General features: G+C 66.9%; 89 protein-coding genes, 1 tRNA gene and 1 pseudogene (2 of these 91 only partly in view). 39 read left to right on the forward strand and 52 right to left on the reverse strand.

From position 1 onward, the window contains the following. The 5 genes from JQ639_RS15295 to JQ639_RS15315 form a co-directional block, all read right to left on the reverse strand. Window positions 1–2663, reverse strand: the 5' portion of a protein-coding gene (locus JQ639_RS15295; RefSeq protein WP_211966903.1) for an autotransporter domain-containing protein. Its footprint begins 2140 nt before the window's first position; only the first 2663 of its 4803 coding nucleotides appear in the window; the start codon lies at window positions 2661–2663; the stop codon falls past the left edge of the window. Window positions 2664–3344: 681 nt separating this feature from the next. Next, a complete protein-coding gene (locus JQ639_RS15300; protein ID WP_211966902.1) occupies window positions 3345–16304 on the reverse strand; it encodes a filamentous hemagglutinin family protein in 12960 nt (4319 codons plus the stop codon). Window positions 16305–16404: 100 nt separating this feature from the next. After that, window positions 16405–17391: a FecR family protein gene (locus tag JQ639_RS15305; protein WP_211966901.1), complete on the reverse strand. Its 987-nt coding sequence runs from the start codon at window positions 17389–17391 to the stop codon at window positions 16405–16407. Window positions 17392–17426: 35 nt separating this feature from the next. Then, complete coding sequence (locus tag JQ639_RS15310) at window positions 17427–17981, reverse strand: RNA polymerase sigma factor (protein ID WP_211966900.1); 555 nt, start codon at window positions 17979–17981, stop codon at window positions 17427–17429. Further along, window positions 17978–18634, reverse strand: coding sequence for an STN domain-containing protein (locus JQ639_RS15315; protein ID WP_349644721.1), 657 nt, complete (start codon window positions 18632–18634; stop codon window positions 17978–17980). The genes JQ639_RS15310 and JQ639_RS15315 overlap by 4 nt, the downstream gene beginning before the upstream one ends. 423 nt (window positions 18635–19057) lie before the next feature. Here JQ639_RS15315 and JQ639_RS15320 point away from each other — a divergent pair, with 423 nt between their 5' ends. Beyond that, window positions 19058–19390 carry a zinc ribbon domain-containing protein YjdM gene (locus JQ639_RS15320; RefSeq protein WP_349644720.1) on the forward strand — a complete coding sequence of 111 codons (333 nt, stop codon included), beginning with the start codon at window positions 19058–19060 and terminating at the stop codon, window positions 19388–19390. Window positions 19391–19413: 23 nt separating this feature from the next. On the opposite strand, the gene JQ639_RS15325 is transcribed toward JQ639_RS15320, so the two are convergent. Next, on the reverse strand, window positions 19414–20223 hold the full coding sequence (locus tag JQ639_RS15325) for a haloacid dehalogenase type II (protein ID WP_349644705.1): 810 nt from the start codon (window positions 20221–20223) through the stop codon (window positions 19414–19416). Between the two features lie 228 nt (window positions 20224–20451). Between JQ639_RS15325 and JQ639_RS15330 the strand changes: the two genes are divergently transcribed. Both JQ639_RS15330 and JQ639_RS15335 read left to right on the forward strand, forming a co-directional pair. Then, window positions 20452–20733: a hypothetical protein gene (locus JQ639_RS15330; protein ID WP_211966897.1), complete on the forward strand. Its 282-nt coding sequence runs from the start codon at window positions 20452–20454 to the stop codon at window positions 20731–20733. Window positions 20734–20745: 12 nt separating this feature from the next. Further along, window positions 20746–23790 (forward strand): caspase family protein, encoded by a 3045-nt coding sequence (locus tag JQ639_RS15335; protein WP_211966896.1) that lies wholly within the window; start codon window positions 20746–20748, stop codon window positions 23788–23790. A gap of 336 nt (window positions 23791–24126) precedes the next feature. On the opposite strand, the gene JQ639_RS15340 is transcribed toward JQ639_RS15335, so the two are convergent. Further along, entirely contained in the window at window positions 24127–25134 is a 1008-nt protein-coding gene (locus tag JQ639_RS15340; protein WP_211966895.1) for an AraC family transcriptional regulator, read from the reverse strand. Between the two features lie 110 nt (window positions 25135–25244). Here JQ639_RS15340 and JQ639_RS15345 point away from each other — a divergent pair, with 110 nt between their 5' ends. The 4 genes from JQ639_RS15345 (at window position 25245) to JQ639_RS15360 (ending at window position 31859) form a co-directional block, all read left to right on the forward strand. Next, window positions 25245–26885 carry an AMP-binding protein gene (locus JQ639_RS15345; RefSeq protein ID WP_211966894.1) on the forward strand — a complete coding sequence of 547 codons (1641 nt, stop codon included), beginning with the start codon at window positions 25245–25247 and terminating at the stop codon, window positions 26883–26885. Window positions 26886–26930: 45 nt separating this feature from the next. Next, window positions 26931–28106 carry an isovaleryl-CoA dehydrogenase gene (locus tag JQ639_RS15350; RefSeq protein ID WP_211966893.1) on the forward strand — a complete coding sequence of 392 codons (1176 nt, stop codon included), beginning with the start codon at window positions 26931–26933 and terminating at the stop codon, window positions 28104–28106. A gap of 56 nt (window positions 28107–28162) precedes the next feature. Then, entirely contained in the window at window positions 28163–29770 is a 1608-nt protein-coding gene (locus JQ639_RS15355) for a carboxyl transferase domain-containing protein (RefSeq protein WP_211966892.1), read from the forward strand. 88 nt (window positions 29771–29858) lie between these two features. Further along, window positions 29859–31859 (forward strand): acetyl/propionyl/methylcrotonyl-CoA carboxylase subunit alpha, encoded by a 2001-nt coding sequence (locus JQ639_RS15360; protein WP_249123188.1) that lies wholly within the window; start codon window positions 29859–29861, stop codon window positions 31857–31859. 16 nt (window positions 31860–31875) lie between these two features. Here JQ639_RS15360 and JQ639_RS15365 read toward each other — a convergent pair whose 3' ends face one another. Further along, a complete protein-coding gene (locus JQ639_RS15365; protein ID WP_211966891.1) occupies window positions 31876–35727 on the reverse strand; it encodes an autotransporter domain-containing protein in 3852 nt (1283 codons plus the stop codon). A 245-nt stretch (window positions 35728–35972) separates the two neighbouring features. On the opposite strand from JQ639_RS15365, the gene JQ639_RS15370 reads away from it, so the two are divergent. After that, a complete protein-coding gene (locus tag JQ639_RS15370) occupies window positions 35973–37115 on the forward strand; it encodes a helix-turn-helix domain-containing protein (RefSeq protein WP_249123185.1) in 1143 nt (380 codons plus the stop codon). Here JQ639_RS15370 and JQ639_RS15375 read toward each other — a convergent pair. Further along, window positions 37097–37453: a hypothetical protein gene (locus tag JQ639_RS15375; RefSeq protein WP_211966890.1), complete on the reverse strand. Its 357-nt coding sequence runs from the start codon at window positions 37451–37453 to the stop codon at window positions 37097–37099. The two genes, JQ639_RS15370 and JQ639_RS15375, sit on opposite strands and share 19 nt — an antisense overlap. Before the next feature lie 256 nt (window positions 37454–37709). On the opposite strand from JQ639_RS15375, the gene JQ639_RS15380 reads away from it, so the two are divergent. Then, the gene (locus JQ639_RS15380; RefSeq protein ID WP_249123184.1) at window positions 37710–38645 is read left to right on the forward strand and encodes an MBL fold metallo-hydrolase; all 936 of its coding nucleotides are present in this window, start codon (window positions 37710–37712) and stop codon (window positions 38643–38645) included. Window positions 38646–38691: 46 nt separating this feature from the next. Here JQ639_RS15380 and JQ639_RS15385 read toward each other — a convergent pair whose 3' ends face one another. From JQ639_RS15385 to JQ639_RS15410, 6 genes are all read right to left on the reverse strand, one after another. Next, a complete protein-coding gene (locus JQ639_RS15385) occupies window positions 38692–39543 on the reverse strand; it encodes an ABC transporter ATP-binding protein (protein WP_211966889.1) in 852 nt (283 codons plus the stop codon). Beyond that, window positions 39513–40292, reverse strand: a complete 780-nt coding sequence (locus JQ639_RS15390) for an ABC transporter permease (RefSeq protein WP_211966888.1) — start codon at window positions 40290–40292, stop codon at window positions 39513–39515. Before JQ639_RS15390 ends, JQ639_RS15385 begins: the two co-directional genes overlap by 31 nt. Next, entirely contained in the window at window positions 40289–41338 is a 1050-nt protein-coding gene (locus tag JQ639_RS15395) for a taurine ABC transporter substrate-binding protein (RefSeq protein ID WP_211966887.1), read from the reverse strand. Before JQ639_RS15395 ends, JQ639_RS15390 begins: the two co-directional genes overlap by 4 nt. 272 nt (window positions 41339–41610) lie before the next feature. Further along, entirely contained in the window at window positions 41611–42771 is a 1161-nt protein-coding gene (locus tag JQ639_RS15400; protein ID WP_211966886.1) for an ABC transporter permease, read from the reverse strand. Further along, entirely contained in the window at window positions 42771–43982 is a 1212-nt protein-coding gene (locus JQ639_RS15405) for an ABC transporter permease (protein WP_211966885.1), read from the reverse strand. The genes JQ639_RS15400 and JQ639_RS15405 overlap by 1 nt, the downstream gene beginning before the upstream one ends. 1 nt (window position 43983) lies before the next feature. Further along, complete coding sequence (locus JQ639_RS15410) at window positions 43984–44967, reverse strand: HlyD family secretion protein (RefSeq protein WP_211966884.1); 984 nt, start codon at window positions 44965–44967, stop codon at window positions 43984–43986. Between the two features lie 276 nt (window positions 44968–45243). On the opposite strand from JQ639_RS15410, the gene JQ639_RS15415 reads away from it, so the two are divergent. After that, window positions 45244–46134 (forward strand): LysR family transcriptional regulator, encoded by an 891-nt coding sequence (locus tag JQ639_RS15415; protein ID WP_211966883.1) that lies wholly within the window; start codon window positions 45244–45246, stop codon window positions 46132–46134. 62 nt (window positions 46135–46196) lie between these two features. On the opposite strand, the gene JQ639_RS15420 is transcribed toward JQ639_RS15415, so the two are convergent. From JQ639_RS15420 to JQ639_RS15430, 3 genes are all read right to left on the reverse strand, one after another. Next, window positions 46197–46946: an alpha/beta fold hydrolase gene (locus JQ639_RS15420; protein WP_211966882.1), complete on the reverse strand. Its 750-nt coding sequence runs from the start codon at window positions 46944–46946 to the stop codon at window positions 46197–46199. A 107-nt stretch (window positions 46947–47053) separates the two neighbouring features. Further along, a complete protein-coding gene (locus tag JQ639_RS15425) occupies window positions 47054–47575 on the reverse strand; it encodes a hypothetical protein (RefSeq protein WP_211966881.1) in 522 nt (173 codons plus the stop codon). A gap of 421 nt (window positions 47576–47996) precedes the next feature. Beyond that, window positions 47997–48755, reverse strand: coding sequence for a GntR family transcriptional regulator (locus tag JQ639_RS15430; RefSeq protein ID WP_211966880.1), 759 nt, complete (start codon window positions 48753–48755; stop codon window positions 47997–47999). 132 nt (window positions 48756–48887) lie between these two features. On the opposite strand from JQ639_RS15430, the gene JQ639_RS15435 reads away from it, so the two are divergent. The 4 genes from JQ639_RS15435 (at window position 48888) to JQ639_RS15450 (ending at window position 52913) form a co-directional block, all read left to right on the forward strand. Continuing rightward, on the forward strand, window positions 48888–50093 hold the full coding sequence (locus tag JQ639_RS15435; RefSeq protein ID WP_211966879.1) for a pyridoxal-phosphate-dependent aminotransferase family protein: 1206 nt from the start codon (window positions 48888–48890) through the stop codon (window positions 50091–50093). 117 nt (window positions 50094–50210) lie between these two features. Then, a complete protein-coding gene (locus tag JQ639_RS15440) occupies window positions 50211–51497 on the forward strand; it encodes an MFS transporter (protein ID WP_211966878.1) in 1287 nt (428 codons plus the stop codon). A gap of 453 nt (window positions 51498–51950) precedes the next feature. Beyond that, window positions 51951–52244, forward strand: coding sequence for a PepSY domain-containing protein (locus tag JQ639_RS15445; protein ID WP_211966877.1), 294 nt, complete (start codon window positions 51951–51953; stop codon window positions 52242–52244). Between the two features lie 51 nt (window positions 52245–52295). Further along, window positions 52296–52913, forward strand: coding sequence for a cytochrome b/b6 domain-containing protein (locus tag JQ639_RS15450; protein ID WP_349644703.1), 618 nt, complete (start codon window positions 52296–52298; stop codon window positions 52911–52913). Window positions 52914–53148: 235 nt separating this feature from the next. Here JQ639_RS15450 and JQ639_RS15455 read toward each other — a convergent pair whose 3' ends face one another. From JQ639_RS15455 to JQ639_RS15465, 3 genes are all read right to left on the reverse strand, one after another. Beyond that, a complete protein-coding gene (locus JQ639_RS15455; protein WP_211966876.1) occupies window positions 53149–55887 on the reverse strand; it encodes an autotransporter outer membrane beta-barrel domain-containing protein in 2739 nt (912 codons plus the stop codon). 320 nt (window positions 55888–56207) lie between these two features. Continuing rightward, window positions 56208–56282, reverse strand: a tRNA-Glu gene (locus JQ639_RS15460). A 169-nt stretch (window positions 56283–56451) separates the two neighbouring features. Then, window positions 56452–56787, reverse strand: a complete 336-nt coding sequence (locus JQ639_RS15465) for a hypothetical protein (RefSeq protein ID WP_211966875.1) — start codon at window positions 56785–56787, stop codon at window positions 56452–56454. Here JQ639_RS15465 and JQ639_RS15470 point away from each other — a divergent pair. Together JQ639_RS15470 and rpoH are read left to right on the forward strand one after the other, a co-directional pair. Then, window positions 56786–57856 carry an RluA family pseudouridine synthase gene (locus JQ639_RS15470; RefSeq protein ID WP_371745085.1) on the forward strand — a complete coding sequence of 357 codons (1071 nt, stop codon included), beginning with the start codon at window positions 56786–56788 and terminating at the stop codon, window positions 57854–57856. The genes JQ639_RS15465 and JQ639_RS15470 overlap by 2 nt on opposite strands. A gap of 219 nt (window positions 57857–58075) precedes the next feature. Next, on the forward strand, window positions 58076–58987 hold the full coding sequence (gene rpoH / locus JQ639_RS15475; RefSeq protein ID WP_211966873.1) for an RNA polymerase sigma factor RpoH: 912 nt from the start codon (window positions 58076–58078) through the stop codon (window positions 58985–58987). A gap of 115 nt (window positions 58988–59102) precedes the next feature. Here rpoH and JQ639_RS15480 read toward each other — a convergent pair whose 3' ends face one another. Genes JQ639_RS15480 through JQ639_RS15490 form a run of 3 tightly spaced genes read right to left on the reverse strand, consistent with a single transcriptional unit; the run spans window position 59103 to window position 62119 of the window. Beyond that, window positions 59103–60278, reverse strand: coding sequence for a hypothetical protein (locus JQ639_RS15480; RefSeq protein WP_211966872.1), 1176 nt, complete (start codon window positions 60276–60278; stop codon window positions 59103–59105). A 23-nt stretch (window positions 60279–60301) separates the two neighbouring features. Continuing rightward, window positions 60302–61294 carry a hypothetical protein gene (locus tag JQ639_RS15485; protein ID WP_211966871.1) on the reverse strand — a complete coding sequence of 331 codons (993 nt, stop codon included), beginning with the start codon at window positions 61292–61294 and terminating at the stop codon, window positions 60302–60304. A gap of 15 nt (window positions 61295–61309) precedes the next feature. Then, window positions 61310–62119 (reverse strand): OmpA family protein, encoded by an 810-nt coding sequence (locus JQ639_RS15490; RefSeq protein WP_211966870.1) that lies wholly within the window; start codon window positions 62117–62119, stop codon window positions 61310–61312. Window positions 62120–62622: 503 nt separating this feature from the next. Between JQ639_RS15490 and JQ639_RS15495 the strand changes: the two genes are divergently transcribed. Both JQ639_RS15495 and JQ639_RS15500 read left to right on the forward strand, forming a co-directional pair. Continuing rightward, window positions 62623–62961, forward strand: a complete 339-nt coding sequence (locus tag JQ639_RS15495; protein ID WP_211966869.1) for a hypothetical protein — start codon at window positions 62623–62625, stop codon at window positions 62959–62961. Between the two features lie 5 nt (window positions 62962–62966). Then, window positions 62967–63422: a hypothetical protein gene (locus JQ639_RS15500; protein WP_211966868.1), complete on the forward strand. Its 456-nt coding sequence runs from the start codon at window positions 62967–62969 to the stop codon at window positions 63420–63422. Between the two features lie 227 nt (window positions 63423–63649). Here the strand turns inward: JQ639_RS15500 and JQ639_RS15505 are convergent, their stop codons facing one another. From JQ639_RS15505 to JQ639_RS15515, 3 genes are all read right to left on the reverse strand, one after another. Next, window positions 63650–64240: a formyltransferase family protein gene (locus JQ639_RS15505; RefSeq protein WP_211966867.1), complete on the reverse strand. Its 591-nt coding sequence runs from the start codon at window positions 64238–64240 to the stop codon at window positions 63650–63652. Between the two features lie 93 nt (window positions 64241–64333). After that, on the reverse strand, window positions 64334–65929 hold the full coding sequence (locus tag JQ639_RS15510) for a hypothetical protein (RefSeq protein ID WP_211966866.1): 1596 nt from the start codon (window positions 65927–65929) through the stop codon (window positions 64334–64336). A gap of 33 nt (window positions 65930–65962) precedes the next feature. Further along, window positions 65963–67255 (reverse strand): adenylosuccinate synthase, encoded by a 1293-nt coding sequence (locus tag JQ639_RS15515; RefSeq protein ID WP_211966865.1) that lies wholly within the window; start codon window positions 67253–67255, stop codon window positions 65963–65965. A gap of 400 nt (window positions 67256–67655) precedes the next feature. Between JQ639_RS15515 and JQ639_RS15520 the strand changes: the two genes are divergently transcribed. The 3 genes from JQ639_RS15520 to JQ639_RS15530 all read left to right on the forward strand — a co-directional run bounded on the left by JQ639_RS15520 (window position 67656) and on the right by JQ639_RS15530 (window position 72299). Further along, a complete protein-coding gene (locus JQ639_RS15520) occupies window positions 67656–69698 on the forward strand; it encodes a pyrroloquinoline quinone-dependent dehydrogenase (protein ID WP_371745099.1) in 2043 nt (680 codons plus the stop codon). A 199-nt stretch (window positions 69699–69897) separates the two neighbouring features. After that, window positions 69898–70818 carry a DMT family transporter gene (locus JQ639_RS15525; RefSeq protein ID WP_211966864.1) on the forward strand — a complete coding sequence of 307 codons (921 nt, stop codon included), beginning with the start codon at window positions 69898–69900 and terminating at the stop codon, window positions 70816–70818. 341 nt (window positions 70819–71159) lie between these two features. Continuing rightward, window positions 71160–72299 carry an FUSC family protein gene (locus JQ639_RS15530; RefSeq protein ID WP_211966863.1) on the forward strand — a complete coding sequence of 380 codons (1140 nt, stop codon included), beginning with the start codon at window positions 71160–71162 and terminating at the stop codon, window positions 72297–72299. A gap of 322 nt (window positions 72300–72621) precedes the next feature. On the opposite strand, the gene serA is transcribed toward JQ639_RS15530, so the two are convergent. The 9 genes from serA to JQ639_RS15575 form a co-directional block, all read right to left on the reverse strand. Next, window positions 72622–74208: a phosphoglycerate dehydrogenase gene (serA, locus tag JQ639_RS15535; RefSeq protein WP_211966862.1), complete on the reverse strand. Its 1587-nt coding sequence runs from the start codon at window positions 74206–74208 to the stop codon at window positions 72622–72624. Window positions 74209–74327: 119 nt separating this feature from the next. After that, on the reverse strand, window positions 74328–75497 hold the full coding sequence (locus tag JQ639_RS15540) for a phosphoserine transaminase (protein WP_211966861.1): 1170 nt from the start codon (window positions 75495–75497) through the stop codon (window positions 74328–74330). A 137-nt stretch (window positions 75498–75634) separates the two neighbouring features. Continuing rightward, window positions 75635–76219, reverse strand: coding sequence for a glutathione S-transferase family protein (locus tag JQ639_RS15545; protein WP_211966860.1), 585 nt, complete (start codon window positions 76217–76219; stop codon window positions 75635–75637). Between the two features lie 113 nt (window positions 76220–76332). After that, a complete protein-coding gene (locus JQ639_RS15550) occupies window positions 76333–77169 on the reverse strand; it encodes an outer membrane protein (protein WP_249123182.1) in 837 nt (278 codons plus the stop codon). A gap of 244 nt (window positions 77170–77413) precedes the next feature. Beyond that, complete coding sequence (locus tag JQ639_RS15555; RefSeq protein ID WP_211966858.1) at window positions 77414–78277, reverse strand: outer membrane protein; 864 nt, start codon at window positions 78275–78277, stop codon at window positions 77414–77416. A gap of 416 nt (window positions 78278–78693) precedes the next feature. Then, window positions 78694–79941 carry an MFS transporter gene (locus JQ639_RS15560; RefSeq protein WP_211966857.1) on the reverse strand — a complete coding sequence of 416 codons (1248 nt, stop codon included), beginning with the start codon at window positions 79939–79941 and terminating at the stop codon, window positions 78694–78696. A 216-nt stretch (window positions 79942–80157) separates the two neighbouring features. Next, window positions 80158–81504 (reverse strand): phosphoglucosamine mutase, encoded by a 1347-nt coding sequence (glmM, locus tag JQ639_RS15565; protein WP_211966856.1) that lies wholly within the window; start codon window positions 81502–81504, stop codon window positions 80158–80160. A 212-nt stretch (window positions 81505–81716) separates the two neighbouring features. Then, window positions 81717–81914: a hypothetical protein gene (locus JQ639_RS15570; protein WP_211967273.1), complete on the reverse strand. Its 198-nt coding sequence runs from the start codon at window positions 81912–81914 to the stop codon at window positions 81717–81719. Window positions 81915–81973: 59 nt separating this feature from the next. After that, window positions 81974–82168, reverse strand: a complete 195-nt coding sequence (locus tag JQ639_RS15575) for a hypothetical protein (RefSeq protein ID WP_211966855.1) — start codon at window positions 82166–82168, stop codon at window positions 81974–81976. A 98-nt stretch (window positions 82169–82266) separates the two neighbouring features. Here JQ639_RS15575 and JQ639_RS15580 point away from each other — a divergent pair, with 98 nt between their 5' ends. Next, window positions 82267–83409: an alpha-hydroxy acid oxidase gene (locus tag JQ639_RS15580; protein ID WP_211966854.1), complete on the forward strand. Its 1143-nt coding sequence runs from the start codon at window positions 82267–82269 to the stop codon at window positions 83407–83409. Window positions 83410–83471: 62 nt separating this feature from the next. Next, on the forward strand, window positions 83472–84206 hold the full coding sequence (locus tag JQ639_RS15585; protein WP_211966853.1) for a hypothetical protein: 735 nt from the start codon (window positions 83472–83474) through the stop codon (window positions 84204–84206). Between the two features lie 42 nt (window positions 84207–84248). On the opposite strand, the gene JQ639_RS15590 is transcribed toward JQ639_RS15585, so the two are convergent. The 9 genes and pseudogenes from JQ639_RS15590 to JQ639_RS15630 form a co-directional block, all read right to left on the reverse strand. After that, complete coding sequence (locus JQ639_RS15590) at window positions 84249–84875, reverse strand: DUF5666 domain-containing protein (RefSeq protein WP_249123181.1); 627 nt, start codon at window positions 84873–84875, stop codon at window positions 84249–84251. A gap of 117 nt (window positions 84876–84992) precedes the next feature. Beyond that, on the reverse strand, window positions 84993–85826 hold the full coding sequence (locus JQ639_RS15595; RefSeq protein ID WP_211966852.1) for a shikimate dehydrogenase: 834 nt from the start codon (window positions 85824–85826) through the stop codon (window positions 84993–84995). 26 nt (window positions 85827–85852) lie between these two features. Beyond that, window positions 85853–86287 (reverse strand): GlcG/HbpS family heme-binding protein, encoded by a 435-nt coding sequence (locus tag JQ639_RS15600; RefSeq protein WP_211967238.1) that lies wholly within the window; start codon window positions 86285–86287, stop codon window positions 85853–85855. Between the two features lie 85 nt (window positions 86288–86372). Then, on the reverse strand, window positions 86373–88115 hold the full coding sequence (locus JQ639_RS15605; RefSeq protein WP_211966851.1) for a SulP family inorganic anion transporter: 1743 nt from the start codon (window positions 88113–88115) through the stop codon (window positions 86373–86375). Window positions 88116–88265: 150 nt separating this feature from the next. Next, window positions 88266–88517, reverse strand: a pseudogene (locus JQ639_RS15610) (helix-turn-helix domain-containing protein); the annotation flags it as partial. A gap of 156 nt (window positions 88518–88673) precedes the next feature. Further along, window positions 88674–90728, reverse strand: a complete 2055-nt coding sequence (locus JQ639_RS15615; protein WP_211966849.1) for an elongation factor G — start codon at window positions 90726–90728, stop codon at window positions 88674–88676. 260 nt (window positions 90729–90988) lie between these two features. Next, complete coding sequence (locus tag JQ639_RS15620; RefSeq protein ID WP_211966848.1) at window positions 90989–91468, reverse strand: DUF992 domain-containing protein; 480 nt, start codon at window positions 91466–91468, stop codon at window positions 90989–90991. 214 nt (window positions 91469–91682) lie between these two features. Continuing rightward, on the reverse strand, window positions 91683–92210 hold the full coding sequence (locus JQ639_RS15625; protein WP_211966847.1) for a DUF992 domain-containing protein: 528 nt from the start codon (window positions 92208–92210) through the stop codon (window positions 91683–91685). 138 nt (window positions 92211–92348) lie between these two features. After that, the gene (locus JQ639_RS15630; RefSeq protein ID WP_211966846.1) at window positions 92349–93551 is read right to left on the reverse strand and encodes a pyridoxal phosphate-dependent aminotransferase; all 1203 of its coding nucleotides are present in this window, start codon (window positions 93549–93551) and stop codon (window positions 92349–92351) included. A 195-nt stretch (window positions 93552–93746) separates the two neighbouring features. On the opposite strand from JQ639_RS15630, the gene JQ639_RS15635 reads away from it, so the two are divergent. The 7 genes from JQ639_RS15635 to JQ639_RS15665 all read left to right on the forward strand — a co-directional run bounded on the left by JQ639_RS15635 (window position 93747) and on the right by JQ639_RS15665 (window position 100343). After that, window positions 93747–95015: a glycosyltransferase family 87 protein gene (locus tag JQ639_RS15635; protein ID WP_211966845.1), complete on the forward strand. Its 1269-nt coding sequence runs from the start codon at window positions 93747–93749 to the stop codon at window positions 95013–95015. 184 nt (window positions 95016–95199) lie between these two features. Further along, the gene (locus tag JQ639_RS15640; protein WP_211966844.1) at window positions 95200–95856 is read left to right on the forward strand and encodes a glutathione S-transferase family protein; all 657 of its coding nucleotides are present in this window, start codon (window positions 95200–95202) and stop codon (window positions 95854–95856) included. Window positions 95857–96015: 159 nt separating this feature from the next. Continuing rightward, window positions 96016–96420, forward strand: coding sequence for a hypothetical protein (locus JQ639_RS35310; protein ID WP_249123179.1), 405 nt, complete (start codon window positions 96016–96018; stop codon window positions 96418–96420). A 90-nt stretch (window positions 96421–96510) separates the two neighbouring features. Beyond that, complete coding sequence (locus JQ639_RS15650; protein ID WP_211966843.1) at window positions 96511–97674, forward strand: PQQ-dependent sugar dehydrogenase; 1164 nt, start codon at window positions 96511–96513, stop codon at window positions 97672–97674. Between the two features lie 220 nt (window positions 97675–97894). Beyond that, on the forward strand, window positions 97895–98668 hold the full coding sequence (locus JQ639_RS15655; RefSeq protein WP_249123178.1) for a PAS-domain containing protein: 774 nt from the start codon (window positions 97895–97897) through the stop codon (window positions 98666–98668). Window positions 98669–99169: 501 nt separating this feature from the next. Beyond that, window positions 99170–100009 (forward strand): lyso-ornithine lipid O-acyltransferase, encoded by an 840-nt coding sequence (gene olsA / locus JQ639_RS15660; protein ID WP_211966841.1) that lies wholly within the window; start codon window positions 99170–99172, stop codon window positions 100007–100009. 118 nt (window positions 100010–100127) lie between these two features. Further along, window positions 100128–100343 carry a cysteine-rich CWC family protein gene (locus tag JQ639_RS15665; protein ID WP_211966840.1) on the forward strand — a complete coding sequence of 72 codons (216 nt, stop codon included), beginning with the start codon at window positions 100128–100130 and terminating at the stop codon, window positions 100341–100343. Window positions 100344–100382: 39 nt separating this feature from the next. Here JQ639_RS15665 and JQ639_RS15670 read toward each other — a convergent pair whose 3' ends face one another. Further along, complete coding sequence (locus JQ639_RS15670) at window positions 100383–101081, reverse strand: glutathione S-transferase family protein (protein ID WP_211966839.1); 699 nt, start codon at window positions 101079–101081, stop codon at window positions 100383–100385. 4 nt (window positions 101082–101085) lie between these two features. Continuing rightward, window positions 101086–101790 (reverse strand): glutathione binding-like protein, encoded by a 705-nt coding sequence (locus tag JQ639_RS15675; protein WP_211966838.1) that lies wholly within the window; start codon window positions 101788–101790, stop codon window positions 101086–101088. A 262-nt stretch (window positions 101791–102052) separates the two neighbouring features. Between JQ639_RS15675 and uvrB the strand changes: the two genes are divergently transcribed. The 5 genes from uvrB to JQ639_RS15700 all read left to right on the forward strand — a co-directional run bounded on the left by uvrB (window position 102053) and on the right by JQ639_RS15700 (window position 107255). Then, complete coding sequence (gene uvrB / locus JQ639_RS15680; protein WP_211967236.1) at window positions 102053–104938, forward strand: excinuclease ABC subunit UvrB; 2886 nt, start codon at window positions 102053–102055, stop codon at window positions 104936–104938. A 273-nt stretch (window positions 104939–105211) separates the two neighbouring features. Further along, the gene (locus JQ639_RS15685; RefSeq protein ID WP_211966837.1) at window positions 105212–105583 is read left to right on the forward strand and encodes a tRNA-binding protein; all 372 of its coding nucleotides are present in this window, start codon (window positions 105212–105214) and stop codon (window positions 105581–105583) included. A gap of 192 nt (window positions 105584–105775) precedes the next feature. Beyond that, entirely contained in the window at window positions 105776–106231 is a 456-nt protein-coding gene (locus tag JQ639_RS15690; RefSeq protein WP_211966836.1) for a nuclear transport factor 2 family protein, read from the forward strand. 83 nt (window positions 106232–106314) lie between these two features. Next, window positions 106315–106563 carry a hypothetical protein gene (locus tag JQ639_RS15695; RefSeq protein ID WP_211966835.1) on the forward strand — a complete coding sequence of 83 codons (249 nt, stop codon included), beginning with the start codon at window positions 106315–106317 and terminating at the stop codon, window positions 106561–106563. A gap of 260 nt (window positions 106564–106823) precedes the next feature. Next, window positions 106824–107255 carry a nuclear transport factor 2 family protein gene (locus JQ639_RS15700; RefSeq protein WP_211967235.1) on the forward strand — a complete coding sequence of 144 codons (432 nt, stop codon included), beginning with the start codon at window positions 106824–106826 and terminating at the stop codon, window positions 107253–107255. Between the two features lie 95 nt (window positions 107256–107350). On the opposite strand, the gene JQ639_RS15705 is transcribed toward JQ639_RS15700, so the two are convergent. Beyond that, entirely contained in the window at window positions 107351–108001 is a 651-nt protein-coding gene (locus JQ639_RS15705; protein ID WP_211966834.1) for a 3-oxoacid CoA-transferase subunit B, read from the reverse strand. Window positions 108002–108022: 21 nt separating this feature from the next. Next, window positions 108023–108730, reverse strand: a complete 708-nt coding sequence (locus JQ639_RS15710; RefSeq protein WP_211966833.1) for a CoA transferase subunit A — start codon at window positions 108728–108730, stop codon at window positions 108023–108025. A gap of 266 nt (window positions 108731–108996) precedes the next feature. On the opposite strand from JQ639_RS15710, the gene JQ639_RS15715 reads away from it, so the two are divergent. The 4 genes from JQ639_RS15715 (at window position 108997) to JQ639_RS15730 (ending at window position 112739) form a co-directional block, all read left to right on the forward strand. Then, window positions 108997–110973 (forward strand): AsmA family protein, encoded by a 1977-nt coding sequence (locus JQ639_RS15715; protein WP_211967234.1) that lies wholly within the window; start codon window positions 108997–108999, stop codon window positions 110971–110973. Between the two features lie 142 nt (window positions 110974–111115). Further along, complete coding sequence (locus tag JQ639_RS15720; protein WP_211966832.1) at window positions 111116–111685, forward strand: DUF2975 domain-containing protein; 570 nt, start codon at window positions 111116–111118, stop codon at window positions 111683–111685. 6 nt (window positions 111686–111691) lie between these two features. Next, the gene (locus tag JQ639_RS15725; protein ID WP_211966831.1) at window positions 111692–111952 is read left to right on the forward strand and encodes a helix-turn-helix domain-containing protein; all 261 of its coding nucleotides are present in this window, start codon (window positions 111692–111694) and stop codon (window positions 111950–111952) included. Window positions 111953–112088: 136 nt separating this feature from the next. Further along, a complete protein-coding gene (locus JQ639_RS15730) occupies window positions 112089–112739 on the forward strand; it encodes an outer membrane protein (protein WP_211966830.1) in 651 nt (216 codons plus the stop codon). A gap of 19 nt (window positions 112740–112758) precedes the next feature. Here the strand turns inward: JQ639_RS15730 and JQ639_RS15735 are convergent, their stop codons facing one another. The 3 genes in view from JQ639_RS15735 to JQ639_RS15745 are tightly spaced (at most 4 nt apart) and all read right to left on the reverse strand, a layout consistent with a single transcriptional unit that may run on beyond the window. Further along, a complete protein-coding gene (locus JQ639_RS15735) occupies window positions 112759–113574 on the reverse strand; it encodes an ABC transporter permease (RefSeq protein ID WP_211966829.1) in 816 nt (271 codons plus the stop codon). Next, entirely contained in the window at window positions 113574–114488 is a 915-nt protein-coding gene (locus tag JQ639_RS15740) for an ABC transporter permease subunit (RefSeq protein WP_211966828.1), read from the reverse strand. The genes JQ639_RS15735 and JQ639_RS15740 overlap by 1 nt, the downstream gene beginning before the upstream one ends. A gap of 4 nt (window positions 114489–114492) precedes the next feature. Beyond that, window positions 114493–115343, reverse strand: partial view of an ABC transporter ATP-binding protein gene (locus JQ639_RS15745; protein WP_211966827.1) — the 3' portion only. 274 nt of this gene lie beyond the right edge of the window; the window shows 851 of its 1125 coding nt (coding positions 275–1125); its start codon lies off the right edge, out of view; it ends in the stop codon at window positions 114493–114495.

Consider the following 115343-nt stretch of genomic DNA (forward strand, 5'->3'; position numbering starts at 1 on the left):
TGCACCAGCGTGGTGCCGGTGAAGCTGTTGCCGGGATTGGACAGCGAGACGAGGTTGTTGGCCGCGATGACGAGATTGCCGGCGCCCGTGAGCTTGGCAGCGAGATCGGCGTTGCTGCCCGTGGCGCCGACGTCTTCGGTGAGCGTGAGCTGCTTGCCGGCCTGCAGTGCGAGCTGCGTCAGGCCGTAGCCGACATAGAGGCCATCCTGGTTGGCGCCGGTGGTGAGGTTGTAATTGTAGCTCGCGACCGCAACCGTCTGGCCGTTCTGCTGCAGGTTGACGTTCTGAGCTGCGGAGATTGTGTTGCCGTTCTGGTCCTGCAGCGTCAGCCCGGCGCCCGAGCCGTTGACGGTCCCCGAGGCCGAAACGAGCTTCAGCCCGGCATTGGCATGGCTCTGCTGGAACAGCGACAGGCTGCCCGACGGGGTCGCAGCCGGCAGCACGTAAGTACCGGGAATGTTGACCCGGATCGTTCCGGTGCTGCTCACATCGAGCGATCCGGTGTTGATCAGGCTGTTGGCGCCGGTCCGGGCCGGTGCCGTTGCGTCGAAGATGACGGTGCCACCCATAACCGCCAAACCGCCGATGGTCTGGGTTCCGGTGCCGACAGTCGTGACGTTGCCGCCGTTCAGCGACAGCTTGGCGTTGGTCAAGGCCGCGGTGTTCACGCCCGACAGCGCAAACGTGTTGTTCATGAGTGCGACCGTGCCGGCGAAGCCCGTGCCGGCAGCCGCGTCGAACGCAAACGCGCCGCCTGTACCCGTGCCCAACAGCTGCCCGCCGCCCGTGAGAGCATTCCGGAACGTAAAGGCGCCGCTCGTGCTGGCCTGAAGGACGCCACCGGCCTGGATGTTTACGGCGCCCGATCCGAGGTTATAGGTACTGTCCGTAGCCGACGCCGCCACGACAATATGACCGGTCGAACCGACAGTCGTCCCGCCCGAGTATGTGTTGTTGCCCCAAAGGTTCTCTACCCCGTTCGAGACCACCAGACCGCCGGTGCCGATGATCGAACCGTAGAAGACATACGACGCACCCAACGCGTTGTTCACCGTCAGGGTCTTGCTGCCGAGGGCGACCGTGCCGGTGAAACCGCCGCCGAGAGCCTTGATCGTTGCCCCCGCGGTCGTCCCGGAAATATCGAATGTTCCGCTGCTGACGGTCACACTGGAGGAGCTGGCGATCGATCCGGCACCGGTCAGCGCCAGCGTGCCGCCGTTGATGGTGGTGGCGCCGGTATAGCTGGCGGCCGCTTTCAGGTTCAGCGTGCCCGCGCCGGTCTTAGTCAGACCCCCGTCGTTACTGCCGCCCGAGACCGCGTTGGCCACCGTCAGCGTCGTCCCCGAATCCGTCAGGACGGTGCCTCCGGAGATGCCCATCCTGAGCAGGTGATTCATCGTGAACGACGCGGTCGTCTCCAACGCGCCACCGCTCAGCGTGAGCCCTCCGCTGAATGACCCGAGGCTTGCATCCTGTGAAATCGCAAGCGTCCCCTGCTGGACGCTCCAGGCGGTCCCAACGGCAGTCTGCACACCGGTCAGCGTCCAGGTGCCCGCCCCCGTTTTCTCATAGATCCGGAAGCCCTGGTACTGTGCGCCGATCGTGGAAACATCGAAAGTCCCGTTGGCTGCGCCGCCGAGCAGGAACGTGCCATTGCCGGTCTGATCCACGACATTGCCGTTGATCGCGGAGCCGCCCCACAGCTCGAGCGAATTATAGCCACCGGTGAAGGTGATGGCATTGACCGGAGCGCCGCTGTTGCCGGAGCCATAGCTACCGGCGTTGATCCTGCCGTTGTTGGTGATGGACAGGTTGCTGCCGATGATGGCGGCGCCGCCCGCACCGGCGCTGTCCCTGAGACGCGTGGGGCCGGGAGAGCCGGCGAGACCGCCAGCCGCACCGCCGCTGCCGGCGCCGCCACGGGTGGGATCGCTGGCATTCGCCGTGCCGGCACCGCCCGAGCCGCCATTGATCGTCCCGTTGTTCACGATGGTGAGACCCGAACCAAAGATACCGGCCCCGCCGCCGCCGCCTGCGCTGGAGAGATAGTAGACGCTGCCATCGCCACCGTTGCCGCCGGCGATCAAGCCATAGTTGATGACGGTGCCGCCGCTGCCGATGAGGCCCGCGCCGCCGCCGCCGCCGCTGCCGCTGCCCGACGAAGCGGTGTTGCCCATATGGGTCACATCGATGTTGCCCGCGCCGCCGGCGCCACCGGCACCGCCGAAGATCGAACCGAAGTTGGTGAGGTTTCCTCCCGTGATCAGCCAGGCGTCGCCGCCGCCGCCACCGCCGCCGCCGGTGCCGGTGCTGCTCCCGGTGCCGCCGTTGCCGCCGTCTCCCCCCCTCGTTATTCCGGGGTTGGTGACGGTGCCGTTTGTTGAATTGGCAAGACCGCCGCCTCCGCCGCCCCCGAAGTCACCATCGGCGCCGGCGCCACCCTGGCCGTTTGCATTGCCCGCCTGACCCGGGTTACCCGCACTGGTCTGGTACACCGCGCCGCTGTCGCCGCCAGCACCGCCCGCGAATGCAGGACCGATGTCGAACGACAGTGCCAGCATGCCGACCAGCGCGGTCGATCCGAGCAGCGCGCGGCGCCGCCTGGCGATCTGCAAACGAGCGGCATCGGTGTGGCGTCGAGAGGTCCGGATCATCTTCTGCATGGCGAGCAAGCCGCTCCAACTTCACTAAAATTGACAGAACTTTGGCGAGACAACCTTTACCTGCCTTCAAGCTGATGTTGAGCGCCGATCCGCGCGCGCGATGTAAGCGCATGTAAGGACGCGGGCCCGCACGCGGAGCATCGGTAACGCTCTGGTCACCATGCGCGATCGCAGTGTCGTCTCTCTATTGGTGCGCACGCCGGGAATTGGGAGCGGTACGCGCGCAGGCTGCGGGCCTCAGCGCGGTCGCCGATCCCGGCGACATCCGGTCTTCGCAGCATCGCGAATGGCTGCACGCATGCCTTGCCCGCTCCACACGATCGCCGCTGGCAAGCACGATGCCCAGGTCTGATGTACGCGCCTGACAATCAGGTCGGTAGCCGCGTGCACGATTTGCTTGCGAGCGAGTTACGTATGCGCTGGCATCGCCTCGCCAGCGATAGCGCACCACACGTTTGTCGGTGCGGGAGCGTGGGATGTCGGAGAGCAAGCCTCCACGGGAAAAGCAACCGGCCAGCCATTTGGCACGAGTACGCGATCGCTGCCCATCTGATCGCTCCCCATGTGTTTGCTGCCGATGTATTTGCTCGCGATGTGCGAGGATGCCGCCCGGCCGCGGCATCGATCGTCGAACGACGACAGCGATTCTGTCGATCGATCACTGGCGAGACCGGGAAGGCATCAGCGCCCCGCGAGCTTGCGCTTTTCCTCCTCGGTCAATCCACGCGTATCCTGCTCGGTCAGCGGACCGTAGCCGACGACCCGGATCGAATCCTCGGGATTGTAGCTCTGCCGCCCGGAGCTCGGCGGGCGCGGCTTGTCGTCATGGCCGTTTTCTTCTCCCGAGCCGCCACCATAGCCGAGCACCTCGACCATGATGATCGATGCCACGCCGTCATTGCGTGATGGCGGCGCCACGGTCTGCTGAGTGGCCGCGGTGGTATTCGCAGCCGCCGTCAAAGCGGCCGTCGGCGGGCCCTGCACCGTCGGCACGCCGGTCGCGTTGCCCTTGACCTCGAGGTTGGCGGCGTTGACGACCTGCAGCGCCGCGAAGGTGACGTTACCCGACACCCGGACGCCGGCCTCACCAAGATCGATCCGGCCAAGCGGAGCAACGAGGTCGACGTTGCCCGGGGGCACTTCGGCAGAGGACTGCAGCGTCGCGATACCGGCGCCCGTACTCGGCACCTGCGGTGACAGGGCGATATTGCCATAGGCATCGACGAGGCGCCGCAGCGGTGTGTAGACCTGCGTCGTCTTCGAGCCTCGGCCCGCGTTGATATCGCCTTCCGCCGACCATGCGATGATATCGCCACCGCCTGTCGTCATGATGCGGGAGAGCCCGAGCAGCAGACTGCCCTTCGAGTAGGACTGGATATTGCCGGCACCCTGCGTGACCAGTCCCGCCGATGCCGGCGGCACCTGGCCCTCGACACCGACGATGAGCTTGCCGCCCGGTGCCAGCATCTGGATGTCGCCGCCGAAAAGTGTGCGGACGCCGGAGCCGCCGAACAGCGTGATATCGCCCTGCCTCTGGATCGGGGCGCCATCTCCATTCGTCTCCGGAAACAGCGTGGCGATCGCAAGCCGGCCGCGCAGGTAACTGCCGGAGCGCGCACTGGTATCATCCTTGTACTCGCGGCCACCCGCGGTGAGTTCGGCAAAATACACAGTCCGCAGGAACATATGCTGCTGTTCCGCCGGCAGGGCCAGGAACGCGGCGAGCGCATCCTGCTGGCTGCCGGCGTAGCCGTAGCGTGACCGCAGCCACATCTGCATCATCGCGTTGTAGGTGAAGCCGCTCCGTTCGTCCCGGCTCAGCCGCAGGAAGTGCGCGGTCGCATCGCCCTGGCTTCCCGTGTAGCCGTGGTCCTTCAGCCAGGCATAGAGCAGCGGACTAGAGGGATAGGTTGCCCGCAGATCAGCCGGCAGACTGCTGAAGAAATCCAGTGCGCTGTTGTCGTCGCCGGTATAGCCGGCCCTGGTCTTCAGCCACACCTTCAGGTCCGCCAGCGTTGCGATGGTATCCGCACTCTGTACTGCCTTGCCGGGCTGATCGGCGAGCGGCCGCGACGCATCGGCGCGGTTGGCCGGGTCGAGATAACGCGCCGCGAACGCGGCATAGTCGGGCGCGCCCGCACCACCGACGCCGGCCATCATCGTCACCGACGCGCCCGGACGCGCGTCGCCGGCAACGATCGCGCCGATGCTGGTGAGGCCGCCCCTGTCCGCCTGATAGACGTTGCGACCGGCCGAAACTTCCAGCACACCAGGACCTGCAATGTCGAAATTGGCATAGACGACATCGCGTCCCGCGGACACGATCGAGACATCGTTCGGATCATTGTGCACGATCAGGTTGCCGCGCGACTGCCAGCCCTGCAGCGCGCTTGTCAGCAGGACGCCGGGCGCAAGGCCGGCCCCGACGATGTCTCGCCCGGCGCGCGCACGGACGGGAGCCGACGCACTGTACCACGTCCGGAGCAGATCGCCGGAGGTCAGCGTCTCGCCGACGCGCAGGCCGACAAGATCGCCGTCACGCGCATAGAAGCGGACGGGATCGGCATCCGGAACGCGATTGAGCGCAAGCGCCGCAGTGTTCGGCCCGAAGACGAACAGCGACAACGGGACGGGATTGTTAAAGCTATCGACGACGCCGTTCTGCGAGGCATTCGTGACGATGACGCGCCCCAACGGATCCGTGGCGTCTCCCGCGAAGGCCGGATTGAAGGGCGTCGGCAAAGCCGTGCCCGAGCCGGACATGCTGAACGAATATTGACCCGCGTAGATCGATCCAGCCGCCAGCATTTCCAGCGTTCCGCGGGACGACGGAGCGAGGATGACGAATGGCGGTATGAAACTCGCGTCGCTTCGCAGGAAGGGCAATGCGCTGACGCCATAGTAGATGCTGCCGCCGAGCGCCGCCGCGCGCAGGATCGACGGATAGATGAACGATCCATCCGCCATGTTCTGATCGCTGTTGCGCGACGGATCTTCGGCCACCGATGTGCTGGGAGTGAGGTTGCCGCCGGCCGACAGCAGATTGATCGCGGTATGCGCGCTCCAGAGTGAGAACCAGCTCCGCCCGCCACCGGGATAGCCGATGCCCCCGGCAGAGAACGCCGAATGGCCTGGTGACATCGAACGGCCGGGATCACCGGCACCGCCGAGCACGAGATCGCCCAGCGTATCCAGATAGACGGCCGAATCGCCGGGCACCACGGTGAGGCCGGAGCGCGCATAAGACGACGTCGCCGTGAACGGATCGACGCCGCGCGGATCGAAAGCATCGTTCAATCCCGGTCCTGAGCGGTACGTCAGCGCGATTCCGCCAATCGACGCCGCCGCCACATGCAAGCTCCCGCGAAGGTCGATCAGCGCGCCGCCGAGGGCGTGTTTTTCCTTGTCGTTGGACAGCGCGAGATTGGGATTGAGCGCCCCGGCAACGCGCATGTCGATATCGCCGCCACCGGTGAGCACCAGTGTCCCGTCGGCTCCGACACGGCCGGTGCTGCCGACAGCGACGACCAGACCCTGGCTGCGGGCCTGACCGTCATTGGCGAACTGACTGCCTCGCAGCGTGATCGCACCGGCCTGGCCGCCGACGCGGATCGCGACATTGCCGCCGCCCAATGCGCCGATGCCGGTAAAGCCGAGCAGATCCGGCCTGTCGGACGTCTGGTATTGCGCGCTCGCAACATAACCGCCGAAATTGATCCACCACGCTGTCGGGATCGAGCTGTCGACAGCGGTGGTGCCTGTGCCCTGTCGCCACAGCCAGTTGCCGACAATCACGCTCGACGGCGTCTGCCGGTTGGCGGCGGCCTGACCGACGATGTCGCCAATCAGATTGCCACCGGCCGCGATCAGAATGTTGCCACCCTGGTCCGGATACCAGGCCCGATAGACAGAGAGCGCGTCGGCGTAGTCCGATGTCTTGGGACCGAGGATCGTGCCGTCGGCGAGCGATCCCCGCGCGCGCATGTACGCCGGATCGACCGCCGTCGCGGTGCCCGCCGTGTAGACGCCGTAGAGCGACTCCATCCGGATATCGCCGGCGGCGGCGAGAACGAGATCGCCGGTGCCGGTGCGAACGACACTGAAGGACGGCGCCAGCGGCACAGGCGTGCCTGCGTCCGCGCACTGGCCATCGAAGTCACAGTACCACATATCCTCTGGAAGGACCGGAGCCTTCTCGGGTTGACCGGCCCAGTTGTTGGGAAGCCAGACTTTCTTGTCCGGTCCGGGCGTCGCGGTGTAGTGCGTGTCCGCGAGCCTGATCGCGCCGGTCGCGCGGGGGTCCAGCGCCTGCCGGTCGGCCGCCTTGAGGTCGGCGCCGGCGATAAGGCTGACCGACCATGACGACGCACCGGCGCCGAGCATGGGTGCGACCGCCCAGTTCTGCCCGAGCTTGCCGCCCGTCGGGGCGCGCAGCTCGACCGGCAGGTCGCCCACGAGCTTGACGTCGGTCATCGACGGTATGCGCGCGCCGGCCGCGAGCGTCACTGCTCCCGTCAACGTCATGTCGACCGGCAGCGGCACTCCCTTCGGCCAGACTGTCACGACAAGACTCGCCGGTGTCCGTAGCACCGTGCCGGCGCCGAGCTTCATGCCCGCCGTCAGCATCACCGCCTGCGGCAGAACCGTCCCCGCGGCATATGCGACTGTGCCGTCGGCGTTGACGATGGTGGCGCCGACGACGGTCCCGGCGGACAGAACCAGCGTGCCCGTCAGCGTCGCCGTGGCAGGCAGGAGAGTTCCGGCCGGCACGGCTGCATTGAAAGTCGCAGGCAGATCGTAGTTCAGCGTCGCACCGGCCTTGAACACCGTTCCGCCATTCAGCGTCACGGAGAGGGGCAGAACCAGATCGCCGCCGAACGGCACCACGCCCGTACCCAGCACCCAACCGTTGTCGTCCGGTGTCGATGGCGGCGGCGCGAAACCATCGGTCATGCTGCCGTGAATATTGAGATCGCCAGCAGTGCGGATAGCCAGCGTGCCGGGCTCGCCGAAGCCGCGCAGCGCCGGATCGAGCCGGCTCGAGCCCGGCCCATACCGGTAGCTGGACAGATCGATATCGCCCGCGATGGTGAGATCACCCTTCGGATTGCCGGCGCTCACCTTGCCGATGATCTCGACACCGGGCCGCAGGTGATAGCTGCCAAGGCCGGCCAGGCGGTTGCCGAGCGCCGCATTGCCCAGCGCCGCGTCGACGAAGGCGCGGCTGTCGCCATCGATCTCGTCGAGATAGCCCTGCGTGATCTGCTGCGGCCGATATCCCGTGACGTCCGGCGTCGATGCCACCGGTGCGTCGTCGTAGCTACGAAAGCCGTTGACGACAATCGTCCTGGCTCCCTGGATGTGCGGCACGCCGATCACGCTGACCGCGATATCGCTGGCACCGTCGACGCCCCGTCCACCGGCCGCCACGCCCGCCCCTCCGAGACGCGGCGCATTGAGCGTCAACGTGCCGCGGGCGACGCCATCGTTGCCGGCCGTGACCGCAGTGCCGGTGCGCAGATCGATGCTCGCCGTGCCTCCGAGCACCAGGGTTCCCGCACGCGATGTCAATTCGACCACCGCGCGGTTGGGACTGTCGATGATCTTGCCATAGCTGTCGACGCGCAGGCCGGTGCCATGCGCATCGAGCGTGCCGTTGATCGTCAGGTTGCCCATGGCGGCCAGGCGGATCGTACCGACCTGAACTCCGCTCGCATCGATCTTGCCCGCGACCGTCAGGTCGCCGCCATCGAGCGCGATATCAACGTTGCGCGCCCTCACCTCGTCACCGATCGTCAGACTGCCCTGCCTGATCTGGAACTTGCGACCGCCGGTGACATCGCCGGCGTTGAGGCGGGTGTTGAGCCCGGCGAAATCGGCCAGCGTCTGGGCCCGCACGCTGATTTGGGCGGCATCGTAGGGCGCGAGGGTGCCACCGGCGTCGTACCAGCCTGTCGCACCGCCGCGGATCGTGCCGGCGAGATCGACATGGCCGGCCCCTTCACCCAATGCCGTCACCGTCATGGTGCCGCCACGATTGAAGCTGGCGGACAGGTCGATCATCGACCCGGCGGCCTGGGCGATATTCCCGGCGCTGCTCGCCATCACGAGGTCACCGCCCCAGCTGTACCTGGTGACATCGTAAATCTGCACCGCGCGCCCCGACAGATCGAGACGCGCCGCGTTGCCAAGCGCGATGCCGTCCGTTGCCGTGAGCACCAGCCGCCCCGACGGCAGCACGATCGCGGTATCCACGGAAAGCGACTGTGCCGTCAGTTCGAGTGTCGCGCCGAGCGCTGCGATCGCCGGCGCCCCGGCGCCGGCTGGTCCCGTCGCGGTGATCGTGCCGCCGGCCGTGATGCGGTTCGTCGATCCCGCAGCACCGGTGAGCAGCGGCGTCATGAGCTTGAGATTGCCGCCGGTGTATTCGAAGCCCGTGCCGGCGACGTAGCCGGTCTGATATTGGTGCACGGCGAGCGTACCCTTGCCGTTTGCCGTGATGCGCTCGCTGGCCGCGATGCCGACATCGGCAAATCCAAGCGCGAGACGATTGTCTTCGATGGTCGTGCTGGCCTGCGAGTTGGGCGCAGCGCCGAAGACCACGCTCCTGGCCGCGATGTCGAGGCGACCAGCGCCGAGCATATCGGCCATCGCCGCCCCCGGCGCGGCGTGCGCCCCTGTCCAGATGAATTCGTCGGCCCGGATGGTGGCGACGTCCCCTGCCACACCGTAGCCGTAGATGGCTGGTGTCCCCAGCACCAGCCGCCCGACCTTCGACGCATCCAGCGCGACCGTGCCGAAGACATTGACGGCGTCGCGCGCGTTGAGCACGAGCGCTTCGAGCGCCGGCGCTCCGATCGCAGTGTTTCCCGCGAACAGCCGTGTCAGCAGCGACTGGTTGAGCGAAAGGCCAGCCGGCAGCCGCCCGGACGCCGCAGCGGCAGCGAGATGAGCCTCTTCGCCGAGATTGATGGCCGACAGGGCGAGAACGAGATTGCGGGTGCCGTAGGACACGTTGCTGGCGATGGTGAAAGCGCCCGATGTCGCGACGGCGATGGTGCCCTCTGACACCAGCAGGGTCGGCCGGTCGCAGGCAGCCGTCACACAGCGGCCGATCGTGATGTCGACCGTGGAGCCGCCATTGCCTGCTGACGGCTGCAGCAGGTTGATCCAGCCGTTCGACAGAGCGAGAATGCCATCGCCGACGAACACGAAGCCGTCGCGGGAATCATAACTCGATGCGCCACGGCCAACCGTGCTGATCGACGCGCCCTCCTCGATGACGCCGCCTGTCATGATGACGTCGGCAGCCGAGATGCTGGCGCCGCTGCGCACAACGAGATTGCCGCCCCCCTGAATGGTGGCAAACCGACCGGAGGCGCCATAAATCGTCGTGAGGGTGCCATTCAGCACCAGACGCGGCGCGGCGAGCTTGCTGAGCTCGTCGCCATAGACCGACGCCTGATAAGGAATGCCGGGATCCGCGCTCTGTCCCGCGGCGAGGATTTCGCCAAGGCCACGGACGGTGACGGTGCCGCCAAAGCCATCGCGCCCTGCAGCCGGCGCCATCCGCAGCTCGCCATCGAAGCGCAATTGCCAGCGGTCATCGACGACCGCCGGCTTGGCGAGCAGGATATCCAGCGTCTTCGCGTCGACGGTCAGCATCGCGCGCGGCACACCGATGCGGGCCGCATCGGCTCGCGCGAAAGCGTCGTAGCCCATCTCGTTGTAGGAGGAATGCGTACGCACGACGCTGCCTGGCGTGATGGTCACCACGTTCGGCACCGAGGCGCTGATCGCGGTATGGGCGATGCCGAGCGTTCCCCCGGTGACCCAGGAGCCGTCGCCGAGCGGCCCCGTGCCGACGCCGCCGATCTGGCCGACTGCGCCGATCTCGATGCGGAATGCACCGGGCAACAGCGCATAACTCGACGGCATCAGCATATAGGTGCCGCCCGGCAGGCCCGGCACGCCGTCCGGAAGGGTGATCTGCTGGCCCATGACGGGCAGCCCGTAACCCGCTTCCTGCACCATCGGTGCGTAGCTGGAAGCACGGCCCGGCACGATCGCGTAGACCGCATTGCCTTTGCTGCTGTAGCTGTACGCCGGATTGGCGTTGACGAGCGGCGTGGTCAGGATATCGACCGAGCCGCCGCGGCCGGAAATGAAGCCTGCCCCCATCAGTTCGCCGCCGCCGGACAGGTCGAGAATCGCGCCTGCCTTTGCATTCAGATGCGTGGTCGATAACCTGATACCGCGCTTGAGATCACTGCCGGCCATGCCCCCGACGCCGTCGAGCACGATCGGGCTGCCGTTGTAGCGATAGACCAGGCCATCGGCGGTGCCGCCATAAGGCATCACAAGTCCCGCGCCGCTCACCGACGTGATGCTGCCCGCAAGGAGATTGACCGCATCGGCCTGCGCCTGACCGCCGCGACCGACTGTGCCGAGCTGCACGCTGCCGAACGGTGCCCGCACCACGCCGCCCTGGTTGACGGTCTCCGCGCCCATGTACAGCAGGCCGAACGCCGAATAGGGCATGTCGGGGACGCCATCGCCGTATCGTCGGATGGTCAGCACGCTGCCGTGGAGGAAGTTGTTGATGTCCGTATAGCCGGCAACGATCTGCGCCCCGACGCCTGTCGCCGGATAGATCTGCGCTGCTGTCAGCGTGATGTTGCCGCGCGTGGCGAGCTCCGTGGTCAACACGCTGGATGCGATGCCGAGACCCGGTGTGCCTCCGAGCAGACGGATGTCGCCACGGCTGAGAAGGTCGACCAGCGCAAAACCGCGTCGATCGACAATGTAGGACGCCGACGTTTTTGTTTCGATGGTCTTGCGTCCGCCGAAGCCGACGCGATCGCGCAGATCGATGAGATCCGCGCTGACGGAGAACGTGGCGCTGCTCGGCTGTTGCGATGGGTCACCGCCCCAGATCACGGCGGGAAAGAGAAGTCCGTCCCCACCCCGCCGGGTCGTTCCCGCCAGCCGGACGTAAGGCGCCGACAATAACACGCTGGCGTCAGACTGCGCCGTCTCGGCGAGCGCGAACGTTCCCGCATACAGACGCAGGCTCTGCCGCATCGCGAGCGTAACATTGCCGTCGAACGACAGCGGGCCATCGGCGAGCAGCGAGAGATTGTCGAAGCCGCCGGCCCGAACACGGTCGACGCCGAGCCGCGCGGTGCCGACGACGAGGCCGGCCCTCGCCTGATTGATCGTCGCGGCGCCGGCCAGCGCGCTGTCGCCCTGGACATCCGCCACGACGAATTCGCGATGCCGCAGGACATCGCCGAAGGTCGTCAGAGCCGGGTAAGCCGTCGTCTCCAGCGCCAGCGCCAGCGTGCCGCCCGCGGCATTGGCCCCGCCTGCGCTCGCGCGCAGCGTGCCATCGAGGTAGAGTCCATAGCTCGACTTGACGACGATCGTGCCGCCGTCGCTCGCGACCGGCACAGGTGTCGCACCCCCCTGCAGACCGAAACCGGGACGGTCGAAGCGCGCTCGCGTGCCGGAAGCATCGAGCACAGCGCCAGGGCGGATCACGACAAAGGCGCTGGGCGCATTGGCCTGGCCCGTCGTCTCCCAGTCCAGCGCTCCGCCGATCAGGATGGAGCCGCCATTGGCGACAACGCCGTAGTTCTCGCCACGCGCATTCGTCGCCGTCGCAGCCCGCGCCGCCACATCCAGCACCGCATGATCGCCGATCCAGATCAGCCCGGCCTTGTCTGCCGCGGCGCTGTTGGCCGTCAGGCTGATCGTGCCGCTTGCAGCCGTCAGAACGCCGTCCAATGTCAGGGAGCCGCCGCCAGCCTTCAGGCTGATCGACTGACCCGGGTCGACGCTGATGGCCGCGCCGGCCCGCAGATCGAGCGAACCGCCGACAAATGACGCCGCTCCGTCCGCACGCAGCGTCAGGCTGGCGCCGCCGCGCTGGCTGAGCCGGCTGCCCGCGCGGTCGTCGATCCACAGCGGCGGTGTCCAGATCGCCAGCCCGCGCGCCGGATCCGCACCGGTGAGAATGTCCCCCGCCGTTTCCAGGACACGATAGACCGGCATCGCGACATCGAGTCTGGTGCCAGCGGCGACGACCAGGCCGAGGCTGGCATTGATGTCGTAGCCGGAGAACCCGGATTGCAGCAGCGCGGGCGCGATCGTCGACGTCGGGCCAACCGCCACGGGCGTCGCGAATGTCGCCCCGGCCGCGATGCGCGTTCCGTCGGCAATCGTGAAATCGGTCGGTGCCGGCTTGCCGGCGGCGATCGTCACGGTCTTGTCCATGATTGGAATGCCGTTCGGAAACACGTCGCCGGGCACAACATAGGACGACGGAAACCGCCCTTGCTGGATGCTGCGGACGAGGGTGCCCGCCGGGATGACCGGGAGAACGCTGGTCTGGTCGATCCGGTAGTTCCCCGCATCGGTGTAAATGATCATCGCGAGGCCGTCCGCCGGAGGGCGCGGCGGAATCCAGTTCGCTCCCAGCCTCAGATCGGAGATCGCAAGATTGCTCGTGCCGATGGCCTCGCCGGGCAATGCGATCCGGGTGATATAGCTGTAGTCGATCGGCAGCACACTGCCCGCCTTGACCTGATAGTCCTGCAGCAGCACGAGGTCGGTCGGCGCCTGCTCCCCGGCGCCGAGAAGCCCGTCGCGCGCGAGCAGTCTGCCGCCGATGCCGATGCCCGCTCCGCTGTTGATGGTCAGCGTGCCGCCGCCGGCGACGCCGTAGCCACGGATGCTGCCCTCGACCTGAAACACGCCAAGCTTGTCCTCGGCGAACAGCGTGACGCTGCCGCCGCGACCACCCAGGATCTTGCCATTGGCCAGGATCGCCGCTCCCGACGAAACGTCGATGGTGCTGCCCGCCTGGAGCTTGACATCGTAGCTCGATTGCAAGCGGACCGCGCCTCCGTTGAGATACGCCAGCCCAGCCGTATCGGCTGGAGCCTGTGAGGCATTGACCCAGACGCCGCGCAAATCGAGCGTCGCCCCCTCACGCAACGTGACGGACGCCGAGCCATTCTTGAGGAGGAACTGCGACGAGCCGCGGTCTGACGCTCCCTTGAAGTAATTGTCCACGGTCAGCGAGCCACTGCGCGCCGTGATGCCGGCCTGCAGGTCGACGACGGGCGAGACGAAGCTGACCTTGGCGCCATCGGCCAGCGTCAGCGCCCGCTCGACCGTGACAGTGTTGCCGGTCGCGATATCGAGGCCGCCAAGGCGCTGCGCGTTGAGAGAGGCGGCATCGAACCACGCGGTGCCGACGCGGTTCGATGGCAGCGCGGTGTCAGCGGACAGGCCGGACGCGATCGGCGCGACCTCGCCGAACCTGACATCGGAATTGAACACGCCGCTGCCGAGCACGGCGCCGTAGCGCCCGAGCGCGAGGGTGCCGCCGAGCGCCACCGTGTTCTGCGTCAGCGTGTAGCCGTCCGTGACGCCCGCGGGACGCGCCGCGGTCTGCCGGCGGCCGGTGATGATGTCGGCGATGATATTGCCTTCGAAAACCGGCGTCGGCGTCGACAGGATCAGCTTGCCCGCATCGCGGCCGACCGTGTAGCCGTCCTCCCAGCGCACCGGTCCTCGCCCGAGCGGACTGGCATAGATCTCGGTCAACCGCGCGTCGATCTTGCCGCCCTGCTTGTGTTGCACCATGAAGCCGGTGACCACAGCCGTATAGGTCAGGTCCGCCGGAGCATTGTTGATGTTGTAGACGCGGCCATCGCTGCCGAGAACGAAGCTCTGCGCGATGAAGCCGCCCTGATAGGCGACCGAGCCGCCGGAGACATTGAAGACCGCATCCCTTTGCGCGACCACTTCGGGCGCCGACAGCGTGATGCTGCCGCCGACAGCACTCCACTCGCCGATGGTATGTCCCGTATTGGCAAGATAGCCGGACACTTCCAGCAGGCCACCCGCCGTGTAGTAGCGGCTGGACGCGTACCCTCCGGTACCGGCCGGCACCAGGACCAGGTCGCGCGCGTCGATCCACACGTCCTTGTTGAACAGCGCGCTGCTGTCGCGGTTCTGCGGCGAGTCGCGCAGCTCGCTGCCCTGCACGTTGACCTTGACGGCGTTGCTCGCCATCGCCACCGCAACATCGCGCACGCCCGAGACGTCGACGGTCGCACCGCTTTCCGCGAACACACGCCGGCCGGCGGACAGCGCGACCTGGCCGCCCTGGGCCATGGTCAGCGAGCCGGCCTTGAAGGTGACCAGTCCACCGCTGACGATCTCGATCCGCGACTGGTCCTTGCGGTCCGTGAGGGCACTCAGATTGTCGAACTGGTTCAGGGCGAGGATGTTGACGCCGGATGCAGCGATCAACCCGTCGCGCTGCGAATTGAACGCGGTAGCCGTCGACGCCAGTTCGGGCAGAACCGTCGTCAGGCTGTTGCCCGTGAGCGTAACGGTTCCGCTGGCATCGCCCGCCGAATTGAGGAGATGAATGGTGCCCCGCTGACCCACCGCAGTCGTGGACACCAGGATCCCATCCTGAAGCACGGTGCGGCCAGCCAGGGTGATGTCGCCCCGCTGGGCCCAGATCAGCCCGGTGTTGCCGACCGTGCCGCTGCTGCTGGCGCCGCGAATGATCGGCGCGACCTCGCTGCCATTGGTTGTCGAACCTTGATTTGCAATGGAGCTGTATCCCGCGCGCAGGATGAAGTCGTCCCCCGCTGCGAGCAGAGCCTGGCCTTTCGGCGTCGTGATCGAACCCGCGTTGGTCACGGCGGTGCCGAACAGCGCAACGAAACCGCCCCCCACCTTCTCGGTGGACGGCGCATTCGTCGTAATCAGCGCGCCGCCTTCGACAACAATCTTGCCACCCGCGCCGGTGAAGCTCGGCAGATAGGCCGCCCCGCTCTGTGTCGCGTAGATGCCCCTGGCCAGGAACTGCTGGTCGACAATGTTCGCTGATGACGCGATCAGCGAGCCGACATTGATCTGGCTGGCGCCGCCGAAGATGATGCCGTTCTGGTTGATCACCAGCACCTGTCCCGGCGCGTTGATCTGGCCGAGGATCTGGCTCGGGCCGGTATTCCCGACAACGCGGTTCAGCGCCGTCCAGTCCGCTCCCTGCTGGTTGAAGTTGACCGTGGTGCGGGCCCCGACGTTGAAGCTCTGCCAGTTCAGGATCGCCTGCCTCGCAGTCTGATCGATCGTGACCGTCGTGCCGCTGCCGCCCACGCTCTGCACCGGTGCATTGGCGCCGCTCCATGTTCCGCCCGGCGCGACCTGCAGACCGCCCGCGCCAAGTCCATTGGGGACGACCACCTGTGGCATCGTCGCCGAGCGTTGCGCGGCAGCTGCCGCAGCACGTGCCGCAGCCTGCGCTCCCTGCATCGCCTGGATCGCTTCGATGGAGCGGCGCATCGCGCCTTGCCCCTGCTGCGCCGCGGCTGCCGCCTGTTGCGCGGCCATGTTCGCCGCGTCCATCGTGTAGTTGGGCGGCGGCACGCCGGCGCCGCCGCCGAGCTGCGCCGCCGACAGCGGATCCGCCGCGGCCGCAAGCAAGGCCAGCCCGCTTGTGCCAGCCAACAGGGCCGTGCGCGACAGCGCGCGCACGCGAGGCAGCAGCGCAAGGGGCGCCATCAGGCGGGGATGCGAACGGCGACCGCTGGCGGCCTGGCGACGGGGCATGGCAGATCCTCTCGGCGAAATCGATGTGGTCCGCTGCGAAGACGGATGCCATCAGCCAAATCCACCGGCGCACGCCGCGATTTTTTCGCCGCAGCGCGCCTCAGCCCACCAGCACGACGCCACCCGGCAGCGACCGCACCCGAATACCCATCGCTTTGGCCATGAAGTCGACGACGTCTTCGATGCGGTCGAGGCGGAAATTGGCGACGACCTGGCGCTGGCCGAGCGCCGCATCGACCAGAATCATCCGACCCGAGCGGTAGCGGTTGACTTCATCGATCACCCGCGACAGCGGCGCGCGGCGGAACATCAGCAGGCCCCGGCTCCAGGCCGTGACCAGTTCCGGATCGACCGCCGTCACCGCGCCCGCGCCCCGGCTGTCGTAAGCGAGCTGCTCGCCCGCCCGCACCGGCACCGTGCGATCGTCGCAGGTGACAGCGACGGCTCCGGCCGTGCAACTGACACTGACCGCGGCTCCCTCCTTGCGCACGTTGAACGAGGCGTGGCGCGCGGCGACACGGCCGTTGCCGGCGACCACCACCAGCTCATGGCCAGCGTTGTCGCGGGTCGAGACCGCGGCCTCGCCGGAAATCAGTTCGATGTGGGCCTCGCCATTCCCGGCGCCGCGCAGATCGAGGCTGGTGCGGGTATTGAGCTCGACGGCGGCGACGTCGCCGATCGCGACCTGACGCCGCTCGCCGATGCCAGTGCGGTAGTCCGCGGTCAGTTCCGCGGCAGAGGGCCAAAGGGCGAAGGGCGGCCGCACCACCGCAATCGCCGCCGCCGACGCAGCCGCGGCCGCGCCGCCGGCGAGCACGCCACGCCGCGACAGCACCCCCTCCCGGTGGCGCCGCGGCATCGTGACCACGCGATCGCCTTCAGCCTTGCGCGCCGCATCGCCGAGTACCTCCCATAGCGCCGCCGCTTCGGCGAACGCATGGGCATGGGCCGGGCTGATGGCCCGCCATTGCGCCAGCGCCGCGGAATCGGCCGGCGTCGCCTCGCCACTGCTGAGGCGGCGCAACCAGTCGAGCGCCACGGTGCGCAGTGCCGCCCGCTCGGTGGGATCGATGTCTGGCGTCTGCACGGCCTGTCCGCTTTGCTCCGTCATTGGTGATCGTGTCATGGTGTAGACGGCTTCCGACCGTCGTTTCCACCATCCCCGCCCTCCTCCCACACATCGGCGAGATGCTCGAGCGCCAGCGCGAGTTCACGATCGACCACTCGCACGGTGACGCCGAACCGCGCGGCGATCACCTTATAAGGCAGCCCTTCGAGCCGCGCCGCCATGAAGATAGCTCGCCGCCGCGCCGGCAGCGCATTGATCGCCTGCGACAGCGCGTGCAGGGCAAGACGCCCCTCGGCGACGCGCGCCGGATCGAGATCGTCCTGGGCATGCTGGCGGATCGCCTCGACATCGGCTACGGCAAGACGCGAGCGCTCGGCGCGCTGGCGGTCGGTCGCGATATTGAGCACGACACGGTAGAGATAGGCTTTCGGATTTTGCACCGCCGCCGCCGACACCGCCCGCTCGGCGCGCTGCAGCCGCAGCCATGCCTCGTGCAGCACCTCGCTGGCGAAATCGAACGAGCCGAAGCGGCGTCCCAGCCGTTCCTTCAGGCCGGCGTAGTCGTCGACGAGAAGACGGCGCAGGGCCGTGAACAATGTTTCGGTCATCGCGCGGCTTCTCCGCCGCGATTGCGTGCGGGAACGCCAGCGCAGGATGTCGCCGCGTCGTCCTCGAACGCGGCGAGCAGCGTGACCGGCTGCGGCAGATCGCGCGGCGGCATGCCGACCGACAGGGTGCGCAGGCTCCCGACCAGCAGGCCGTCGCGCCGCTCGTCACCGGACGATGTCAGCAATTCGGCCCGCTCGGTCGCTCCGGATGACGTGATCCACAGCCGCACCAGCACACGATAGGGTCCCGGCGCGGCGTCCCGGACGCGGCACAGTGCGCCGCGCATCGCGCCCTGCAGCGCCGCTGAATATGTATTGAAGCGCTGCACGGTCGGCGAGACATCGTCAGGACCGCGCGCGGGCAGCGCGACCAGCGTGAAGCCGGCATCGCCGATCATGCGCGCGGCGAGCCCGCTGCCGGCGAGCAGGCGATTCAACGCGCTCGCCGCAGCAAAGGTGCCTTTGAGCCCCGGCGTGCGGCGACCGTCGGTGAGCGTGGGATCGAACAGCAGCTGGATGCCGGTGGCCGTGCCATAGGCGCCAAGCGCGGTCTCCAGCGGCTGGGCCGGAATGTCGAAGGTCACGAGCGGCTCGGCGGCGCGCGAGCGTTGCGGAACGACGCTGGTGGTCAGGAGGACGATCGCCCCCCACACGACCGACAAGCGCGCGAGCTCCGTTCGCCGCAGACTTGCTATGACAACCATCGTTCCAAACCCAAGGACGGCGCCTCGGGCATCCCCCGACTGGGCGGATTAGGTAACGTTGACGGATGACATTGGGGTGACACACGCCGCGACCGGCCTGCGACAGGTTGGACATGGCGGCCTGCCGCATTCCCGCTCGCGCGCCGGAAGCGTGCGCGGCACCGCCGGCCGCTTCTTCACGCTTGGCCTCATTCCGAAGGCGACCATGGTCAAGGAAGTCGTGTGGGTCTGGACACGCCATTCCGGCGGCGTCTGCTTTGAGCGCCCCGGCAGAGTTGCATCCGCACCGTCAAGCCCATATAGCCACGGCCTACCTGATCTGTCGTTGTCCGTCAGGTTCCCGAAGCTGTTTCGACATCCTGGGCACGGCAGATCTCCCGATGCCCTGGAGAAGTCGCGATGGCTGACGAGAACGACGACTACGTCTATGACGAGGTGACCGGCGAATGGCGCCCCGCGTCGGAGATGGCCAAGGCTGCCGAGACCGGCCGGCCCGTGGTTCGTGACGCGGCGGGAAATGTCCTCGCCGACGGCGACTCGGTGGCCTTGATCAAGGACCTCAAGGTCAAGGGAGCCAATCAGACCCTGAAGCAGGGCACGGTCATCAAGTCGATCCGCCTGACCGACAATGAGGAAGAGATCGATTGCCGTTACGACGGCATCAAGGGCCTCGTCTTGCGCACGGAGTTCGTGCGCAAGCGCTGAGCTGCATCTCAAGGGGCGACCGGTCAGCCCCGCAGCAACGCGTCGGCGAGATCTGTGAAGCTGTTGGCGTAGAGGTCGAACCAGGGTTCGGGTTCGACGTCTGGCCTCGCGGTCGGGCCGAATTCGAGCGGACGGGCGACGAACGCCGTGCGCATGCCGAACGCACGGGCCGCCTTCAGGTCGTACTTGTGGCAGGCAACCATCAGGATCTGGTGAGCCGGGAAGCCGAGATCATCGACAGCAAGCTGATAAACCGCCGGTGACGGCTTGTAGCTGCGCGCGAGTTCGGCGGTCAGCACCGCGTCGAACGGCAGGCGGGCGTGCTTGACCACCGCGATCACCGCGGCCATGCCGGCATTCGACAGGGTCGATGTCACGAAGCGTTCGCGCAGGCGAGACAGGCCCTCGACGCTGTCGGGCCACGCGTCCAGCTTGCTCCAGACGGCGTTCAGCTCGTCGCGCTCGGCGGTGGTGAAGGCCGGAGAGAGGCTGCGCCGCTCGAGCAGCGCGTCCAGCGCTTCGCGATAGATGCGGTCGACCCGGATCCACGCACGCTTTCCGGTGATGACGTCATCCAGCGCCACCCGGTAGAGATTGCGCCACTCGGTGGAGAGAGCTGCCCAGTCGAGGGTGAGGCCCTTGGCCCGGTTGATCGCCTCGCCCGCGCGCAGGATCGGCTGGTAGAAGTCCACGCACGTGCCCTGGACATCGAATGTGATGGCCCGGATATCGTTCAGCCACGTTGCTGCAGTCACCGATTTCATCCCCGCAATTGCCGCTGTGATGGCCAGCCCGCCTGTCTGGATGAGGCTTCGTCGTGTGAGGTCAGGCACCGCGCTGTGTCCCGCAATGGCCAGTGATCGTCAACCGCCGGGCTTTCGCGGATGATGGGCGGGGCATGAGCACGTTTCCTCGTCGGCGGTGTTGGCGATCCGCTGTTGTCCCGGAGATGACGGCGACGGCACGTCGGATGCAAGAGCGCTGTGATTATATAAATTATTGAAACAATCCCCTGGCCGATCGACAACGCCGTCGTGCGCGGCAGGCATGGTCAGCGAGGCATGGTCAGCCTGGCCTTCCAATGGCCCAAATTGTCGGGGATCGGTTTGGGGGCGATCGGCAGCCTGTTGCAACGTTCTTGTCGGGATTGCGGCGACCTGTGGTTTCCGGCCGACGCGTTGCGGAGTGATCAAATGTCGGGGCGGGCGTCGGAGCCCATCGCGGCCTCATCCATGGCGTGGTATGGCGTAACAAGACTTTTGCATTTCACAGGCGTCGAGGCCGGCAGCATTCAGCTTCCATTCAGCGTCACGAACGTCTGCTCAAATATCGGGATCGAGTGAGGACTTCTGTCGATGAAGAAGCTGTTTTGGGTTGCCGCGGCGCTTCTGGCGCTGATGGCCAATGCGCAGGCGGCGGAGCGCCGCATCGCTCTCGTCATCGGCAATGCCAACTATCAAACCGGCTCGTTGCCGACCCCGGCGAACGACGCGGGCCTGGTCGCACAGACCTTGCAGGCGGCCGGCTTCGACGTCACCGGCGCGCGTGACCTGGACCAGGAATCGCTGCGCCGGACATTCCGCGACTTCCTCGACAAGGCGTCGTCCGCAGGACCCGATACCGTCGCCTACGTTTATCTGTCCGGCTATGGCGTGCAGCTCGAGGGCGAGAATTACTTCGTACCGATCGATGCCCGCATCACCAGCGATGCTAGTGTCTCGGCCGAGGCGCTCAGGCTCTCCGACTATCTCAGGCCACTGACCGCCCTTCATTTGAAAGCAAGCGCGGTCGTGCTGGATCTGGCCCGTGCCAATCCGTTCGCCAAGACCGGCAATCCGCTGACGGGTGGTCTTGCCCTGGTCGATCCCGAGCAGGGGACCCTTGTCGCCTTCAATGCCGCTCCCGGCACCATCGCGCCCGACGAGGCCGGCCCGTATTCGGCTTATGCCCAGGCCCTCGCCGAGATCACGCGTGAAGGCGGCGTCGCGCTCGATGAGGTGTTCGTGCGGGTGCGGCTGCGCGTCAACCAGCTCACCAACGGCGCTCAGGTCCCATGGAACGTTTCGAAGCTGCAGGCGCCGTTGTATTTGTTCGAGCGTGCCGCGGATGCGCCGCCGCAGCAGGTGACGGCCGAACAGACCGCGGTGAACCGCCGCCGGCCGATCCGCGATTTCGATGCGCGCGAGGCCTACCTCGCGGCGCTCGACCGCGACACTCTCGCTGGCTACCAGGACTTCCTCGCCGTCTATCCGCGTGATCCGATGGCTGCGCGCGTGCGCGCCATCATCGCCGCCCGCCGGGAAGCCATTGTCTGGCGGGAGACGCGAAACGTCGACTCGCCGCCCGCCTACTGGTCGTATCTGCGGCGCTATCCGCGCGGCGCGCACTCCTACGACGCCCGCCGTCGCCTGGCTTTCCTGTCCGCTGCGTTCGAGCCGCCGCCGCGGTTCGACGAGATCAGCTACGAGGTGCCGCCGCCACCGCCGGAGGAGATCGTCTACGTCGAGCGTCCGGTGCTCGTGTTCGACGATCCGGATTTCGGTTTTGCGCCGCCGCCGCCGCCGCCGCCGATCTTCCTGCCGCCGCCGCCGGTGTATTTCGCCGATCTGCCGCCGCCACCGCCGCCGGTGATCGCGTTCGTGCTGCCGATGCCGGAGTACCGGCCGATGCCGGTGTGGGTCGCGCCGCCGCCGCAGATCGCGCCGCCGCCGACCAACATCATCTACAACAACATCCACAACACGGTGGTGATCAACAACACCACCAACATGGTGACCATCACCAACCCGCAGGGCCAGGCGCAGACCGTGACGCCGGCCGTGGCCGTCGCGCCGCCAACCGCCCCCGCCGCGCCCGGTGCGCCGCCGCCGGCCGTCGCTCTCTCGCCGGCGACCAAGGCCGGCCTCGCGGCAGCCGGTGTCGGCGCAGCAGCCGCCGCCGCCGTGGCGCTGGCGCCGTCGCTGCCGTCGTCGGTCGCCACCAAAGCGGCGACCACGCCTCCTCCCCAGCCGGCTCCGCCGGCGCCGCCGCTGGCGCCGGGCAAAGTCCTGCGCACGCAGGTGACGCCATCGACTACGACGCCGCCGGCCGCCGGCACGGCGCCGGCCCCCGCCGCGCCCGCGGCTGGGCCTGCGACCAACCAGCCGGGCACCCCGCCCGCAGCGGGTGGCGCCGCCACCGGTGGTCAGCCCGCTGTCGCCGCACCGAACCAGGCCGGACAGCCGAAGCAACCCGCCACGGGAGCGCCTGCTGCCGGCGGGACGCCGTCGGCCGGAACGCCCGGTACGCCTGCAACGACACCCGGCACATCTGCACCGACGCCCGGCACCAAGACCGGAACGCCGGCGAGCCCGGCCGGTCAACCGTTGCCGGGGACGGCGGGTGGACAGCCGCTGCCGAAGCAACCGTCGACGGGAGCGCCTCCGGCTGCCGGAACGCAGCCGGCCGGCACGGCCACGGCGCCGAACACCGCGACACCGCCAGCCTCCGGGGCCAAACCGGGGGCCCCGGCAGGGCAGGTCGGACAGCCCTTGCCGGGGGCCGCAGGCGGCCAGCCGCTGCCGCCGAAGCAGCCATCAACGGGGGCACCTGCCGCCGGCGGGACACCGCCGGCCGGATCGGCCGCGCCGCCCAGCACGTCGACGCCGCCGCCATCGGGAGCAAAGGCCGGTGCACCTCCGAGCTCCGGTGGTCAGACCGGGCAACCTTTGCCAGGCGCGGCGGGTGGTCAGGCGCTGCCGCCGAAGCAGCCGTCCGCGGGAGCGCCTCCTGCGGGTGCGGTGCCACCGGCCGGAACGGCCGTTGCTCCCGGCGGCTCCGCGCCTGCGCACGGCACGAAGGTCGAGCCTGCCCCCGTGCCGCCGCCTGCAGCCAAGCCCGTGCCCGCGCCATCGGCTCCGCAGGCGCCGCCACCGCCGGCGGCGAAGCCGGCTGCACCGCCTGCACTGCCGCCCGCGCCAAGAGCCGCGCCGCCCGCACCGCCGCCCGCGGCGCATACGCCTCCACCTGCGCCGCCGCCGGCGCCAAAGCCGGTGCCGCCGCCGCCACCCGCGGTGCACGCGCCGCCTCCGCCACCACCGCCCGCAGCGCGACCGGCTCCGCCGCCTCCGCCTCCGGTGGTGCGCGCGCCGCCACCTCCACCCGTGGTGCATGCGCCGCCACCGCCGCCGCCGCCCGCAGCGCGACCAGCTCCGCCGCCTCCGCCACCGGTGGTGCATGCGCCGCCGCCGCCACCACCACGACCGGCGCCGCCGCCACCGCCACCTGTGGTGCATGCACCGCCGCCACCACCACCACCGCCGGCGCCCAAACCGGCTCCGCCGCCGCCGCCTGCGGCTGCGAAGCCCGCCCCGCCGCATGGATGTGTGCTGCCGAACGGCCAGCCCTGTCCGCCCAAGTAAACTGGGCCTGATTCTCGACCGGGCGATGGGAGAACAACTCCCATCGCCCGGAACGGCGCCAAGGGACGGTCCGTCATGGATTCGTCCGTGGCGAGCGCCAGAGACAGCCGATTGAATTCAGCACGCGGCGAGACCGGGACAGGTGTTGCCGCACGACCGGCTCCGCGACGGAGCGAGCGCGCTGTCGAGCGAAGCGGGCACCGGCTCGTGACGACAACGCGTCGAACCAAGAACCAGAACGCGTTCACGCTTCCATCAAAAGCGAACGCCCGCGAGGCTCTCAGTTCGCGGTCACGATCGCGTCGAACCCAGCGGGATCCTCGATCTCCGGACGTGTCAGGCCGTGATGCGAGGCTTCGACCGATACCCGCTCGGCGACTGCCCGGTCCAGTCGCGGAACGCGCGCGTAAAGCTCTTTTCACTGCGGAAGCCGACGGCGCGCGCGATCTGCTTGATCGGCCTTTTGGTGCGGCTGAGAAGATCGATGGCTCGCTCGCGCCGTACCTCGTCCTTGAGGGCTTGCAGCGACGTGCCCTCGTCGCTGAGCATGCGATGGACGCTGCGCACCGACAGGTTCAGCGCGTCGGCGAGCGCGGTGGCGGACAGAGCGCCGCGGTGCAGATGCTCGCGGACGCGCTGGGTCAGCAGGCGGTCGCGACGATATTTCAACACCGTGAGCGGCAGCGCCCGGAACAGCATGGTGCGCAGCGCCCGCTCGTCCCGCCGCGGCGGCAGCGCGAGGTAGCGCGCATCGAAGCGATAGCCAGTCCAGCCGGCCTCGAACTGCACCGGGCCGGGTGCGAACAGCAGCGGATAGACATCCGCATGCGGCGGCGGCGCGAACGCAAGGCCGCTCTCGAGCAGCGGGATTCGCGAGTCGACCAGCCAGCAGGCATAGCCGAGCACGAAGCGCAGACTGGTGACGAGGCAGAACTCGCGCATGGCGCCGAGGTCACGGTGCTCGGTCAGCGCCAGTTCGGCGACATCGCCATCGATGCGCAGGGTGTGGGTAAGGTCCTCGGTGAGCAGGCGGTGATGGCGGCACCAGCGCTTGAGCGCGACGCCCAGCGTCGGCGAGGTCAGCGACGCCCGGCATAGCATGCCGTAGCTCCCCCAGGGCAGCCGCCGGCCGAACCAGCCCAGCGCCTCGTCGTCCAGCTCCTGCATCGCGATGCCGGAAATGGTCTCCATCTGGGCGGCGGTAATGCGGCCGTCCGGCTGGCGCAATAGCGCTGGCGTGATTTGTGCTCGCCGCAAGGCCGAGCGGGGATCCCGGCCGTATTTTTCGTAAGCCAGAATCATGGCGTTGACGAAAGCAACGGGAGTGGCGGCGACCTGCGACATGCTGTGAGTATGGCACGATTTGCAACCTATTTGGCAGCAAAAGCGCCCCGGACAGGCCTAGCGTGGAGCCCGTCGAGCGGCCGCAGAGCCGCAGCCGGAGGGAACGCGACATGGCCACCGACCCCAACCTGTCTCACGTCGAGGGCGACGCCACCGCGCCGCTCAGCGACCTGACCATTTTCGCGTTGCTGGCCGACACCGCCGCCCGCTTCCCCGACCGGCTTGCCGTCGTGTTCCGCGAGCAGGGCGTGCGCTGGACCTGGCGCCAGTTCCAGGCCGAAGTCGAGCGGTTCGCCGCCGGCCTGCAGGCGCTCGGCCTGGCGCGCGGCGACCGCGTCGGCATCTGGTCGCCCAACCGCAGCGAATGGCTGGTGACCCAGTTCGCCACCGCCCGCCTCGGCCTCATCCTGGTCAACATCAATCCTGCCTACCGCCTCTCCGAGCTGGAATACGCGCTGCGCCTCTCCGGCTGCCGCGCCATCATCTCGGCCGAGCAGCTCAAGACCTCGAAATACCTCGAGATGCTCGCGACCGTGCGGCCGCAATTGCCAGCGCTGCAGTGGATCATCCGGCTCGGCGACGGCGAGACGCCGGACATGCTGCGTTATGCCGACGTCATGGCGCGCGGCGAGGGTGTGCGGATCGTCGACCAGGCGCTCGGCTGCCACGACCCGATCAACATCCAGTTCACCAGCGGCACCACCGGCAATCCCAAGGGCGCGACACTCACGCACCACAACGTCGTCAACAACGCCCGCTTCATCGCCAGGGCGATGACCTTCAGCGAGATCGACCGGCTGTGCATTCCGGTGCCGCTGTATCACTGCTTCGGCATGGTGCTGTCCGTGCTCGCCTGCGTCAGCGCCGGCGCCACCATGGTGTTTCCCGGCGAGGCGTTCGATCCCGGCGCGGCGCTGGCGGCGGTCGCCGAGGAGCGCTGCACCGCGCTCCACGGCGTGCCGACGATGTTCATCGCCGAACTCGCCCACCCCGACTTCCGCAGCTTCGACCTGTCGTCGCTGCGCACCGGCATCATGGCGGGCTCGCCCTGCCCGATCGAGACCATGAAGCAGGTCGTCGCGCAGATGAACATGTCCGAGGTGACCATCGCCTATGGCATGACCGAGACGTCGCCGGTGTCGTTCCAGAGCTCGACCACCGATCCGATGGAGCGCCGCGTCACCACTGTCGGCCGCATCCAGCCCCGCCTGGAAGCCAAGGTCATCGATGCCGAGGGCAACGTCCTGCCCCGCGGCGCCACCGGCGAGCTGTGCGTGCGCGGCTACTCGGTGATGCAGGGCTACTGGGAGGATCCGGCGCGCACCGCCGAAGTGGTCAGGGACGGCTGGATGCACACCGGCGACCTCGCCACCATCGACGACGAGGGCTACTGCAACATCGTCGGCCGCGCCAAGGACATGCTGATCCGCGGCGGCGAGAACGTCTATCCCCGCGAGATCGAGGAATTCCTGTTCCGCTTTCCCAAGGTGCAGTCGGTGCAGGTATTCGGCGTACCCGACACCAAATACGGCGAAGAGATCTGCGCCTGGATCGTGCTCAAGCCCGGCGAGAGCAGCACGGCCGAGGAGATCCGCGACTTCTGCCGCGACCAGATCGCCCATTACAAGATTCCGCGCTATGTCCGCTTCGTCGACGAGATGCCGATGACGGTGACCGGCAAGTTCCAGAAATTCGTGATGCGCGATCACATGATCGACGAACTCAACCTCGGAGAGATCAGGACCGCCTGAGCCGTCTCCGCACGCCAATCCCTGCAATACCCGGAGGATGTTTCCATGCGCCACGACACCGCCCTGAGCTTTCCGCTCGGTGAGACCATCGAAATGCTGCGCGACACCGTCGGCAGCTTCGCCGCGGACGAGATCGCGCCGCGCGCCGCGGCGATCGACGCCGACAACCAGTTTCCCCATGACCTCTGGAAAAAGCTCGGCGATCTCGGCGTCCACGGCCTGACCGTCAGCGAGGAGTATGGCGGCAGCGGCCTCGGCTACCTTGCCCACATGGTGGCGATGGAGGAAATCTCGCGCGCCTCGGCCGCGGTCGGCCTGTCCTACGGCGCGCACTCGAATCTGTGCGTCAACCAGATCCACCGCAACGGCAACGCCGCCCAGAAGGCGAAGTACCTGCCCAAGCTGGTGTCCGGCGACCATGTCGGCGCGCTGGCCATGAGCGAGCCGAACGCCGGCTCCGACGTCGTCAGCATGAAGCTGCGCGCCGACCGCCGCGGCGACCGTTATGTGCTCAATGGCTCCAAGATGTGGATCACCAATGGCGGCGACGCCGACACGCTGGTGGTCTACGCCAAGACCGAGCCGGACGCCGGTGCCAAGGGCATGACCGCCTTCATCATCGAGAAGGGCTTCAAGGGCCTCACCTTCGGCACCAAGCTCGACAAGCTCGGCATGCGCGGCTCCAACACCTATCCGATCTTCTTCGAGAATTGCGAGGTGCCGGCCGAGAACGTGCTGGGCGCCGAAGGCGATGGCGTGCGCGTGCTGATGAGCGGCCTCGACTACGAGCGCGCGGTGCTGTCGGGCGGGCCGCTCGGCATCATGGCGGCGTGCATGGACGTGGTGCTGCCTTACGTGCACGACCGCAAGCAGTTCGGCCGCAGCATCGGCGAATTTCAGCTGATGCAGGGCAAGCTCGCCGACATGTACACCACGCTGCAGGCCTGCCGCGCCTATGTCTACGCCGTCGGCCAGGCCTGCGACCGGGCGGACCATGCGCGTTCGCTGCGCAAGGACGCCGCCGGCGCCATTCTCTATTCCGCGGAGCGCGCCACCTGGATGGCCGGCGAGACGATCCAGGTGCTCGGCGGCAACGGCTACATCAACGAGTATCCCGCCGGACGGCTGTGGCGCGACGCCAAGCTGTACGAAATCGGCGCCGGCACCAGCGAGATCCGCCGCATGCTGATCGGCCGCGAACTGTACGCCGAGACGATGTAACGGCGGCGAGACGCCATTCCATCGGCCGCCAGGCGGAGCCAAGGGGACCCAAGTCCATGCAAGCCCTGAAGACCCAGATCAACCCGCAGTCAGACGAGTTCCGCGGCAACGCTGCGGCGATGCGCACGCTGGTCGACGACCTCCGCGCCAAGGCCGCCGCAACCGCCCTTGGCGGCGACGAGGCGTCCCGCGCCAAGCACACCGCGCGCGGCAAGCTGCTGCCGCGCGACCGTGTCGCGCAACTGCTCGACCCCGGCACGCCATTCCTCGAGATCGGCCAGCTCGCGGCACACGGCATGTACGACGGCGACGCGCCGGCGGCCGGCCTGATCGCCGGCGTCGGCTCGATCCAGGGGCAGCATTGCGTGGTGGTCGCCAACGACGCCACGGTGAAGGGCGGCACCTACTACCCGATGACGGTGAAGAAGCATCTGCGCGCGCAGGAGATCGCCGAGCAGAACAACCTGCCTTGCGTCTATCTCGTCGATTCCGGCGGCGCGTTCCTGCCGCGCCAGGACGAGGTGTTTCCCGACCGCGAGCATTTCGGCCGCATCTTCTACAACCAGGCCAACATGTCGGCGAAGGGCATCCCGCAGGTCGCGGTGGTGATGGGTTCGTGCACCGCGGGCGGTGCCTATGTGCCGGCGATGAGCGACGAGACCGTCATCGTGCGCAATCAGGGCACCATCTTCCTCGGCGGCCCGCCGCTGGTGAAGGCGGCGACCGGTGAAGTCGTCACGGCCGAGGATCTCGGCGGCGGCGACGTCCATACCCGCATCTCCGGCGTCGCCGATCATCTCGCGGAGAACGATGCGCACGCCCTGACCATCGCCCGCCGCATCGTCGCCAATCTCAACCGTCCGAAGACCATGCCGGTGGCGATGGCGGCGAGCGAGGAACCGCTGTACGACCCCAGCGAGATCTACGGCATCATTCCGCAGGACACCCGCAAGCCCTACGACGTGCGCGAGATCATCGCCCGCGTCGTCGACGGCTCGCGGTTCGACGAGTTCAAGGCGCGCTACGGCTCGACCCTCGTCACCGGCTTCGCGCGGCTCTATGGCATGCCCGTCGGCATCATCGCCAACAACGGCATCCTGTTTTCGGAATCGGCGCAGAAGGGCGCGCACTTCATCGAGCTGTGCGCCCAGCGTGGCATCCCTCTGCTGTTCCTGCAGAACATCACCGGCTTCATGGTCGGCCGCAAATACGAGAACGGCGGCATCGCCAAGGACGGCGCCAAGATGGTGACCGCGGTCGCCACCGCCCAGGTCCCCAAGATCACCATGCTGATCGGCGGCAGCTTCGGCGCCGGCAACTATGGCATGTGCGGCCGCGCCTATTCGCCGCGCTTCCTGTGGATGTGGCCGAACGCGCGCATCAGCGTCATGGGTGGCGAGCAGGCCGCCGCCGTGCTCGCGACCGTCAAGCGTGACGGCCTGACGCGCAACGGCGGAACCTGGAGCGCCGAGGAGGAAGAGCGCTTCAAGGCACCGATCCGCGACCAGTACGAAGACCAGGGCCACCCCTACTACGCGACCGCGCGGTTGTGGGACGACGGCGTCGTCGATCCCGCCCAGGCTCGCCGTGTCCTCGGCCTGTCGTTCGCCGCGACGCTCAACGCGCCGATCCCGCCGACGAAGTTCGGCGTGTTCCGGATGTGAGCGCGGCCATGACGCCCCGCATCCTTGTTCGCTCCCATCTCATGCCGCGCGACATGCCCGTGACCGGGCCAGCCGTGGAGACATCCCCATGTTCAGCAAGATCCTGATCGCCAATCGCGGCGAGATCGCCTGCCGCGTCATCAAGACGGCGCGGCGGCTCGGCATCGCCACCGTCGCGGTGTATTCCGAGGCCGACGCCAATGCCCGCCATGTCCGCATGGCTGACGAAGCGGTGTTGATCGGGCCGCCGGCGGCGCGCGACTCCTACCTGCGCGGCGACGTCATCCTCGAGGCCGCCCGCCGCACCGGCGCGCAGGCGATCCATCCCGGCTACGGCTTCCTGTCGGAGAACGACGGCTTCGCCGAGGCCTGCGAGAAAGCCGGCATCGTCTTCATCGGCCCGCCGGCGTCCGCGATCCGCGCCATGGGCTCGAAGTCGGCTGCCAAGGCGCTGATGGAGAAGGCGAGCGTGCCACTGACGCCGGGCTATCACGGCGACAACCAGGATCCGGCGTTTCTTGCCGAACAGGCCGGGCACATCGGCTATCCGGTGCTGATCAAGGCGAGTGCCGGCGGCGGCGGCAAGGGCATGCGCCGTGTCGACGCGCCCGCCGACTTCGCTGCCGCGCTGACGTCGTGCCGGCGCGAGGCGGCCAACGCCTTCGGCAACGACCATGTGCTGGTCGAGAAGTATGTGCTCAAGCCCCGCCACATCGAGATCCAGGTGTTCGGCGACAGTTTCGGCGACTGCGTCTACCTGTTCGAGCGCGATTGCTCGGTGCAGCGCCGTCACCAGAAGCTGCTGGAGGAAGCCCCCGCGCCTGGCATGACCGCCGAGCGCCGCGCGGCGATGGGCCAGGCGGCGGTGAACGCGGCCAAGGCCGTCGGCTATGTCGGCGCCGGCACGGTGGAATTCATCGCCAACCAGGACGGCAGCTTCTACTTCATGGAGATGAACACCCGTCTGCAGGTCGAGCATCCGGTGACCGAGATGATCACGGGCCTCGACCTCGTCGAGTGGCAACTGCGGGTGGCGAGCGGCGAGCGGTTGCCGCTGCGCCAGGAGCAGCTCGCGATCGAGGGCCACGCCATCGAGGCGCGCATCTATGCCGAGGATCCCGACAAGGGCTTCCTGCCTTCGACCGGCCGCCTCGTCCACCTCGTGCCGCCGACCGACGAGGACCATGTCCGCGTCGACACCGGCGTCGAGCAGGGGGACGAGATCACTCCCTATTACGACCCGATGATCGCCAAGCTGATCGTGTGGGGCGTCGACCGCGCCCAGGCGCTGGCGCGCCTGCGCCAGGCGCTGGCGCATTACCGCGTCGTCGGCGTGTCGAACAATGTCGACTTCCTCGCCAGGCTCGTCGCCATCCCCTCGTTCGCCAACGCCCAGCTCGACACCGGGCTGATCGAGCGCGAGCAGGCACTGCTGTTCCCGCCGGCCGATCATGTGCCCGACGACGTCTGGCTGATCGCCGCGCTCGCCGAGCTGCTGCGCGAACGCCGCGTCGCCGCGGTGCGGGCGGCCGCGGCGCCTGATCCGCACTCGCCGTGGCGCCGCCTCGATGGCTGGCGTCTGAACGGCCGCGCCGAGCGCCAGCTCAGCCTGCGGCTGCGCGACGTCCAGCAGGATGTCGGCGCCGTGGTGTCGACCACCGGCTACCAGCTGACCCTCAACGGCCGCAGCGTCACCGCGCAGGGCACGTCCGGGGAGGGCGGCAAGCTGTTCGCCCAGTTCGGCGACCGCCGCATCCATGCGGTGGTCGTGGTCGCCGGCGAACGGCGGCAAGTGTTCTTCGAGGGACGCTCGTGGCCGCTTGCGCTGATCGACACGCTGCATGTCGGCGGCGGCGGCGAGGACGTCGAAGGCGGCCTGCGCGCGCCGATGCCTGGCAAGGTCGTCACCCTGGTCGCGGCCGTCGGCGCGACGGTGGACAAGGGCGCGCCGCTACTGGTGCTGGAGGCGATGAAGATGGAGCACACCATCACCGCGCCGCGCCGCGGCGTCGTCAAGGGCTTCCGCGTCGCCGCTGGCGATCAGGTGTCCGACGGTGCGGACCTCGTCGATTTCGAGGCGGCCGAGTAACCGTCAGGCGCGGCGCCTACCACGCGTAGCGCACGACGCCCTTGCCGGCGTAGCTGCGACTGACGTTCGAGAACTCGCCGTCGAAGGTCGCGCTCGCGGACCAGCCGTTGCGCCAGGCGATTTCGGCCGCCGCTGTGGTGAGCGCGGCGTCTCGGGCCTGCGCCGCACCGTTCACCACGAACGAGGCGCCCGGCAGCGCCTGGAAGGTCGCGGCAACCGCGCGGTCCGGATTGAAGTCGTGGGCCCAGGCGGCGCGGCCGCGCAGCGTCAGGATCGCATCACCCAGCGCGAACGACCTGTCAGTGCGGAGACCGAGCTCGCTGCGGGTGTCGGTGACGCTGCGCCCATTATAGTTCAGTGCGAACGCGGTGCTGCCCGCGATCACACGTTCAGCGGAGGCCGGCAGATCGATGGTGGTGAACTGGCCGGCGACATAGGGCGTGAGGCCGACGCCGCCAAGCCACGGCATCGCGACGCGGTAGCCGCCCTCGATCCGCCCCGCATAGGTGTCGGCGTTGAAGCGTCCCTGCAGCTGATCGGCGCCTGCAGCCGTGACCGTGCGATTGATGGTGACGTCCTGCCAGCCGTACGCCAATGCGCCGGACAGATAGGCCGCGCCCATCGTGTGACGCACGAATGCGCCGGCCTGAAACAGATCGGAACGGCCGGAGCCGCCATTGGCCACACTGAAGCTCGTGCCGCCACCGGCGAGCGCGAAACCCGCAACGGTATTGGGTGAGAAGCGATAGTCGGCGCCGACCGCGGTGCCGAACACCCGGCTGGTGGCGGTGTTCGATCCCACGGCGCCGTTGCCGTCGGTGGTCTGCGTGCCGCCATAGCCGGCGGCCCACACATTCCAGCGCGACACCAGCCCATCCTGCGGCGGCGCCTTGGTGATCATGCCCAGGGCTTCGCGCTCGGCTGCGCCGCGTCTCGCGCCGGCATACGCCATCGCGTCGTCGGCGAACGACAACGGAGCGCCGCCAGCCGTCCCGCGGCCATCGACAAAGGGATCACCCAGGAGACCGAGAAACTGGTTCATGGCGTTGAAAGTCGTCTGCTGCACGCCGGTAACCGTTTCGCCGGAGGCCTGCGTCAGGCCCATCGGCGTCAATGCGCCATACGCCGCGGCGATGCCCCCCGTGGCATTGAAAAATCCCGTCAGCGCATCGGCGACCTGTTGCTGGTTGCGGTTGAGGCCGGATGGCAGCGCAAACCTCAGCGACAGGTCGAGATAGACGTCGTTGGCATCGTAGCTGAGGCTCGGGCGGAAGTTGGCCGGCGTCCCCAATGTCGCCAGCGTTCCGAACGTGCCGCTGACACCCCCGGTGGCGGTCAGGATCGTGTAGCGCTTGGCGACATAGCTTCCGGTCGTAAAACTTGCGCCCAGCGTGGCGCCGTTGATCGTCGCGGTGCCCGTGACCGCCACCCGCGAAGCGGCCGCGGGCGTGAGCAGCGCCAGGTAGATCGCGCCGGACTGCAGCGCGAGATTGCCGCCAACGGCGAGCGTGGCAACCGAGGAACCGTTGCCCGGCGCGAGTATGCCGCCGCCGGCGATCGTGGTCGCGCCGACGGTGCCGCTGCCGCTGAGCACCGCCCCGCTCGCGACCGTCGTCAGGCTCGACGATGCGGTCGATCCGTCGACCTGCAGTATGCCCGCGCTGACCGTCGTCGCGCCGGAATAGGTGTTGACGCCGGTGAGATCGAGCACGCCGCTACCCGTCTTGGTCAGCCCCGTCGTCCCGGCGCCGTTCTGGATCAGGCCGGAGAACACCGTCGAGGTGTTGTCGCCTCCCGCGGTGAGGATCGCCGCGCTGCCGCTGTTGGTGACGGTGCCGGAGCCTGTCAACGAACCGACGGCATTGGAAAAACCGGAGAGATCGAGCACCGCGCCGCCGGCGACGGTCATCGCCGAGTTGGTGCCAAAGGCGCTGGTCGAGCCGGCTTGCAGCGTGCCCGCGATCACCGTGGTCGGCCCGCGATACGTATTGAGGCCGGAGAGAACCAGCGTGCCGGCATAGCCGCCCGCAGCATTGACGACGACATCGCCGGAGCCGGACAGCACGCCGGTCAGGCTTGTGGTGCTGCCGGTGAGCACGTTGTAGGTCGGATCGCCGGTCGCGACGATGCTGTTGCCGATCACAAAACTGCCGTTGAAGTTCACGGTGACGCCGGCGGCGCCGCCATTGAGCGCCAGCGTGCCGCTTCCGAGCGCCTGGCTGTTGCCGACGACCAGGGTACTGCCTTCGTTGATGGTCGTGCCGCCGCTGAAGGTGTTGGCGCCCGACAGCGTCAGGGTGCCGCTGCCGCTCTTGGTGAGCGCGCTCTGCCCGCCGGTGCCGCCGAGCCCATCCGCGGCGGCAGCGCCGCCCGAGCCATTTTGATCGGCGATGGCATCGGAGATCGTGTAGTTGCCGGCGCCGATCGTCAGCGCCGAGCCCTGCAGGAAAAAGCCCGCGCCGAAGGCGGAGCCCGTGTTGGCGCCTGAACCACCCGTCGCGGTGTTGCCCGTGACGCCGCCGCTGCCGTTGATGGTCAGCGTGCCGCCCTTGGCGACAAAGACGGCGCCCCCCATGGCGCCGCCGCCGCCTCCCGCGGCCGAGCCGCCATTGCCGGCACCAAATCCGGCCTGCCCTGCAATGGGACCGCTGCCACCGCCCGCGCCGAAGCCACCATTGCCTCCCACGCCCGTTGTGGACCCGAAACCGGCGGCGCCACCTCCTCCGCCGTATCCACCATTTCCGCCGGTGCCGCCAAATCCGTTGCCGCCGATGCCGCCGCCGCCGCCGCCGAAGCCGCCCTTGCCTCCCGTGACAAAGCCAACCGCACCGCTGCCGCCCCCGCCGAAGCCGCCCGCAGTACCGGCCGTGGTCCCGTTCGGTCCGCCGCCACCGCCGCCGAACCCGCCGTTCCCCCCTTGCGTCGGGTTGCCTGCCTGGCCACCAAATCCACCGCCGCCAGAGCCGCCGAAGCCGAAGGCATCCTGGCCGCTGCCACCGCCACCACCGCCTTGGGCGCCGCCCGTCGTGCCATAGCCGTTTCCACCGCGCTGAGCGGCGAGACCGCCGATGCCGAGGCCGCCGTTCTGCCCATTGGCGGTGAGGCTACCGCCGGCGCCGGTGTATCCGCCACCGCCACCGCCGGCCGGATATCCGATGCCGCCGGCGCCGAAAACGCCGCCACCACCCGCGGAGCCGTTGCCGGAGCCGCCGCCTCCGGCACCATACAAGCCACCGCCGCCACCGCCATTGAGACCACTGGAGTTTGTCGCCCCCCCGGCTCCGCCGAGGCCGCCACCACCCCCGCTCGTCCCCGTGGCACCGGCACCGCCGATGGCGCTGTTGCTGCTGAATGAGACGCCGGACAGGGTCACATTTCCTGATTGATTGACGAACAGCGCGCCACCGGCGCCCATCCCACCGCCGCCACCGCCGCCGCCGGCACCGCCTTGCGCAACGGCATTGGCAAGGGTCAGGTTGTTGAGGGCGACGTTCTGGGTCTGCGCAACGATCGAGCCGGCAACGGCCGCGCTGGCCTGGGTTGCACTGTCGACGCCGACGAGAAAGATACGCTGCGAGCCGCTGCCGCTGATCGTGTTGCCGTTGCCATTGATCGTCACCGAGTTGAGGATCGGCGACAACGCGCCGGACAGGGTGACGCTGGTCGCGATGTTGATGGTCACCGGCGAGGACTGCGCATTGGCATAGGCGAGCGCATAGCTCAGCGTCCCGGCGGCGCCGGTCGTCCCGTCCGACGTCGTGCCCGGATCGCTCGCGATGGTGACGGTGCAGGTATTGCCCGCACATTGCGCATGCGCGGCCGCACAGCCAAGGAAGCACGAGGCGATCAATGCGACGCCGGCCCGCATCAGACGATGACTGAACGTGCTCCCCGAGTGTCCAGGTAAAGGCGGCCAGGCAAGTGCTGACAGCAGTGGCAGAACCGGTCGGTTTGTCATGAGCGTCTCGAACGAAAATCGAACAAGGGATGGCGGCACGCAGGTCGCTCAAGGCCATAGCAGGCCAGCCGTCCACATAATGTGCCTGGTGTCTCAGCCGCCGATTTCCCATGCCCGGTGATGCAGCCACGGCACATCGGACGGGATGCCCCCGATTGGTCGCCGACTGGCGGGGCTTCCAGGCCCGACTGGCCCCACGTCCCCTCATTTCGCCCGACACTGCCGCTTGCACAGCGATGTCGGGATGGCTACATCCCACCTGTGGTGGTGTGGGGCGCTTTCCTGTGAACGACAGCAAAGTGGCTGATGATCCCGAGCGCGGGGCGCACGCGCTGGCGTTGCTGCGCGCCGCGACGGTCGACATCTGCGATGTCATTCCCCGCACCGCCGAGGCCGAATTCCATATTACGACCGTGACGCAGATGACCGGCAACGCCTTGCTGGTGGATTCATCCGTCACCGCGCTGGAATACGACCGAACGCCCGCGCACATCGCCCGCGGAGGCCTCGACCACTACCACATCACCCTGTGCCTGGCCGGAGAGATGTGGTTCAGCTCCGGGCGTCGCGAGCTGACGCTGCGGCCCGGCGACATCGGCCTCCTCGACATGGCATCGCCGAACCGGACGGTGCTGACGGCGGCGCATGGCGGCCGTACACGCCTGATGACACTCATCGTGCCGCGCGCCTTGCTGGCGCCGCGGCTCGCCCACCCGGATTCGGCCATGGCCACCCTGCCGGCCAACCATCCCCATGCGCGCCTTCTCGCCGACCAGTTCGACGCGCTGTGGCGCCTCGAAGAGCCGGAAGCCGGCGCTGAAGCGACGGTCGCCGCGATGGCCGACGTCATCGCCGTCGTCGCCGGATGCACGGCCGACACCGAGCGAGGCATCGACGGCGCCGAGCGCCACCTCTATCTCGCGACGATCAAGCGCCACATCGCCGGACACCTCGAGAGCGCAGCGCTCACCGTCCAGGATCTCTGCCAGCGCTTCCAGATTTCGCGCGCGAGCCTCTACCGCCTTTTTGAGGCCGATGGCGGCTTTGCGCACTACGTCCAGGAGCAGCGGCTCAACCGTGCGCTGACGCTGCTGATCGCGTCGCCATCCCACGGCAGGCGCCTGATCGATCTTGCTGTAGATCTGCAATTCGCAAGCGATTCCACGTTCGTGCGCGCGTTCCGCCAGAAGTTCGGCCTGACGCCCGGCGAGATCCGCAAGCGTGCCGAAGCCTGGCTGCTCGAAACGGGAACAGCGCCGACAACGGACAATCTGCTGCATCAGCTCGTGCAGCGCTGAAGCGACAGCCGCGCGACGAAGTCGCCTGCGATGCAATGCGTTTGCGGCACTTCCAGCCGTCGCCAGAACCGGCACACGGTAAACGATTCCGGCAAGGCGCACCGATGCCCGATCGTTCCCGCCGCCACGTCCTGCATACGGCCGCCGTCGCCGGCATCACTCCCGCCCTGACGCATCGGGCGGCATGGGCCGGCGATCTCGCCGACGGCAGCTTCCGGCGCGAAGTCGTCGCTCTGCTCGGCCGCCGTCATCCCGAGTGGACAATCATCCCCGCCGAAGATCCGGCCCATGATGTCGATCGCCAGCCGGTCGACGGTGCGGCTGACGGCCGGTCGCACCTGCCAGGTTCCGATCGATGACAGAGGATGACGCGACAAACCTTTTTGACGGCACCGCGAGCCGGACGAAGCAAGTCTTGCATTTTCATGCCGCGTCGTTGAGTCTGCCCGGCGATGATCATCGGGAAGCCCGGCGTCTTCCGGCGGATGGAATACCCGGTGACATGATCGACGGGAAAGCCGCGGGATTGCCGGCCCCGACGGCTGCGGCGGCGCCAACCGCGCCGGGGAATGGCTTAAGGGGAGGATTTTTGAGTTGACGTCTGCTGCCTCCCAGCCGGGAATGCGCGCGCCCATCAAGCGCGCGGACTTCGGCCCTGTCTCCGTGTTCTTCGGCGAGAAGAACGGCAAGTACCCCGATGGCAATCAGGTGATCGTTCGCGGCGCGGACGTGCGCGCGGCGTTCGATGCTCCGCTGGTGTCCAACTCGATCGGCCCCGAGTTCGACGCCACCGAGCTGGTGATCATGGGCCATATCCATGAAGACCACATGGCCGGCCTGCACCGCCTGCCCAGAGCCGCCGTGCATGTGCACGAGGACGATCTCGCCGCCGCGCGCAGCTGGGACGGCCTGGTGGCGGCATTCGGCGTCAGCGACGAGGCGCGCATCGCGCAGATGCTGACGCGCTTCCAGCACGAGCTGTTCTACGCGCCTCGGCCCGATGCACAGGGATATGCGGACGGCGCGTCATGGGATCTCGGCGGCGGCATACGGGTGCGCGCGTTCCACGCGCCGGGTCACACCGCCGGCCACTGCGTGCTGCTGGTCGAGCCGGAAGGCGTCGCGTTCATCGGCGACATCGACCTGACAGGCTTCGGGCCGTACTATGGCGACGCGAGTTCGAGCCTTCGCGATTTCCGCCGCAGCCTGAAGATGCTGCCGGAGATTCCGGCGACGGTGTGGGTCACTGCCCATCACCGCGGCGTCTATACCGATCGCGCGCGCTTCCTGGAGGATCTCGCCGCCTACACCGCCAAGCTCGACGAGCGCAACGAGCGCCTCATCGCCATGCTCGGCGAAGGCCCGAAGACGCTGGCGCAGTTGGTCAAGCAGCGGCTGCTCTATCCGCCGACCTATGACAGCCCGTGGGTCGACGACGCCGAGGCGTGGACGATTTCGGAGCATCTCACCGAGCTCATCGCCGCTGGGCGGGTCCGCGTCGACGAAGGCAGCGTCTACCGGCTGGCATGAACGCGGCGGCGGCATTCGCACGACGTCGCCGCGGCAGGTGCTTGCGCTAGACCCTGCCGTGGTCCGCGGGCGGAAGCGCCGCGGCCGTCGGCGCTTCCCTGCGCAGCATCGCAACGATCGAACGCTTGAGTTCGCCGAACTGCTGCGTTCCGATGATCTCCTCATAGGTACGTGGCCGCGGATAGGGGACGACCAGTTCGCTCACGATCCGGCCGGGCCGATGGCTCATGATGGCGATGCGGTCCGCCAGCAGCAGCGCTTCCTCGACATCGTGGGTCACGAACAGCACCGTGGCGCGGTTGCGGTCGCGCGCGGCCAACAGCAACTCCTGCATATCGAGGCGCGTCTGCGCATCGAGGGCACCGAACGGCTCATCCATCAGCAGCAGGAGGGGCTGCGAGATCCAGGCACGGGCAATGGCGACGCGCTGGCGCATCCCGCCCGACAGCTCGTAGACCGCATGGCGCTCGAAGCCGCGAAGCCCCATGACATCGATCAGCTCCTGCGCCCGCGCCCGGTAGTCGGCAGCCGGACGCCCCGCGAGGCGCGGCGCAAAGGTGATGTTGTCGAGCACCGACAGCCACGGGAACAGCGTCGCATCCTGAAACACCATCCCGCGATCGGGATCCGGCCGCCCCACCGGCTGACCACCGATCGTCACGCGGCCCTGCGTCGGCCGTTCGAATCCCGCGAGCAGGTCGAGAACCGTGGACTTGCCGCAGCCGCTCGGCCCGAGCAGGCAGACGAATTCGCCCTCATCGACCGTCAGCGACAGACCGGCGAGCGCCTGCGTCGTGCGGCCTGTCCGGCGATCATCGAAGCGCTTCTCGACATCAGCCAGCGCGATGAAGGGCGGGGACACCACGATCAGGCCCGCCCCGCCCAGGGCGCAGTCCATCGCTGCAGACCGACCAGCGCGAGATCGAGCGCATAGCCGGTGCCGCCGAGCAGAACGATGCCCAGCATGACGATGTCCGTACGCAGATAGGCGCCGGCATTGACCACCATCCAGCCGATCCCTGCATCGGACGCGATCATCTCGGCCGCGATCAGCGTCGTCCAGCCGATGCCGAACGACAGGCGCAGCGTCACAAACAGCTCCGGTACGATGTGCGGCAGGATCACATAGCGAAACAACGCCAGCCCATGGGCGCCGAGCGCCTGGCCGGCGCGGATCCGCTGCCGCTGGACATTGCCGACCGCGGCCGCCGCCCCGACGACGATGCTGAGCAGGGCCGAGATGAAGATCAACAGCACTTTCGACGTCTCACCGATCCCGAACCACAGGATGACCAGCGGAATGAGCGCGAGCTTGGGCAGCGGCCGCAAGAACTGGACGAAGGGATCGAGCACGGCACCGAAGGTGGGGACCATTCCCATGGCAATGCCGAGCGGCACGCCGACCGCGGTGGCGGCGGCAAAGGCGCCAAGCGCCCGCGCCAGGCTCAAGGCCAGATGCCCCCACAACGGGGTCTGGCGATAGCCGTTGCGCAGGAGGTCGAGCGCGGTCGCGAGAATTTCCGACGGCGGCGGCAGCAGCAACGTGTCGACCAGCCCGCTCCGCCCCGCGAACTCCCATAGCAGCGTCGCGCCGATCACGGCAGCGCCGCCGATCAGGACTCGCCGAACGGAATTGCGTTCACTCAAGCCGGAAACGCGCGGCGAAGCAGCGCGTAATTGACCGCCGGTACGAACGAGGCGGGGATGGTCTCGCGCTTGATCTCGCCGGTATCAGCCAGGAAGGACGCGGCATCGGCCAGCGCCTTGATCAAGGGCGCATTCCCGGCCGCCGCCGGGCCATCGCCCCAGTAGTTCGGGCCGAGCTGCTCCTTGAAGGACGGATAGCGCAGGCCCGCCAGGGTATCGCGCACAGCCTCGAACGGCGCGCCGAAGTCCTTCGCCAGGACTCGGGAGACACCATCGGGATCGGCCTTGTAGCGCTCGAACTGCGCCTGCACCGTCTGCAGCCACGTGACCACCGTATCGGGATGGCGCTCCGCAAACTCCGTTCGCACCACGGCGCTGTTCCAGACAAAGACGCCATGCGGCTGCAGTTGCTCGGACACCAGCAACTGCCGTCCGCCATCGGCAAGCAATTCGCCCCAGAATGGTCCGTTGATATAGGTCGCGTCGATATCGCCGCGCTTCCAGGCCGCGATCGTTTCCGGCTGGGCCAGCGGCAGCCGCCGGATCTTGCCGCCATCGAGCTTGTTGATGCGGATCAGTGCCTCGAGGGCGAACGCCATCGTCGACGACGGCGCCACCGCGATGCGCTTGCCTTCCAGCTCCTTCACGGACGTGATGCCGGGCTTGGCGATGAGGCGCTCGCTGGTGGCAACGATCTCCGGCGAGCCGAGAAGCTGAATTGGCAGGTTGCGCGACAGGCCGGCCACGATCGGCGTGTTGCCGAAGATAGCAAAGTCGATCTGCCTGGCCGCCAGCAGTGCAAGCGCCGGTCCGCCCGCCGGAAACGGCACCCACTCGACTCTGGTCCCGAGCGCCTTGTCGAAGCTGCCGTCGGTCTTGCCGATGACCCAGGCTCGGGCCGCCGTCAGATAACCGATGCGCACGACGTCCGGTCGCGCCGGCGCCTCGGCGCGGCTGCGGCCCGCAGCGAGCGCCGCAGCCCCTGCACCCACCCCCAGCGCCAGCAGATCCCGCCTGTTCGGCTTGCGATCGCGAAACGACGCCATGCTCCCTCGAATCTGGTCTTGCGACCTGCAGACTTCCGACAGTGAAGCCGCCAGATCGTCATCCAGCCCTCGTCAAGTCAATGCAGGCGGAAAAATAAGATGATGATTTCAATTGCAGGCGATCTCGCCGAACAAATGCCTCGCCTGCCGCACCAGAGAGGATCTTTGTTGTCCGCGTCTGGTGCGGCTCGACCCCATGCCGCGCGTCTCGGCCATCGGCACGGCCGCGTGGCGGTCGCACGCGATTTCGTCAAACGAAGAACGAGCGAGCGTTAGGCTGACGCCACGACGGGAAGGCGCGTGCGGGATTCGACCACAACCGCGATCGTGCCGTAGACGATCGCCAGCCCCCACAGCGTCAGCAGCTGCGGCCGTACGTCGTAGAGCGACGCCCCCAGCTGCGACAGCCTCACGAAGCCGTCGATGGCCGACGTGCTGGGAACGAAACGAGCGAGAAGGCGGATGGCGTCAGGCATCGCTTCGGTCGGCCATGAAAAGCCGGCAAGGAAGAAGAACGGCAGGCCGATGGAGGCCGATGCGAGTTGCACGCCAAGCGCAGTGCGAAACAGTGCCGACAGCAGCATGCCCAGCGAACTGACCGACAGCACGAACGGCAGGGCGAGCACGGCCAGGCTCACGAGCGATCCGAGCCGCGGCAGGCCATAGAGATAAGGCAGCACGACAAGATAGAGCGGCAGGATGACGGCCTGGAGGAGCAGGTAGGCGAGACTCTTGCCGACGAATGTCACGATCGGCCCGGGTGCGGCCGCCCCCGACGGCAGACGCGGCGAACGGTCGCCGCCGAGCGTGCCGAGCAGGCCGACGCCGATGAGCAGCGTCTGCTGGACGATGAGAACGAACGCCGCCGGCAACAGATATGTGGCGTAACCGCCCTGCGGATTGAACAGCGGCACCGCCGTCAGCCGCAGCGGCGCGGTGGCGGCGACAGCGATGGTCGGATCGATACCGAAGCCGACCAGTCGGCCGGCCTCGATCTCGGCCCCCATCGTCTGGGCCACCGCCGACACGCCCTGCGAGATGCGCTGGTAGATCAGAAAATAGCTCGCGTCGGCATAGACGGCGATCGGCGACGGACGGCCATACAGCAGGTCGCGCTCGAAGTATTTCGGGATCACCACCACGCCTGAGATCGTGCGTTTGTACACTTCGCGCTCCGCGCTCGGCAGATCCGGCAGCACGAGGGCGACGGCGACGTCGGACGTGGCGTCGATACGGCGGGCGAGATCCCTGCTGCCGATCGTGCCGTCCTGATCGACGATGGCGATGGGAATGTTGCGCAGGGCCTCGTTCACATAGGGCTGCGGATAGAACACCGTGTAGATCGCGACGCCGAGCACCAGCACGGAGAACACCGGCCGCAGCGTGAACACCCGCCTCAGCTCGTGCACAAGAACCGCGACGATGCCCGCCATTACACCGCCTCCTGCGGCACCGCCGATACCGCAGCGGCCGACGCCCGCGCCCGCAGGCTTTCGAGCCGTAGCGCCGTCAGGCCGGCAAAGCCGACGACGAAGGCGGCGAGGATGAGAACCGGCTTCCACGACAGATCGAGCGGCGTGCCGCGGATGGTCTGATCGATCCGCGCCGTGAGATACCACGTGCCTGGCAACAGCGCGCCCCATGCCGAGGCGAACGCATTCATGCCGAGCCGTGGAAAGCCGATGCCCATGTAGCCGAACGCCGGCGCGGTCAGCAGCGTACCGATGCTGATCGCGCTGCCCATCGGCTTCAGGAACAGCGCCAGCAGCGCACCGAGAAACTGGCAGGCGAGAATGAAAAGGATTCCCGCCAGCACCAGCAGCCAGCTCCGGCCCCGCAGCGGCAGGTCGAGAATGCCGAACAGCACGGCATCGCCGATGCCGAGGATCATGAGGAAGATGATGGTGTAGGGAACGATCTTGCCGGCCATCGCCGGCCACAGGCCGCCCCCGAGCCGCCGCAGGATGCGAAAGCGATGCGGCGTCTCGAAATCGAGGCCGACCGAATAGGCCGACGTCGTCACGATCACGATCTGCAGGATGCTGGGCAGCAAGGCCGCGAGCAGGAAGTGCGCATAGTTGAGCGTCGGATTGAACAGCGGATGCGCCTGCACCGGAATGGGCGTGAGATCGGCCTGCGCCGCATCGACCGGCGCACCCTGCGCCGTCCGCAGTGTCAGGCGAATGCCCGCCGCCGCGGTCAGGATGCCGCTGCTGACGCCGCGCAGCACCAGGTTGCCCGACGTCATGGTCTGGGTGTTGTAGAAGAACACGACCTCGGGCTGACGGCCGGCGATGACATCGCGCTCCAGGTTGCGCGGCAGCATCAACAGCCCGTGGATCTTGCCCGACAGGATCAGCTGACGCCCTTCCGCCAGTTCGCCGACCCGCTGCGCCACGGCCGCATCGGGCGTCGCATCCACGATCCGCACCAGCGAGCGTGACAGGTTGCTGCCGTCGAGATCGAGCACGCCGATCGGAAGGCGCGTGGCAAGCCCGGCGCTGAAGATCGCCGTCATCACCCCCATCATCGCCAGCGGCACCAGCGTGGTCAGCGCCAGCAGGAACGGCCGGCGCGCGAGCCACCCGATCTCTCGCCAGAACACCAGCCAGAAGCCTGGTCGCAATCCGTCCGGGAGCCGCATGTTAGCGCGCCCGCGTCCATGCGACGATGCCGCTCATCCCCGGGCGCAGGCCATCGACGGGGGCGGCCGGCACGGCGCGCACTTCGAAGGTGCGCAGATCGAAGTCGCCGGTCGCCCGCGTGGCGCGCCAGGTGGCGTACTGCCCCTGCACGTTGATGACCGTGACACGGACAGGAATCTGCTTCTGCGCCAGCGCCGGCACGGTGACCGTGAAGGTGTCGCCGATCTTGAGCCCGGCCAGCAGATCCTCGCGCAGGTTGAACGTGAACCAGAGATTGTTCATGTCGATGAGGGAGAACATCGGCGCGCCGGCGCTGAAGTTCTCGCCGAGCTCCGCAGCGCGCGTCGTCACCTGGCCGTCGATCGGCGAACGGATGACAAGCTCGGCGACATCGGCCTCGCGCTGATTGAGCGACGCCTCGGCCTGCTTGACCTGCGCCGCCGCCAGCGCGCGTTCCTCGGGGCTCGCGCCTCTGGTGGCGAGCTGGAGGGCGGCTTCCGCCGATTCCTTCTTGCGGATCGCGGCTTCGAGATTGCGCGTTGACTCATCGAAGCGCGATTGCGGCGTGCTGCCGGTCTTGACCAGCTGGGCCTGCCGGTCATAGGCCTCCTGATAGAGAACGATATCGGCCTGCGCCGCGGCGACCTCCGCCGTGCGGGCGGCGATCGTCTCGGGGCGCGTGCTGTTGACCCGGTCAAGATCGGCCTTGGCGACAGCCAGCGCAGCCTCGGCGGACACAAGCGCGGCCGCGAGCTGCGGGCTCTGCAGTTCGGCGAGCGTTGCGCCCTTCTTCGCCGTGTCGCCGACATTGGCGCTGAGCTTCGCGACCCGGCCGCTGACGCGTGGGCTGAGGTCGACACGGTCGGCGGACACCTCACCCTGTACCGTCAGCGGTGGCGGCCGCGTCGCGAACCAGAGCAGGACGGCCAGCGCCACGACAACACCGCCGCCAATCCCCCACCGGAGATAGTTCGAACCGCCCATAGCCGACCCCTGCTGCTCAATCCGCCATCGCGCCGACCGCCGAACCCAGCACCACCGCACAGCTCGCCATGGCCGGTTGGATACCGGGCATGTTATCGACAAACGCAGCAAGCTCAATATTGAAGTGGTCGGCGGTATCATTCCGGGCCTGGCGTGATGCATCCGCAGCCAATCGGCGCGGCGCGCGGCCTTTTGACTTTTCACTTCAAGTCAGAAAGGCTTGCGGTAGGATATGCCGTTATCAGCAGTCCGACCGGACGTCGTTTTGAGCCCTCCATGAATCTCAGACAGCTTGCGTATTTCCGCGCCGTGGTCGAGCACCGTTCGCTGGCCGCAGCCGCGGATGTGCTGCGGATCGCGCAGCCCAACCTCAGCACGGCGATCAAGCAGCTGGAGAGCGAATGGGGCGTATCGCTGTTCGAGCGTTCGGGCCGTGGCCTCGCGGTCACGGATACGGGCCGCGCGCTTTACGAGCGCGCCGCAGAGCTGCTCGGCGGCGCCTCCGCGCTCGACCAGGACATGCGTGCGATCGGGCGTGGATTCACCGCCCGGCTGCGGGTCGGATTCACGCAGGTCTCGCTTGAGATCATCACGGCGATGGTCGCGGGGCTGCGCGAGGAGGGCATCGCGGTGAGCTTCTCCCTCCAGCAGGGCGAACCGCAGCTCCTCGAAATGATGGTGGAGGAGCGACAGCTGGACTTCGCGCTCACCCACATGCCCGTCGCGAATTCCGGACTGGGCGTCGAAGCGCTGGCGTCGCTGAATATCGTCCTGTTGTGCCGCGAAGGCGACGATCGCTGGCAGACGAACGGCGACATCAAGCCCGACGCGCTCGGGGATGTCCCCCTGATCCTGCTGCGCCGGCGCGCGGGCGGCGGCATCTACGACCGCATCATGACGGCGTTTGCGACCGCCGGCGTCTCGTGTTCCGTCGTGGCGGACTCGACGGATATCTCCGCGATCTACACGCTCGTTGCACGCAACGTCGGCCTCGGACTGCTGCCGGTCCATGCGCACGATACGCCCCGCCCCGGGTTTGTCACCTACCCGGTGGCGCTGCTGCCGGCACCGGAACGGCTTGCCCTGATCTATCCGCGCGGCCGCCGCCAGCTCCCCGCCGTTCAACGGGCGATGGATCTGTGCCGGACGATGCTGCGCGGATCGTAACAGAAAGAAGGGATCTGCGCCGTGACGGACGCGGCGCAGATCCGGCAGATTGTCATCGGGGCCTACTTCGCATCTTTGGCCGCACGTTCGATCAGGTTCGCAACGGCCTGGGGCTGCGACAGATAGATGGCGTGACTGCCCTTGACCTCGACCGTGGTGCTGCCTGCGCGCTTGGCCATGAAGCGCTCGAGATCCGGATTGATCATGCGGTCTTCCGTCGCGACTGCATACCAGCTGGGCTTGTTGTGCCACGCGGCGTTGGTGATCGCGGTCCCGAAGCCGGTGACGCTGATCGGGACCTGGGAGATCGCCATGAAGTGCGCTTCCCTGGCCGGAACGTCGGCGGCGAAGTCCGCGTGGAACGACTTCGGATCGACGATGACATAGCCTTCACCGGCGGGCACAGCGCTGTTCGCGGCCGGCGGCTTCTGCTTCAGCAGGCCACCAAGGGTCTCGCCGCTGTCCGGCTGGAAGGCCGCGATATAGACGAGGCCACGTACCTGCGGCTCGTTGCCCGCCTGGGTGATCACGGCGCCGCCGTAGCTGTGACCAACGAGGATCAGCGGGGCGTTCACGCGCTCGATGATCCGCTTGGTGGCCGCGGCGTCGTCCGCGAGCGACGTTTCCGGCTCCTGCACGATTGAAACCGAATAGCCGTCGCGCTCGAGGATGTCGGTGACCGCGCGCCATCCCGAACCGTCGGCGAACGCGCCGTGAACCAGGACGATGTTCTTGATCGGCTCGGCCGATGCGACACCCGACATTCCGACGGCAAGAGCGGCAGCGGCGACTGAGGTGAGAAGACGTTTCATGGCAAGATCCTTTCTGTTGGACGGGACGAGTGGGTTGGCTGGGACAAAGCTCCGCCGGCCGCTCCGATCGGAGCGTTGAAACGGTCGGTGGAGCATGCGACGCGCCGCTAGGGAGGCAGGCTCTGGAGCGGCGTATTTTTCCCGTCGTGGGCGACGGGAAAGGCTTCGAACAGCGCAACGAGCGTGTTGTCTGTTCGATTGTGATCATCTTCGGACGCGCGACCGGAGAGCCGATCGCTGGTGGCGCGCCGTTCGAACAGCGCCATGGGTTTCAGCAGGAAGCCGGACAGCGGCCGGCGCGTGGACAGGCTGGCACTGGCGACGACCAGACAACGCACCTCCCACTCATCGTCGCCATCAGGCAGCAGCAGGGTGGCACGGCGTGTCCCCAGCAGCGTCGTGCAGCATGAGGAAGCGCTCCACACCGCCAGTCGCACCAGGCCATCGTCACCGACCGCGACCTCGCCAAGGTTGATGGAGGTGAGTTCGGCGAAGGCATGGGGCGGTGCGGAGATGATCCGGATGGCGCCGTCGTGGCCGGCCAGCGCGCAACCTGTCACCCGGCGCCGGATGTCCTCGATACGAGAGGCGGTGATGTGGGGGGCTGCATGTTTCATGGCGGAAAGCATGCATTATCACTCATATCGCGACAATAATTTCCTGCATTATAATTCTTATGAAAATCATAATAGTTGCACGCGAGGCTATTGGCCCGCCGGTCAGGGTCCGAACGGGCATTTTCCTCGATCCGCGCCGGCTCGGGCCGATCGCCCAAGCACCATCAGAACGCCTGCAGCAGCAGCGCCATCGACCCTGCAGCGTGAACCGCGGCCGGTTCGATGAAGGGAATGTGATGGCCTGATGACTGACCGCAGAAAAGCCCCGCCACCGACAGGCGACCAGGGCACCTGCGGACGACAACCGGCGCAGGAGGCTACGCTGTCCGCCCCGATCCGGAGCTCGGGCTCATCAGAGCGCCGCGCAGGGCACGGCGGTACATTTTGAATTCAAAAAATTGAAGATAAAAAAGGTAACGGATGCCAAAGCCGCTCAGGACGAGGCCTCTGCAGCCCCCAGGGCGACAGCCTCACCCTTAAGGTGGTCCAGCGCCGCCGCCTCCTTGTTCCTGAGGTGTCGGAACAGGATTTCGCTGAGCTCCGACCCATCCCGGCGCCCCAGCGCGTCGAGAATGGCCTCATGCTCACGCATCGCCTCGGCCCACCGATCGCGCTTGCTGGCGAGATTGGCCGAGTAACGCACCCGGCGGATCCGGCCGGCATAGGTGGCATAGGCCGCCGACAGCACCGAGTTTCGCGCCGCAGCAACAATAGCCTGATGAATCAACTGGTTGGCGTGGAAGTAGGCATGCATGTCGCGCTTGAGATAGGCGCCGTACATCTCATGATGCAGCCGCTCGATCTCGGCGAATTCGGCCTCGGTGATCCGCTCGCAGGCCAGCCGCCCCGCCAGGGCCTCCAGCCCGCCCATCACATCGAACAACTCGGTCACATCGGACACGCTGAACTCGCGCACCCGCGCGCCGCGGTTCGGCAGCAGGTCGACCAGCCCTTCCGACGCCAGAACCTTCAGCGCCTCGCGCAGCGGGGTGCGGGACACGCCGAACATCTCGCACAGCCGGCGCTCCGGGATTCTGGCGCCGCCCTCGAGATTGCCCTCGACGATGAAGTCGCGCAGCCGCGACAGAACCTCGCCATGCAGGGACACGGCAGCCGGCCGGGCCGGCTCGGGCGCAACCTCCCCGGCCTCCTGAACCGGCGTTAAGCCCCTGTCTTGATGGACATTTGTCATGCCGACGAAAATATCGCCGCAATTTGGCGCCGTCGACTCCCCAATAAGAATTCATTATTTTCTTGAAATCCAAATATTTTGAATTCAAAAATGCCCTCACACAGGAAACCCAGACCCCTAGGAAGGCCAACGATGTCGCAGCAGCAAGGACAGCACTTCTTGCAGATCCCTGGTCCCAGTCCCGTCCCGGAGCGCGTGCTTCGCGCCATGGACAGGCAGGTGATCGACCACCGCGGTCCTGAATTCCAGCAGCTTGGCCGGTCCGTACTGGAAGGCTGCAAGGCCGTCTTCAAGACGACCCGCCCGGTCGTGATCTATCCATCCTCGGGCACCGGCGCGTGGGAAGCCGCCATCGTCAACACCCTGTCGCCCGGCGACAACGTGCTGATGGTCGAAACCGGGCACTTCGCCACGCTCTGGCAGCAGATGGCGAAGCGCTGGGGCATCGAGGTCGACTTCATTCCCGGCGACTGGCGCCGCGGCGCCGATCCCGCCGCGATCGAGGCCAGGCTCTCCGACGATCGCAGCCACACGATCAAGGCCGTGATGGTCGTCCACAACGAGACCTCCACCGGCGTCACGAGCCGCATCGCCGAGATCCGCAAGGCGATCGACCAGGCTTCGCATCCCGCGCTGCTGCTGGTCGATACCATCTCCTCGCTCGGCTCGGCCGACTACCGGCACGACGAGTGGGGCGTGGACGTCACCGTCAGCTGTTCGCAGAAGGGATTGATGCTGCCGCCCGGACTTGGCTTCACCGCCATCTCCGACAAGGCCCTCGCAGCATCGAAGACCAACAAGATGCCGCGCTCCTACTGGGACTGGCAGGAGATGCTGAAGCCCAATGCCGGCGGCTTCTTCCCCTATACGCCCGCCACCAATCTGCTGTACGGCCTGCAGGAGGCGATCAGCATGCTGCTGGAAGAAGGCCTGGACGAGGTCTTTGCGCGCCACCACAAACTGGCGGCGGCGACCCGCGCCGCGGTGCGCGCCTGGGGCCTCGAGGTGCTCTGCCAGGAGCCTTCGGAATATTCGCCGGTGCTCACGGCGGTGCTGATGCCGCCGGGACATGACGCCGACCGCTTCCGCGACATCGTCCTCAAGACCTACAACATGTCGCTGGGCGCCGGCCTGACCAGGCTGTCGGGCAAGGTGTTTCGCATCGGCCATCTCGGCCAGTGCAACGCGCTGATGCTGCTGGGCGCGCTCACCGGCGTAGAGATGGGATTGTCGCTCGCCGGCGTCCCGCATCGCGCCGGCGGCGTCGCCGCGGCGATGGCTGATCTGGAAGGCAGCGGCGCCGGCAATTCCCCCGCGCTCAAGCTGGTGCAGGCGTGACACGCACGCCGCCGTGAAACCTGCCGGGCGCGCCCTGCCGCGCGCCCGGACACGGCCCAACCGCCACCCCCGTCAACGACCCGGAAACAGGGTTCGAACAATCTCCCGGAGGAACACATGAAACTGCCATTCAAGGCCACGCATGTGGTGCTGGCCCTTCTCTGCGTGATGTACTTCATCACCTATGTCGATCGCGTCAACATCGGCACGGCGGCGACCGAGATCCAGCGCGAGCTCGGCCTGAGCAACACCGAACTCGGCTTCGTGTTCTCCGCCTTCGCCTATCCCTATCTGATCTTCCAGGTGATCGGCGGCTGGATCGGCGATCGCTTCGGCCCACGCCGGACGCTGTTCTGGTGCGGCATGATCTGGGCGGTGGCGACCATTCTCACCGGCTTCGTCCACGGCCTCGTCACGCTGGTGATTGCGCGCATCCTGCTCGGCTTCGGCGAAGGCGCGACCTTCCCGACGGCGACGCGCGCGATGCAGAACTGGACCCCGGCCAGGAAGCGCGGCTTCGCACAGGGCCTGACCCACGCCTTCGCGCGCCTCGGAAACGCCGTCACCCCGCCCCTGATCGCCGCGCTGATGGTGCTGCTGACATGGCGCGGCGCGTTCATGGCGCTGGGTGTCGTCAGCATCGTCTGGGTGCTCGCCTGGGTGCTGTACTTCCGCAACGACCCGAAAGATCATCCCGCGATCACTGCAGGCGAGCTCGAGGTTTTGCCGGTGCGCGTGGCGACCGCGCGCGCGAAGACGCCGTGGATGGCGCTGGCGCGCCGCATGTGGCCGGTGACGCTGACCTATTTTTGCTACGGCTGGTGCCTCTGGCTCTACCTCAACTGGCTGCCGCTGTTCTTCAAGAACAACTACAGCATGGACATCACCAAATCGGCGATCTTCGCTTCCGGCGTGTTCTTCGCCGGCGTCGTCGGTGACACCCTGGGCGGCGTCATCTCGGACTGGATCTATCACCGCACCGGCAAGCTGCGGTTCGCCCGGCTCAGCGTCACGGTGTTCGGCTTCCTCGGCGCGTTCTTCTCGCTGCTGCCGATCCTCTATGTCCACGACGTCACCACCGTGGCGATCTGCCTGTCCGCCGGCTTCTTCTTCGCCGAGCTGGTGATCGGGCCGATGTGGTCGATCCCCATGGACATCGCGCCGAAATATTCGGGCACCGCGGCCGGCCTGATGAATTCCGGATCAGCCTTCGCGGCGATCGTCTCTCCGCTGGTCGCCGGCTATGTCATCGACACCACCGGCAACTGGTATCTGCCGTTCATCGGCTCGATGGCACTGATGCTGCTCGGCGCCGCCTCCGCCTTCCTCATGCGCCCCGAGCGGCCGTTCGAAGAACCGCGATGGCAACCGCCCGTCGCGGCCGGCGCCGTGGCCGCGAAATAGCACGACGGACGACCTGCCATCCGTCCACCACGATGGCACAGGCCATCTCGCGAACGTCAAAGGCCCGGCCGAAACGCCGGGCCTTTTTCTTTGCAGTCACGACACGATCGCGTCGATGCGACCGAGTGCGCCCCCGGCGCGCCATCGACAGACACGGCCCCCGCGACACGGTTCACTGGAGAGCCGGCGATGACGCACGGTCTGCCTGGATGTCTGTTCGGATACGCTCATCAAGCACATGCAGACGCTGTCTGCCGGCGCTGAGACGTAAGGCCGCAGATGCCGGCGCGACCGGGTGCACGCTTGGAATTCCAGCGGCTTGCCGCATCTGGAATCGCTCTAAGTCATGATCGCAATCCCGGCTGAGTTGACATCGCGAATGGCCCCGTCTTCTTCAGTGACCGCCCGCGGCGGCGCATGCCGCGATCGCGGATTTTTGGAGAGGAGACGGTGATGAATTCAGTGATCAAGACGGCTGCGATCGCGGCGTTGGCGGGGACCGTGTCCATCGCAGCGGCGATGACACCCGCATTCGCCGACGGCTTCAAGGACTGCACCAAGCTCGCGAAAACGTCATGGCAGCCGGCGTCGGCCGCCGAAGCCAAGGCGAAGGACGCGGGCTACGAGGTGCGCCGCTCCAAGGTCGAAGGCTCGTGCTATGAGGTCTACGGCGTCAAGGGCGGCAAGCTGTTCGAGCTGTTCTACAGCCCCGAAGACCTCAGCCTGAAGCACACCATCGCCAAGTAAGCGCCACGTCAGCCACAAGCAGGCGATCGACGAGGGATGCGGGAGGAATTCGTGTCGGAGCAACACGATGGCCCGCGCCCCGCGCATCAACCAGCGGTGACGGGCGCGACGCCGGCACCGCCGATGGTCGAGGTCTGGGACCTGCCGGTGCGGCTCTGTCATTGGGCGCTGGTGATGCTCATCGCCATCGCGTGGTGGACGCCGAATACGCAGGACACCCTGCATCGCGTCGCAGGCTATGGCGTTCTCATCGTCATCGCGTTCCGCACGCTGTGGGGCTTTCTCGGCAACCCCCACGCGCGCTTCGGCCAGCGCGCGCGCCTGCTGCGCGCCCTGCCGGGCTATCTGGTGGCGCTGGCGCGCGGCCGGCATCCACGCACGCCCGGCCTCAATCCCGCCGGCGCCGCCATGACGACGCTGCTGCTGGCGCTGCTCGTGGTGTCGGCGGCCAGTGGCTGGATGCAGGTCACGCTGCGCTTCTTCGGCGTCGCCTGGGTGCAGGACACCCACACCTATGTCTCTCACGCGATTCTGATACTTGTCGGCATCCACGCCCTCGGTGCCGTCGTTGCGAGCCTCGCACAGGGCGAGAATCTGGTCTGGGCCATGATTACCGGCCGCAAGCGTTCGGCAGCGGACAGGCCTGAGGCAGGGGGCGGTGCTGGATAAAGGTCCGGGGCGCTGATCGAGAACTGGTGCGCAGCGTAACGGAATCAGGCCTGAGCAAGGCCGCTGCCGTGCGCCCATTCAACGTCACACCGAAGACCTCGCCAGGCGGGCCGAGCGTTTACGCAGGACCGGCGTCGACGGGTTACGTGATCGGTCCTCATGGCCTCTTCATTGCCGAGCCGTACCCCCACCGAGCATTTCATGCTGACGGCTCGCTGATGCGATCGGGCACCGGCTACCATGCGTATCGCACCATACCCCTTCCGGCATAGGATCTGGTGACGTTGGAGAACTCGCCGTCGAAGGTGGCGACCGCCGACCAGCCGTTCATCCACTTCATCTCGGCTGACGCCGTGGTCAGCGCGGAGTCGCTCGCCAGCCGCGCGCCGTTGACGACGAAGCTCGCGCCGGGCAGCGCCTGGAAGGTGGCGGCGATGGCGCGGTCCGGATTGAAATCGTGCGCCCAGGCGAAGCGGCCGCGCAGCGTCAGCACGCCGCTCGACACGGCGAGCGATTTGTCGGTCCGGAATCCCAGTTCGCTTCGGCTGTCGGTCACGCTCTTTGCGGCATAGGCGAGCGCAAAGGCCGGCGTGCCTGGCATGGCCTGCTCGGCATAGGCCGGCAGCGCGAAGATCGTGGCCTGGCCAGCGGCGTAGGGCGTGATGCCGATGCCGCCGATCCACGGCGCGAGGAAGCGATAGCCGCCTTCGAGGCGGCCGCTCCACGCATTGGCATTGAAGGCGGCACGCAACCGATCGACGCCGGCGATGGTCACGGTGCGGTCGGTGCTGATGTCTTGCCAGCCATAGGCGAGCGCGCCCGAGAGGTAGAACGGCCCGTCGCTGTGCCTGACATAGCCACCGGCCTGGAACAGGTCGGAGCGGCCCGACCCAAAGCCGTTGACGGCAAAGCTGGTGCCCCCGCCGGCCAGCGCAAAACCGATGAGCGTGTTGGGCCCGAGCAAATAGTCGGCGCCGACGGCGGTGCCGTAGATGCGGCTGGTGCTGCCGTTGGTGCCAGCCACCGTGTTGCCGGCGGTGGATTGCGCGCCGCCAAAACCGGCGCCCCACACGCTCCAGCGCTGCAAGACTGAGGGCGGTGCCTTGGTCAGCATCGCAAACGCATCGTCGCGCATGGGCGCGGCATAAGCGCTCCCGGCAAAGCCGGGCGCGCCAGACGCTGTGCCGTCGCCGCCGTTGCGCGCGATGAAGGGATCGGTGAGCAGGCCCATGAACTGGCCCATGGCGTCGAAGGTCGCTTGCTGCGAAGCGGTTGCGGTCTCACCCGAGGCCTGGGCGAGCCCAAGCGCGGTCAGCGCGCTGTAGATGATCGGAATGCCGCCGTTGCTGTTGAAGTAGTTGGTGATGGCGGCGCCGACGCCTTGCTGGTTGCCGCCGAGCCCGCTGCCCGGCGGCGGAAAGAAGCTCAACACCAGATTGAGATAGGCATGGGTCGCGTCGTAGCTCAGTGTCGTGCGCAGGTTCGACGGCAGATTGGTCTCGGCCACCGCGCCGAATGTGCCGGAGACGCCGCCCTTCGCGGTCAGGATCGTGTATTGCCTTGTGATGTAGCTGCCGGGCGCGAAGACGGCGCTGACGGTCGCGCCGCCGAGCGCTGCCGTGCCGCCCACACTGACGAAGGACGCCGTCGCGGGACTGAGCTGGACGAAATAGAACGCGCCCGACTGAAACGCGAGATTGCCCGAGACCGCGAGCGAGGGGCCGGCGGTGCCGTTGCCGCCCAGCAGCGCGCCGCCGCTGTTGACCGTCGTGTTGCCGACGGTGCCGGTGCCCATCAGCAGGCCACCGCTGTTCACCGAGGTGAGCAAGGAGGACGCGATCGAACCGCCCACGCTCAGGATGCCGCCGTTCACCGTCGTCGCGCCGGTATAGGTGTTGACGCCGGACAGCGTCAGCGCGCCCGTCCCGATCTTCACCAGCGACCCGCCGGTGGAGCACGCGCTGCCGCTCGCGCCGCAGTCGCTGATCACGCCGCTCACCTCTTTGCTGAGATTGTTGCCGCCGACGGTGAGCTCCCGCGCGCCCAGATAAAAATTGCCAGCGCCCGCAATCGAACCGGCGCTCAGCTTGCCGTCCCCGGCAGGTCCCACCGATCTCGAAAAATCAACCGTGCCGCCGGCAGCATTGGTGATGGCCGCGTTGCCTGCCGTGCTGGTGGCGAAGAAGTACAGGAAGCCGCCGTTGTTGGTGATGGTAGCGTTGCTGGCCGTGCTGGTGCCGGAGAAAGTCAACCGGGCGTCGCCCCCATTGTTGGTGATGGCGGCGCTTCCGGCCGTGCTGGCGTTGGAGAAATCCATTGCGCCGTAGTTGGTGATGGTGGCGCTGCCGGCCGTGCTGCCGTTGCGGAACGAGACACCCCCCGGGATCCCCCCACCATCACCTCCCCCATCGCCATGATTGGTGATGTGGGCACTGCCGGCAGTACTGGTGTTGTAGAAATTCAAGTAACCGTCGGTGATAGCCGCGTTGCCCGCCGAGCTGGTGTTGTAGAAATTCACGTCACCGGTAGTGGAGGTGATGGCCGCGCTGCCGGCCGTGCTGCTGTTGCGGAAATTAACGCTGACCCCGTTGAGGATGGTGGCACTGCCGCCGTTGATGGCGATGCCTGCACCATTGAAATTCAACAACTGGCCGTTGGCGAACGTGTAATTTCCCGCCCCGGCGTTGAAGGTCCAGCCGCCGACGTTCGTTCGGTTGGCTTCATCGTTGGAGGGGATTGACAGGCTGGTGATGTTCGATGCGCCGAAGGTGGCGGTACCTGACGGCACTGCGCCGCCGCTCCAGTTGCGGAAGCTGTCGTAAACGCCGCTGACGGGAGCAGCGAGCCAGGTCGCATCCTGGGCCGCCGCCGGCAAGCTGGCCCAGACGGGCGCTGTCGCGGCCAACAGCGCCGCACGCAACGGCCTGCCGCAGACGCCGCGCAGCCCGACACAATGATAACGCGCACCGACCATCTTCCGCCCCCGACCTCGAACGCCCGCGCGCCTGTCCGGCATCGCAGTCCGCCTTCGGCCCGACTCCCCACATCAACCTCGGCCAATCCTGCCATAGCGGGGCGGCAAGGTCCCGCGATTGCGGCCAGGACATTCTGAAACTTTCTGATATTTGCCGCGCTTCGCGCGCTTGCGCCCGTTTCCAGAGTTTCTTCGGCGGTGCGCACGGTTTCCCGAAAGCTGAACCCGCGCAGCAATGAGAGCATCACGCCACGCGCGATGCGGCGCGTCTTCGGTTAGCGAAGCGCGGGTCCGCAGTCCTGTTCTCAATCGTAGAGAATTGGCGCTCCCTAGGGGAATCGAACCCCTGTTTCAGCCTTGAGAGGGCCGCGTCCTAACCGCTAGACGAAGGGAGCGTTGGCGGAGGGAATAACCTCGAACGGCGTTCGCCGCAAGCGTGCAAATGCAACAATCCCGGGAATGGTCAACGAAGGCCGGTCTCGGCCCGGCCGCCTGGCCCACCGGGTGGGAACCGGGCCGCCAGCCGCGAATCCCGCGATCCCGGGCCCGCCGCCCTGCTGCCCGTTACGGCTCGCTGGCGAATTTCAGCCGGCCGGCGGGCTTGAGCGTGCGGGCGTCGAAGGTGCGGATCTCGGTAATGCCGCCGACGTCCAGGGTGACCATCAGGCGGTCGGCGGCGACGCCGGTGGCCACGATCTTCGCCCCCTTGGGCAGGGTGGCGGTCAGGTCCGCGACCGGCAGGCTTCCCTCGCTGCGGAAAAGGCGGTAGCCGATGGCGATGAACACCGCGGCGATGCCGATGCCGGTGGTCAGGCCGGCGATGATCATCATGCGGCGGACCCGGGCAGCCAGCAGCGCGGTCTGTTCGGGATTGGGGTCGGGCGTCACGGCATCGGTCATGCGGCCCCTTCAAGCAGGTTTGGCGATGGGTGACAATGAACTTCCGGGCGACGAGCCCGGCGAAGAGGCGCTTTTCGCAGGCGGGGTGCGACATGTGGTCGTCACCGGCGACGAGCGCACAGCGCGGCTCGACCGCGTGCTGGCGCTGCACAGCACCGAGCTGTCGCGCTCGCGCCTCAAGGCGCTGATCCTCGCCGGCCAGGTCAGCCGCGACGGCAAGGCCCTCACCGATCCGTCCGCCCATGTCGCCGCCGGCGATGTCATCGCCATCGACGTGCCGCCGCCGGTGCCGGCGGAGCCCGAGGGCGAGGACATCCCCCTCGACATCATCTTCGAGGACGACGACATCATCGTGCTCGACAAGCCCAGGGGCCTCGTCGTGCACCCCGCCGCCGGCCACGAGAGCGGCACGCTGGTCAACGCGCTGATCGCCCATTGCGGCGCGAGTCTCTCGGGCATCGGCGGCGTGCGCCGGCCCGGCATCGTCCACCGCCTCGACAAGGACACCACCGGGCTGATGGTCGCCGCCAAGAACGACCGCGCCCATGCCTCGCTGACCGCGCAGTTCGCCGACCACGGCCGCACCGGCGCGCTGCGCCGCGGCTACATGGCGTTCGTGTGGGGCGTGCCGGACCGGCCGCGCGGCACGGTCGACGCGCCGATCGACCGTCATCCCCACGCCCGCGAGAAGATGGCGGTGCGCCAGGGCGGCCGCGAGGCCATCACCCACTGGGAGGTGCTGGAGACCTACACCGGCCGCGACGGCAAGGGCGTCGCCTCGCTGCTCGCCTGCCAGCTCGAGACCGGCCGCACCCACCAGATCCGCGTCCACCTCGCCCATATCGGCCATCCGCTGCTCGGCGACGAGGTCTATGGCTCAGGCTTCAAGACCAAGGCGCGTCAGCTAGGACCTCAATCCCAGGTGGTATTGGATACCCTCCGCCGCCAAGCGTTGCATGCATATCTCCTGACGCTGGAGCACCCTTCGAGCGGAGACATTTGTCACTGGGAAGCCGGCCTGCCGGAGGATTTGCTTCTCCTGCAAGAGGCGCTACGCGCGGCGTCATGACGCAGGCCATCTTGAAAAATATCATGATTACAATATCTTAATGCGTGTCACAGCAACGTGACAGGGCAGTATCCTTCCCCTAATCCACCCCTATCATGTATTGTGCACCTGCGTTGGATGACCCAACGCGGAACACTGCAGCCCAGTTGGCTTTGACACAGCAGCAGGCCTGCCTGACCCGCCGCTATCGGGGGTCTGAAAACACTGGAGGGCGCACAAATGGCCCGAGCAGCTACATTGCCGGTTCTCAGTGGAGAATCCGGACTTGCACATTACCTCGCCGAGATCCGCAAGTTCCCGATGCTGGAACCGCAGGAGGAATACATGCTCGCCCGCAGCTGGCGCGAGCACGGCGATCGCGACGCGGCACATAAACTCGTCACCAGCCACCTGCGGCTCGTGGCCAAGATCGCCATGGGCTATCGCGGCTACGGTCTGCCGATCGCCGAGGTTGTCTCCGAAGGCAACGTCGGCCTGATGCAGGCGGTGAAGCGCTTTGAGCCGGAAAAGGGTTTCCGTCTCGCCACTTACGCTATGTGGTGGATCAAGGCGTCAATTCAAGAATACATTCTGAGGTCGTGGTCGCTCGTGAAGATGGGCACCACCGCGAACCAGAAGAAGCTGTTCTTCAACCTGCGCAAGGCGAAGAGCAAGATCTCGGCACTGGAAGAGGGCGATATGCGCCCCGACCAGGTGCAGATGATCGCCAAGCGTCTCGGCGTGACCGAGCAGGACGTCGTCGACATGAACCGCCGCCTCGGCGGCGACGCGTCGCTCAACGCTCCGATCCGCGACGACGGCGAACCCGGCGAATGGCAGGACTGGCTGGTCGATACCTCGCCCAACCAGGAAGCCGTGATGGCGGAGAGCGAGGAGTACGATCATCGCCGCGACGCGCTCAGCGGCGCCATGGGCGTGCTCAACCCGCGCGAACGCCGCATCTTCGAGGCACGCCGCCTCGCCGATGAGCCGATGACGCTGGAAGACCTTGCCGCCGAGTTCGGCGTGTCGCGCGAGCGCGTGCGGCAGATCGAAGTCCGCGCCTTCGAGAAGGTGCAGGCGGCGGTCAAGAGCGCGATGGCGCGCATGGAAGCGAACCGCCAGCAACTGGCGCACGCCCACGCGCACTGAACGCCTCATTCAAGAAATGACGAAAAGCCGGCGGCGACGCCGGCTTTTTTGTCGAGTCAGTCCGAAAACGGATCTCGCGCGACAACCGCAGCCCGACACGCGCGCAGCGTCGTTACTACAGGCGCGGAAACTTCAGATTGTACTTAACTTCCTGATTGTTGCCATCCTTGAAGACTTCGCGCACGCTTGACGAAAGAATGCCCTCGAGGCTGCCTTCAGGCTTGCCCTTCAGCAGCAATCGATCACCTTTTCTAAAATAAGGCGACGACGAGTTCAGAGGCACGCTTTCGGAACTCGTGGCCGCCAGCGTGCATTGCTCCCCTTCGCAGTGCAGATCTCCTTCAAAGGGCACGTAGACGAGAGAGCGTCCGACGGCGAACGCGACCCAGGCATGCGACAGCGAACCGCCATGCGATTGAGAGTACACCAATTTTGCCGCTCCCTGAGCGCCACCGCCATCAAAGGACCCGTCCCAGCTTTTCGCCGGCGGAAACAACTCACCGCGCTGCTGAGGCAATGATGACGAAAAGGATTTGAGGTAAGCCCAATTGCTCAGGAAGAATGCCGCGAAGACCTTCTCCTTCACCTCCAGGGGAAGCCCCTTATCGCCGGCATCCAGCGCACCGAAAACGTAGACATCCGCGCCGGAAAAATTCGCGGGATACTTTGAGGAGAGAAATGAGACCTGCCGATCAACATCGCCGCTTCCGTCCAAATCGGCATCCGCCAAAACGCCGTCCGTACAGACGATGACGCGGTAGAGCGCCGTCCGCTCCGAAAAGCGGTTCTTGTCGAAGGCAATTGCACCCAAAATATTCCGGCGCTTGTTTGGAACAAATTTCGAGGATTCCGCGATGACCCGATCCAAGGCATTCCGCAGCCGCGCATCAAAAGTCTGCAAATTCTCCCGCTGCTGATCGACGGGATCCATTCTCAACATCTTATCCCATGTGCTGCGACCAGACCTTGCCTCATCGATTTCGCTCTTCGTCAGAGTCGGAAAGCAGGAGTCAAAAACCACACTGACTTCGAACGAGCTGGGATTCACCGCAAGGATCGTCAACGGCTCGCGCGGCCCAAGCTCCAACCGATTGAGCAGCGTGAGGCCCCATTCGGTCTTCCGGGCATTTATCGAGGCGATATCGATATAGACAACGGTCCGACGGTTTGTTGCGACCGGCGCGGCACGACAAATCTCCTCAATGTTGGGCGTCACCAGTATTTGCGCATGCGCGGACGGCACCCGCCCACACATCGATAAAACAAACAGAAACAGAAGCGCGGCTCGCATCGCAACTCCTCGCAATAAATTCGTCATCGAACTTCACAGGCCTGTAATCGCTTGATTGAAGCATCGATCTCTTCGGCCAGGGAGCGGTACTCTTGGGCCATGACGGCATTCTTTTTGCGCTCCCGTTCGTATTGAGCATGAATCCTTTTTTGCTCTGCCACGAACGGCTTCCTGATCCTGTCCACCTCGACCTCCGATCGACGCAGATCGCGAAACGTCTCACGCAACTTCGGAATCTTTTCGCTCATCAAGGATGCGTAGAGAACGCCGAGCCCCCAAACGAAGAGATTGAGGCCAATCGTCGGCCCGAGATTCTGCCAAACGATCGAGTTGTTCGAAACGCCGAACGTTCCGGCGGAATTGGAAGTCAAGCCCAGCTGTTCGGCGATCACCTGATAGCGAAGCCATATGACAACGACAAAGGCCGCGACCAGAAGCAGTGATGCGATCGCGACAATCAACTTCCGCCCGAGCTCATTGCGATAAATGGCCGACGGATGGAAGACTTCGGAAATCTGCTTGAGAAATTCACCCTGAAAGTGACTCGCCGCCGCAAAAATGCCGGCCACCAATATTGTCCCTGCCGCGGCCACCAGCGGAACGAACCGAGCCATGAAGGTCGATAAATTGACGTACCACTCCGCGACGCCGACGAATATCAAAGGAATGGCGTAGATGACCGGGGAGATATTCTTGGGATACGCCCCGTTGTTGGCTTTTCGTAAATCCTGAAATGTCTCGTTTCTCGACTTCAGCTCAGAGCTTGCGCGCACAAACCTGGGGTTGTCATTAAGATCACGCGAGATTTCTTCGAGTTCGGCATCTTCCTGGATTTGCAAAGCACGTAAATACGAGTCCTCCCGCTCAGCGACATCTGTTCTTAGGCGCTGACTTATATGGGTAAGCTCAGCCATTATGGTGCGGCGGCGCCTGTCGTCCGGCCTGTTGAGACGAACCAATTCAGCCGCACTTTTCAGCGCGCCTTGCGCTTCACTTCCCAGCGTGTCGGTAGGCATCGAACCTCAACAAATTCAATTGGTGTCAAATTGCTTCAGAGATGGCCTTTGAAGGGTTTCATTCGGCAATGGAGAGCGAGTGGCTGGTTCACGCGCAACCAAACCACCACGACTTAAATCGAGTGTTTCCGGACGCCCCAAACCGCTGGCGCCGGGATAAAGCGGGACACGCGCCGCCGCGCCGCCGCATTCGGGATTAGGCTGACCGGGCGGCAAATCATGATCGTTTCGATGGCAGGGATCGAACTTGACGAGTTCGATCGCCTTGCGCGTCGCGGCAGGGATATCTGAGATAAAGAATTCAACTCGGCGATTTTTAGCGCGCCCGGTCGGAGTGCTATTGGTCGCGAAAGGTTGGGCTTCGCCCATAGGGACGACGCCAAGCAATTTTTCGCTGACCCCAATCTCGCGCAGCTTGCTGGCAACCGAAACTGCACGCTTCAAGGACAACGCGGCATTGTATTGGTCGTCGCCAATGGAATCGGTATGGCCGACGACGAGGACAGAGCGAATGTGACTGTCGCTCAACACCGCTTTGGCGAAGTCCTGGATAGGTGCTTCGGCTCCTGGCTCAAGAGAAAATTTGTCGAACTTGAAAAACACCGTACTTTGAAAACGAATGTGCGAAACAGGTACGCTGACTCCGACCCCCGGCACCATTCCCGGCTGGAGGTTTATCACGAGGTATTCGAAAGTATAAGCAGTCGTCGCAGCCTTGACATTCCTGAAGAGCAAATCTCTGACGATCTGATGCTTGTTGAGTTCCTGCTGAACATCGACAGCAGCGTCCGCTTCCAACACGAGCGACCACGCGGCAAACACCATGGTCAGCCAACACAACCAGACCTTTAGCCTTAAAATTTGCGGTATTTTCCCCCACCCGGCACGCATAACCCGCCCCCGGCAACAACAACGAACGAATACAAATAGTTATAAAACAAGCACGGCCCGTGAAATTCGAGCCCAAATTCAATCTAAACAATTGTTTCCTATACATATATAGCTGCAATTTTGAGCAATGTCATCTATTTAGCAGATCGAAGTCCGCGCCTTCGAGAAGGTGCAGGCAGCGGTCAAGAGCGCGATGGCGCGCATGGAAGCGAACCGCCAGCAACTGGCGCACGCCCACGCGCACTGAACGCCTCATTCAAGAAATGACGAAAAGCCGGCGGCGACGCCGGCTTTTTTGTTGCGCGGAGAACAGGACGCGGAACAGCACGCGGCGCGGCCGCAGACACCTGCCGATGCGCGGGCCATGAACCCGTTGGGGCGACCGGCCGACCAATGCCATGCGTATCCCCATAAGTGCCCTGGCGTCGGAGGCGATCATGCCCATCATGCTCCGCAGCACCGTCGGCCCGTTCGACGACAGCTTCATCCAGCGCGTTGCGCGCATCGAGCGCAGCCTCATCGGCCATGGCGTCGCGCCGTCGCAGTTCACGATTCTCAAGGACCGTGCCCTCGCCGCGCCGCCGAGCTGGGACTACACGCTGCTGCGCGGCGACGACGCCTGCCGCCTGACGCTGCCCGACGACCTCGCCTTCATGAACCACATCGATGTCTGCTGCCGCGCGCTCGACGATGCACCGGCGACGGTCTTCGAGAGCGACGGCGACCATCTCGCCGCGCGGCTGATGGAATGGATCGAACTACTGGCGACGGTGTGAGAGCGATGCCGATCACCCTGCAGAGCACCGTCGGCGCATTCGACCGTGGCTTCCCGCGGCAATTACCGATAGTCGAGAGTGCGATGATCGCCCGCGGCCTCGATCCCGACGACATCGTCATCGCCAAGGACCGCTCGCTGTGCACCAATGCACCACCGTTCGGCTCGCGCCTGTGGGACTACACCGTGTTTGTCGGCGACGACCACTTCACCGAGACCAAGCCGAACGATCTCGCCTTTCTCGACAGCTTCTATCGCCACTGCCTCGCCGCTGGCGACGACACCATGCCGGCGGTCGTACGACACGCTGTGGACGCGGCTGATGCGCTGGATGGCGCAGCCGATCCGAGGCTTCGCCCGCCGCCCCGACACCACAGCGCAATGACGCGCATCCCGGATGTCCTGCACTCGTCCGGGTTCCGCGTTGAACGCAACACGTCGGCTTGTCATCCATCACACTGAGATGCACAGCCCGGGCTTCAGCCGGCGTTCTTTGAAAACCACAAGTCGGCAAGGCCGACTTGTGGTGCGCAGCATGGCGCTCGACGGACGACAGCCCGGGGCCGTTCATCCTTCGAGGCTCGCTTTGCCCGCACCTCAGGATAACGGAGTAGCGTCGAGGACGCCCTTCATGCGTCGCGAGCCCGTCACCCGGATGCGCGCAGCGATACCCGGGACCGGAGCGCGCGTCAGCGCGGCAGCGCCGGCGCCTTGGTCGCGAACGCTTCGTCCTGGGGCTTTGCCGGCAGCGTGCCGAAGGCCTTGGCGTGATCGATCGCCTGCGCCAGCAGCTTGAGGCCGAGCGGCGCCAGCGCGCGCTCCCACAGTTCGCGCGCGGTCTCGCCCTTCTTCACGAAGCACCAGTCCTGCACCACGATGGCGCCGGCATCCATGCGATCGGCGAGATGATAGATCGTGCCGCCGGCGATCGGATCGCCTTCCTTGACGGTCCATTCGACCGCGGCGATGCCGCGATGGCGCGGCAGCAGCGAGGGATGATAGCCGATGCCGCCGAGCCGGCTTGCGGCCAGCGCCTCGCGGCTGACGCGGGCGTGGCTGTGGGCGGTGACGATGATGTCGGTGTCCGGTGCGATCTCGGCGGGTCCGACCAGCTTGGGATCGGCCTGCACCACCACCTCGACGCCGGCGGCGGCCGCGGTCGCCGCGAGGCGGTCATCGCCGTCATGGACCACGACGCGGGCGACGCCGACACCATGCTGCCGCAGCATCTCGAACACGGTCACGCCGAAATGGCGGGAGCCGACCAGCGTAATCCGCATCCGTTCACCCCTACCCCAGTGTCACATCCGCGCCGCGCGCACCGCGGCGCCATGGCGGCCCGTCGCCGGGCCGGTCGGATCAGCGGCGCGGGCTTACTGGCCCCACGCCATGAACGCTTCGTTGAACGCGCGCTCGCCCGGCGCGCCCTTCTCGACCGCGAGAATGGCGCGGCGCTGATTGGCATACACCAGCGGCACGTCGAACCAGGAGCGCTCCTTGAGCAGCTGCAGGTTGCGCGACTTGTCGGCATCGATGCTGGAGAGGCCGACCAGGAAGAAGTTGTCGGTGACCTTGACCGCAAGGCCGGCCAGCGGCAGGCCCTTGGTCTGCTCGTTGGACTTCATCAGGATGCCGGGCACGTTGGCAACCCCGCCACCGGCGAAGTCCGGCGGCAGCTGGAACGTCAATTCGACCGTGTGGCTGGCCGGCAGCGACGTATCCATGTTGCGGCGGACCGTCAGCGTCATCTTCAGCCTGCGCTCGGGCACGTCGATATCGGCGCGAATGGCGAGATCCTGCGGCTGGCCATTGTTGCCGCCGACCTGCTCGGTGCGCCACACCACGGTGCCTTCATAGCGCTTGCCCTGCGGGTCCGACGGATCCTCGTCGTACAGCACGACCTTCTGGGCCACCGGCGCGATCTGCGAGCCAGGCTGGCCGACGCGGTCGGCGATCTTCGGCCGCACGCCGCTGTCGGACGCCGGCGTCTTCGGCGCCTCCGCCACCGGCTGCGATTTCATCAGGCCCTTGACCGTGGTCCACATCTTCGGGCCGACCAGGAAGCCGACGCCGGCGAGCATCAGCACGACACCGAGGACAATGGCGAAGGCCAGCGGAAAACGGCTCGGCTGCCGCGGCGGCCGGGCCGGCTTCGGCGGCTTCGCCGGCTTGACGGCCTTGCCGCGCGCGGCCGGCGGCCGGTCCGGCACGTAGGCGGCGTCGCCGGGCAGCGCGTCGTACGACGCTTCCGCCATCGGATCGACGCGATGGTCCATGTTGGGTTCGATGCGATCGAACTCCGGCGAGGGCGACGGCACGTTGGCGTAGGTGCGGCGCGCGGCGCGGTTGGCCTGCGCTGCGGCGGCGCCGAGATCGTCGGCATCGGCGATGACATCACGGAAGCCGCGCACGCCGCCGGACGGCGTGCCGCGTGGCGTTTCACGAGATGGCGGCGGCGGAGCGGGAGGCGGCGCCTGCGGACGCGGCGCCTCGGCCTGCGGCGGCTCGCTGGCGGGCGGCTCGGGTGGCGGCGACAAGGGCGGAATCGGCGGCACGTCGACCCGCAGATTGCGCGGTGGGCGCGGCTCGTCCTGGCCGAGCGGCGAACGCTCGCTGCGCGGCGCGGGCCGATCGCGCCCGGGCGCGGCGCTGCCGGCATCGGTCGGCGTGGCGCGCGAGCGCACGCTGCTGCGCAGCGCATCGCCCGGACGGGTGCGGCTCAGCGTATCAGGCTTGGGCACCTCGATGCGGGCGCGCTGGGCCGCCTCGGCCTCGACCTTACGCACCGCTTCTTCCAGCGCGAGGCGCTCGCGGGTGATCTCGCTCTCGGTCAGCGGCGGCTCGACGCTGCGCAGCTGGGAAATCAGCGCGGCGCGGGCCCGCTCATACAGCGCGCGGCGCGCTTCGCCCGGAGCGCCGGGATCGAGCCCGGCGATCGCGCGCGCGATAAGCGGATAGTAATCTGCCATGAACGTCCCGCCTGCGGTCCGAGCCGAACCCGATTAGGCCTCGAAGGGATTCTGCACGAGAATTGTATCTTCGCGTTCCGGGCTTGTCGAAAGCAAGGCGATCGGGCAACCGACCAGTTCCTCGACGCGCCGGACATACTTGATGGCCTGCGCCGGCAGCTCCGCCCACGAACGTGCGTTGGCGGTCGGCTCCTTCCAGCCCTCGATGGTCTCGTAGACCGGCTTGACGCGCGCCTGCGCGCCCTCGCCGGCCGGCAGGTGATCGATCACCTTGCCGTCGAGCTCGTAGCCGATGCAGACCTTGATCTCGTCGAAGCCGTCGAGGATGTCGAGCTTGGTCAGCGCGAGGCCGTTGATGCCGCAGGTGCGCGCGGTCTGGCGCACCAGCACCGCATCGAACCAGCCGCAACGGCGCTTGCGTCCAGTGTTGACGCCGAACTCCTTGCCGCGACGGCCGATCTCCTCGCCGATCTCGTCGGTGAGCTCGGTCGGGAACGGGCCGAGGCCGACACGCGTGGTGTAGGCCTTGCAGATGCCGAGGACATAGCCGACCGCGCCCGGGCCCAGGCCCGTGCCGGTGGCGGCCTGTGCCGCGACGGTGTTCGACGAGGTGACGTAGGGGTAGGTGCCGTGATCGACATCGAGCAGCGCGCCCTGCGCGCCTTCGAACAGGATGCGCTTGCCTTCGCGGCGCTTGTGGTCGAGCAGGTTCCACACCGTCTCGGCGTAGGGCAGCACCTTCGGCGCCAGTTCGGTGAGCTCCTTGAGCAGCGCACCGCCATCGACCTCGGCGAGGTTGAGGCCGCGGCGCAGCGCGTTGTGGTGCGCCAGCAGGCGATCGATCTTGTGCGGCAGCGCCGGCAGGTCGGCGAGGTCCATCAGGCGAATGGCGCGGCGGCCGGCCTTGTCCTCATAGGCCGGGCCGATGCCGCGGCGCGTGGTGCCGATGGCGGTGCCGGCGTTGGAGGATTCGCGCAGCGCGTCGAGCTCGCGGTGCAGCGGCAGGATCAACGTGACGTTCTCGGCGACGCGCAGGTTCTCCGGCGACACCGCAACGCCCTGGCCGCGCAGCCGCTCGACCTCGTCGAGGAAGGCCTGGATGTCGAACACCACGCCGTTGCCGATCACCGACAGCTTGGAGGAACGCAGCACACCGGACGGCAGCAGCGCGAGCTTGTAGGTCTTGCCGTCGATGACAAGCGTGTGACCGGCGTTATGGCCGCCCTGGAAACGGACGACGATGTCGGCCTGTTCCGACAGCCAGTCGACGATCTTGCCTTTTCCCTCGTCGCCCCACTGAGCGCCGACGACGACAACATTGGCCATTTCGCGTGGATCCCCTGAAAATCCGTGATCTGAGAGAGGGTGAACGCCTCGCCTTGCGGCCGGGGCCGCGCGCATGTGAGACAAATCAACCGGATAACGGAAGCAGGCCCCCGACGCAAGCCAAATGGGCGTTTTCCGCTCCGCCGCCGATCTGCCAAACCATTGATATCCCCCGAAAATCCTTTGTTCCCGCCGGGGCTGCCGTTCAGGATTTCAGCGTCATGGCGGGATTTCGGCCGAAGGGGCGAAGCGAAAGCGCGATCGCAAGGCGAAGGCGACCGGGTTGGCCGCGCGGCGCACCGCCGGGCGCGGCGGAATGCAGGTCTGGCGCAAAACTTCCGTGCTATCGATTCTGCCCTGCAGCGGCGGCATCACGCCGCGACCCTGGATGGCAACCTTGATGATGCGGCTCCGCGGCCCGATGGCCCTTCTCGCTCTCGTCCTCGCCCTCGTGCTGCCGCGCGAGGCGGCCCAAGCGTGGGAAGCCTGGGGCGGCGACAGCGGCGGCACGCGCTTCTCGCCGCTGGCCCAGATCACGCCGGCCAACGTCGACGATCTCGTGCGGGCGTGGACGTTCAGCAGCGGCGATGTCGCACGGCGTCCCGCCGCGCTGATGGCCCGCACCAAGCTCGAGGTCACGCCGCTGCTGGTCGAGGACAGCCTCGTCTTCTGCACCGCGTTCAACGACGTCATCGCGCTCGATCCCGGCACCGGCGCGCAGAAGTGGCGCTTCGATCTCAACATTCCGACCGACCTGCGCCCCGCCAACCGCTGGACTTGCCGCGGCCTCGCCGCCTGGCGCGACGACACCAGGCCGCATGACGCCGCCTGTGCCAGCCGCCTGTTCATGGGCACCAACGACGCGCGCGTCGTCGCGCTCGACGCTCGCACCGGCAAGCGCTGCAGCGATTTCGGCGACAACGGCGAGGCGAAGCTCGATCCCGGCACCACGCTGGAATGGCCCGGCGAATTCCAGATCACCTCGCCGCCCGTGGTGGGCGATGGCATCGTCGTGGTCGGCTCGTCGATTTCCGACAACCGCCGCGTCGACGGCCCGCGCGGCACGGTGCACGCGTTCGACGCGCGCAGCGGCCGCCTGCGCTGGCAATGGGATCCGCTGGTGCACGACGGCATCAGCGCCGGCACCGCCAATGTCTGGGCGCCGATGTCGGTGGACACCGCGAACGGCCTCGTCTTCCTGCCGACATCGTCGCCGAGCCCGGATTTCTGGGGCGGCGCGCGCCCCGGCGACAATGCCCACGCCAACTCGGTGGTGGCGCTGCGGCTCGCGACCGGCGAGCGGGTCTGGTCGTTCCAGACCGTGCATCACGACGTCTGGGACTACGACCTGCCGGCGCAGCCGACGCTGGCGCGCATCGACACCGGCAACGGCCCGCGCGACGTCGTCATCCAGGGCACCAAGCAGGGCTTCGTGTTCGTGCTCGACCGTCTCACCGGCGCGCCGGTGTGGCCGGTGGAGGAGCGCAAGGTGCCGCAGAGCGGCGCCGCCGGCGAAGTGCTGTCGCCGACGCAGCCGTTTCCAACTCACGTCCCGGCGCTGACGCCGCAGGCCGTCTCGCCCGACGACGCCTTCGGCCTGCTGCCGTTCTGGGACAAGGCATCATGCCGCGCACAGCTCGCGAGCGCGCGCAACGAGGGCCTCTATACGCCGCCATCGACCCAGGGCACGCTGATCTTTCCAATGACCGGCGGCGGCATCAACTGGGGCGGCGTCGCGTTCGACCCAGTGCATCAGATCCTCTACGCCAACACCAGCCGCGCGGTGCATCGCGTCACGCTGATCCCGCGCGCCGACGCCACCGGCTTCAAGGCGCCTCCCGGCCACGACTTCGGGCCCCAGAGCGGTGCGCCATTCGCGATGACCCGCGCGGTGGTGATGTCGCCGCTCGGCATGCCCTGCAACACGCCGCCATGGGGCGAACTGGTCGCGGTCGATCTCAAGGCCGGCCGGATTCTCTGGTCTTCGACCGTCGGCACCACCGAGGATCGCGCGCCGCTCGGCATCGCCTTCCATTTTGGCGGACCGCTGGTCAACGGCGTGCTGGTGACGCAGGGTGGCCTCGTGTTCACCGGTGCGCTCGACGCGTATCTGCGCGCCTTCGACGCGACCACCGGCGCCGAGCTGTGGCAGGGCCGCCTGCCGGTTCCCGGCATCGCCAATCCCATGACCTATCGCTGGAACAACGAGCAGTATGTGGTGATCGCCGCCGGCGGCCACTCGGAAGCCGGCGCCAGCATCGGCGACAGTCTCGTCGCGTTCCGCCTGCCACGCGCCGGCGAAGCGCCGTCGCTGTGGTCGCGCGCCATCGATCGGCCCGGCGGCCGCTTCCGCGCCGGCGCCGCCGGCGTCGTCGCTCTGCTCGTCGTGCTGATCGGCATCACATTGTGGGTCCGCCGCCGCAGACGCGCACGCACCACCTGACGCATGCGGTGCGCATGCACCGCTCGGCCGCATCACATCGCGCCGTCACAAGCCCATGCGCGGCAGGCAAATCGGCATGGGACGGTCCCGGCATTGGCTGTTGTGATCACGCGCCAGCTGCGCGACACAAGGAGCGTGCCCCATGAGTGGCCGCCCCGCGTGGGGTCCGCTCGCACCTTTCCCCCAAAATACCTGTTCGATGACCATCGTCGTTCGTCCGCAGCCGTCACCGTCTCTTCTCGCGCGGCTCGCCAATCAGCCGTATCTCCTGCTGAGCCTGACCTCGCTGTTCTGGGCCGGCAATCTCGTGCTCGGCCGCTTCGTGGTCGGCCACATTCCGCCGTTCACCCTGGCGTGCCTGCGCTGGGGCGGCGCGGTTCCGGTCGTGCTGCTGATGGCCTGGCCCCATCTGCGCCAGGACTGGCCGATCATCCGCCGCTCGCTGCCGATCCTGCTGCTGCTGTCGGCGACCGGCTATGCCGGCAACAACGTGCTGGCGTATTACGGCCTGCAGTACACCCAGGCGCTCAATGGCCTCCTGATCCAGTCGTCCGGCCCGCTGTTCGTGGCGCTGTGGTCGATGGTGCTGTTCGGCGTGCGGTTGACGCTGGCGCAGGCGCTCGGCATCGCCATCTCGCTGACCGGCGTGTTCACCATTCTGCTGCACGGCGACCTCGCCGCCATCGCCAGCATCCATCTCAACAAGGGCGACCTGATGCTGACGCTCGCCCTGGTGGTGTTCGGCATCTACGCGGCAGTGATGCCCAAGCGGCCGCCGATGCACCCGCTGTCGCTGTTCGCCTGCACAGTGACCGGAGGCGCGCTGCTGCTGGTGCCGCCGATGATGACCGAACTGATGCGCGGCGAACTGCCGGTGTTCGACCTCACCACCGCGCTGTCGCTCGGCTATGCCGTCGTGTTTCCCTCGATCCTCGGCTATCTCTGCCTCAACCGCGGCATCGCGCTGATCGGCCCCAACCGCGCCGCGCCGTTCGTGCACCTGATCCCGGTGTTCGGCTCGGTGATGGCGATCGCCTTCCTCGGCGAGCGGCTGGAGCTGTTCCACATCCTCGGCTACGCCCTGGTGCTCGGCGGCATCTTCATGGCCTCGCGCAAGTAGCAGGCTTGTCCATCTGGTTGCGGCGTGCGCCACACCCACTGCGTTATTGCCGGACTTGATCCAGCAATCCAGCTGACTCACGACGCAACGGAAAGGTCTCAAGCTGGATCACCGGGTCTCGACGCTCCGCGTCAGCCCGGTGACGACGCTGAAAAGGGAGGGCCGCATGGTGTCCCATATGGCAGACAGCCACGGGACAATCCCGGCCATGACGGGTTTAACAACAAGCACCAGTTCATTCGTCCTCTTTGCGGCAGCCCTTGAGGACGGCGGTGCGAAGCATCTGGTCCCGGCGGCATCTCTGTGCCAGCATTTGGCCGCATCACATCGGAACCAGGATCTTGCCGCTTCTTCCCCGTCCCACGCTTCTCGCCGCCTGGCTCCGCACCCGCCTGAACCGGCGGCGGGCCCAGCTCGTGCTGTCGCTGCGCATCACCATCTCGGCGCTGCTGGCGCTGGCGCTGGCGCTCGCCCTCAACATGCCGCTGCCTCTGTGGGTGGTAATGACCGCGCTGATCCTGACCCAGGCGAGCGTCGGCCGCTCGCTGCGCGCCGCCATCGACTACATGATCGGCACGCTCGGCGGTGCGATCTATGGCGGCGCCATCGCCGTGCTGATCCCCCATGACAGCGAGATCGCCCTGCTTGCGGTGCTGGCGCTGGCCGTGGCTCCGCTGGCATTGCTGGCCGCGGTCAATCCGCGCATGAACGTCGCGCCGATCACCGCGGTGATCGTGCTGCTGCTGCCGGCCATCACCCATCACAGCCCGCTCGAATCCGCGATCAACCGCGTGCTCGAGGTCGCGCTCGGCGCCCTCACCGGCCTCGTCGTGTCGCTGATCGTGTTTCCCTCCAGCGCCCATCGCCAGGCCGTCGAAGCCGCGGCCCGCACGCTCAACCTGATGGCGAGCGCATTCAGCCAGCTCATCTCCGACATCAGCCACGGCCGCGATGTCGATACCCTGCACGAGATCCAGGACGGCATCGGCACGGCGCTGGTGCGCCTCGATGCCGTCGCGGCCGAAGCCGGCCACGAGCGCTCGGCGCGTCTCGCTTCCGCCGAGCCCGAGACCGGACCGCTGCTGCGCACCTTGCTGCGGCTGCGGCACGATCTCGTCATCATGGGGCGCGCCGTGGCATTGCCGCTGCCGGCGGCGCTGGCCGGCCGCCTCGCGGCGCCGCTGGCCGGCGTCAGCAAGGCCTACACCGCCTACATGCGCGGCTGCGCCCGGGCCCTGACGGCGCGCGAGACGCCCCCGCCCCTCGACGACGTCCGCCTCGCGCTCGAGCTCTATGCCGTCGAGGTCGCCGGCGTGCGCCGCGAAGGCCTGACACGGGCCCTGTCCGCCGAGACCATCGAGCATTTCTTCACGCTGGGGTTCTCGCTCGACGAGATCCACCAGAATTTCCGCGACCTCGAACGTTGCGTCACCGAATGGGCGCAAGACGCCCCCGCCAAGCCCGCCGTCGCGAAAAATTAAAATCGCAGCGCCGCGGCCGCTGCATCGCCGCGCAACGTCCACGCTGCCCGGCTGCGCCGTCCGTGTGCCCGCAGGACACCCTCGATCTCGCGCTACGCGCCGGCACCACCGCGGCGCCGGTGCTGCTGGCCGCGACACTGCTGCGCGATGCGCGGCCGGCGAGGTAACGGCAGCGACAACGACATCGCCGGCGTCGGCCGCCCTGTCGCCGACGTCATCGCCGCGACGGGCGGCGAGCGGCCACGACGAATAGGTCATACCGAATAAAAAGCCGCCCCGAAGGATCGGGGCGGCTCTTCGAATCGTCCGTCAGCGCCCGGGCTCAGAAGCGCAGCGCGGTCGCCTGCTTGACGTGCGGCAGCGCCAGCGTCTTGGCCAGCACGTCGGCCGGCGCCTCGCCATCGATCTCGACCAGCGCGATGGCGTCGCCGCCCGGCGCGTTGCGGCCGAGATGGAAGGTCGCGATGTTGACCTTGGCATCGCCGAGCAGCGAGGCGAACTGGCCGATGAAGCCCGGCTTGTCCTCGTTGGTGACGTAGATCATCGACCTGGCGAACTCGGCGTCGACGCGGATGCCCTTGATGTCGACGAGGCGCGGCTTGCCGTCGTGATAGGCGGTGCCGGACACCGAACGCTCCTGCTTGTCGGTGGTGACGGTCACCGTGATCAGGCTCTCGTAGTCGCTCTGGGCGGCGCGGGTGACCTCGTCGACGGTCATGCCACGCTCCTTGGCGACCACCGGCGCCGACACCACGTTGATGTCGCCGAGCATCGGCCGCAGCAGGCCCGACAGCGCCGCCGAGGTCAGCGCCTTGATCTTCATCTCGGCAACCTGGCCCTCATAGGTGATCTGGACCTTGGTGATGCCGGTCTCGGTGAGCTGGCCGGCGAACGAACCCAGCTTCTCGGCGAGCTCGATGAACGGGCGCAGCTTCGGCGCTTCCTCGGCGGTGATCGACGGGAAGTTGACGGCGTTGGAGATGGCGCCGTTGAGCAGGTAGTCCGACATCTGCTCGGCGACCTGCAGCGCGACGTTCTCCTGCGCTTCCGAGGTAGAGGCGCCCAGATGCGGCGTGCAGATGACGTTGGGGTGGCCGAACAGCACGTTCTTGGTGGCCGGCTCCTCGACGAACACGTCGAACGCGGCGCCCGCGACATGCTTGGAATTGAGCGCATCGACCAGCGCCTGCTCGTCGACGAGGCCGCCGCGCGCGCAGTTGATGATGCGCACGCCCTTCTTCATCCTGGCGATGGCATTGGCGTCGATGATGTTGCGCGTCTTGTCGGTCAGCGGCGTATGCAGCGTGATGAAGTCGGCGCGCTTGAACAGCTCGTCGAGTTCGACCTTCTCGACGCCGATGTCCCTGGCGCGCTCCGGCGACAGGAACGGATCGAACGCGATGACCTTCATCTTGAGGCCCTGGGCGCGGTCGCAGACGATCGAGCCGATATTGCCGGCGCCGATGACGCCAAGCGTCTTGCCGGTGATCTCGACGCCCATGAAGCGGTTCTTCTCCCACTTGCCGGCCTGGGTCGAGGCGTCGGCCTGCGGGATCTCGCGCGCCAGCGACAGCATCAGCGTGATGGCATGCTCGGCGGTGGTGATCGAATTGCCGAACGGCGTGTTCATCACGATGATGCCCTTGGCGGTGGCCGCGGGGATCTCGACGTTGTCGACGCCGATGCCGGCACGGCCGATCACCTTCAGGTTCGCCGCCTTCTCCAGCATCTTGGCGGTGACCTTGGTCGCCGAGCGGATGGCGAGGCCGTCATAGTTGCCGATGATCTCGGCGAGCTTGTCCTTGTCCTTGCCAAGGGCCGGCTGGAAATCGACCTCGATGCCGCGATCCTTGAAGATCTGCACGGCGGCGGGTGACAGGGCGTCGGAAATCAGAACCTTGGGAGCCATGTGATGTGTCCTTCATCTCCCATGCCGGGAGGAACCGGCGACGACGCCGGCGGGTGAACCACGAAAAACTGCAACAGAAGTTGAAAGCCCTCCCGGATCGCGGGAGGGCTTGAAGCAGGTCAGGCCTTGACGTGCGCCGCCTTGGCTTCCGCGAAGGCCCAGTCGAGCCAGTGCGTCAGCGCAGCTACATCGCTCGCCTCGACGGTCGCGCCGCACCAGATGCGCAGGCCGGGAGGGGCATCGCGATAGTGGCCGAGATCATAGCCCGCGCCTTCCTTCTCCACGGCGCCGACCAGCGCCTTGGCGAACGCGGCCTGGGCATCGGCCGGCAGCGCGGTGATCGCCGGATCGACGACCTTGAGGCAGACCGAGGTGTTGGAGCGGATCGCGGGATCGGCCGCGAGGAAATCCACCCACGGCGTCTTCGCCACCCAGTCGGTCAGCACCCTGGTGTTGGCGTCGGCGCGGCCGATCAGGCCCTTGAGGCCGCCGACCGACTTCGACCAGTTCAGCGCGTCGAGATAGTCCTCGACGCACAGCATCGACGGGGTGTTGATGGTCTCGCCGACGAAGATGCCGTCGATCAGCTTGCCGCCCTTGGTCATGCGGAAGATCTTCGGCATCGGCCACGGCGGGGTGTAGCTCTCCAGGCGCGCGACGGCGCGCGGGGACAGGATCAGCATGCCATGGGCCGCCTCACCGCCGAGCGCCTTCTGCCAGGAGAAGGTGACGACGTCGAGCTTGGGCCAGTCGAGCGGCTGGGCGAACGCCGCGGAGGTGGCGTCGCAGATGGTCAGGCCTTCACGGTCGGCCTTGATCCAGTCGGCATTGGCGACACGCACGCCGGAGGTGGTGCCGTTCCAGGTGAACACGACGTCGGACGCCGGATCGACCTTGGAAAGATCCGGGATCTCGCCGTAGCCGGCGCTGAGCTTGGTGACATCCTTGAGCTTGAGCTGCTTGACGATGTCGGTGACCCAGCCGTCGCCGAACGATTCCCAGGCGATGGTGGTGACCGGGCGGGCACCGAGCAGCGACCACAGCGCCATCTCGACGGCGCCGGTGTCGGACGCCGGAACGATGCCGATCTTGTAGTCGGCCGGCACTTCCAGCACTTCGCGGGTCAGGTCGATCGCAAGCTTGAGCTTGGTCTTGCCGATCTTGGCGCGGTGCGAGCGGCCGAGCGCTGCATCCTTGAGGGCTTCGGGGGTCCAGCCGGGGCGCTTGGCGCAGGGGCCGGAGGAAAAATGCGGAACGTTGGGCCGCGTGGCAGGCTTGGCTGCAGTCATGATCTACCCTTCCAGATAGCTGCCTCTCGGTGGGGAGAGGTTTCCCGCTGGCGGCTTTAGGAAAAATGCGTGTTTGCGTCAAGAAACTTCAGCGCGAGGCCATCACAACCCCGGCATGACGGCGACGCGGGCCGGCCTCAGGCGGCGATGCCAAGCACTTGTTCGGCCTCGCGGATCCAGCGCTTGACGGCTGGATAGGCGGCGAGGTCGAAGCCGCCCTCGTCCGCGACGCGGGTGTAGGCGAGCAGCGCGAGATCGGCGAGCGAGACCGCCGCACCGACCAGGAAGCGATGGCCGGCAAGCTGTGCCTCCATCCGCGCCAGCGCCGCATCGCCCCGCTTGACCTTGTCGGGATCGCGGGTCTCCGCCGGCCGGCCGAGATAGACCATGTGGAAGCGGCATACGGCGATATACGGCTCGTGGCTGTACTGTTCCCAGAACAGCCACTCGTCCATCTTCGCCGCCGCGAACGGATCGGATGGAATCAGCGCGCTGTCGCGGCCGAGATAGCGGATGATGGCGTTGGACTGCGCCAGCGCGCGGCCATCGTCGAGCCGGATGACCGGCACCTGCCCGGCGCCGTTCATGGCGAGGAATTGCGGCGTCCGGCTTTCGCCGGTCATGATGTCGACCGCAATCCACTCATAGGGCAGCGCGAGGTGGTCGCACAGCCACTTCACCTTCAGGCAGTTGCCCGACTTGGTATCGCCGAAGATCTGCATCGCAAGCCGCCCCGCTCGCCCGTCGTGACGACACCAGCGAACCAGAGCGGAGCATGTTCGTCAACGCGGATCGCAGCGCACGCCGCGTCCATATCGCCGCGCCGCGCGACGCCTCAGAACTTGTAGCCGAGGCCGGCGCGGACGGTGTTGATCTGGATATCGATATCCTTGACCTTCGTGAAGTGGACGTACTCGTACTCGGCCCGAGCAAACAGACCACCGATCAACATCGTCTCCAGGCCGATGCCTGCGGTGTAGCCGTACATGAAGACGCCGTTGCCGCCATCATAAGTCGGCTGGAATTGCGACAATGTGTTTCGATATGTCTGCGTGGAGCCGTCGGAAGCGATGTGCAAACCTTGGACGGTCGGCGTCACGCTGCGATAGATATCGGCCCGGCCGAGCGCAACGCCACCGAACATATAGGGCATGAAATTGCCGATCGACCAGCCGGCGCGTCCGCGCAGCGTCAGCACATCGGTGACATTGGCGGAGGCGTTGCCGTTCAACGCCAAGATCTCAGTGCAAGTATCCACCGCGGAAGCGGCACTGCACGCCTTGCCTGTATTGACCGGACCGTAGGACGCGCTCGACGAAGCAGAGAAGCTCGACAGCCGGCTGTAATTCGCTTCAATACCGAGGACCGCGTCGTCCCACTGCGCGTTGTAACCCACGAAACCGCCGAAGCTCGTTCCGTTCGGATGCGCCTTGCCGAGCAGCGCAACGCTCGAGCTCACGTCCTGCAGGTTCGTGTTACGAAAAACGAAGTTGCTCAGCGACTGGGTAGCCGAACTGAAGTCATCAGTGCCGCTGGAATATCCGATGTGACCGCCGACATAGGCGCCCTGCCAGTTGACCGTCGACGCGCTCAGCCCGTCGGTGATGCCGCCGCGCAGCACCGGCAGATCGGAGAGATCGGGAAGATCGGCGGCCTGGGCGCCCTGCGCCATTCCAGCCACCACTGCAGCCAACATCCACCGACGCATGACGAGACTCCAAACAACCACGACAGGATGGCCGAAGTATTACCCGTTAACCTTAACCATTCGTTGCATTAACGCGCTTTGCGCAGCGGCGTGGACGCCGAGCGCGATGAAATTCGGTGCCATCGCGGCGTCGACAACGGACGAAGTGCGCAAAAGAAAAACGGCGCGGAGAGTGTCCGCGCCGTTGAAGGTGGTGGAGAAAGAGCGATCAGCCCTTGGTGATGAGCGGCGGCGGCGCATACACCGGGGTCGGCGACAGCGACCAGCGCACGCCGAGCTTGACGTCGTTCGACGTGATGTTCTTGAACACGAACGGCGCACCATTGACCACCGACGACTGGTCGAACGAGTTGGTCGGGCCGGTCATGCCCTTGCCCATGTCGACATAGCTGTAGGCGAGTTCGATGGTCAGGCTGGGATTGACGCGGTAGGCGAGACCGGCATGCGCGGCCCAGGCGAAATTCCACTTCGAGGCGTTGGCCGCGGTGGTGTAGCTGTGGGACTGGTAGACGGACGTGCCGTTGGAGGCGAAGAAGTCCCCGGTGTCGCTGAAGTTCGAAACCGACACCCGCGCGGTGCCGACGCCCGCGCCGATGAACGGCGTGATGCACCACCACGTGCCGAGATCGACATAGGCATTGGCGAGGAACAGCAGCTCGGACTTGCTGGCGCTGTAGGCGTCGCTGCCCGGCAGGCTCAGACCGTACGCGGCATAGCGGAAGGTGTCGGTGCCCTTGAAGTTGGCGCTGCCACGATACTGACCGGTGACGTCCATGCGGAACCAGTTGTTGAACTGGTAGCCGACGCCGACGCCGTAGATGCCGGCGCTGTCGAAGTTCGAGGTCTGGTTCAGCGAGGAGACCGACGCGTAGGACGCATCGTTCGTGCTGCGCACGTTCTTGACGTTCTGGTTGCTGAAACCGATGTCGCCGCGCAGATACCAGCCGCCGAAGTCGGCGGGCGGCGGCGGGGCGTAGGCCGGCGGCGGCGCGATCGGAAGATCGGCAGCCAGCGCCGCGGTCGACAGTAACGAAGCCGCGGTCGCGGCCAGCAGATGCTTCAGATGACGCATTGGATCGGTCCCTTTCGTCCGGTGAGGCAGACGACGCAAAAGGCCTCACAAAAAACTCACAACGGGACGATCGCACCAAATGTTTAAGCGCCACTTAACCCTAATAATTAAGGTTGATTTTCAGTGATGGATGGGTCTCGCGGTACCATGCTGGCGCAGGAACCGCGGTTCCCGCGCCGATGTCTTAACGATGTGTTGACGACTGTGGCGCCGACAGAGCGATGCCGCCCCTCCTGGAGCAGCAAGGTCACCGGAAAACCGGCGGATGTCGGCAGGATCAAGGGAGCGAGAGTCTCTGATCCGGACGCGACACCGAATCAGAGACTCCAGCGGCAGCCTGTCACGAGCATGGGATGCGACAGGCCGATCTCTCGTCCGCGGACATCGACGTCGACTTTGACGTCGAGTTGGACGCTTCAGGCGCGCGAGACGCGCCGGATGTTGGGCAGGAACACCGCGAGCAGACCGAGCGCGGGCAGATAGGCACAAATCTGGTAGACGAAATCGATGCCCATGCGATCGGCGACCTCGCCGAACACAGCGGCGCCAATGCCACCGGCACCGAACGCGAAGCCGAAGAACAGGCCCGAGATCATGCCGAAACGATGCGGCATCAGCTCCTGCGCATAGACGATGATCGCCGGCATGGCCGACGCCATGATGAAGCCGATGAGGACGCTGAGCACGGCGCTGCCGGTGAGGCCGGCATGCGGCAGCAGCAGCGTGAACGGCAGCGCGCCGAGGATCGACACCCAGATCACATAACGACGCCCGATGCGATCACCGATCGGCCCGCCGAAGAAGGTGCCGGCGGCGACTGCGCCGAGGAACAGGAACAGGTAGAGCTGCGCGCTCTGCGTCGACACCCCGAACTTGTGAATGAGGTAGAAGGTGTAATAGCTGCCGATGCTCGCCATGTAGAAATACTTGGAGAACACCAGCACGATCAGGATGCCGATCGCGCTCGCGGTGCGCGCCGGCGACGGCGCGTGCGGATCGCGCTCGCGCGACACCGCCTTGCGCGGCACGATGCGCGGCTTGTACCAGCGACCGATCTGCCAGAGAATCACGATGGCCAGGAACGCGATCGACGAGAACCAGGCCAGCGAGGGCTGGCCGAACGGCACCACGATCAGCGCCGCCAGCACCGGCCCCATCGCCGAGCCGAAATTGCCGCCAACCTGGAAGACCGACTGCGCGAAGCCGTAACGTCCGCCGGAGGCGAGGCGCGCGATGCGCGCGGATTCCGGATGGAACACCGCCGATCCCAGACCGATCAGCGCTGCGGCGATCAGGATGACGGGATACTGGTGCGCCACGCTGATCAGCAGCAGGCCGATGAAGGTGAACCCCATGCCGATCGCAAGCGAGAACGGCATCGCCTTCTTGTCGGTGACGATGCCGACGATCGGTTGAAGCAGCGACGCGGTGACCTGGAAGACCAGCGTGATCAGCCCGATCTGGGCGAAGTCGAGCGCGTAGTTCTCCTTCAGGATCGGATACACCGACGGGATCAGCGACTGCATGGTGTCGTTGAGGAAGTGCGAAAAGCTGATGCTGCCGAGCACGACATAGGCCGGCCCCGCGCCGCTGGCGACCGGAGGGGCGGCAGTCACGGTCGGTACGGCGACCGCATCTTGGGTGATGACGACAGGCTTGTTCACGAGTGCGATCCGCAGGCTGGAAAGCGCCTGCTCGCCGCGCACGGCCGAGCCGCAGCGGGGATCGTCAGGCGCAGAGGTCGTTCGTCGAATGCGAGAACGGGCGATCGGAGGCCCGCTCGCCTTTTAGGACGCCGAACAGCGCGGAACCAGCGCCATTTGACGATAGCTGCGATGCAGCAGAGGGACCCTGCTGCGACAATGTGCGGATTGTCGGGCTCAGGCCGCGGCGGCCTGGCTGAGCGCCGAGACCACGCTGTCGACGACCTCCTCGACCACGTCGCGATCGTCGCCCTCGCCCATCACCCGAATCACCGGCTCGGTGCCCGAGGAGCGGACCAGCAGGCGGCCATGGCCGTTGAGGCGCTTCTCGGCGCTGGAGATCGCCGACTTGACGTCGGGGTTGTCGAGCGGCTTGCCGGCGCGATAGCGGACATTCTTGAGGATCTGCGGCAGCGGGTCGAAGCGATGGCAGACCTCCGACACCGGACGGCCCAGCTTCTGGATCACCGCCATCACCTGCAGCGCCGACACGAAGCCGTCGCCGGTGGTGTTGAAATCCGACAGCACGATGTGGCCAGACTGCTCGCCACCGACGTTGTAGCCCTGGGCCAGCATCTGCTCGAGCACATAGCGATCGCCGACCGGCGTACGCACCAGCGACAGCCCCTCGCCCTCCAGATAACGCTCGAGGCCGAGGTTGGACATCACGGTGGCGACGATGCCCGGCTTGGACAGCCGGCCGTCGTCCTTCCAGCTCTGCGCCACCACGGCGAGCAGCTGGTCGCCGTCGACGACATGGCCGCGCTCGTCGACCACGATCAGGCGATCGGCGTCGCCGTCGAGCGCGATGCCGATATCGGCGCGCATCTCGCGCACCTTGTTGCGCAGCGCATCCGGCGACGTGGAGCCGCAATCCTTGTTGATGTTGAAACCATCGGGCTCGACGCCCATGGCGATGACATCGGCGCCAAGCTCCCACAGCGCCTCCGGCACCACCTTGTAGGCGGCGCCATGGGCGCAATCGACCACCACGCGCACGCCATCGAGGCTGAGCGAGCGCGGCAGGGTGCGCTTTGCGAATTCGATGTAACGATCATGAACGCCGTCGATACGGCGGGCGCGGCCGAGGCTGGCGCTGGCGGCGAGCTTCTTGGTGATGCTCTCGTCCAGCAACTGCTCGATCTGCAGCTCGACATCGTCCGACAGCTTGTAGCCGTCCGGGCCGAACAGCTTGATGCCGTTGTCGTCGAACAGGTTGTGCGACGCGGAGATCATCACGCCGAGATCGGCGCGCATCGAGCGTGTCAGCATCGCCACCGCCGGCGTCGGCATCGGGCCGACCAGCAGCACGTCCATGCCGACGGAGGTAAAGCCGGCGACCATGGCGTATTCGATCATGTAGCCGGACAGACGGGTGTCCTTGCCGATGACGACACGATGGCGATGATCGCCGCGCTGAAACACGAGGCCTGCGGCCTGCCCGACCTTCAGGGCGAGCTCCGGCGTGATGACACCGTTGGCGCGACCCCGAATCCCGTCGGTTCCAAAATATTTGCGAGCCATGATTCCCCCGCTCTGCGGTCCTTCCCCAGAACCGGCGAGCCCAAATAATACGTCGGGGCCGCTTATAAAGCTTTTGAGACGGTCGCCACTTCAAAAAATATGATGAATCATTACTTCACCGGGCGCAAGGAACCGCCTCAAGTCATTGTAAAATAGATAAATATCTGAAAAGCAGCGCCGGGACCGTGCCAGCCCCGGCGGCTGCCCACCCGTTACACTTTCCGTTTCACGTCGTCGTCGTGCTTCGACGGCGCTGGCTGGGTAACGCTGACCGGGTCTGATCCAGGAAAAGAGTCCTCAAGACCTTCGTCCAGGGATTTTTCCTCGGCGCGCCTGTGCCGGGGATGGTCCTTGCCGTGGACAGGACGGATTTTGTCGTCGTGCGAACGGGTATGCCGGGCGGTCGTCATGATCAGCTCCTTGCGTGTCGCCCGGCCAACGTTCCGCAGCGCTGCGCGTTCCCGTCCGCTCAATCGTCGGCGTCCTCCCGCGAGGGCGCCGGCTGCACCACGCTCACCGGATCGGAGCCGGGAAACGTCCCCCGCAGCCCCTCGTCGAGCTCCTGCTCCCGTGCGGCTCTTTCCCGCGCCGCCTGCCCGGCAGCGGCGCCGGCGGTTGTCTTGGAGGTTCCATTGTGCTTTTCGTCCGATGCCGTATCGGCCATGATGCGCTCCGCAAACAATGAGTTGGACAACGTCCGAGGGAGCTCAGCTGTTCCCACGCACGGCGGATCGAACGACGAAGAGGGCTCCGGAAACTCCCATGAAAGACATCACCTGCATCGAAGACCTGCGCCTGATCCACAAGCGTCGCGTGCCGAAGGCCTTCTTCGATTATGTCGACGGCGGATCCTATGCCGAGGAAACGCTGCGCGCCAACCGGGAGGATCTGCAGAAGATCAAGTTTCGCCAGCGCATCCTTGTCGACATCTCGCAGCGCGATCTCTCCACCACCATCCTCGGCGAAAAGGCCAGCCTGCCGCTGATCCTCGCGCCGGTCGGCTCGACCGGCATGCAGCACGGCGATGGCGAGATCCATGCCTGCCGCGCCGCCCAGGCCGCCGGCATCCCGTACACGCTGTCGACCATGTCGATCTGCTCGATCGAGGACGTCGCCGCCAATGTCGACAAGCCGTTCTGGTTCCAGCTCTACGTCATGCGCGACCGCGGCTTCTGCAAGGCGCTGATCGAGCGCGCCATCGCCGCCAAGTGCAGCGCGCTGGTGCTGACCGTCGACCTGCAGCTGCTGGGCCAGCGCCATGCCGACATCAAGAACGGCCTGTCGGTGCCGCCGCAGCTGATGAAGTTCAAGAACATCGTCGACTTCATGAGCAAGCCGGCCTGGCTGTCCGGCATCCTGCGCGGCAAGAGCCGCAACTTCGGCAACATCGCCGGCCATCTGCCGGGCGCCGACGACCTCGCCTCGGTGTCTGCCTGGGTCAATTCGCAGTTCGACCTGTCGCTGAACTGGAAGGATGTCGAGTGGATCCGCAGCGTCTGGCCGGGCAAGCTGATCCTCAAGGGCATCCATGACGTCGAGGACGCGCGCGAGGCGGTGCGCACCGGCGCCGAGGCGCTGGTGGTGTCGAACCATGGTGGCCGCCAGCTCGACGGCGCACCGTCGTCGGTGTCGGTGCTGCCGAAGGTGGTCGACGCGGTCGGCTCGCGCACCGAGGTGCTGTTCGATAGCGGCATCCGCTCCGGCCAGGACGTGATGCGCGCCATCGCCCGCGGCGCCAAGTCCTGCATGATCGGCCGCTCCTACATCTACGGCCTCGGCGCCGGCGGCGAAGCCGGTGTCACCAAGGCGCTGGAGATCATCGGCAAGGAGCTCAGCGTCACCATGGGCCTGTGCGGCGTCAACCGCATCAGCGAGATCGGGCCGCAGGTGATCGCCGAGGGCTGACATCGCGGTGCACAGGCGGCGTCGGTGCAACGCCGGCGCCGGCCCCGTTCGGGAAGCAGGTCATGGGCAAGCATGCGGACGACGAAGTCATCCCGATCAACTTCCGCCTGACGCCGCAGGCGTCCTGGCATTTCATCGCGTTAAGCGCCGGACTCTCGCCGAACGAACGACCCATGGTCCTGACCGTGCTGTGGAACGAAGCTTACGACGAGATCAAGAAGTGCATGGTCGACCAGGGCATCGCCCTCGCGGGGATGTACCGCGACGAGGTGGCAGATGCCGCCATCCAGCATCTCGATGGCGTGGATCTGTACTTCGCTGTCAACCGTGCGCAGTCTGAACATTTCAGAGGCAGGACGATCGACTGCGACAACAATCGCGTCTTCTTCCTGCCCTTACCACCATTCGCTTGGCAAAGCAGCGGTCCGGCTGGACACAGCACGCGGTCGGGGGAATTGATCGTGAACAAGCATGCGAACCACGAACTCATTCCCATCAACTTCCGCCTGACGCAGCGAGCGTCCGATGCCATCAATCGGCTGACGACACAGTTTTCGTCTGCCACACAGCCGGCCTTTCCGTGCCTGCTCTGGAACGAAGCCTACGACGAGATCAGGAAGCCACTGATCAACCAGGCGCCGGTCGTCGGCTGGTACGACCGGCAGGACGTGCCCGACACCGTCATCCAGCACGTCGACGGCGTCGATCTGTACTTTGCCGTCAGCCGTGCACAATCCCTGCACTTCAGGGGCAAGACGATCGATTACGAGAACAATCGTTTCGTCTTCGCCCCGTGAGTTCGTGCTTGCCTGCTTGCAGCGGGATTGACGATCAAGCCCCTACATCGGCGGTGTCAGGCCGTCCTTACCGACGCTGATGCGGGCGGCGGTGAAGCTGCCGTCCTCGTTGCGGGTGACGAAGGCGATGATCTTGGCGCCGGCCTTGAGGTCCGAGCGATCGTCCGGCACGTAGGTGACGATCGGCGTTTCCGGCGTGACGATGATGGTCTTCTCGCCGCCCTTGTATTTCAGCGTCAGCTGGTGGCCATCATTGCTCTCCACCGTCTGATCCACCGTGGCGTTGGTCATGGTGCTGTTGGGTCGCAGGTCCCAGGGACGAAAGCCCTCGCCGGTGCCGCGCATCGCATCGGGAAACAGGTGCACCGACAGCGCCTTCTGGCTGCCATCGGCCTGCGGCATCGCCGCGACGCCGATATAGGCGCCGGGCTTGATGTCGGCGAGCGCGATCTTGACGATACCGCTGACCTGCAGGTTGTCCGGCGTCCGCAGCGTGACATGGGAGCCGTCGCGCGAGGTCACCGCGAGCGTCGTGCCGTCGACGCTGTCGATGGTGCCGCGAATGCGCGAGGCCTGGGACTGTTGCTGGGGCTGTTGCTGGGCCTGAGCGGCCGGCGGCACGGTCAGCATGAGCAGGGCGGAAACGATGACGAAACGAGATGAGAGCATGGGCGACCATCCATCAGGGAGACCAACCTCCCCTCAACCCCATCGCTCATGCCCTATTCCCGCGCCGCCGTCCTGTCACGCAGGCGTGAGTGCACGTGAGCGCACGGCGGAACCGCCTCACACCTTCGCGAGATCGGCCTCGATCAGGCCGCGGAGGTCCGCGGTCACCTCGGGCCGCTGCCCGAACCACAGCGAAAAGCCGCGCACAGCCTGGTGCAGCAGCATGCCGAGCCCGTCTGCGGTCCGCAGCCCGCGCGCCGCGGCCGCGGCAAGCAGCGGCGTCACCAGCGGCGCATAGACGAGATCGGCGACCACTGCGTCCTGCGGCAGCGGCGTGATATCGATCGCCAGCGGTGGCTGGCCGGTCATGCCGAGCGAAGTGGTGTTGGCGAGCAGCCCGACGCGGCCGATCAGGTCCGGCACGGCGAACCAGTCGACGGCATTGACACGCCCGTCGAAGCGGCCGGCGAGTTCCTGCGCCCGTGCCGGCGTGCGGTTGGCGACATGGATGCGGGCGATGCCGCGCTCGATGAGGCCGAACACGACCGCCCGCGACGAGCCGCCGGCGCCGAGCACCAGCGCCTCCGACGCGGTGTCCCAGCCCGGCGCGCAGGCATCGAGATTGCCGATAAAGCCTTCGACATCCGTGTTGGTCGCACGCAGCACCCCGCCATCGAGCCATAGCGTGTTGGCGGCGCCGACGGCGCGGGCGCGGTCGTCGGGGACGGTCAGCGCCAGCACCCGCTCCTTGTGCGGGATGGTGACGTTGGCGCCGACATAGCCATGCGCGGCGAGACGGGACACGAAGTCGGCGACCGCATCCGGCTGCACCGCCTCGATGCGGTAGTCGCCGGCAATGCCGAGCGTCGTCAGCCAGTGCTTGTGGATGAGCGGCGAGCGCGAATGCCCTACCGGCCATCCGATCAGACAAGCCGCGCGCACGTCGGTCATCGAAGCGGTCCCCTCATCGGCGTGGATCACACGCCGGCGTCGGCCTTGAAGCCGGCGAACTCGATCGCGGCAATGGTGCAGACCTCGTCGTTGTCGGAGGTATCGCCCGAAATGCCGACCGCGCCGACAATGGCGCCACCGGCGTCGCGCACCAGCGCGCCGCCCGCCATCGGCGCAAATCGACCGCCGCTGATCTCGGCCATGGCCGCTGCGAATTCCGGCTGCTTGGCGGCGCGCGCTGCGAGCGGCCTGCCGCCGGAATTGAAGCCGAGGCAGCCATAGGCCTTGGCGCGGGCGATGTCGGGACGGAACAGGCCGCCGCCATCCTCGCCGGAGAAGGCCACCAGCACGCCGCGGGCGTCGAGCACCGCGATGCCGACGGGCTTCAGCTTGAGCTCGCGCGCCTTGGTGAGAGCGCCTTCGATGATCTTGGAAGCCTGGGCGAGCGTCAGCGACATGATAGAGCGGTTCCTCGGTAGGGTCTGAGTGGCCAGGCGCGACTGCACCCGCCGTGGGGCCGGTCAAACCACGGCAGGCCTCAGGGTGTCAATCAACCGCGGCGGGCGGCGCCTCGGCTTCGCCGGCCGCCGTGGACCGCGCCACCGCACGGGCCTGCGCGACGGCGGCGGCCATCTCGGCGATGAAACGCACCTCCGGCTGGCGCACGCCATGGCGCAGCAGCACGCGGCGCACCGCCGGACGCGCGCCTGCGACATAGACCCGCGCCCGCCAGCGCGCCGCCTTGCGCACAAAACCGTTCAGCGTGGCGGCCGCGCTGGAATCGAGCAGCGGCACGGCGGAGAGGTCGATGACATAGGCCTTCGGGTGCTCGGCGATCTGGTCGAGCGCGGCGGCGACGCTCGCGGTGGCACCGAAGAAGAACGCGCCGGAGATCCGCACCACCACGACATCGCGATCCGTGGCGAGCGCGGCGTCGTAGGGCACGCGGCCGCCATTCGCCGTATCGGCGCGATCCTCCTCGCGCAGCGACGGCATCTGCTCGACGTCGACCGTCTGCGCCATGCGGTGCAGGAACAGCAGCAGGCTGAGACCGAAGCCCGCGAGAATACCCTCGGTGAGATCGCGGAACACGGTCAGCAGAAAAGTCACCAGCAGCACCAGCGCGTCGGCGCGCGACGCCCGCAGCAGCGTGGCGAAGGCATGCCGCTCCGCCATGTTCCAGGCCACCGTCGCCAGCACCCCGGCCAGCGCGGCGAGCGGGATGTAACTCGCCAGCGGCGCGGCCAGCAGCATGAACGCCAGCAGGAACAGCGAATGCAGCATGCCCGACACCGGCCCGCGCGCCCCGGAGCGCACATTGGTGGCGGTGCGCGCGATGGTGCCGGTGACGCAGATGCCGCCGAACAGGGCCGAGGCGATGTTGGCGACACCCTGCGCCACCAGTTCGCAGTTGGAGCGATGGCGCCGGCCGGTCATGCTGTCCGCGACCACCGCCGACAGCAGACTCTCGATGCTGCCGAGCAGCGCGAACGACAGCGCCGCCGGCAGCACCGCGATGACCTTCGCAATGTCGAGCGCCGGCAGGTGCGGCGCCGGCAGCCCGCGGGGAATACCGCCGAACCGCGAGCCGATGGTGTCGACCGGCAACTGCAGGACGGCGGCGACCACCGTGGCGGCGGCGACCGCGATCAGCAACCCCGGCCAGTGCGGCCTCAACGCCCGCACGGCGGCGATGATGGCGATGGCGAGAACCGACAGCCCCAGCGCGGAGGGACTGACCGTCGGCCATGCGGCCGCGAGCGCCTGCAGCTTCGGCCCCAGGGGGCCCGGCTCGGCGCCCGCCAGCGTCAGGCCGAACAGGTCCTTGAGCTGGCTGGCGAGAATGATGACGGCAATGCCGGCGGTGAAGCCGACCGTCACCGGATAGGGAATGTACTTGATGAAAGTGCCGAGCTGCAGCAGGCCCGCGACCATCAGCACGAGGCCGGCGATCAGGGTGGCGAGGATCAGGCCATCGAGGCCGTGGACCTGCACGGTCGATGCGACCAGCACGATGAAGGCGCCGGCAGGCCCGCCGATCTGGAAGCGGCTGCCGCCAAGCAGCGACACCACGAAGCCGCCGACAATGGCAGTGGTGAGGCCGCGGTCCGGGCTGACGCCGGAGGCGATCGCGATCGCCATCGACAGCGGCAGCGCGACGATCGCGACCGTCAGCCCCGACACGAGATCGGCGCGGAAGTCCGCCAGCCCGTAGTGCTCGCGCAGCACGGTCACGAGCTTGGGCGTGAACAGCGCGGTGAAGGAGGGAGGCAGGACGGTGGCGGCCATGATCGTTCTTTCCACTGGCAATCGAACACACCGGCGGTGGACGACCGCCGGATGCGATCAGCGTGGCTCCGGTGGGGGTTTGGCTGGCTGCGCCGGCCTGGCTGGCTGCGCCGGCTTGGGTGGCTGCGCCGGCGGCTTAAATGGCTGCGCCGGCTTGGGCTGCTTGAGGCGGACGCCGCGTCCGCCGGCAAGGCTCTCGGCATTGTCGCCGATCAACGTGATGCCGGCCCGGTCGAGCGCCTCGACCACCTTGGTCAGGGTGTCGATAACCCCGCGGACGGTGCCGTCGCTCGCCTCCATGCGCTGGATTGTCGGCAGCGACACGCCGGACATTTCGGCGAGCTGGCGCTGATCGATGCCAAGCAAAGCCCGGGCGGCTCGCATCTGGGCCGAGGTGATCATCGGAAAAGCCGTATAATTGATGTTTAATACATCATATCTACCATAATTAGAGTGGATTTTAAAGAGGTCGGGTTGATCGAGCGCAAAAAAACCGGCCCAAATGAAAAAGGGCCGCAGGTTTTGCGGCCCTTGCCGGAGGTGGCCTCCACTCGCTTGTCAGGCGGCCGCGGAGCGATGGGCGGCGATGATCTGCTCGGCCGCGCGGCCGGTGACCTCGGCCATGTGGTCGAAGCGGCGGCTGAAACCGCCGGCACCCGCCGTCGCCGAGCGCAGTTCCACGATCAGGTCGCCGATCTCCGCTTCCGGCATCAGCGCCTTGACCGCGTCCCAGCCGCTCCAGTTCTCGCGGGTGTCGAACGACAGGATCTGGCCGCGGCGCCCCGACAGGATCGCATTGATCTTGGCGGTGGCGTCGGTCGGACAGACGATCTCGACCTCGTAGATCGGCTCCAGCAGCACCGGCTGGCACTGCGGCAGCGCTTCGTTCATCCCGGTCCGCGCCGCCGTGCGGAAAGCGAGGTCCGAGGAATCGACGCTGTGATAGGAGCCGTCGGTCAGCGTCACCGCGACGTCGATCACCGGGAAGCCGAGCGGCCCGCGCAACAGGCCGTCCTTCACCCCGTCTTCGACCGCCGGAATGTAGTTGCGCGGCACCGCGCCGCCGACGATCTTTTCGGTGAAGGCGAAACCGCCGCCGCGCGGCAGCGGCTTGATGTCGAGCACCACGTCGCCGAACTGGCCATGGCCACCGGACTGCTTCTTGTGCCGGCCACGCTGGGTCATCGGCTTGCGGATGGTCTCCTGGTAGCCCACCGCAGGCGCATGCTGCTTGACCGTGACGCCGAAGCGGTCGCGCAGCCGCTCCAGCGCCACGCGCAGATGCATCTCGCCCTGGCCCCACACCACGATCTCGTGGCTGATGGGATCGTGGATCATGGTCAGCGAGGGGTCCTCATCGTTGAGGCGCGCGAGTGCCTGTCCCAGCTTGACGTCGTCCTTGCGGTCGACGGCGGCGAGCGCGATCGCCAGCACCGGCGACAGCGGCGCGATCTCGATCAGCGCCTTCGGCGCGGTCTTGCCCGACGACAGCGTATCGCCGGTGCGGACCGCATCGAGCTTGCCGAGCGCGACGACATCGCCGGTCTCCGCCGACGTGCGCTTGGTATCGGTCGCCGCGGATGCCGCCGACATGCCGGAGATGCGTGCCGCCTCGCCGCGCGACGACAGGAGAGTCGCGCCATCGTCGAGGCGGCCGGCCAGCACGCGGCTGAGCGACAGCTTGCCGCCGTGCTGGAGATGCGCGGTCTTGAGCACATAGGCGACCGCGTCCTTGCCGCTGGCCTTGACGCCGAGCCGTTCGGCGGTCGCCTCGACACCGGGACATTCATGGCGCAGCGCCTTCATCAGCCGCAGCACGCCGTTCTCACGGACCGCCGACCCCAGCAGCACCGGACAGATCTGCCCTTCGCGCAGTTCCCGCGCGAGATCGTCGAACACCGCATCGCGTGGCGGCGGAATATCCTCGAGCAGTTGCTCCATCAGACGGTCGTCGTGATCGGCAAGCTTCTCCAGCATGGTGAAGCGCGCTTCCTTCTCACGATCAAGATCGCCGCCATCGAGCGAGATCACCTCCGAGGGCAGATGCTCGCGGTAGACGAACGCACGCTCGAGCGCGAGGTCGACGAATCCGGTGACGATGTTGTCGGCCCAGATCGGGATCTGCCGCAGCACCAGCGGCACGCGCGACGCCGGCTGCAGCGTCGCCAGCGTGTCGCGCACGCGGGCATCGGCCTTGTCGATCTTGTTCAGGAACAGGAAGCGGGGAATGCCGAGATCCTCGAGTTCGCGCATGATGATCTGCAGTTGCGGCAGCTTGCGCTCGTCGGCTTCGCACACCACCACCGCCGCGTCGACCGCGGGCAGCGCCGCGCGCATGTCGTGGATGAACTCCACAGAGCCCGGGCAGTCGATGAAGGTATAGCTGTCGCCCATGAAGCTGACCGTCGCCGCGGTCAGTGACACACTCATGCGATGGGCGCGGGCCTCCGGTGACGCATCTCCGAAGGTGGTGCCACCTTCGACCGTACCTGCTTTGGGGATCGCGCCGGTGCGCGCGAGGATGGCTTCGAGAAGTGTGGTTTTACCGCTCTGGAAAGGGCCCACCAATGCGATGCACCGTGGACCTCGGGGACTTCTGACGTCATGTCCCATTGCCGCCTCCTGACTGGAGCTCGGCCCATGATTGGGTCGGCACATGTGATCGTCTCAGGCCCCCGGAGCGTTGGCAAGGAGGAAACTTTGCGGCTCCGCAACATGTCAGACCGGTCGCCGGCGATCCGCGGGAACCAGCGGCGAAGGCCTTCGGCAATCGCCCCGCTGCAACACTGATTGCGCAAGCAACGAAACCAGCAACAAAAAAGGCCCGCTCGCGCGGGCCTTTCCGATTGAAAATATCGGCCTGCAACCAGGCGTCAGCGACCCGGACGCAGCGTGAGCTCGGCGATGCCCGCCGCGACGCTGACGCCGACCTGGCCCTGCACGCTCAGCGGCTGCAGCGCGAAGGAGTTCGCCGAACCCCCGATCAGCGCATTGCCGCCGAGGCCGACGCCGACGGTCGCGCTGCCCTGCACGCCGGCATATTTGCCGGACAGATCGCCCCGGCCGATGCGGGCTGTCGGCGCGAACACCGCCCAGCTGAGCGCGCTCTGCTCGGTGATGCCGAGATCGAGGCCGATCTTGCGGATCTGCGCGACATAGAAGTCCGGCCGGCGGCCATCGGCGGTGAGCCGGCACGACAGGTTCGTGACCGAACCGACGATGAAGCCCGTGCTGGCGCCACCACGGCATTCCAGCACGCCGACCTGCACGCGCGACTGCTGGGCGCTGGCGGCCGTGAACGAGGCAACGAGCATGGCGGCGGCAGCACCGACAAGGGCTGAAAGACGACGCATGGGATGATCTCCGGTGATGTGTGGGGGATGGCGGGAAACGAGCGGCAAGAACAGGGCACGCGAACAATGCAGGGAGTTCATTAATTCACAGCCGCGCTGAATGTTCAATGAACGGCCCGCGGCGATCCGCCGCCGGCTGCGGCTGCGAACGGGCAGCCACAAAAAAAGAGGCCCGCTTGACGCGGGCCTCTCTCAAACCAGTCGATCAATCGTCTTAGTGATGGTGACGATGATGATGACGGCGGTGCGCACGGCGGGCCGGGCGAACGTCGGCCGGACGCAGCTCGACATCGACGATGCCGGCAACAGCGGCGAGGCCGGTCTGGCCCTGCAGGCTGAGCGGCTGCAGCGAGAACGCATTGGCCGAACCGCCGACGAGGAGGTTCGCGCCGACGCCGACGCCGACAGTCGCGTTGGCGCCAACGCCACCGTAGTGACCGGCGAGAGCGCCCGGGCCCACGCGATAGGTCGGAGCATGCACGGCCCAGGCAAGGCCGGTCTGCTGGGTCACGCCGAGGTCGAGACCGAAGCGGTGGATGCTGGCGATGTACGGCTGGACCGCGCGACCGTCATTGCTGCGGAAGACGCACTCGAGCTCGGTCGCCGAACCAACGACGAAACCGACGTTCTGACCGCCCTGGCATTCGAGAATGCCGACCTGCACGCCCTGCTGCGCATTGGCGGATGCAAATGAGGCAAGAAGCGACGCGGCGGCCAGGCCGAGAAGGGCTTTGAAGCGCATATTCTGAGACTCCGGAGATTAAGAATTTGGAACGCGTGAGCGCGGCCCGACGATGAAGCAAATGCCGTGTCAAAAACAAGGCACTTTCTAAAAAAAGCCGCGAATTTTGTCGTGAGCCAGACGAAAACAGTTCAAAGGTTACCGAAGATTGCCGCAAAAACGTTGAATGCGCTTGCAGGCGTCCTCGAGATCGGAGGTTTTCGTGGCGTAGGAGATGCGGAAAGCCGGGCCAAGGCCGAACGCCGAGCCCTGCACCACCGCGACGCCTTCGCTCTCCAGCAGTTCGGTCACGAAATCTTCATCCGTGGCGATGGTCTTGCCCGACGGCGTGGTCTTGCCGATGGTGCCGGCGCAGGACGGATAGACGTAGAACGCACCTTCCGGCCGCGGGCAGTGGATCCCTGTCGCCTGATTCAGCATCGCCACCACGAGATCGCGGCGCTCCTTGAACACCTTGTTGTTCTCGCCGATGAAGTCCTGCGGGCCGTTGAGCGCTTCCACCGCCGCCCACTGGGCGATCGAGGACGGGTTCGAGGTCGACTGCGACTGGATCGTCGCCATCGCCGCGATCAGCTCGCGCGGGCCGCCGGCATAGCCGATGCGCCAGCCGGTCATGCAATAGGCTTTCGACACACCGTTCACGGTCAGCGTGCGGTCGAGCAGCTGCGGCTCGACCTCAGCCGGAGTCGCGAACTTGAAGTCGTCGTAGACGAGGTGTTCGTACATGTCGTCGGTCATCACCCAGACATGGGGGTGACGCACCAGCACGTCGGTCAGCGCCTTGAGCTCGGCCGCGGTATAGGCCGCGCCGGTCGGGTTCGACGGCGAGTTGAGGATCAGCCACTTGGTCTTCGGCGTGATCGCACGCTCGAGCTCGCCCGGCTGCAGCTTGAAACCGTGCTCCGCGGTGCACACCACCGGCACGGATTCGCCGCCCGCCAGCGCCACCATTTCGGGATAGCTGACCCAGTACGGCGCCGGGATGATCACCTCGTCGCCCGGATTGATGGTCGCCATCAGCGCATTGTACAGCACCTGCTTGCCACCGGTGCCGACCGAGATCTGGTTCGGCTTGTAGACGAGGCCGTTCTCCCGCTGGAACTTGGCGATGATCGCCTCCTTCAGCTCGGGAATGCCGTCCACGGCGGTGTACTTGGTCTTGCCGGCTTCGATGGCGTGAATCGCCGCCAGCTTGATGTTAGCGGGGGTATCGAAGTCAGGCTCGCCGGCGCCGAGGCCGATGACATTTCGTCCCGCCGCTTTGAGCTGCCGCGCCTTGTCCGTGACCGCGATCGTGGCGGACGGCTTCACACGGGACAGCGAGGCAGACAGGAAGGACATCATCATCTCCTAGCAAGCGACCACGCTGTAGCGCGCGCGAGTCGGGTTTTTCAGGCAGCGCGGCACCCTAAAGGGGGCGCGATTGCACCGCAAGACGAATGGGCAAAAAGATCGCCCTGAGTGCGCCGGGACTTAGGAAAGCTTAAAGCCGCCCTCACTACCATCGGCGCAACATTCATCAAATTTCACCGGCAAATGGCTCATTTCTGGCAATCCGTCGGGCAATCCGTCTGCCGATCCGTAAGCACCGGCGGCTGGCTCACACGCGAACGTGTCCGCGGCTACAGCCTGCTGTTGCTGGGGCTGATGCTGGCCGCGGGCCTCGCCTGGGTCGCCCTGTCCGATCACCTGATCGACCGCAACGGCAAACCCCTGGGAACCGACTTCTCCAACGTCTATGCCGCCGGCACCCTGACCCTGCAGGGCCGCGCGCCCGACGCCTACGACCCGCCCCTGCAACATGCCGCCGAGCAGGCCGTGTTCGGCGGCCGCGACGTGCCGTTCTTCGGCTGGCATTATCCGCCGTTCTTCCTCGCCGTCGCGGCGGCCGTCGCGATGCTGCCCTATGCCTTCGGCCTGCTGCTCTGGCTGGTGTCGAGCGGGCTCGCCTATGTCGCCGTCATTCGCGCGGCCGTGCCGGAGCGTGACGGCCTGCGCCGGGACGCCGTGCTCGTCGCCCTCGCCTTCCCCGCAGTGTTCGTCAACATCGGCCACGGCCAGAACGGCTTCCTGACCGCCGCGCTGCTCGGCGGCGCGTTGCTGACGCTCGATCGCCGCCCCGTGCTCGCCGGCGTGCTGATCGGCCTGCTCGCCTACAAGCCGCAGTTCGGTGTTCTCATCCCGCTGGCGCTTGTGGTCAGCGGGCGCTGGACAACCATCGCCGCCGCCGCCGCGACCGTAATCGCGCTGATCGCCGCGACTTTCGCGGTGCTCGGCACCGACATCTGGCGGGCGTTCGCCGCCTCGACCACCTTCACCCAGCAGGTGGTCCTCGAACAGGGCGGCACCGGCTGGGAGAAGATCCAGTCGATCTTCTCGGCGACCCGCATGTGGGGCGCCGGCCTGCCGCTCGCCTATGCGAGCCAGCTCGCACTGGCCACGCTGCTCGCGATCAGCCTCGCCTGGCTGTGGCGCAGCAATGCCGACGGCAACCTCAAGGCGTCCGCGCTGGCGACGGCCTGCCTTCTCGCAACGCCCTACGTGCTCGACTACGATCTCATGGTGCTGGCGATCGCCATCGTCTTCTTCGTCCGCCACGGCCTCGCGCGCGGCTTCCATGCCGGCGAGATCAGCATGCTGGCCGCCGCCTGGATCGTGCCGCTGTTGACGCGCACGGTCGCCGGGGCGACCGGCATTCCTCTGGGACTGCTCGTCGGCCTTGCGCTCTATGCGATGACGCTGCGCCGTGCGCTGGCCGATCGCGCGCACGTGACCCGGCCCGATCACCGTTTCGCGCGGGCGTGACCGCGCCGGCATCACGCACGGCACGACGCCGACAGCATGTTTTACCGGGCGCGCGCCATGTTGCAGCGCACTTCGACTTTTTCAAAGTTCGGGGGGTTGCGGCGCAGCAACACACATCCCATTGTTGCACCGGCAGGCGGGCGACCGCCGTGCCCCTAGACGCGCGCGGGTGGTTCGACGATCGATGTACAAGCTCTATACGATGCAGCGCTCCGGCAACAGCTACAAGGTCCGCCTTGCCCTGGCGTTGCTGAACACCCCCTATCGCGCCATCGAGATCGACATTCTCAAGGGCGAGAGTCGCACGCCCGATTTCCTCGCCAAGAATCCGAATGGCCAGGTGCCGCTTCTGGAAGTCGGCGAGGGCCGCTACCTCGCTGAGTCGAACGCCATCCTGTGGTATCTCGCGATCGGCACGCCGCTCGCGCCGGAGAGCCGGCTCGACCGCGCCGACGCCATGCAGTGGATGTTCTTCGAGCAGCATGCGCTCGAGCCGAACATCGGCGCCGCGTACTTCTGGCTGTCGCTGGTCAAGGGCGGGCGCGAGCTGCACGCCTACTCGCTCGAGGACTGGATGGAGCGCGGCTACCGCGCCCTGCAGGTCATGGAACAGCACCTGCAGACCCGCGACTACTTCGCGGCCAATCAGCTCACGGTCGCCGACATTGCACTCTACGGCTACACCCATGTCGCGCATCTCTGCGACTATGACCTGTCGGGGTTTCCCGCGATCCGCGCCTGGCTGACGCGCATCGAGCAGGAACCGCGTTTCGTGGCGATGGACTGGACACCTGTTGCAGTCCTGCCCGAGGGCGAAGCCGGCGTCACGGCCGAAGCCTGAACAGCGGGGACAAGCTGTTTTTTGGCGGCTTGTTGCCTTGGTTTTGCCCCAGTCCGAGCGACAGCCGCCGCAATCTTGTCCGCCGACTCTGACACATTCGATGGCGCTGGTGATTCGCGCGCCGTGACCGTGTGCCCAGCGGGCCGCGGACAACAGATGATGGCGCGCAGTGAAAATCGACGTGACGTGGTGAGCCGGCCAGCGGTCAAGCGGCCGGAGAGTCCTCGAGCCCGGATTGAAACGGTCATGATGCGGTTGCTGGTGTCCCCGACGTTCGCACGATCGCGCGCCGCGTTGTTGCCGCGAACGTCTGGTGCGACAATGACACCGGAAGACATGATTTCTCGTGTCGATATCCGTTCGCAGATGCGCAGCGCGATTGCTGGAAACATCACCGACCTGCGAACCGGAACACGAGATAACGGCCATGGTTTCGGCAACCGTGCGGCGCTTGCCGCGGCTCGCCTGCAAAACGTGCTCGCGGCCTCGTTCGCGATCGGATCGCTGTCGCTGTGCCTGGTCGTCTATGTCGCGGCGCTGTCGCTGCGCCTGATCGCGGCGTGACCACGAGCCGGCGCGCCGATCACGTCCCCACATCCACGCCGCCGCCACCCCGCCCGCCCGATCGATGACGGCCGCGGCAAAGAGGCCCCGATGAAGACGCCTGTCCTGCTGGTGACGACATCGCTGACGATCGCGACCGTGCTGACCACGCTCGCTATCGCCACCAGCACCCGTGGTGACAATTCCTCGTTCGATTCGTCGGCCGGGCGGCTTTCGGTCGAGACCGTGGCCGGCGGCCTCGTGCATCCGTGGGGCCTCGCCTTCCTGCCCGATGGCCGCATGCTCGTCACGGAGCGCGCCGGCCGCATGCGCATCGTCGGCCGCGACGGCAAGCTGTCGCCGCCGCTCGGCGCGGTGCCGGAGGTGCGCGCGTCAGGCCAGGGCGGCCTGCTCGATGTCGCGACCGACACTGCGTTCGCAACCAACCACACGATCTATTTCTGCTACGCCGAGCGTGCCGGCAGCGGCGGCCGCACCGCGGTGGCACGCGCCACGCTCGACGCCGGCGGCGCGGCGCCGCACCTTGCCGACGTCAAGGTGATCTTCCATCAGGAGGGCCCGCTGTCGTCGGGCCAGCACTATGGTTGCCGGATCGCACAGGCGCCCGATGGCGACCTGTTCGTCACGCTCGGCGAACACTTCGTCGATCGCGACCAGGCGCAGAACCTGTCCAATCATCTCGGCAAACTGATCCGCATTCGTCCTGACGGCTCGGTGCCGCCGGACAATCCGTTCGTCGGACGCAACGACGCGCGCCCGGAGATCTGGAGCTACGGCCATCGCAATCCGCAAGGCCTCGCCATCCATCCCGCGACCGGCGCGCTGTGGGAGATCGAGCACGGCCCGCGCGGGGGTGACGAGGTCAATATCATCGAGAAGGGCAAGAACTACGGCTGGCCGGTGATCGGTTATGGCATCGACTACAACGGCGCCCGGATCCACGAGAGCACCGCACGCGCCGGCATGGAGCAGCCGATCAAGTACTGGGTGCCGTCGATCGCGCCGTCGGGCATGGCGTTCTACACCGGCGCGATGTTTCCGCGCTGGCAGGGCAGCCTGTTCACCGGCGCGCTCGCCGGCCAGATGCTGGTGCGCCTGTCGCTCGACGGCGACCAGGTCACCGGCGAGGAACGCCTGCTGCACAACCTCAACGAACGCATCCGCGACGTGCGGCAAGGACCGGACGGCGCGCTGTGGCTGCTGACCGACAGCCAGGCGGGGCGACTGCTGCGCGTCACGCCGGCGCCGCAGTAGCGCGGTTCGCGCCGGCCTCCGCCCCACCCGACGCTCGGCATTTGAGACAAAACTCGCGAAATTCATGCCGCGCGTGTTGCAGGCGTGTTAGCCCCGACCGCGAAAATACGATGTTACCGAAGTCACCGCGACACAGTTCGGACGTTAGGCTGGCGCGAGAACGGTGACCCTTATGCGCTTGGACTGGCGAACGGTATCGGGACCTCTTGCGACGGCGGCGATGGCGACGGCGATCGCCGTCATCGACCGCCGCGTCCCTGTCGTCGTCGATCCCGCCTCGCTCGGCGTTGGCGCGGTCGCGCTGTCCGCAGCACTCGGCGGCACCGGCGCCGGGTTCGCCAGCGCGCTCATCGCCATCGTGTTCTCCGCCTGGTCGCTGATGCCAGCGCCACTCACCGCCGCGAGCCCGGACCTCGCCCGCCTCGTCATGATCATGATCGCAACATTGCTGGTCGCCATCATCGTCGGCCTGCTGCGCATTCGCTTCATCGCGGCGATGGCCCGCGAGCGCGAGCGGCGCGCCGCGGTCGAACGATTGTCGGGAGCGCTCGACCAGATGGAAGTCGGCGTCGTCCTGCTCGATGCCGATACCCGCGCGCAATTCATCAATCGCGCCTATCGCCAGATGTTTCGCCTCAGCGACGAGCAGGCCGCAAGCCGCCCGCCGTTCGTCGCGCTGATGTACCACGGCCGCGACATCCACGCCTACGAGATCCCCGAGGACGAGGTCGGCGCCTACATCTCGGCACGGATCGCAGAGGTCCGCAGCGGCGATCCGACGCCCGTCGATCTGCGGCTCAGCAGCGGCCAGGTGCTGCGTTTCCGCTGCGCCGTCCTGCCGGATGGCGGGCGCATGCTGACCTATATCCCGATCACGGACCTGATCCGGCGCTCCGACAATCCCGCCGACCGCGACCGTCTGATCGCCCGCCGTACTGGCGATGGCGACTGGCTTCGCGGCCACGCCGGCGGCATGCTGGGCGCCGCCGAATAGACCGGCACGCGCTGTGGACAAGTGGATGCCCTGCGGCAGCAACCGTTCCCCGCCGGCCGTCGCCCCGCCGCGGCTACCCCCTTGAACCCGTGCATCAATCGCGCGCCGGGCCGGCCGGCGGGACGGCCTTCGTTCCGCCAACCACGTCATAAATGCACAACAAAACCGCACTAGCCTTTCGATCGTGCGCTGATCGACCCCCCGTCGCTGATCAAGCGTGCCGGGCGCGTTGCCGTGGTTTGCAATCTGGCATGCGCCCTTTCTCAGAGACGAGCATTTGATACGGCAACCCCAGTCTCCATCTTGCCGGACAATGCTATCGGGCGGTCCTCGCCAGTCGCCGCGTCTGGCCGGGACCGCCCATTTTTCAGGTCCGGCTCATGAGGTGGCCACCCGACCAGCGCGCCGGCGAACTCGAACTTTTTTGTCAGGAACCATCGCGTTCACGCCTCCGACCCGGTATCACTCCGCCCAACAATCCAACCGGCCCGCTCAATCCCGATGATCCGCCTTCCCCTGATCGTTATCACCCTGCTCGTGCTCACGCTGGTGCTGCTGCCGTTCCAGCTGATCGGCATCGTGTTCGACAATCGTCTGCAGCGCATCGTGCCGCACCTGTTCCACCGCGCGGTCTGCGCCGTGATCGGCATCCGCATCCATCAGGTGGGCCACTGCGCCCCTGACCGGCCGATGCTGATCCTGTCCAATCACGTGTCCTGGCTCGACATCATTGTCGTGACCGCGGTGACGCCGGTGGTGTTTGTCGCCAAGCACGAGGTCGCGCGCTGGCCGCTGTTCGGCTGGCTGGCGAAACTGCAGCGCACGATCTTCATCGAGCGCGAGCGACGGCAGAAGACCGGCGCGGTGGCGCGCGAAATGGGCGACCGCCTCACGGGCGGCGATACCGTGGTGCTGTTTGCCGAAGGCACCTCGAGCGACGGCAACCGCATCCTGCCGTTCCGTTCGGCGCTGATCGGCTCCGTGCACCACGCCCTCGGCAACTCGACCCATCACGCCAGCATCACCGTGCAGCCGCTGTCGCTCGCCTATGTCGGCTTCGGCGGCGTGCCCGCCGGCCGGGCGCTGCGCAACAAGCTCGCCTGGTACGGCGATGTCGACCTGATCCCGCACATGCTCGACGTGCTGCGCGCCGGCGCCGTCGACGTCACCGTGAGCTGGGGACCTGCGACGGCCTACGACATGAGTGCCGACCGCAAGCAGATCGCACGTGATGCCGAACGCTCGGTGCGCCAGATGAACGCGGCGGCGCTGCGTCATCCGACCGGGCGGCCCGCCGCGCCTGCTCCCGAGGTCGCAGAGCCGGTGCCCGGCATCGCCTGACACGCTTGCGCAATGCAGGCCATTGTCATTCTCTGGTGTCCGGGCTCGCCTCTCCGCGCATCATGGCGCAGGATGAGGGCTCACAAAGAGAGATTCTGAATCGCGAGGTCCCGAAGCCGTGACCGAATCGGCCGTCCAATCGTCGTCAGCCGCGCCGCCCGCACGGCGCCTTGTCTGCGAGCGCTGCGGCACCGCGTTCGGCTGCGAGTTGTCGACCGCCTGCTGGTGCCACGCCGAGACTGCCCGCCTGCCGATGCCGAAGACGCCCGGCGGCGACTGCCTGTGCCCGGACTGCCTGCGGGCAGCGGCTGCGGCCGCAGCGCCGCAATCGTGAGCCGCGCGAGCACAGCACCGCAGACCCCGGACCTGATCGCTAGACCTCGTACCCCGGCGACTGGCGCGCGAGGCCGCCAAACGCATCGAGCAGTCGCTCGCGCCAGGCGTAGACGGCATCCTCTTCCTTGAGCAGCTTGAACGGGCTGGTCGCCCGCGCCCACTGGAAGCCGCCGAACACGATGTAGTCGGCATAGTTCGGCGCTGCACCGCCGATGAACGGCTGCGCCCGCAACATCAGGCGCAGCGGATCGAGCGACTTGCGGAAGACCTCGATGCCCTTGTCCCGGGTTGCCGCTGTCTCCTCCAGGGTCCGGCCGAGCCGCGCCTCGCGCGTCGTGCGGAAGTAGGCCTGGTCGGCCGCAGGCAGATGGTTTTGGTAGATGTCGAAGACAATCAGCGGAAACAGGCCGCCGACGATGACGACATCTCCCCAGCCGTTGATCATGCGCGCCATGGCCCGGCCGCCATCGCCGCCGAACAGCGACGGACGGTCGGGATAGGTGTCCTCGAGGTAGGTGGCGATGACCCAGGAATCGACGACGGTCTTGTCGCCATCGAGCAGCACCGGCACCTTGTCCGAGCCATGCGGCGCAATCGCCGCCTTCTCGGTGAAGCGCCAGGGGATCGTCTGAACGTCGAGCCCCTTGTGCGCCAGGGCGAGACGGGTGCGCCAGCAATACGGGCTGAACGGACGTGTCGCGTCGCTGCCAACCAGCTCGTAGAGCTTGCGCACCACGGCGTCAGCCCTTCACCACCGAGGCGGTCTGGCCGAACAGGATCTTTTTCTGCTCGTCGGTGCGGATGCCGCCGCCGTCGGGATTGACCTGCTTGGCGAGCGCATACGCGCGCTCCGTCGCCGGGCGCGCCCGGATCGCCTCGAACCAGCGCTTGAGATGCGGAAAGTCCTCGAGCTTCTGGCCCTGGCGCTCGTAGGGCACCACCCATGGATAGCTCGCCATGTCGGCGATCGAGTAGTCGCCGGCGAGAAATTCGCGGTCGGCGAGACGCTTGTTCAGCACGCCATAGAGACGGTTGGTCTCGTTGACATAGCGGCTGATCGCATAGGGCAGCTTCTCGGGCGCGTAGATCGCGAAGTGGTGGTTCTGGCCGGCCATCGGGCCGAGGCCCCCCATCTGCCAGAACAGCCACTGCAGGGCATCGTAGCGCGCACGCAGGTCGGCCGACAGGAACTTGCCCGTCTTCTCGGCGAGGTAGGTCAGGATCGCGCCCGACTCGAAGATCGAGATCGGCTTGCCGCCATCCTTGGGCGCATGGTCGACGATCGCCGGCATGCGGTTGTTCGGCGCGATCGCCAGGAACTCGGGCTTGAACTGGTCGCCGGTTCCGATGTTCACCGGGAAGATCTTGTACGGCAGCCCCGTCTCCTCGAGAAACATCGTGATCTTGTGGCCGTTCGGCGTGGGCCAGTAGTGCAGGTCGATCATCGGGGCGGTCCTTGGAGCTCGCGCATGACCCGGACCGAGCGGTCCGGCGGCATCCGAAAATAGATGCCATTGCATGCAAGTTCACGCGATCCCCACGGTGAAGTCAATGGCGAGCCACGGCGGCCACGCCGAGGTGATATGCGCCAACGCATGCCGCCTTCCGTCGCGCAGGCGCGGGCGGAATTGCACGACACACAACGAATTTGTCCGCCGCCATGCCGGCGACCTTCCAATGCCCGTCGAACCCACCCATATTCCGGCCATGCCGACACCGCCCGACAAATCCAGCAAGCCGAAAACGCCGAAGACGCCCAAGTCCAAGGCGCATCGCCCGGACGTGCAGCCGATCGCGCCGGCGCTCGCCGAGCTGCTCAATCCCGCGATCAACCGCGGCGAGAGCGGCGTCGGTTCACAGACCGGGCTGCAGCCGCCGCCGGACAATTCGTGGGACCGCCGTTCCGGCGGCGAGGCCGCGGCCCATCGCGCCCGCGCCTCGACGCGCGGCATCGACGGCAACACGCCGCTGCCGCCGGATCCGCTGCCCGACCGCAACATGACACGCAAGACCAAGGCGGCGCGGCACAGCCCACTGCGATCGCAGCCTCAGCCGCCGGGCGCGCGCGCCGCCCCGGAGGCTGGCGGTCTCGAGGAAGCGCCGCAGGCCAACTACGGCACCGCCGCGACCATCCCGACCATGGATCCGGAGCTCGCCAGGCAGCTCGGCTTCGACGTCGAGGACGACGACACGCTGGCGCGCCCGGCGCGCAACAAGATGGAAGCTCTCGGCGTCGCCGCGACGGCGGACGCGCTCGAGAGCCTGATCCGTGACGGCCGACCGGAATTCCGCAACAACGACGGCAGCCTGCGCGTGTGGACCCCCCACCGCCCGGCACGCCCGGAGAAATCCGAAGGCGGCGTCCGCTTCGAGCTCAAGTCGGAATACGTGCCGAAGGGCGACCAGCCGCAGGCGATCAAGGAACTGGTGGAAGGCATCGAGCGCAACGACCGCACCCAGGTGCTGCTCGGCGTCACCGGTTCGGGCAAGACCTACACCATGGCGCAGGTCATCCAGGCGACGCAGCGCCCGGCGATCATCCTCGCGCCCAACAAGACGCTGGCCGCCCAGCTCTACGGCGAGTTCAAGAACTTCTTCCCGGACAACGCGGTCGAGTACTTCGTCTCGTACTACGACTACTACCAGCCGGAAGCCTACGTTCCGCGCACCGATACCTATATCGAGAAGGATTCGTCGATCAACGAGCAGATCGACCGCATGCGCCACTCGGCGACGCGCGCGCTGCTCGAGCGCGACGACGTCATTATCGTCGCTTCGGTGTCCTGCATCTACGGTATCGGCTCGGTCGAGACCTATACCGCGATGACCTTCGCGCTGAAGAAGAACGAGCGGGTCGACCAGCGCCAGATCATCGCCGATCTCGTGGCGCTGCAGTACAAGCGCATCAGCGCCGACTTCACCCGCGGCACATTCCGCGTGCGCGGCGACACCATCGACATCTTTCCGGCGCACTACGAGGACCGCGCCTGGCGCGTCAACCTGTTCGGCGACACCATCGAGAGCATCGAGGAGTTCGATCCGCTCACCGGCCACAAGAGCGACGAGCTCGAGTTCATCAAGATCTACTCGAACTCGCACTACGTCACGCCGCGGCCGACGCTGATCCAGGCCATCAAGGGCATCAAGAGCGAGCTGAAGTGGCGGCTCGACCAGTTGCACGACCAGGGCCGCCTGCTGGAGGCGCAGCGCCTCGAGCAGCGCACGACGTTCGACATCGAGATGCTGGAGGCGACCGGCAGTTGCGCCGGCATCGAGAACTATTCGCGCTATCTCACCGGCCGCAAGCCGGGCGAGCCGCCGCCGACCCTGTTCGAGTACGTCCCCGACAACGCGCTGGTGTTCCTCGACGAAAGCCATGTCACCGCGCCGCAAATCGGCGCCATGTTCCGCGGCGACTTCCGCCGCAAGGCGACGCTCGCCGAATACGGCTTCCGCCTGCCCTCGTGCATGGACAACCGCCCGCTGCGGTTCGAGGAATGGGACGCGATGCGGCCGCAGTCGATCGCGGTGTCGGCGACGCCGGCTGGATGGGAGATCAACGAGAGCGGCGGCGTGTTCGTCGAGCAGGTCATCCGCCCGACCGGCCTGACCGACCCGCCGGTGCACATCCGCCCCGCGCGCACCCAGGTCGACGATCTCGTCGGCGAGGTCCGTGCCACCGCGGCGGCAGGCTACCGCACGCTGATCACCGTGCTGACCAAGCGCATGGCGGAGGATCTCACCGAGTACCTGCACGAGCAGGGCATCCGCGTGCGTTACATGCATTCGGACATCGACACCATCGAGCGCATCGAGATCATCCGCGACCTGCGGCTCGGCGCGTTCGATGCGCTGGTCGGCATCAACCTGCTGCGCGAGGGCCTCGACATTCCCGAGTGCGCTCTGGTCGCCATTCTCGATGCTGACAAGGAAGGCTTCCTGCGCAGCGAGACCTCGCTGATCCAGACCATCGGCCGCGCTGCGCGCAACGTCGACGGCAAGGTCATCCTCTACGCCGACCAGATGACTGGCTCGATGGAGCGCGCCATCGCCGAGACGGACCGCCGCCGCGAGAAGCAGATGGCGTACAACGTCGCCAACGGCATCACGCCGGAGAGCGTCAAGAAATCGATCGGCGATATCCTCAACAGCGTCTACGAACGCGACCATGTGCTGGTCGAGGTCGGCGACGGCGGCCTCGCGGACGATGTCGTCAGCATCGGCCACAATTTCGAGACCGTGCTCGCCGATCTCGAGACGCGGATGCGGGAAGCCGCCGCAGATCTCAACTTCGAGGAGGCGGCGCGGCTGCGCGACGAGGTCAAGCGGCTGCGCGCCACCGAACTCGCGGTCGTCGACGATCCCACGGTCAAGCAGCGCGCGGTCACCACCAAGGCCGGGGCCTACGCCGGCAGCCGCAAGTACGGCGACGCGGCCAACCTGCCGCCAGGCCAGACCAAGGGCTCGCGCGCGCGCAAGCCCGGCCTCGACGAGATGGGCCCCGGCCCGGAGTCCAGGCCCTACCGCCCCGGCGCCTCGCCGCGCTCCTCGGCCGGTGCGCCGGGCAAGCGCGGCGGCTGGAAGCGGCGCTGACGCCGCTTCCGTTTCACCACCGCAGACGCAGCGTTCGCCGCGTCATGCCCTGAAAGCGGTCGTCGCGGTTGCTGCTGTCATGGCAGCATCGCCGTGAACGAACCGGCGCCCACGGTCGCCGTGGCCGACGGCCTCGCACGTGAGGTCCATCGCCACGCAGGCTGGATCACGATGCCGCGCGGAGACAACTGGCCCTTCATCTGCCCCCGCGAGTTGCGTTAAGCAGTCTGCGTTCGTTTCATCCGGTCCGTGTTCTCGAGGTTTGCCCTTTCCATGTCTGCGCCCTCCCCAGCTGTTCTTCCCGAGATCGCCTACGACGATTTTGCCAGGGTCGACCTCCGCCTCGGACGCATCCTCGAGGTGCTGCCGTTTCCCAAAGCCCGCAATCCATCCTGGAAGCTGCGCATCGATCTCGGCGACCTCGGCGAGAAGTGGTCGAGCGCACAGATCACCAACTACGCGCCCGAGGACCTCCTCGGCACACAGGTGATCTGCGTCGCCAACTTCGCGCCGCGCAACATCGCCGGTTTTCTTTCGGAAGTGCTTGTGCTCGGTGTCGCGGACAGCGCAGGCAAGGTGATTCTGCTGTCGCCACGTGGCACACAAGGTGGGAATTTTCTGCCTAGCGGCGCGAAGATTTATTAACCGCGCACGCCGCGTTTCGCTATCTCAAGGCACGATTGAATGCATTCGGGCGGCGGCATGCGCGACTTCGCCGGCAATGTCGGCACGCCTCTAAGAAATCGGTAACGCTGCACATCCATTTGGCTTGATCAACAGCCGCATGTTTCACTAGTGCAGGGCACATCCGTCGTTCGAGTATCGCGAGTCTGGTTCATGGACGCATCTTCCGCCCGCCAATGCGTGCTGACCTTTCTCGAAGCCTTCTATGCCGGGGACGCCGCACGTGTCGCGCAATGCTGCGACGACGGTTTCACCACGCTGACTTATGCGCCGGTGGAGATCTTCCCCCATCTCGGCCTCAAGCATGGCAAGGAGTGGATTGCGGAATCGATCCGCATCCAGGAGGAGCGGTTCTCCAGCCGCCATCATACGTTGCGCTTCGTCGCGGTCGAAGGCCTGCGGGTGGCGACGCTGTCCGATGTCAGCCTGGTCAAGCGCAACGACCAGCGCGTGGTCAAACTGACCGTCGGCGAGTTCTTCACTTTGAGTGGCGGCCGCATCCTGGAACACCGCGCGTTCTTCGACTCGCTCGACCTGCTGCAACAGCTGCTCGGCCGCGATCTCACCGAGGCATTCGCCGCCGGCATCCGCGACGCGATGACCCGCTAGACCCGCCCGGCGGCGTTGAACGTTTCCGGGAGCGCTCGCGACCAACGGCGGAACAGCCCCGAATTCGCGAGGCCCGCCCTGCCATGAAACTGATCGCCCTCGCCCTGACCGGCCTGATCCTCGGCCTTCTGGTGGGCGCCGCGCTCGGGGCCGGCGCCGGACTGCTGTGGGTCAACCTGGCCCATACCAGCGATTTCGAGGGCACAAGCGGCATGCTTGTGTTTCTGACCTTCATGCCGGTCGGCGCGCTGCTCGGCGGGCTGATCGGGGCCGTGGGGCTGGGCGTTGTCGCCGTGCGGGACGGCCCGCCCGCCGTCCACCGGGATCCCTGAGCGGAACCCGCTGGCCCCCGCCATCGCCCCAAAAGGGCAACTGATCACGTCCTGACCAGACCCGGGCCATCGCCCGCGATTTGGGCCTGCTGGCATGCCAGGACATTTGTGCAATGCAATAAACGCAATTGTCATTGGGGCGTCCCGCGACTATATCGGCCACAACACGTTGGACTGCAGCATCCCTGGGCCCCGCGCCGCGAATGGCGCCCGTGGCCTCTTTGCTGTTTTTTGCACTTCAAATCTCCAAGGCCGGCCGCATGACAGAGCATAGTCTCTGGCGTTTTTCACGCGCGTTGCACCTTGCCATCAATGACGGCGAGATGGAGCAGCTGGACGCCATTCTGGATGATGAGGTCGATTGGGCTATCTACGGACCGATCGACATGTTTCCGTTTCTCGGCGCGCGGCGCGGCAAGGAAGCCGTGCTCGATGTCTGCCGGCAGATCGCCGACAACATCAGCATTCGCCGCTTCGATCGTGAATCGGTGATGCTGGGCGAGGAACAGGCGTCCTCGCTGGTGCGCTACTCGCTGACGGCTGCGGACTCCAACAAGCCGATCAGCGTGCGCGCCGCATACTTCACGCAGTTCAAGCGCGGACGGCTGTCCTGCATGCGCATGGTGCTCGACACCTTCGACCTCGTCGAGCAGGCGCTTGGTCAGCAGATCCATCTGCCGGCCGCGGTCTGACCGCGACTCCGCGACGCGCAAGCTTCCGTTGAAACGCAGAACGCCGTCCCGGTGCAGCCGGGACGGCGTTCGGCGTAGCAGCGCTGTCGGCGCGATCAGGTGTTGGTGAGCGCGACGCGGAAGCCGGCCTCGGTCTTGGCCTTGACCTCGTCGAGCGACACGCCGTCGGCGAGCTCGATCAGCGTCATGCCATCCTTGCCGTGCTTGTCGATGGTGAACACCGCGAGATCGGTGATCACCATGTCGACGACGCGCTCGCCGGTCAGCGGCAGCGAGCAGCGCTGCAGCAGCTTGGCGCCGTCCTTGGCGACATGCTCCATCACCACCACCACGCGCTTGACGCCGGCGACGAGATCCATCGCGCCGCCCATGCCCTTCACCATCTTGCCGGGGATCATCCAGTTGGCGAGGTCGCCGTTCTCCGCGACCTGCATGGCGCCAAGGATCGACAGGTCGATGTGGCCGCCGCGCACCATCGCGAACGAGTCCGCGCTGGAGAAGTAGCTGGTGGTCGGCAGCTCGGTGACGGTCTGCTTGCCGGCGTTGATCAGGTCCGGATCCTCTTCGCCCTCATAGGGGAACGGGCCCATACCGAGCATGCCGTTCTCGCTCTGCAGCTGAACGTCGACGCCTTCGGGAATGTAGTTTGACACCAGCGTCGGAATGCCGATGCCGAGGTTGACGTAGAAGCCGTCGCGCAATTCCTTGGCAGCGCGGGCAGCCATCTGTTCACGGGTCCAGGCCATGGGGATTCTCCTCTCGCTGGGTCAGGCTGCCGGGCGCTTGCGCAGGGTGCGCTGCTCGATCCGCTTCAGGGCGGTGCCGACCTCGATGATGCGGTTGACGTAGATGCCGGGCGTGTGGATGTGGTCGGGATCGATCTCGCCGGCCGGAACCAGGTGCTCGACCTCCGCGACGGTGATGCGCGCCGCGGTCGCCATCATCGGGTTGAAGTTCCGCGCGGTCTTGCGGAACACGAGATTGCCGGCAGTGTCGCCCTTCCAGGCGTGCACGATCGCGAGGTCCGCGAACAGGCCGGTCTCGAGAATGTACTTCTCGCCGTTGAACTCCTTCACTTCCTTGCCTTCGGCGATCAGCGTGCCGACACCGGTCTTGGTATAGAAGCCGGGGATGCCCGCGCCGCCGGCGCGGATGCGCTCGGCCAGCGTGCCCTGCGGATTGAACTCGAGTTCGAGTTCACCGGCGAGGTACTGCTGGGCGAACAGCTTGTTCTCGCCGACATAGGACGAGATCATCTTCTTGATCTGGCGGGTCTCCAGCAGCCGGCTGAGACCGATGCCGTCGACGCCGGCATTGTTGGAGACGACCGTCAGGCCCTTCACTCCGGACTCGCGCAGCGCGTCCGACAGGGTCTCGGCGATGCCGCACAGACCAAAACCGCCGGACATGACCATCATGCCGTCCTTGAGGATGCCGTCGAGCGCGGATTTCGCGTCCGGATAGACCTTGTTCATCGCTGTCCAACCTGATCGAAGAGGGAGGGAAGTGCGGAGACTATTAGGCGAAATCGTCGAGACCCGTCAATCTTGGGGGCCGCGCCCCGCCCGCGCGGCGGGAGCAGGCGGCGCGGCGCCTGCGCACAGGCCGCGGGCGGCGTCCCGCGCCCGGCCGGGGCGGCCGATGGCCTTGAAAGCGTCAAGAAAAACCATCAAGTTGCAACCGAACATGGCAGGACCGACGGTCCGCCCGCCAGCAACCTGATCCGGATTACAGTTTGACGATAGCCCAGGGAATTAAGCGCCTCGGGACGCCGATCGCGGCGTTCCTCGGTGTCGTCGTGATCGGGCTGGCGGCGGTCTCCTGGCTGACCGATCGCGCCGCGGTGTTGCGCGCGGTCGAAAACCAGCTCCGCGCCGCCACCGGCCTCGACCTCGTGGTCGGCGGCGAAGCCACCGTGTCGCTGTTTCCCGGCAGCTATGTCATCCTGCGCAATGTCGGCCTGCGCGGTAACGGTGGCGAGCCGCCGCTCAGCGTCGGCAGCCTGACCGCCAACCTGCGCCTCGTACCGCTGCTGATGCGCCGCTTCGAGATCGCCGACGTCACGCTCGACCAGCCGCGCATCGTCGTGATGCGCAGCGACGATGGTCGCAGCAACTGGACGCCGATCATCGAAACGCTGACGCGCACCATCAAGCCCGGCGTCGACAGCCCGGTGTCGTTCTCCGAGATCCGCGTCAAGGACGGCTTCCTGGTCTATCGCGACGACGGCAGACAGGTGCGGGAGACGGTCAGCGGCGCCGACATGTCTTTCGCCTGGCCATCGATCTCGCGCTCGTTCGCCGCGACTGGCCAGTTCGACTGGCGCGGCGAGCGGATCGACGGCAGCGTCAGCATCAACGATTTCATCGCCGCCCTGTCCGGAGAGCGCTCCGGCCTCAAGGCGCGCATCGCGGGTCGGCTGCTGAAGTTCGCATTCGACGGCGCCGTCGCCGATCGCGCCAGCCTGATGATGGAGGGCACGCTCACCGCGGATTCCTCATCGCTGCGCGAGGCGCTGCACTGGATCGGTCACGACGTTCCCGGCGACAGCGGCTTCGGCCGCTTCGCGCTGAAGGCCCGCGCCAATCTCGTCGGCCCCTCCGTCGCGCTGACCAACGTCAACATGGAGATCGACGGCAACGTCACCGAGGGCGTGCTGACTTACAGCAACGACACCCGCCAGACGCTGCAGGCGACGCTGGCCTCCGAAACTCTCGACATCTCACCCTATGTCAGCACCATGCGCCTGCTCGCCAGCGGCGCGCGCGACTGGAACAGGCAGACGTTCGACCTGCGCAGCCTCGCCTCGACCGATCTCGACGTCCGCCTGTCGGCCGCCAAGGTGGTGGCGGGAAGCCTGCGCTTCGGCCGCACCGCGATCGGCGCCAACCTGCGCAACGGCACTCTGGCGCTCAGCGTTGGCGAGGCCCAGGTGTTCGGCGGCGTGCTGCGCGGCTCGTTCGGCCTCAGCCGCGCCGACGCCAACGCGAGCATCAAATCGCAATTCCAGTTCATGGATGTGGATCTCGAGGCGTTCGCCGGCGAGGTGTTCGGCAACCGCAAGCTCGCCGGGCGCGGCAACCTCAACGTCGCCCTCGAAGCCGCGGGATCGAGCGCCTACGAGCTGACCCAGTCGCTCGACGGCACGGTCGCCCTGACCGGCCACGATGGCGCGCTGATCGGCTTCAACGTCGAACAGCTGCTGCGCCGCCTGGAACGCCGGCCGCTGTCGGGCGCCGGCGAATTCCGCAGCGGCCGCACGCCGTTCTCGCTGCTCAACGTCACGCTGAAGTTCGACAATGGCATCGCCACCCTCGAAGACACCCGCATCGAGGGCCCCTCGGCGCGGCTGACGCTGAGCGGCACCGCGAGCGTGCCGGCCCGCGAATACGACCTCAAGGGCGTCGCGAGCCTGGTGTCGGCGCCCAACACGCCGCCGGCCTTCGAACTGCCCTTCGTGGTGCAGGGCCCGTGGGACGATCCCCTGATCTTCCCGGATTCCGATGCGCTGATCCGCCGCTCCCCGGCCTCGGCCCCGCTGCTCAACGCAGTGCGCGACAGCCGCACCCGCGATGCGGTGCGCTCGGTGATCGACCGCTTCAAGGGCGGCCCGAAGCCTGCCCCGGAAGCGGCCGCAGTGCCGCCGGACAGCCCGTCGCCGGCTGCCGCCGAAACACCGGCCAAGGATCCGGCCGCGCCGACGACCCACGCCAACTGAGCTGGACGGCCACGCTCCCCTGGACGCCATTCCCGGGTGGTCACCGCTGGGGACCAGCCTTTGCTTTCTCCCGCCCCTCTTTCGCCATATTTTATCGCAAAACAATAAAAACATAATGCGAAAGATTAAAGGAGCTGGGACCATGGACCGGATCGGCCTGATTCCACCGGTCGAGACCGAGGCGACCGCCCGGCTGCGGCGGATCGGCCATGTGGTCGCGATCGGCGCGCTGGTCTGTGCTGTGGTCATCGTCGTCAGCGCGCCAGTGATCTGGACCAACGATCATCTCATCCATCGCTGGGTGGCATGGCCAAGCCCGCTCGGCATGCGCCCCATCACAATCACCTTCGACACGCGGATGGTCGGCATGCTGCTCGGGCTCGCCGCGTCGCTGCCGGTGCTCTACGCGCTCGTCCAGCTGTCGCGGCTGTTCGCCGCCTTCGCCAGCGGCCATGTCTTCGAGGACGACAATGCGGTGCGCATCCGCCACATCGGCATCGCGCTGATCGTCAGGGCGGTGATCGCGCCGCCGGTGCAGATCCTGACCACGCTCAACCTGACCATCAACAATCCGCCGGATGCGCGAACGATTGGCTTCGAGATCGAGGCCTGGCACCTGATGACCGTGCTGGGCGGCCTCGCATTGATCGCCTTCGCCAGCGTCATGCGCGATGCTGCCCGCATTTCCCAGGAAAACCGCGAAATCGTGTGAGGGCCCATGCCGATCATCGTCAACCTCGACGTCATGCTGGCCCGGCGCAAGATGCGCTCGCGCGAGCTGGCCGCTCGCATCCACCTGACGGAGGCCAACGTGTCGCTGCTGAAGTCCGGCAAGGTGCGCGGCATCCGCTTCGATACGCTGGAGCGCATCTGCCAGGTGCTCAACTGCCAGCCCGGCGACATTCTTTCCTACGCGCCCGACGAGGACAGCTCGGACCATCCGATGGACATGCCACAGGCCGCCCGCAAATCGGCCTGATCTGACGCTCGATCCCCTGCACTGACGCCATCCCCGCGATGGCCCGTGAACGCCGGCTCGCCGGCGAACGACGACGCTTGCCCGCACGCCGGCCACGGCCGGACGCCTCACCGCTTCAACCCGCCGAGACACCGCCGTGCCCCATCACCACCGACTGTCAGCCGCCCTTCTCCTCGCCTCGCTGAGCGCCACCACAGCCGCGCAGGCGCAAACGCCAGACAGCACGTGGCTGTCGCCGGTATCACTGAGCTCGATCCCCGCCTTCAACTGGCGTGGCGGCTATGTCGGCGTGCACGGCGGCTACGCCCGCAGCGGCGCCGACAGCCTCGCGCCGGCCCAGGGCGGCTTCCTCGCCGGCATCCAGGGCGGTTACAATGTCCAGGTCACCGGCAGCACCCTGCAGTCGGTGTTCGGCGTCGAACTCGAAGGCAGCTATCTGTGGCGGCAGGCGTCGCGCCCGGAGAATCCGGCCGGCACCATCGCGCCGCACTGGCTCGGCGCGGCCAAGGTGCGCACCGGCTTCGTGCTCGGCCGCTTCCTGCCGTACGCCACCGCCGGCCTCGCGCTGGTGCACAGCGAGGAGCCTGTCGCCGACGGCCGCGGCTGGCAGATCGGCTATCTCTACGGTGGCGGCCTCGAATACGCCGTGACCGATACGGTCTCGGTCAAGGCCGAGTACAACTACCTGCAGCTCGGCCGCACGCCCAGCGACAACCGCCTCGAATTCATGTCGAGCCGGCCGCTGACCGCCCAGACTTTCAAGGCCGGCGCCAACATCCGTTTCTAGCCAGCTTGCTGTTGCCCCATCACAGCGGCGCCGCACTCTCGCCGTCGCGGCTCGACAGCTTGGAGGCGAGCGAGGCGGCGACGATGACCACCGCGACCGCCGCGACCACCAGCGTGCAGATGGCGTTGATCTCCGGCTTCACGCCAAGCCGCACCTCGGAATAGATCCGGATCGGCAGGGTCGCCGAGCCCGGACCGGTGGTGAAGCTCGCGATCACGAGATCGTCGAGCGACAGCGTGAACGCCAGCAGCCACCCGGCGATCACCGCCGGCAGGATCAGCGGCAGCGTCACCGCGACGAAGGCGTGCGCCGGGCCGCAGCCGAGATCCATCGCCGCTTCCTCGAGACTGCGGTCGATGCCGCGCAGGCGCGACTGCACAACCACCGCGACGAAGCACATCGTCAGGGTGGTGTGGGCGATGGTCACCGTCCAGAAGCCGCGCTCCGCCGCGGTCGCCACGAACAGCAGCAGCAGCGACAGCCCGGTGATGACTTCCGGCATCACCAGCGGCGCATACAGCATGCCGGAGAACAGCGTGCGACCGCGGAAATTCTCGCCGCGCGACAGCGCGATCGACGCCAGCGTGCCCAGCACGGTCGCCGCGGTGGCCGCAGTCACCGCGACGCGCACGCTCATCCACGCCGCATCGAGCATCGCGCGGTCCTGGAAGAATTCCGCGTACCATTTCAGCGACCAGCCGCCCCACACCGTCACGAGGCGCGAGGCGTTGAACGAGTAGATCATCAGGATGAGGATCGGCAGGTAGAGGAACGCCAGGCCGAGCGCCAGCGATACGGCGTTGAAGGTGGAAAAGCGGCGGGTGTGCGTGGCCATCAGCGCGCTCCGTCGAGCTGGCGGCGCTGCAGCTTCTCGTAGACCAGCAGCGGCACGAGCAGGAGCAGCAGCAGGACGACGGCAATGGCGGACGCCACCGGCCAGTCCTTGTTGGTGAAGAATTCGAGCCACAGCGTCTGGCCGATCATCATGCGGTCAGAACCCGCGAGCAGGTCCGGAATGACGAACTCGCCGACGATCGGGATGAAGCACAGCAGCACGCCGGCACCGATGCCGGGCAGCGACAGCGGGACCGTCACCAGCCAGAACGCCTTCAGCCGCGAGCAGCCGAGATCGGCGGCGGCTTCCAGCAGCGTAACGTCGAGCTTCGCCAGCGTGGCATAGAGCGGCAGGATCATGAACGGGAAGTACGAGTAGACGATGCCGAGATACATCGCGCTGTCCGTCGACAGCCAGACCAGCGGCTGCGCGATGATGTGCAACCTCAACAGCACGGTGTTCAGCAGGCCGTCATGCTGCAGCACGTTGATCCATGCGTAGATGCGGATCAGGAACGAGGTCCAGAACGGCACGATGACCAGCGTCATCGCCAGTGGCTGCCAGCGCACCGGCAGCCGCGCCATGGCATAGGCCATGGGATAGCCGATGACGAGCAGCAGCGCCGTCGACGCCAGCGCCACCGTCAGGCTGCGCAGGTAGGACAGCATGTAGAGGTCGTCGGATGTCAGCAGCGCGAAGTTCGCGACGTCGAGCTGCGCCAGCGCCATCTTGAACGCCTGCCAGCCCTGGTCGAGCGGAAACAGCGGCACATAGGGCGGCTGCGCGATCGCCGTCTGCGACAGGCTGATCTTGAGCACGAACGCGAACGGCACCAGGAAGAACAGCACCATCCACAGATAGGGCAGGATCGCGGCGAACCGCGCCGGCCGGGTGAAGACGCGACGGCTGCTCATCGGCTTACGCCTCCAGCACGACGCAACTGTCCGGCGCAAAGCTCGCCGCGACGCGCTGGCCCGCCGCGAGACCCTCGTCCGCCCGGCGCGAGGCATTGGGCGCCGACACCCGCAGCACACAGCCGCCATCGAGCCGGACGCGGCACACCGACGCGGCGCCGAGATAGCTGACGTCGAGGACCTCGCCGGTCAGGCGGTTGCGGCAGGCCCCGGCCGGCGCATCGGCGGGTTCAAGCCGGATCTTCTCCGGCCGGATCGCGATGCAGACCTCGTTCGCGACGCGGTCCGGCGCCGCGACCGCAGCGACGATCGGACCGGCGTCGCGGCCGGCGACGGTGATCTCGCCGGCGGCGCGCGCCGTGACGGTGGCCTCGATCATATTGATGTCGCCGACGAAGCCGGCGATCCAGCGCGAGTTCGGCGCCTCGTAAAGATCACGCGGCGTTGCCACCTGGACGAGCCGGCCACGGTCCATCACCCCGATGCGGTCGGCGACGGTCATCGCCTCCTCCTGGTCGTGAGTGACGATGACGAAGGTGGTGCCGAGGCGCCGCTGCACGTCGAGCAGTTCGGCCTGGGTGCTCTCGCGCAGCTTCTTGTCGAGCGCCGCCAGGGGCTCGTCGAGCAGCAGGATGCGCGGCCGCCGCGCCAGCGCCCGGGCGAGCGCGACGCGCTGGCGCTGGCCGCCGGAGAGCTGGTCGGGTTTGCGGGCGGCGAGCTCTTCGAGCCGAACCAGTGCCAGCATCTCCGCGACACGCTCGGCGATCTGCGGCTTGGGCATGCCGGCACGGCGCAGGCCGAAAGCAATGTTGTCAGACACCGTCAGATGCGGGAACAGGGCATAGCTCTGGAACA

The organism is Bradyrhizobium sp. U87765 SZCCT0048 (assembly GCF_018131225.1).
Taxonomy (GTDB): Bacteria; Pseudomonadota; Alphaproteobacteria; order Rhizobiales; family Xanthobacteraceae; genus Bradyrhizobium_A.

Bases quoted from the DNA above. Each gene is read 5' to 3' on its own strand.
- JQ639_RS15300 (WP_211966902.1), bottom strand. From the start codon at position 16,304: ATGCCCCGTCGCCAGGCCGCCAGCGGTCGCCGTTCGCATCCCCGCCTG.
- JQ639_RS15310 (WP_211966900.1), bottom strand. From the start codon at position 17,981: ATGACCGAAACATTGTTCACGGCCCTGCGCCGTCTTCTCGTCGACGAC.
- JQ639_RS15330 (WP_211966897.1), top strand. From the start codon at position 20,452: ATGGTCAGCCTGGCCTTCCAATGGCCCAAATTGTCGGGGATCGGTTTG.
- JQ639_RS15335 (WP_211966896.1), top strand. From the start codon at position 20,746: ATGAAGAAGCTGTTTTGGGTTGCCGCGGCGCTTCTGGCGCTGATGGCC.
- JQ639_RS15340 (WP_211966895.1), bottom strand. From the start codon at position 25,134: ATGTCGCAGGTCGCCGCCACTCCCGTTGCTTTCGTCAACGCCATGATT.
- JQ639_RS15345 (WP_211966894.1), top strand. From the start codon at position 25,245: ATGGCCACCGACCCCAACCTGTCTCACGTCGAGGGCGACGCCACCGCG.
- JQ639_RS15350 (WP_211966893.1), top strand. From the start codon at position 26,931: ATGCGCCACGACACCGCCCTGAGCTTTCCGCTCGGTGAGACCATCGAA.
- JQ639_RS15355 (WP_211966892.1), top strand. From the start codon at position 28,163: ATGCAAGCCCTGAAGACCCAGATCAACCCGCAGTCAGACGAGTTCCGC.
- JQ639_RS15360 (WP_249123188.1), top strand. From the start codon at position 29,859: ATGTTCAGCAAGATCCTGATCGCCAATCGCGGCGAGATCGCCTGCCGC.
- JQ639_RS15365 (WP_211966891.1), bottom strand. From the start codon at position 35,727: ATGCGGGCCGGCGTCGCATTGATCGCCTCGTGCTTCCTTGGCTGTGCG.
- JQ639_RS15385 (WP_211966889.1), bottom strand. From the start codon at position 39,543: ATGGACTGCGCCCTGGGCGGGGCGGGCCTGATCGTGGTGTCCCCGCCC.
- JQ639_RS15395 (WP_211966887.1), bottom strand. From the start codon at position 41,338: ATGGCGTCGTTTCGCGATCGCAAGCCGAACAGGCGGGATCTGCTGGCG.
- JQ639_RS15400 (WP_211966886.1), bottom strand. From the start codon at position 42,771: ATGGCGGGCATCGTCGCGGTTCTTGTGCACGAGCTGAGGCGGGTGTTC.
- JQ639_RS15405 (WP_211966885.1), bottom strand. From the start codon at position 43,982: ATGCGGCTCCCGGACGGATTGCGACCAGGCTTCTGGCTGGTGTTCTGG.
- JQ639_RS15410 (WP_211966884.1), bottom strand. From the start codon at position 44,967: ATGGGCGGTTCGAACTATCTCCGGTGGGGGATTGGCGGCGGTGTTGTC.
- JQ639_RS15415 (WP_211966883.1), top strand. From the start codon at position 45,244: ATGAATCTCAGACAGCTTGCGTATTTCCGCGCCGTGGTCGAGCACCGT.
- JQ639_RS15420 (WP_211966882.1), bottom strand. From the start codon at position 46,946: ATGAAACGTCTTCTCACCTCAGTCGCCGCTGCCGCTCTTGCCGTCGGA.
- JQ639_RS15425 (WP_211966881.1), bottom strand. From the start codon at position 47,575: ATGCTTTCCGCCATGAAACATGCAGCCCCCCACATCACCGCCTCTCGT.
- JQ639_RS15430 (WP_211966880.1), bottom strand. From the start codon at position 48,755: ATGACAAATGTCCATCAAGACAGGGGCTTAACGCCGGTTCAGGAGGCC.
- JQ639_RS15435 (WP_211966879.1), top strand. From the start codon at position 48,888: ATGTCGCAGCAGCAAGGACAGCACTTCTTGCAGATCCCTGGTCCCAGT.
- JQ639_RS15440 (WP_211966878.1), top strand. From the start codon at position 50,211: ATGAAACTGCCATTCAAGGCCACGCATGTGGTGCTGGCCCTTCTCTGC.
- JQ639_RS15445 (WP_211966877.1), top strand. From the start codon at position 51,951: ATGAATTCAGTGATCAAGACGGCTGCGATCGCGGCGTTGGCGGGGACC.
- JQ639_RS15455 (WP_211966876.1), bottom strand. From the start codon at position 55,887: ATGGTCGGTGCGCGTTATCATTGTGTCGGGCTGCGCGGCGTCTGCGGC.
- JQ639_RS15470 (WP_371745085.1), top strand. From the start codon at position 56,786: ATGCGGCCCCTTCAAGCAGGTTTGGCGATGGGTGACAATGAACTTCCG.
- JQ639_RS15465 (WP_211966875.1), bottom strand. From the start codon at position 56,787: ATGACCGATGCCGTGACGCCCGACCCCAATCCCGAACAGACCGCGCTG.
- rpoH (WP_211966873.1), top strand. From the start codon at position 58,076: ATGGCCCGAGCAGCTACATTGCCGGTTCTCAGTGGAGAATCCGGACTT.
- JQ639_RS15480 (WP_211966872.1), bottom strand. From the start codon at position 60,278: ATGCGAGCCGCGCTTCTGTTTCTGTTTGTTTTATCGATGTGTGGGCGG.
- JQ639_RS15485 (WP_211966871.1), bottom strand. From the start codon at position 61,294: ATGCCTACCGACACGCTGGGAAGTGAAGCGCAAGGCGCGCTGAAAAGT.
- JQ639_RS15490 (WP_211966870.1), bottom strand. From the start codon at position 62,119: ATGGTGTTTGCCGCGTGGTCGCTCGTGTTGGAAGCGGACGCTGCTGTC.
- JQ639_RS15495 (WP_211966869.1), top strand. From the start codon at position 62,623: ATGCCCATCATGCTCCGCAGCACCGTCGGCCCGTTCGACGACAGCTTC.
- JQ639_RS15500 (WP_211966868.1), top strand. From the start codon at position 62,967: ATGCCGATCACCCTGCAGAGCACCGTCGGCGCATTCGACCGTGGCTTC.
- JQ639_RS15505 (WP_211966867.1), bottom strand. From the start codon at position 64,240: ATGCGGATTACGCTGGTCGGCTCCCGCCATTTCGGCGTGACCGTGTTC.
- JQ639_RS15510 (WP_211966866.1), bottom strand. From the start codon at position 65,929: ATGGCAGATTACTATCCGCTTATCGCGCGCGCGATCGCCGGGCTCGAT.
- JQ639_RS15515 (WP_211966865.1), bottom strand. From the start codon at position 67,255: ATGGCCAATGTTGTCGTCGTCGGCGCTCAGTGGGGCGACGAGGGAAAA.
- JQ639_RS15520 (WP_371745099.1), top strand. From the start codon at position 67,656: ATGATGCGGCTCCGCGGCCCGATGGCCCTTCTCGCTCTCGTCCTCGCC.
- JQ639_RS15525 (WP_211966864.1), top strand. From the start codon at position 69,898: ATGACCATCGTCGTTCGTCCGCAGCCGTCACCGTCTCTTCTCGCGCGG.
- serA (WP_211966862.1), bottom strand. From the start codon at position 74,208: ATGGCTCCCAAGGTTCTGATTTCCGACGCCCTGTCACCCGCCGCCGTG.
- JQ639_RS15540 (WP_211966861.1), bottom strand. From the start codon at position 75,497: ATGACTGCAGCCAAGCCTGCCACGCGGCCCAACGTTCCGCATTTTTCC.
- JQ639_RS15545 (WP_211966860.1), bottom strand. From the start codon at position 76,219: ATGCAGATCTTCGGCGATACCAAGTCGGGCAACTGCCTGAAGGTGAAG.
- JQ639_RS15550 (WP_249123182.1), bottom strand. From the start codon at position 77,169: ATGGCGCAGGGCGCCCAGGCCGCCGATCTTCCCGATCTCTCCGATCTG.
- JQ639_RS15555 (WP_211966858.1), bottom strand. From the start codon at position 78,277: ATGCGTCATCTGAAGCATCTGCTGGCCGCGACCGCGGCTTCGTTACTG.
- glmM (WP_211966856.1), bottom strand. From the start codon at position 81,504: ATGGCTCGCAAATATTTTGGAACCGACGGGATTCGGGGTCGCGCCAAC.
- JQ639_RS15570 (WP_211967273.1), bottom strand. From the start codon at position 81,914: ATGACGACCGCCCGGCATACCCGTTCGCACGACGACAAAATCCGTCCT.
- JQ639_RS15575 (WP_211966855.1), bottom strand. From the start codon at position 82,168: ATGGCCGATACGGCATCGGACGAAAAGCACAATGGAACCTCCAAGACA.
- JQ639_RS15580 (WP_211966854.1), top strand. From the start codon at position 82,267: ATGAAAGACATCACCTGCATCGAAGACCTGCGCCTGATCCACAAGCGT.
- JQ639_RS15585 (WP_211966853.1), top strand. From the start codon at position 83,472: ATGGGCAAGCATGCGGACGACGAAGTCATCCCGATCAACTTCCGCCTG.
- JQ639_RS15590 (WP_249123181.1), bottom strand. From the start codon at position 84,875: ATGCTCTCATCTCGTTTCGTCATCGTTTCCGCCCTGCTCATGCTGACC.
- JQ639_RS15595 (WP_211966852.1), bottom strand. From the start codon at position 85,826: ATGACCGACGTGCGCGCGGCTTGTCTGATCGGATGGCCGGTAGGGCAT.
- JQ639_RS15605 (WP_211966851.1), bottom strand. From the start codon at position 88,115: ATGGCCGCCACCGTCCTGCCTCCCTCCTTCACCGCGCTGTTCACGCCC.
- JQ639_RS15615 (WP_211966849.1), bottom strand. From the start codon at position 90,728: ATGGGACATGACGTCAGAAGTCCCCGAGGTCCACGGTGCATCGCATTG.
- JQ639_RS15620 (WP_211966848.1), bottom strand. From the start codon at position 91,468: ATGCGTCGTCTTTCAGCCCTTGTCGGTGCTGCCGCCGCCATGCTCGTT.
- JQ639_RS15625 (WP_211966847.1), bottom strand. From the start codon at position 92,210: ATGCGCTTCAAAGCCCTTCTCGGCCTGGCCGCCGCGTCGCTTCTTGCC.
- JQ639_RS15630 (WP_211966846.1), bottom strand. From the start codon at position 93,551: ATGTCCTTCCTGTCTGCCTCGCTGTCCCGTGTGAAGCCGTCCGCCACG.
- JQ639_RS15635 (WP_211966845.1), top strand. From the start codon at position 93,747: ATGGCTCATTTCTGGCAATCCGTCGGGCAATCCGTCTGCCGATCCGTA.
- JQ639_RS15640 (WP_211966844.1), top strand. From the start codon at position 95,200: ATGTACAAGCTCTATACGATGCAGCGCTCCGGCAACAGCTACAAGGTC.
- JQ639_RS35310 (WP_249123179.1), top strand. From the start codon at position 96,016: ATGGCGCGCAGTGAAAATCGACGTGACGTGGTGAGCCGGCCAGCGGTC.
- JQ639_RS15650 (WP_211966843.1), top strand. From the start codon at position 96,511: ATGAAGACGCCTGTCCTGCTGGTGACGACATCGCTGACGATCGCGACC.
- JQ639_RS15655 (WP_249123178.1), top strand. From the start codon at position 97,895: ATGGCGACGGCGATCGCCGTCATCGACCGCCGCGTCCCTGTCGTCGTC.
- olsA (WP_211966841.1), top strand. From the start codon at position 99,170: ATGATCCGCCTTCCCCTGATCGTTATCACCCTGCTCGTGCTCACGCTG.
- JQ639_RS15675 (WP_211966838.1), bottom strand. From the start codon at position 101,790: ATGATCGACCTGCACTACTGGCCCACGCCGAACGGCCACAAGATCACG.
- uvrB (WP_211967236.1), top strand. From the start codon at position 102,053: ATGCCGACACCGCCCGACAAATCCAGCAAGCCGAAAACGCCGAAGACG.
- JQ639_RS15685 (WP_211966837.1), top strand. From the start codon at position 105,212: ATGTCTGCGCCCTCCCCAGCTGTTCTTCCCGAGATCGCCTACGACGAT.
- JQ639_RS15690 (WP_211966836.1), top strand. From the start codon at position 105,776: ATGGACGCATCTTCCGCCCGCCAATGCGTGCTGACCTTTCTCGAAGCC.
- JQ639_RS15695 (WP_211966835.1), top strand. From the start codon at position 106,315: ATGAAACTGATCGCCCTCGCCCTGACCGGCCTGATCCTCGGCCTTCTG.
- JQ639_RS15700 (WP_211967235.1), top strand. From the start codon at position 106,824: ATGACAGAGCATAGTCTCTGGCGTTTTTCACGCGCGTTGCACCTTGCC.
- JQ639_RS15705 (WP_211966834.1), bottom strand. From the start codon at position 108,001: ATGGCCTGGACCCGTGAACAGATGGCTGCCCGCGCTGCCAAGGAATTG.
- JQ639_RS15710 (WP_211966833.1), bottom strand. From the start codon at position 108,730: ATGAACAAGGTCTATCCGGACGCGAAATCCGCGCTCGACGGCATCCTC.
- JQ639_RS15720 (WP_211966832.1), top strand. From the start codon at position 111,116: ATGGACCGGATCGGCCTGATTCCACCGGTCGAGACCGAGGCGACCGCC.
- JQ639_RS15725 (WP_211966831.1), top strand. From the start codon at position 111,692: ATGCCGATCATCGTCAACCTCGACGTCATGCTGGCCCGGCGCAAGATG.
- JQ639_RS15735 (WP_211966829.1), bottom strand. From the start codon at position 113,574: ATGGCCACGCACACCCGCCGCTTTTCCACCTTCAACGCCGTATCGCTG.
- JQ639_RS15740 (WP_211966828.1), bottom strand. From the start codon at position 114,488: ATGAGCAGCCGTCGCGTCTTCACCCGGCCGGCGCGGTTCGCCGCGATC.